The organism is Ureibacillus endophyticus (assembly GCF_024159215.1).
Lineage (GTDB): Bacteria > Bacillota > Bacilli > Bacillales_A > Planococcaceae > Ureibacillus > Ureibacillus endophyticus.
Genome location: NZ_JAMYWW010000002.1, coordinates 1 through 115,343 on the forward strand (window position 1 = coordinate 1; position 115,343 = coordinate 115,343).

Consider the following 115,343-nt stretch of genomic DNA (forward strand, 5'->3'; position numbering starts at 1 on the left):
GATTTCTTATATCACGCACTAGTGCAAGAAATGGAAGATCGTGAAGTGCGAGCAAAAGCGAATCGGATTCGATCCGCAAATTTCCCTGAAAAGAAACTATTAACTGAATTAGAGATTGAGAGATTACCGCAAAATGCGGCCTCTCGCCTCCCACATTTAAAGAAATTGGACTTTATTCAAGAAAAACAAAACGTCTTATTAATTGGCTCACCTGGAACAGGTAAAACCCATATAGCAATAGGTTTAGGAATTGAAGCTTGTTTGGCAGGATATAAAGTGTATTTTACAACGGTATCTTCTCTAGTAAACCAATTAAAAGAGAGCCGTTCTGAAAGAACTTTACGTTCATTTGAACTTAAGTTTGAAAAATATGATCTGGTGATCATTGATGAATTAGGTTATATCTCCTTTGATAAAGAAGGAGCCGAGTTATTATTTACGCATCTTTCCCTTCGGGCAGGACGAGCATCCACCATAGTTACGAGTAATTTATCATTTGATCGCTGGGAAGAAATATTCCATGATCCGGTTTTAACAGCAGCTTTAACTGACCGACTTACACATCGAGCTTACATGGTGGATATGGTAGGACCATCTTATCGAATATTAGATACAAAAGAATGGTTGGAAAATAGTCAGGTTTAAGTGGCTCAGTTTTTAATTAATAAATGGCTCAATTTTTACTTGCGAAATACATACATCCTGAACATCTTTAAAGTACTCATAAAAGGTACTTCGATTATATCCAGCGAGACTTGTAATGTCTTTTACCGTAACTTTTTGGACACCATTTTCTTTATATAAAGTCCAATAAGCCGAAGCTAGATTGCTTTTTGTAATTGATTTACTAGATATTTTCTTATTCATACGCTTGTTTCCTCTAAGCCCTTATCCATTTTGTATATGAATCTACTCATTTTCTTGTTTCAACATTCGAGAATACGTTGAATGGCGACAATCTCCCCATTAAATTTGTCCATAAAAAACCTTCATGAGTTTTTTACACCCAACCCAAGCATGAAAATAAGTACCTTCGGTTCATAATGGTAATGACACAAACAGATGTAAGACGTGGTCTTTTTTGGTGGCTTTGACCCTGTATAAAAAACTGTTTGAGTGGTTTTGTGTTCAACCCTTTGTTAGCTCCACTTGATAGTAGGATGACTACGTACAGAAAAATGCTTATCTTCAAATTCACTCACTGTTTGTGATCATTTTAATTTGGAGTGATTTAATGGAAGTATTTATTGAGAAGTGTGCAGGTTTAGATGTACATTCTGAAACGATTGTAGCTTGTGTTATTAAAGGAACTCGTGAGGACGAATTGTATACGGAGACTGAAACATTTCCAACACTCACAAAAGATTTGTTTCGATTATTAAAATGGTTAGAGACTCATGAGGTTACACACATTGCAATGGAAAGTACGGGCGTGTATTGGAAACCTGTTTTTAATATCTTAGAAGATTTCTTTGACATTACATTAGCGAATGCTCAACGAATTAAAAATGTACCTGGAAGAAAAACAGATGTTTCAGATGCAGAATGGATTGCGAAGTTGCTACGACATGGTTTAATTGAGAAAAGCTTTGTACCACCTGTAAACATTCGTGAACTTAGGGATTTAACAAGACTTCGTAAGAAGTGGATTGGTCATTTAACTTCCGAAAAAAATCGAATTCAAAAGGTATTAGAAAGTTCAAATGTAAAACTAAGTACTGTTATTTCTGATGTATTTGGCGTTTCGGGACGGAGACTATTGAATCGATTAATCGAACAAGGTTATGTTGATGAAGATGATGTAGAAAAAGACATTCATGGGAAGTTGGCTCCGAAAAAGCAAAGGATTACCGATTCATTATTTGGCACAATTAATGAGCATCAAATCTTTCTCATTCGTCAATCCTGGCAACACATTCAATATTTAGAAACCTTGATTTCAGAAATCGATGAACGTGTAGATCAATTACTACAAAATTATCAAGAAGAACTACAATTGTTAATCACAATACCGGGAATAAGTAAAGATACTGCCGCAGTAATTATTGCAGAAATCGGAGTAGACATGGGACAGTTCCCGACATCTCAACATCTTGCATCATGGGCAGGCGTTTCACCGGGTAATCACGAAAGTGCTGGTAAAAGAAAGAGTACACGTACTGTGAAAGGAAATCCTCATATTAAATCAGCTATGTGTGAAGCAGCGTGGGCTGTTTCAAGAAGTCGAAACCGATGGCTAGCAAACAAATATTGGTCACTCGCTGCACGAAGAGGAAAGAAAAAAGCACTCGTTGCGATCTCACATCGAATGCTTCGGGTTATATACTCCATGTTGTTAAACAAGGAGGCTTATAAAGAACCCCAAATAATATAGGTTAACCAAAACCAAAAAGTTTTATACAAAGTTACCCCACAACAGGTAGCTCTGCTTTCTTATTGGCTTTTTTCGGTCAATTTAAGAATAAACATATCTGATCAATAATATTCAAAGACCGAAGGGATTATTTATTTTCACAGAAAAATCCGTTGTAATTTCAGACAATCGTTTTCCTTCATTGTCAAATTGAAGACTCTCATGAGCTAATTTCAGTTTTTCTATATTTAACTTGAGGTTATCTAGTTTGCTTTCTAATATCCGTACAATTCGTGATTTATCAACATACTGTAAATAGAAAAAACCAAGGATATAATCTGTTAATGAGTTACCTTTTTCAAAAAGGGCATAAATCTTTTTGGGAAGTTTTTCTCGACCCTTTTCAGTAATCGCATACATTTGTTTATCTGGGCGTCTTTCTTCCTTTACCACTTCAACTGGCTCAATTAGCCCCTGTTTTATTAATGATTCAAAATGATAATACAATCTACTTTCTGAAAAATATCCTAATAAATCAAAAGAGCTTATCTGTGAAACCTCTTTTTTCAGTTTATATGGGTAATTATTTCCCTCGATCAACTTGCACAATATATAAATTTGGATCGACATAGACGCTCCCCCCAGACCAAACATGAACACAAAAATAAGATTTAGCAGAATAATGCACTGGTGTAAAATAAAAAGATATATCAAAAATACATCTTATCGCACAATATTGCAATACAAGAATAATAAAATCATACTCACTTCACCAATAAGTGCCCATAATTATTCATGCTTATCTAGATATTTATGTTAAAAAATTCGCAAATGATAATCATTCTCTAGTAAAATTGATTCATTTTAAATTATAATACTATATTATCATATCCCGTATTTACAGTGATATAAATTTAAAGTTTACTATAATTTTTATTATAAGATTCTCCGAAATTTTTATTTTCCTCATAAAATGCTTCAAGTCGTGAACCTCGCAATTTTGAATGGCATATTTTTAACGAATCCTATGTAATTTAAGTACTTCAATTTGTCCCACTTTTAATAAAGTACTAAAATTCGATGTATTTTGATAAAAAGTACTCAAATTTGAGTTCTATTTGGCATAACATATATCATGCATACCGTCAGAGTACAGCACGATACACTGTCCTACTATACTTTGTGCTGTATGTAACAGGGAATTCCATATTCCAATAAAAAAAGACCATCAAATAAGTTGATGATCTTTTCCACTTCATAATTATTCAAATACAGCGACTAAACGACCTTTTACTTCATGATTTTTAAGTTTTTCTAACCCGTTAGCGATTTCTTCAAATGGAATTGTGATAAGATTTGGACTCATTTTGCCAGTTGCGAAACATTCATATACGCCTTTTAAGTCTTCTACAGTACCACCATTACTTCCTAGAAGCTTAATTTCCTTAGTAATCATTAAATACGTATTGATATTCGACTCTAATTTACCCATACCCACAATGACAACTGTTCCTCGAGGTCTTACTGCTTCTAATGCATCTGATGTTGTTTGACCAAATCCAGCAAAGTCAACAATCACATCACATTCTGCTTCTTTCATATCTAGAATTGTTTCGTACACTTTTTTCGCGCCAAGTTCTTCCGCTAATTGACGAGCTTCTGGAGAAACATCTGTTGCATACACTTCGCACTCTTTAATTAACGCCATTTGTAATGCAAATTGACCAAGGCCACCTACGCCGATAATCCCTAATTTTGTACCTTCTTTGGCTTGTCCAATGCTGAAAAGGGCACGATACGATGTAATGCCTGCATCTGTAGAAGCTGCTCCTTCTACAAAAGATACACCTTCTGGAATGATGACACATTGATCTGCAGGAACACGTACTTTATCTGCATATCCGCCGTCATAGTTGTATCCAGCAGTTATTTTCGTTTCTCGATTCATTGGGTTAACTCCAACACGGTCCCCAACTTTGAAATCTTCAACGCCTTCACCCACTTCAATTACAACCCCAGCGAACTCATGCCCCATAATCACAGGACCATTTGGGAAAAGTGGCATCCAACCTGGATCTTGTAATGCAGCTACGTCTGAATGACATAAACCAGCTGCTTTCACATCTATTACAACATGACCAGGAATCGCTTTTGGATCTTCTTTTTCAATCAATTCTAGTGGTTTGTTTGTACCTGAAAATAGCCAACCTTTCATACCTATCGCCTCCAAAATGTATTCGTTTACATTATACCTTCGTAGAACTATTTCTTGGTTTAATTCACTAATATTTAACAATTAATTAGGGGATTTAAGACACAAAATCACCATGATATATCAGCTATATCATGGCTAGAAATCTTGATTTATCACTATTTAATAACTAAGAAACCTTCATCATCTGCAATGACTGGTACTTCAATGATGGATACATTTCGTACAGAAGCACGTTTTAAAGATTTCATGCATTTAATTAAAAAGTCTATTTTCAATTCTTCCCCTTGAAATTCCCCTTCTACACTACCATCTTCTAAATTTCTAACCCAACCAATTAACTTCAATCTCTCTGCAAGATGAAATACCTCTAAACGAAATCCTACATTCTGAACTCTGCCAGAAAAAGTGATTCTTTTCCTCGTAATAGGACTTTGTTCAAAATTAGGGATCTTAAATTGATTGGCATGCCAGAATATATAGCCATCTCTTAATTTCTTTAAAGAACGCATTCAAACCACTCCACTTCATGAAAGTAACATTTTCCCATATCCCTTTAAGGCTACTATATCTAATCCCTTATCACAAACTTCAATATAAAAAAGGGAAAGAGTAAAAATTCTACCCTTTCCCTCAACCATTATATTATTTGTTTTACTTCTTTAGTTTCTTTAACCTTACTTTGATTTTTAATATAGCCCGCAGCAAGAACAAGTCCTGTTACCACAATTAAAATAACATAAGATACAGTTCCATGTGGCATATGAATCAAATTATTTAAGCTATTGTCTTTTAAAATCATCTCAGTTGCAGTCCAAGCCAAAATTCCAGCACCTACATAAGCAATCCAAGCGTACTTCTCCATAACTTTTACAATAAATTTTGATCCAAAAATCATGATAGGAATACTAATAACAACACCAAGAGCGATCATTCCAATATGACCATGAGCAGCCCCTGCTACTGCTACTACATTGTCCAAACTCATTACAGCATCAGCAATAATAATTGTTTGAACAGCTTTAAATAGGTTATTGTGAGACTGGATATTTGCTTCTTCTTCACTTTCAACCAAAACTTTATACGCAATCCAAAGCAGAAGAGCTCCACCAAGTAAGTTGACAAATGGGATTTGCAGTAAATACACAATCACTGCTGCAAAGGCAATTCGTAAAATTACAGCTCCACCTGTACCCCATAAAATAGCTTTATTTTGCAATTCTTTTGGTAAATTTCTTGTTGCCATCGCAATTACAACAGCATTATCACCGGAAAGAATAATATCTATTAATATTATTTTAAGTAGGGCTATAAAAGCTCCCGATGAAACTAATGTTGGAAATAAATTATCCATCTTTGTTATTTCTCCTTTTATCAGTCAAATAGTTTCCTAAAAAACCATACAAGAAGTATATTACGAACTTTAATAATTAAACAATATCCATTTTAGTTAGGTAGAATTGTATTTTTACTATAAAATATCCAAATTTTATAATAAACATTCCATATCAATGAAATAAATAGATATTCCAATATAATTTCTTGAGGAATAATAATAGTTTTATAACGCAAATTAATTAATTTAAATTCCCTAGAATAGCTATTTTATAACCTTTTATCCAAATCATAATAGTTTATTTAAAGTGAATTTGTTATTTAAAAATAATAAATAACAAAGATGCCAATTTATAAGTATATACAATGATTAACTATATCCTGTCGTATATATTCCAAATTTTATAATTAAGAATAGTAATTTTTGCTCGTATAGGAAGAGAGATATTTATCAAGAACAAAAAAAGAGCCATCCAAAATGGACAGCCAAATAAACATATATTTAAGGGGATTACTAATATACTGTCCAATACTCGTAAACTTTATACATACTAAATAAAAAAATTTTAATAATTTTATAGAATCAAGCTAACTTTTTTAATCTTTCATCAATCCAAAAGAACTTACCTCAAGAATTATCTATGGTAAAATTTTGAAAGTAAGGGGGATGAAACGATGAAAGCTATTATTCAAAATGAATTTGGTAGTACAGATGTTTTACAATATACCGATATTGAAAAACCAACCATTACTAAAGAAAATGAAGTACTTATTAAAGTCGCTTATACAAGTGTCAATTACGCTGATATCAAGCAACGAAAAGGTAATAAATCAAAGGGTACTTTTCCAATGATTTTAGGATTAGATATTTCAGGCACGATCGAAAAAGTTGGAACAAATTCAACCTTTAAAATTGGCGATAGAGTTATAGCGTTTCCAAAAAATGGAACTTACGCAGAATATGTCATTGCAGATGAACAATTAGTTTTTAAAATTCCAGAGAACTTATCACTAAAAGTTGCTGCAACGATCCCAACTGTTTCAATTTTATCCTATATGCTTTTACATGAAATTGGTCAAATCAAACCATCAGATACTATTGTCATCCATAGTGCAGCTGGTGGAGTAAGATCCGCACTTGTCCAGCTAAGTAAATTAGCAGGCGTACAAAAAGTTATTGCGACTGTAGGGAATATTGATAAAGCAAATTATGTAAAACAATTAGGTGCAGATACAGTTTGCACTTACGATGATTTTACAGATGTTGTATTAGAAGAAACTAATCAACTAGGCGCAAATATAATCTTTGACTCAGTTGCTGGAAATGTCACTACAGATAGCCTAAAATGTTTAGCTGACTATGGAACACTCGTACAATTTGGAAATAGTGGTGGAACTGCAGGTATTATTAAAACAAGTGATGTTCATTCAAGTTGTAGAAATATTAAGGGATTTAGTTTAGGAACAACCCGAAAAAAACAACCATGGCGATTACATCCTGCAGCCAAACAAGTCATTGAGTTATTTGCTTCTAACAAATTGACTCTTCCCATTGCAAAAATTTTCCCTCTAAGTGAAACTGCACAAGCACATAAACTTATGGAAAGTCGAGATTACCAAGGGAAAATATTAATTAATGTTGGTGAAAACTATCATTGAAATTAAATAACGATACAACCAGGTAATGAAAGGAACATTGCCTGGTTTTTTTACACTCCTAACAATAACGAACCACATATGTCCCACATAAACAACTATCATCGTGTCTATTTAAACTAACTAACTTTGTATATAACCTCATAGAATCTAAAAACTTAAATGACATAACTCTACACAGATGATATAACGCCCATATCACCACTCCGTACATGCATTTTACCGCCTGGCAAGGGCCGAGATGTTCCCCAAGGGGGGCTGAGCTAAAGCCCTTCACGCCCTTATTCATAATAAAGTAATTAAATTAAAATCATTTTTTTTACCAAAAATACAAATAAACACACCATTACATTACAAATCAATGCAATAAACAACTAGATATCATTTTATAATTTATATATTTCTTTTAAAAGTACTGAGAATACCGATGATATATCTGCTATAGCACCCTAAACCATAGCAAGCTATACCTACTCAAACTCTATGTAACTAGAAATATGTTAGGCAGAGTGGAGTATTAAATTAACCAATACCCCTTTCAATAATTTCCTGGGTGGTTGGTGGGGGCTTGACGTCTAATTTATGTAAGTAATCAATGAGTAAATCATAGCCTGCAATCGGTTCTAATTCGTGGAACCATTCGTTTACAACTTCTTGTAAACCAATACGGTATAAACCTTTACTTTGAGCAAATTCTTTTGCCTTTCTTAGAATGTATTGGATGAATAGGCTAATAGTTGTCCAACCCGTTTTCGCATAGCGTCCTCTCCCTTTAGTTGTTTTTAAGAGTCTTGTAGATTTCTTTAAGACAACGTTTAGTGTGCTTTGTGGAATACCGATTGCTTCACAAAGCTCTTTTTGGGAACGCCAAAGAAACATTTCGGAATTTGATTTTTCAGCCGAAATGTATTGAATGATATCTTGCTCCCATTCTTCATAATGACTGCGAACGCGATCTTTGCGTTCCTTTTTGAATTTGTACCAAACCCCTTTATATCCTAAACGAACTGGTACAGATGACCCTCCAGCAACATATTGAGCTAATAATTCCTCTATGTATTGTTTGCTTGCGCCTTTATATTTTCCTGAGTAAGCAGAATCTAAAATCGTTTCAATCTCTATTAGTGAAAGAGGGTAGCATAAATTTGTATTGTATTCATCGATAAAGTTGAACGTACGCTCTTTCTCCCATCCTTCAGAAAAGCACACTAAAGCAAGGGTAAACATGGCGTTATTTCGCCCTAGTTGACCCTTTTCACCTTTAATATCTACTGCGTGAATAAGCTTTGTAAACCATTCAGAGTGTACAACAGAATCCTTTGTGAAGTTAGAAGGCACCACAAATAAAGGTCGCTCGATGTCGTCGTCTTGACGGCGGGACCATTCGATTAATTGTGCCATTGTATATGTTTGATCTAATTGATGCCAAACGATGTTGTCTTGTTTGGGAATACGGAAGAAACCAAAGTCATTGCAGAAAATATCCGCATCCACAGACTTTAAGCTACGTTTTAAGTTATCGGAAATGCGTTTTGCGACAGTTAAGCCACGGTAGTTTTGTTTATTGGAGATAAATAACGGCTCTGAAAGCACGAAATACACTTGATAGCCACGATCAGATTCTATGATTAATGTAGGCGTGCCGATGCTTTCATCCATGCATGCTAAAAGGATGTCTTGCACGCTGTGACGTTTTGTATCGATATCAACAACGAAAGTATTGATTTGAAGAAGATTCTTCTCTTCAAATCCACGAATTTTCGTGCGCTTTTCATCAGTATAACCGAACTCACGGTAAACGTTTGGCGTGAAGTGAGTAAGCCCTTCAGCGTCTTCTAGAAGCGTTTCTTTGGACGTAACGATATAGCCTTTTACACCGTTAGATGTAAAGTCTGCTTTGGAGCGCACAACAAAGATAGCCCCTTTTTTATGGCGCTTATCCACTTTAGCAGCCTTTACACGTGCTGGTAGAGAAGCTTTGGAGTGTTTTGGTTTATATGTAGTTAATCCTTCATGGAGGACAGCATTAAAAATATCTAGTAGTAGATTAGTAGACACAAAAATAGCCACTGATATCACCTCTAATAGTTTTTGGGTAAATGTCAGCAGCATGAAAAGAATTTTCAATAGATTTTATTGAAAATTTAAATGGAAATTGTTATAATCTAGTCATTCAGTATCATATATGATATATATAACCAATTGTGTTACCAGCACAACGGTTATAACAATATGCCACTGACATTCAGTTGAGTATTCAATTGATTGTTAGGCAAACGAGGTAAAGTCATTCCAGTCCGGCCAAAGACTATAAGGAATGGCTTTTTTCATTTGCCTGGAAATTTATTTAAAACTAATAAACCATAAAAATAAAAGCTTGTAAACTATGGGAAAAGCTAGATTTCCACTAGCTTTCTCGCGTAGGTGGAAATTTCTACTTTTGTGAGAAAGTTAGTGTTTCTCGCAAAAGTAGAAATTTGTGTATTTCCACTTTTGTGAGAAAGTTTTCTTTTTTTTATATTCAGGTCCTCTCGAAATACTATGCTACTCAAGACTTCTCCTAACTTCCTCACAAATTTCCACCTTTGAAAAGTAGAAATTTCTACTTTTGAAATTAAGTTAGTGTTTCTCACAAAAGTAGAAATTTGTGTATTTCCACTTTTGTGAGAAAGTTAGCGAAATATTACATTTTTGTTACAAATTTTGTTTTGTCCGAAAATTCTTATATTAGAACTAACTTATTTGCAAAAGTAGAAATTTGATAAGTAGATATTTGAAAGGTAGAATATTGTTTAGTATACTTTTATTAATAGAATCTGAGATTATAGATAGATAGGGGGCATTAAAATGGCAATAACAATTGTAGTAGGTAACTTTAAAGGTGGCGTAGGCAAAACAAAAGTCTCCGTGATGGCGTCTTGGGAACTTGCATTTGAACTTAATAAGAAAGTTCTTATAGTAGATATGGACCCACAAGGTAATGCTAGTACATTAATTGCTCGTTCGACAGGGGTAACTGAAATTAATACGAGTATCTTTGATGGTTTTAAAAATGGGTCGTTAAAAGAATGTATTGTGCCTGTAACCGAAAATTTACATATGATTCCTGCACAAGTGTCATTTAAAAATTTACCAAAGTTTTTATATTCTCATTTTACAGAAGAAATCGATCAAGTTACATATTTAAAAAAATTACTCGATCCAATTCGAGATGATTATGATTATATTTTCATTGATGTACCTCCTACAATTAGTGACTTTTCCGATAACGCTATGATGGCTGCTGATTACGTATTAATCATTTTACAAGCACAAGAATTATCGCTTGAGGGTGCTGAAACCTATGTAAAGTATCTTCAATTTATGGCAGACAATTATGATGCAGATATACAAGTTGTTGGTGTGCTACCAGTACTGCTTCGTCCAGGTGGTCGCGTTGATATGTCCACTATAGAACGTGCCAAAGAAATGTTTGGTGATGAAAACGTAATGGAAAATGTCGTGAAGCATTTAGAACGTTTGAAAGCATGGGACATTACAGGTATCACAGATATTGACCAACACGATAAGAAAGCACATAAAGTGTTTATGGATGTAGTAGATGAAATGCTTGAAAAGTTACAGCATTTCGAGGAGGCTGGTAAATATGAGTGGGTTGATTAAAAAGAAAAAACCTTTAATGCCACCCCCAGCCCCAGTAAAGAAAACACAACAAACAGATTTTAGTTATTCGGAACCAAAACAAACAACTCAAACTGATATTGCTAAAAATAACACAGCAAATATTGCAAAGCAGCCTATATCCAATGTTGAAGTACCAAAGACTGAGAAATCAACTAAATCTGTGACGAATATTGGCAAAAATAATAGTAACAAAAGTATTAAAGTGCCTACCGTAATACATACGCAAATTAATTTACTTGGTTCGTTCATAGATGAAACTAAAACATATGCGATTCTACAAAAGTTAATTGATAGCTATTTACAAAATGAGCTCACGGATCGTCAACGAAGACAATTTGAGTTTATGGTGGAATCGTTTATGAATGAAAATAAATAATTAAAAGAGATAGTCCTTGAGTGGCTATCTCTTTTAATTATTTATTAGGAGATTTAAATTCTTTGCACCAACTGAGTTCGATTTTGAACGTTGTATTTTTCATAGATGTTCTGTAGGTGCTTTTTTACGGTGTTTACCGAAATGTGCAAGGAGTTTGCGATTGCTTGGTTGGTCATGCCTTTTTTGACCAGTTCTACGACATCCATTTCACGATTTGATAATAAACACCCTTTATCTTTTGCTTGATGCAGGATAACCGATGCAATGACATCTGATAAGAGTTGAAGCTTATAGGAATCTTTTTGTGTAAATTTATATAAATCTTTCTTTTGCGCCATCCCAATGACGCCGACAATCTTTTCTTGATGGATTAGTGCTACAACCATTTCATCATGGTATCCATGTTCTTTTAAATACGAGTGAAATGGAAGTTTTTCCGTTTCCATTGGAGGAACTAGGTCATCTAGTCGAATAGCTTTTTTCTCACGAAATAGACGTACATTTTTAGAAGGATGTAATAAGTCATAATGGTGATATTTCGTTAGATATTCTGTTAATGCTTTATCACTCACCTTGTAATTAATAGGGTCTGTTAAGTTTCCATGATCATCTGCATACCAGAAAATCGTTTGATCGTATCCAAACATATCAGCTAGTTTTCGTTGGATGTGCAACCGTGTATCTTCTACTGGGTACGCAATTTGGGCTGAAAAGTGAATAATTTTCTCATATTCTTCAGGTTTCAAACCGTAACTATTCATAGATTTCCTCCTTATATCTACTTCACAGTTTAGTATACTTCAAAATTAAGAATTTTCTATAAAATCACCCAGGTAGGTAATAGGAAGATGCTGAAAAATATATTTTAATTAGATTAGTGGTAAACAAACAGCATTGATGGAGGGATTATATGAAGAAAACAGGTTTTATTTGTGATGAAAAGTATTTCTGGCACGATACGGGGAACGGTGCTTTATTCATGCCGCCTGGTGGTTACATTGAAACAGATGTACATTCAGAAAATCCTGCAACAAAACGACGCTTTAAAAATTTACTTGAAGTAAGTGGATTAATGGACCAATTAACTCAAATCAAACCACGAGCTGCGACAGTGGATGAGATAAAGTTCTATCATACTGAGAATTATATTAATAAGGTTAAAGAATTAAGTGATGCTGGATTTGGTGATGCAGGTGAATTAGCCCTTGTCGGTAAAGGATCCTACGAAATTGCCTTATTATCTGCAGGTGGCGCGATTACAGCCGTTGAAGCGGTCGTTAACGGTGACGTGGATAACGCGTATGCTTTAACACGTCCTCCTGGACATCATGCGGAAGCGGATTTAGGAATGGGCTTCTGTTTATTTAATAACGTTGCCATTGCTGCAAAATACGCACGTAATGTCCTTGGCCTAGAAAGAGTATTGATTCTTGATTGGGATGTTCATCATGGTAACGGAACAGAGTCTGCTTTCTACGAGGATCCAAATGTATTATTTATTTCTCTTCATCAAGAGCGTAATTTCCCACCTGGACGTGGAAATGTAGAGGATATCGGTAAAGGTGATGGTCTTGGCCGTACAGTGAATATCCCACTACCTGCTGGAACTGGAAATGCGGGCTACCTACACGCATTAGAAGAAATTGTTGGACCAATTGCTGATCAATTTAAACCAGAACTCATCCTCATCTCTGCAGGGCAAGATCCAGGGATGTTTGACCCACTTGCACGAATGATGGTAACGGCAGAAGGATTCCGTCAAATGACACGTTTTATGCTAGATTTAGCGGATAAACACTGTGGTGGTAAGCTTGTGGCTTGTCATGAAGGCGGTTATAGTGCTGCTTATGTACCATTCTGTTCTTTAGCAATCGTTGAAGAATTAAGTGGTATTCGTACAGATGTTGAAGATCCATTCGCAAAAGCATTAACGGAACTTCCAACCGATGAATTATTCGATATTCAAAAGGATTATGTTAATAAGGTAAAAGAAGTTCAATCTGCTTATTGGAATTTAGCGATTAAAGCTTAAAAGGTAAAAGACACTCCATTTTCGAATATGGAGTGTCTTATTTTATTCTATGAGTTGCTCGCTTTATTGTTCAGTCCTAGATTACTAGATGGAACCAACAGTGTGATACCCACAATGACAATGACTCCTGTAATTAAACCGAAAATGATTGGCAGTGTAGATGTAATTCCATAAATTACGAATGTCGAAAAGATCACGATGGAGCTAGCAATAATCGAATAGAAAGCGGCTTTTGTTGTGACACGCTTCCAGTACAGACCGATAATTAGAGGAACAAAAATTGCTCCTGATAAAATTGCATAGGCCATATCTAATGCAACTAGAATGTTTTGAATCCACATGGAGAACACAATTGCTAGTACGCCTAACCCAAGAATAACGAGTCGTGATGTTTTTATCACTTCTTTATCCGTCATATCCTTTTTCACGTATACCTTGATTAGGTCGTTTGTGATGAGGGTTGCAGAAGCGAAAATTGCACCTGATGCATTTGACATCAGTGCTGAACATACGCTAGCAAGTACTAAACCTAATAAACCTGGTGGCAGAATCTCTAATGCAAGACTCGTAAATGCCGTTTGAGAACTATCTAAGTTTGGAAGTAATACGAGTGCACACATTCCGACTAAACTTAGCGCTATAGCATAGAAAGCACTATAAACCCCTGCTGAGATGGCACTGCTTTTCGCAACCTTTGTGCTTTTAGCTGTAAATACCCGTTGCCAAATGTCTTGAGAAACCATTAAACCGAAGAAGTATAGTAAAAAGTATTGGAAGATGCGATCCCAACCTATATTTGTGACACTATGATGTGTTTCCGGAACACTTGTAAATAATGCGGCTAAACCACCAACGCTATCCACACTATACGGTAACATAATAAAGAATACACCGACTGTCATCACGACAAATTGAATAATATCCGTTAACGTAATACTCCACATACCACCTAAAATCGTATAGAAAAGAACAATACTTCCACCAATAATCATAGATGTAACCACTGGCCAACCGAGTAGCACGTGAATCACGTTCCCCATCCCAATTACTTGTGTTACGACAATCATCAGCGTATAAATCGCTGTCACAATCGCACTAATGAGCTGAGTTTCTTCTCCAAAACGTTTGCCAAGTAATTGACTGATGGTAAAGACCTCATAACCGCCAATTTTATTCACAACAAACAGACCTAGAGCCGCAATCCCTAGCCCCATCATTGATACAAACCAAAAACCAGAAATTCCGAAGTCGTAACCTAACGTTGTTGTACCCATCGTTGCAGCACCACCAATAATGACAGCTGCTAAACAGCCAACGTGTGTAAAATATCCTAACCGACTACCTGCAAGGACAAAATCTTTTTCAGATTTCGCCTTCTTAATTCCAATTATTCCGACAATAATTAAGACACCAAAGTATGCAAGAAGAACTACAGTATCTAAAGCTCCCATCTATTCACCCCCAGAATATTCTAATTCGTACTCGGTAATCGCTTCATCTAGTAAAGCTAACCCGAAATCTAGATGTTCTTTATCAACATTCAATGGAGGCATCATGCGAATTACTTCCCCTTTATTCCCACTTAGGTAGAAGATTACGCCCTTATCCAAACACTTCTCTAAAATTTTCATAAGCCCTTCACCATTTGGTTTTCTCGTTTCAGGATGAATGACTTCAATTCCTAACATCAAGCCAATTCCTCTTACGTTGCCGATAACAGGGTGTTTTTCCTTTAAATCTATTAATTTTTTTAATGCATAGTCACCTAATATTTTTGCGTTTTCGACTAAACCTTCTTCTCTTAGAACATCAAGGGTTGCACATGCGGCTGCACAAGCTACTGGATTTCCACCAAATGTTGTGCTGTGACTTCCAATTGTCCATTGCTCCATTAACGCACGTGATGCAACAGTTGCGCTCAGTGGTAAGCCACTCGCAATGCCTTTTGCAATCGCTATAATGTCAGGCGTCACACCGAATCGATTGGCCGCAAACCAATCTCCTGTTCGACCAAATCCCGTTTGAACCTCATCAAAAATTAATAGAATTCCATGTTGATTACAGATTTCTCGTATCTTTTGCAACCATGCTTTTGGTGGGATTACATAACCACCTTCTCCTAGCACAGGTTCTAGAATAACAGCTGCAACCTCATCTGGCGATACCTGGTGATTAAATAATCGTTCAAAATCCTCTTCCACATGTGCAGACCAGTACTCATCATGGCTAAAACCCTCTGGCGTTTCTGTTATCTGAGCATACGGTAATTGATACGTCATATTTGCACCTACTGGTAAGTTCTTTCTGTATTTGCTCTTTGATGTTGTAAGACTTAGTGCCCCCATTGTTCGCCCATGAAATCCTCCAAGGAAGGAAACTATATATGGTCGTTTCGTTACATGTCTAGCTAATTTCACAGCTCCTTCAATCGCTTCAGCACCGCTATTTCCAAAGAAAAAGCAATCTAATGGCTCTGGTAAAACAGCTTTCAACTTTTTCGCTAGTAAAGTTATAGATTCATAGTTAATGATGCCGATAGGACCGTGTACTAAATGGTCCACTTGGTCTTTTATCGCCTTTATTACTTTCGGATGTCTATGTCCCGTATTTTCAGTCGCAATGCCCGATGTAAAATCTAAATACTTTTTGCCATCCGCTCCGAAATAAAATAACCCCTCTGCTTTTACCACTGGCAGGTTAGGAAAATCCTTTGCCATGGTTGGCGCTAATAACCCCTCTTCTTGAATAGTTGCCCACTCAATCATTTAACTCATCCCCATTTCGCTTAAACATTGAGTGAATTTTCCTACAATTTAAAAAATTGGTCAAACATCAACTATAAGAAATTTTTATTGTTAAATAATGCTAAAAAAGAGGCATAATTTAGCTTTTTTTCAGTAATTTTTGTATAAAAATACGACATTTTCTACATTTTGTAGCTTTTTCGAATCATTAAACAGCGATTTTACGCATAAATATAACAATTTCATGTCAGGTTGATTCAGACACCAAAAAAATATTAGTATGTTCTCATATTGACTTGTGGGGGTATGGGACATGAATAAAGACATCATGAAAAAAGACATTTCAATTTTAGGAGTACCAATGGATTTAGGTCAATCAAGAAGAGGAGTAGATATGGGGCCGAGTGCTATTCGCTACGCTGGCGTTGTAGAACGTCTAGAACGTATCGGTCATTCTGTAACGGATCTTGGTGACATTACAATCGCACCTCCAGAAAAGGAAGTTTCAAAGAATCATAATCTGAAAAACTTAGAAGGGGTCGTACAAGCTAGCTTGGAATTATCTAAACAAGTAGATAGTATCATTAGCGAGAAACAATTCCCTTTAATTTTTGGAGGAGACCATAGTATTGCGATTGGAACATTAGCTGGAGTATCCAAACACTTTAACAATCTAGGTGTTATTTGGTACGATGCTCATGGTGATTTAAATACAGAGGAAACTTCTCCATCAGGGAATATTCATGGCATGCCACTAGCAGCTAGCTTAGGATATGGCCATCCTTCATTAACAAACATCGGCGAATATGCACCTAAAGTAAAACCTGAAAACATTGTCATTATCGGTGCTCGCGATCTTGATGAAGGCGAACAGAAGCTAATCAACGAACTAGGAATTAAAGTGTACACAATGCATGAAATTGATAAATTAGGCATGACGAAAGTGATGGAAGAAACCATTGAATATTTAAAAGGTACAGATGGTGTTCACTTATCACTGGATTTAGATGGACTTGATCCCCTTGAATGCCCTGGCGTAGGGACTCCTGTAATCGGTGGTATTAGTTACCGTGAAAGTCATCTTGCCATGGAGATGTTAGCTGACGCAGGAATCATTACATCTGCAGAGTTTGTAGAAGTAAACCCTATCCTGGATGAAAAGAATAAGACAGCGCAAGTTGCAGTCGCTCTTATGGGATCATTATTCGGAGAAAAGTTATTAGCAAACCCTCTAAAGCAGAAAAAAGAATATGCTCTATCGTAACGAAAGCCTTTAACCATCTCACACCAAGGTACAAATAGCAGTATCATGCGGATTGTTTTATAATAGAGGAAATTATTATCTATTATAAACTTCCCATATGTATGTCACGGGAGTAAAGTGAAACGGTGATTGGATGGAACTTAGAAACTTAAAGACTTTTCAAGTGGTTGCAGAAGAATTAAACATAACAAAAGCTGCAAAAAAGTTAGGCTATACACAACCTACTATTACTCTACAGCTACAAGCTTTAGAGAAAGAATTAAATCATCGGTTATTAACGAGAGTTGGTAAAACCACGCTTCTAACAGCAGCTGGGAAAAAACTTAAAAACCACGTTGACCGCTTGTTTATATTTATTGAAGAGATTGAAAAAGAGATGGAAGAATTGCGTGGACCATCTGGTATTCTGACCATTGCGGCATCGGAATACTACTGTTCACAGCACCTTCCAACCCTTATAAACACATATATGGAAATCTATCCAGATGTGAAAGTTAACCTCTTACCACTAAATAGCGCACATGCGATACAGAGTGTACGAAACGGTGTAGCGGATATCGCGATCATCGCAAATGCTTGTAATGATTACGATATGAACAATACCTTTTTAGAAGAGGAACAAGCACTACTCGTTGTTTCTTCAAAAATAAGTAAAGAAAAAAGCTTACAAAGTATTTTAGAAGAAAATACCTTTATCTCTTACGATCATCACTGCAGCTTCAGTCATATCGTAGAACAGTTTTTTAAAGAAGCGAACTTCCAACCAAAGTCTACAATCATGGTTGGAGGAAGTGATGAAAACATTAAGATGGCTGTATTAAACGGCATAGGCTATGCCATCTTAGGTCAAAATGCCGTGAAAAATGAATTAAAGAATGGCTCGATTACCATTCTTCAAGAAGTATCAGATTCAATTGTTACCTCGGCAATTAATTTAAAAGTTCGCTCAGAAGAACCAAACATCCAAACATTTAATGATTTTCTACAAAATGCTTGGCCAGTCAATGAAACATTGAACCTTAAAGAAAAATCGCACTTAGTACGTTAAGAGTGAAATGGATCTGCTCCCATTTCGCCCATAAAGGAGATGACCTGGATCGAGTTGTCTCCTTTTACTTTGAAGAATTCCAAAAACTATAACTTTCGTAAAATTTCGAAAAAGGTAGTATTGTACAAAAAGAAGATGTATCCTTACTACTACAACTGCTATACAAGGATTAATGTTCGACAATAACTGGACTCTAACTTCAAAGTAATAGCGTCTCCAGTAAAGTTTTCTAATATCTCCACAACTATTAGAAAGTATTCTTCCCCTTTACTTGGAGATCATCTAGTAGCGTTTATTAAAGGGCATAGAGTACCAAGTAGAACAAATCCATGTGTGCACTGAACCTATTAAAAAATGGTTAGGCATGAACAATTTCAAAAGGATCAATTACAGTGCGCCCCCGTGCTTTTTTGATCCTCCCCTTTTTTTAAAAATTCCCTCATCTATTTTGAGATGAGGGAATTTTTAAAAAGAACGAAGAGACTATTAACGGACGGTGATATATATGTTGAAGGAAAAAAATTGTGATGCTTCTCGTGTTTTTCGAGCAAGTCGCGTATTTCCCAATGATTTTAACAATCATAATACTCTTTTCGGTGGACGGTTATTAAGTGATATGGACCAAGTTGCCTCCATCTCTGCCGCTAAACATAGTCGATGCGAGTGTGTAACAGTCTCCACCGATGCCGTTGAATTTTTAAAACCGATTCACCCAACGGATTACGTTTGTTTCGAATCCTTTGTCATTTGGACTGGGAATAGCTCAATGGAAGTTTGTATTAAAGTCCATGCGGAAAATTTAAGAACTGGTGAAAAACGTCTTACGTCCATCGCCTTCTTTACGTTTGTTGCGTTGAATGAAAACGGTAAGCCGACGAAGGTACCGAAAATCATTCCAGAAACAAAAGAAGAACACTATTTATTTGAACGAGCACAACAACGAGCGGATTTGAGGACAGCGAAGAAAAGCCTTAATGCCGAAATGATTACTTATTTAAAAAAGGAAACAGAAACAGAACCGGAAGCAAATAGTTAGTAGCTTTCAGTAAAAAAGTACATTCAAAAATTTTACTTGTTTTTGAATGCACTTTTTATGTAACTATTTCTATGCATATAAACGCTTACTAGAGCTTAAAATATTTAATTCTTCTCGGTATTTTGCCACAGTACGTCTTGAAATTTGGATTCCTTCACTCACTAATTCGTTGGTAATTTGCTGATCAGAATAAGGCTTACTTTTATCCTCACTCGCCACCAGCTCTTGAATGCGCTTTTTAATATATTGAACTGAATCCATTTTTCCAGAAGTATTTGAAATCCCTCTTGTAAATAAGTTGCGGAAAGCAAAAATTCCATGCGGTGTTCGAATGTATTTATTACGAATTGCACGACTAATGGTCGATTCATGCACTTCTAATACTGATGCAACTTCTTTTAATGTGAGAGGCGCTAAAGCTGCTATCCCCGATTCGAAAAAGGCAGGTTGTAAGTTTAATAACACCCTCGACACACTATAAATCGTTTTATCACGTTGGTTAATTCCTTGCGTTAATAACATGTAATCTTTTAAACATTTTTTATAGTAATCTTGGTGTTCCATATTGTCTTTCAATAATGCAACATACTCTTCATTCATTTCAATTTTAGGGCGGTTCGGATTCAAAACGTCTATCACCCATTCACCCTGTACTTTTTTCACTTCCACATCCGCCACGATAAACTCATCTCGAATATCTGTACATTGCGACATCGGTGGTTTTAAATTTCGAATGTAGTCCACTGCCTCTTTCGCTTCTTTTGTAGAAACTTTATACGTTTTACTTAACGCTTTAATGGAATAGTTTGCCACCAATTCTAAATGATCTTGTACAAAAGCGGTTGCCAGCTCTGGCGCAAATGGATCATTGGCGATTTTGATTAATAAATATTCCGTAAAATCGCGAGCACCTACTCCAATTGGTTCAAAAGTTTGTAGAAGGTCTATCAAACTTTCAATATATGAAGCTTCCACGTTAAAACGGTTGATAACGCTTTCAAGATCAATCTTTAAAAAATAGTAATCATCTAGATGGTAGATTAAATATTTTAATATTTTCCGGTCTAATTCATTCAAATCTTGATGTAGCGGAATTTGCTCTAATAAAGCTTTTTCCACTGGTTCTTTATGCGTAATATTCGTCTGAAGAAACGAATACGTCTCGTTATTTAGCTTTTTCGTTGAGTCCGAAAATTGATATAACGAATAGTCCATCACATTTTTCATTGATTGGATATCATGATCAAGCACATTAATGAACGGATTTTCACTAGCTTTTTCATAAATATAGCTTTTTAATTCCTCTTCCGAAAACTGTAAAACCTCTAAGTGCTGAATAAGTTCTGTCGTCAGTGTTTGTGACAATTGCTGCGACATGATTAAATCAAAATTCATTGTATCCCCCCGTTTAAACAAAATTTCTCTCTCTTTTCCCCTGTTTTCATTATATTGCATTTGGCAATCAAAAAATGTAATAAATGGTCATTAATTTTGCGACCACTTGCCAACACTATTTTTACTTATTTTCGAATACTAGAATTACGGTATCGATAGCTTTCTCCAGTAAAGATGATTAAATGTGAATGATGGATTAAGCGATCGATTACCGCCTCTGTTAAAATTTGATTCCCAAATACATGATTCCATTGTCCAAATTGAAGGTTCGTCGTAATAATGACGCTACGCTTTTCATAACACATCGAAATCACTTGAAAGAGAAGCTCTGCCCCTTCTTTTCCTAACGGAATATAGCCTAGCTCATCAAGAATAAGGAGGTCTAATTTATCAATTTGGTTCATTAATTTATTCAGCTGCCCTTTTTGATTCGCATCAATCAGTTGATTAACGAGTCCTGCAATTGTGTAAAAGCGTACTTTATGACCAAACTTAGTAATGGCATTTAATGCAATGCAACGACTTAAGTAAGTTTTTCCAGTGCCTACACCACCGTAAAGAATAAGATTCTCCTTTTCAGAGATAAACTGTCCATCCCATAAATCCTCTTTCGATAATGTTTTGGCTAGTTGCACATGCTGCCAATTAAACGGCTCATGACCACTTTGAGGCAACTGCGCCTGCTTTAATAATAAATTCAGTTTTGTTGCTTCACGATGCTCAATTTCTCGTGTAAAGAGCTGCTCTAGAAACTGAATTTGATCAGCGGTTAATTCCGCAATATGTGAACGTAACTGACTTAATTTCAAACGTTTTGCACAATCCTCTAGTAGCTGCGTCATGATTTCTCCTCCATTTTAAAAAGATCATCATAGTGACTTGAACCTCTAGTCACTTCTGGCAGTTTAGGGATTTCCTCAGAGGTTTGAATGTCCTGATAGAGCTGCTGATTGAATTTTTGTGCATTAAAAGCCTGCCTAATTTGTTCAGCCGAAGGATGCCCATTACTAGATGCGGTCATCAACGCTTCGTTTAGTTGACCAAATGTAGCTACGGTCATTAATTCTGCTAAAAGTGATAGTGCTGCCTTTTGCTCATCTTCCGTAGAGGCTTTTAAATAGGCTTGCCATTCTGATGGTAAATGATCATATACACCCGAATATTTAATTGCTTTTGGCCGTTGTGCCAATAATTTTAAATAAGGTTGCCAAACCATAGATTTGGCCTGATTGCCATACAATCTCGGATGCTTTACAATGCATTCATAGTTTTCGTTTAAAATCCGAATTTCATCATACAGAACTTCTACGAACACTTTCTTTTGCGCAAAACGCGGTGAAGTAGAATAAAGTTTTGAATCGATGTGCACAAATCCAGATTTGTCTGCTTTCGCAGTCATGATACGAGCGCAATTAAACTCCTTTTCTGGTAAAACTAAATGTTTTGCGACGGACTCTAAATGAAGTTCAGACTGCTTTCGCTTCTTTTCATAGTGAATCCGTTCCCAGTCTTTCTCAGCCTTTTCCCATAATTGCTCATTCAATTCATTTAAATCTGTAAGCGATAGCGCAGGTAATAAATAGTTGTTTCGTGAATACTTCACCATGTTTTCAACGTGTCCTTTTTCATTTCCCTTGCCAGGATTACAGAATTCATATTCGAATCCATAATGTAAAACAAAACGTTCGAACATGTCCGTTAACTCACGCTCTCCCTTTGCGTGAATCTTTTTAACCGCAGGTGAAAGATTGTCAAAACGAATTGTTTTAGGTACGCTACCTAACCGTTTAAATATACGTTGCAGACCTTCTAATAGACATTCTGTATTTTCGGATGGAAATACCTGAAAGTAGAATGTATTTGAATAAGGAAAAGACATTACTAAAAATGGTAAATCTATTATTTCCCCTGCATATTTAAAAGGGGCTTTCCCAAAATCAACTTGTGCAGTACCTTTATGCGCCTCTAATGGAAGTACAGCACTTTCTGCTTCTTTCTTTAACTCTTCTTTTCGCGAGCTAACATAACGTCTTACAGTTCTTGCTGAACCTTTAAATCCATGTTCCTCAACTAACTGCGTATACATGCGTTTTGCAGTACGCTGGAACTTCTTTTTCATTTTTAAATCTTCTTCAAGCCAACTATTTAAGATCGGTTTTACGGCATCTAATACGGGCGATTTGCGTTTTTGCTTTAACTTTTGTGGAAACTCTTCTAAATCAGCGTACTTTTTAACTGTACGTTGATCATGATTTACGCTTTCTGCAACTTCCTTGTAGGAACGCCCTTTATGATTAACTTCATGTCTGATATAATTAATTTCTACCACTTGCAACATCTCCTATATTACCTCCTGTTAAACGTTGTTGGTCCAACGAGGAGTGTAACTTTATTGGATAATGTTGACAAGTGGTTTTTTCATGCATAAATTAATGTCCGAATGGTACATTTTTAGTTTGCCATAACCATTATATTCGTAAAAATAAATTTATTAAAGCTTTTTTATCAAAAAATTCAGACTTTGGCATACAACTTGCTTGATTAAAAATAAAAACAAGTGAGGGGACTTGTCTATGCCAAATACTGTAAGTCGTACATTATCAACTTTTGAAGGTTTTGTTGTAAGGGGGAATCAATTAGGTCGCACATCCTACAGCAAATTTAGATATTCAATCAGCATGTTTACCATCATTAAACGGTGAATAGAGAAAAGAAAAAAACCGTCTATACATAAAAAAGGGAGCGCCATGAATGACGCTCCAATCTATATTAGGGGGTATGCAAATTACGAAACTTTAGCGGGGTAACACCGGTATATTTTTTAAACACTTTGGTGAAGTATTCCTCGTTGTTGTAGCCTACTTCACGACTAACATCATTGATTCTAATTTTTGTATCCACAAGCAATTGCTTGGCTTTTTCGATTCGCAGTTCATTTAAATAGACGGTAAAGTTTTTTTGTAGTGCTTTTTTGATAATAATACTGAGGTTTGCACTACTTTTATTGAAAATAGAAGATAAAGAATTCAAGTCTAGTGCCGGATCTTTATAGTTCGTATCAATATATTGAATGACCTCTTTTGTAAACAAACTCTCAGAAGAAGAGTCTTTTGTTAGGTTTAAAATTAGTGGCTTTATATAATTAGCGATGATTGTGTCGATATCTTCATTGGTCAAATAATTTTGTGTAGTGAGATTCGCAATTTTTTTCAACAAATCGAAATTGCTCAAGTCTTTGAAATTACTCATATATTGAATAAGAAAAACAAGAATGATATCAGATTTTTGTTTGATCGTCGTCGCTTGTTCTAATTTCAAAAGTAAATCCTTCATTTCGTTCGGATTATTAAAGTTAATAAAGAAATCATTAAATTGATAATAAAGCTCTTTTTGTTTCATATGGATATCTTTTAATAATAGTAAATCCTTCACATATTTCGATAAATGCTCCATTTCCTCTTCATTAAAGGAAAAGCAGTATTTACACGTACATTTAACTTTGCTCATCGCATTGACGACGATAATTTCTTCATCAAATAAAGGGATAGTGTACGCAACACCGTTACTAGGAACCTTTGACCCGTCATAAAAGGTGCTGAGAGACACGTGAAAATAGTCATACTCCAACTTCTTTACCTGTTGTGCTACGTCCTCATTTAACGGATTGTTATTAATCATATTCATTAAAAAGCGTTTATTTTTCTCATATAAATTACTCTGTTTATCATCAATATACGATAAAACGAGTTTTTTTAATGAAACGTAATCTACGGGTTTTAATAGATAATCTTCTACACCTAAATGGATGGCCGAACGTAAATAATGATAGTCATTATAACCAGAAAGAAAGATTGCTTTAAAGTCGTATTGTTCCTGCAATGAACGGATAGTTTCAATACCATTAATACCAGGAAGGTTAATATCAGATATGATGATATCAGGCACCAACTCATTTGATGTACTCATTAATTCTTCTCCATTGGAAAAAGAAATAATATTCAATAATTCTTTGAAGTTCTTTTTAAAATAATATTCTAAACCATCCCGAATAAAAGTCTCGTCTTCTAGGATAAATAGATTCATCATACGTTTTCACCCCTTTATGTCTTGAAGTGTCGTTCAACTAAAGCGGCAATGATACGGTACTTACAAGGATTCCATTTTCTCGCAACTTCAAATAGACGCCATAATCGTCTCCATAATGCAGCTGAATTCGTTTGTTCACGTTATATAAACCGATGCCAGATCCGTCTTCTCTTCCATAATTAACGAAATGATTCACTTTATTTAAATCAATCTCCACATCAACGGACTGGTTCGTGTATATTTCAATGATTCGATAGGTATCTCGTGCATAAATATCAATATTGATTTCAAAATGTTCTCGGATTGATTGATGTTTGAAAATATTTTCAACAATGGGCTGCAATGTAAACTTCAGCATTTCTGACTCAAGCAAATTGTCATCCTGTATATGGACATGGTAATCAATACTCGAAAATCGAACTTTCATAATTTTGATGTATTCCGAAATAATATAAAGTTCTTTATTCACTGTAGTAATAGGGTTTCGGTCTTCCGTATTATAACGAAATAAGTTAGCTAACCCTCTACTTAAGTTTGATATAACTTCTATATCATTCATCATCGCAAGTTGGTTAATATTTTCAAGTGTGTTATATAAAAAATGTGGATTGATTTGATTTTGTAAATTTTCTAACTGGGATTTATAAAACGCTTGAGTTTGTTTATTTTCTCTTTCTATTAAATAATTAACTGTTTCATAGATTTCATTTTCAATTTTATACAGTTCGTCATAAAATTTTTTGTTTGACTGAATATAGGATTGTGGCAATGTGTTTTGACTTCGATAGTTTTTAATCATATCCGTTAAGGTATATAAGGTTGAACTGATTTTATTCGAATAAATATAGATGATAACTAAAAATAAAGCAATGGATAATGAGATAATCATCAGCATGTTTTGAGAGTTTCGTTTAATCTCATCAAAGGCGTTTTTTGTTGGTTCGATAATAATATAGTACTTTTTTGTATACTCATCGTAGGAATACATCAATATCCGCTTCACTTTCAGATACTCGATTTCATACGCCTTATATGGAGATTCCTCTAATGCACGAAAATACTTTGGTTTTGTGACAATATGATTGTTATTTGTAAATAACACATGTTGTTTACTTTCATCCAAAACAATGATGTCTGCATAACCATCTAAACTAGAAATTAACAACTCATGAAAGACCACTTTGTTTACATTTTCGTTTGATAAACTCGAGTAAAGGTAGTCGGTCTTCTTTAAAGTTTCTAACTTACTTTTAATGTAAGTTTTCTCTTGTTGGTTTTCAGTTTGAACAATATAACCGTACATTAAAATAATATACGGTATGATAAAAACGCAGGTGGTTAGGATGATATATTTATATTTAATAGGTAAATAATAAATAGTCCCACCACCTTGTATTCTTTTATTCCTCTTCTTCCCAAATTGATTGACCAGCTGCTACACCACCATCGATAACTAGTTCACTTCCTGTAATATAGGATGCTTTGTCGCTACTTAAGTAATAAACTAATTCTGCAATTTCTTCTGTATTCCCCAAGCGTTTTAACGGCACAAATTTTGCTTGATCAATCGGCTCTTTATTGGATACTTTGGCCGCATATTCAATCATTTGCGTGTGAATGTATCCTGGGTGGATGGAGTTTACTCGAACGTACGGTGCGTATTCCATCGCAGCGTTTTTTGTCAGTGTTCGTACTGCTCCTTTTGTCGCACCATAAATCCCTAACCCTTTTGCGCCAAATAAAGCCGCATTGGAAGAGGCATTAATAATAGAACCGCCTTGTTGTTGATAAAGAATTGGGGCAATGTATTTTAGACCGAAAAAGCATCCCTTCACATTAATATCAAACATTTGATTGTACTCGTCCTCGGTTGTACCTTCTAAACTATTCATAATAAAAATTCCAGCATTGTTAAATAACGCTTTAATAGAATAATTTTTCTCTATTATATAATTTTTTAAATTTTCCCACATTATTTCTTTAGTAACGTCTAATTCGAAGAAAATGACCTTTTTACCAAATTCTGTTTCCAATTGCCTACCTTGTTCCACATTTATATCACAACCGATAATCGTGTACCCTTCACTATGAAACTTTTTAACTGTAGCTTTACCAATTCCTGTCGCTGCACCCGTAATTACAACAACTTGTTCCATACATTCCCACCTCCATATGTTTTTTATTTTGCAATCCATCCACCATCAATTACGAGTTCACTACCGGTAACAAATTTCGCCTCATCACTTGCTAAATAAAGCACGCCATACGCGATATCTTCTGGCTTTCCTAATACCGGCAGTGGGGTAATTTCCTTCATCCACACCGATTTTTCTTCGTCTTCAAATAAGTCTCTTGTCATTTCCGTCTCGATCATACCTGGATGGACAGAGTTAACGCGAATACCGTACTCTGCTAAGTCAAGTGCAGAGGCTTTAGTTAAGCTGCGAATTGCACCTTTCGATGCATGGTATGAGGCATATCCTTTTTCCCCGATAATGCCATATACCGAAGAAATGTTCACAATACTACCGGATTTTTGCTGCATCATGATTTTCGAACATTTATGGACCCCTAGGAACGTTCCTGTTGAGTTAATATCCATAACGAAGTTCCAACCTTCTAATGTTTCATCTTGTACGGAAGCACGTGATGGCACCCCGGCATTGTTTACAAGAATGTCAATGCGACCGAATTGCTCGACCGTCTTGTTAATCACTGTATCCCAATCTGCTTCTTTAGAAATATTATGATGAAGAATTAGGACGTTTTCTTTATATCGGTTTTCTAATGCTTTTAAATTATCGAGGTTAATGTCGGTTGCAACTACCTTTGCTCCTTCATCTAAAAATAATTTGGCTTCTGCTAACCCTTGACCATTGCCTGCACCAGTAATAATGGCTACTTTGTCTTGTAATCTCATTAAGATTCCCCTTTATTTTGAAGATAATTTCTACCATAAAAGTCAATCATAACTGCAATGATGATGATGGACCCTTTGAAAATTTGTTGCCAGTAGCTACTAATAGAAAGACTATCTAATACGTTAGAAATCATGATTAAAATACTGCCACCAATAAACGTTCGCCAAATTGCACCTTGTCCACCTGATAACGATGTTCCACCAATTACGACCGCTGCAATGACATCAAGTGTAATCGAAGCACCAATATTGGCTTGTCCTTGTGCTAAACGAGAAGATAAAATAATGCCACTAATTGAAGCACATAAACCAGAAATCATGTACGTACTTAAAATTAATTTGTTCGTTTTCAATCCTGCAAGATGGCTAGCTTCTTTGTTTCCACCCACGGCATAAAGGGATTTCCCGTATAATGTGTAAGCTAACGCAATTCCTAATATTATGAATATTGCGAACATTATGATGACAGAGACCGGAATCGCGCCAATATAGTGAGAACCGAAAAACTTATAATCCGGGTTTTTCACGAAAAATGGTTGGGCATTGGAATACACTAACGCAAATCCGGTGAATACTGAACCAGTTCCTAATGTCGCAACAAACGGTGGAACCTTTAATGTTGTTACGAGTACCCCATTAATTAAACCGCAGATTAAACCGACACATAATCCAACTAATACAGCTACAAAAATGGAAGACGTATCTACTAAACTCGCTGCAACAACGGCTGTCGCGGCATAAATTCCACCCACCGACATGTCGAGTCCACCTGTAATCATGACATAGGTCATTCCCGCAGCCATAATCCCGATAATTGCAAGTTGGCTTAACATGTTGAAGATATTTGTTGGGTTTAAAAAGCCTGTGTATAAAAAGGACGATACGATGATTAGCGCAAGAAACGCGACCACTACCCCATATTTTAACGATAATGTTTTAAAATTGATTTGTTTTAGTGATACTTTAACGGAATCTGGTTGTAGTAACTTATTATCCATGTACTTCACTCCTTTCTAAGAATGCGGATTCGATGATTTTATTCACGGAAATATTATCTCCTTCTAACTCATTGACAATTTCGCCTTGGGATACAACAAGTACTCGGTTACTAACCGCGACCACTTCTTCTAATTCAGATGAAATGACAATAATACTCACACCCGTTAAGGCTAATTCCTTTAATTTTCTAAGCACTTCCAATTTGACACCTAAGTCAATACCTCGTGTCGGCTCATCCACAATTAAAATTTTCGGATTCACACTTGTCACTTTGGAGAGAAGTACTTTTTGTTGATTCCCACCAGACAGATTTTTCACTCGAGATTCAATCGGTCTTGTCAGTTTATAATCTTGCATATATTCTCTTGCTAACTGTTTCGACTTCTTTTTTGAGAAAAATGTGGCTTTTCCGGTTCTAGGTAGATCAATGATATTAACATTTTCATGCACTTCGAAATCTAAATGAAGTCCAATTTTCTTGCGATCTTCTGGCGCTAACACAATACCACGTTGAATGGCTTCTCTAGGTGATTTCGGTACATTGATCTCTTGGTTTTCAAGAGTCATTTTTCCTTGCACTTTCGAACCGAGTCCATATAATGTACTCGCAATGGCCGTTCTTCCTGATCCAACTAAACCACCCAGTCCTAAAATTTCACCTTTTCTAATGTTGAATGAAATGTTTTTTAGAAAGTCAAAACTACTTAAATTTTCAACAGAAAATAACACTTCATCAAACGGTTGTTGGTGCGGATATTCAGAATCAAGTAGCTTTTTAAAATCGCTATCGACTTCTTCTCCAAGCATACTGTGAACGATTTTTTCTTTCGTCCACCCGTTAATCGTCGTATGCTCGATAACATTTCCACTATTTAAAATGGTGAACGAATCACAAATTTGCATGATTTCATTGAGATGATGACTGACATAAATAATGGTAATACCACGTTCTTTTAACCCTAACAATGTTTCTAAAAGTGCATCTCGTTCAGACTGGGCTAAAGAAGACGTTGGTTCATCTAGAATTAAAATTTTCGAGTTTAAGTTTAAGCATCGCATAATTTCGAGTGTTTGTTGCTCGGCAATGGATAGGCTACTCGCTAATGTATTGGGTGAAATTTTCGTATTTAACATATCAGCGAGTTCCTTAAAACGTTGTACACGTTGCTTTTTATTGACAAAAACTTTCGAATCTTTTTTATAACCGAGAAATACATTATCTAACGCCGTCATTTCCGGTATTATTGTTAACTCTTGAAAGATGGTTGCTATTCCAATTTCCCTCGACTTATGAGGATCTCCATAATGGAGCTCCTCATTGTCGATGAATATTTGTCCTTCTGTTGGCGTAATTCTGCCCGATAGCATCCCGATGAGCGTTGATTTCCCAGAACCGTTTTGTCCAATAAATGCATGACAATCGCCTTGGGGAATAGAGATATTAATGTTTTGATTTGCGTAAAAATCTCCAAACTTCTTTGATAAGTTTTGAATGAGGATAAAGTTTGAATCTCTACTCATAAAATCCACCTCGCTCTTAGTATTCAGGCAATCCTTTTGCTTCAAAGTCGCCAATATTATCTTTGTTTACATAAGGTGTTCCTGGAAGAATTTCTTCTGTTGTTAAATCATAGAAAGTTGGTACGTCTTTGCCTTCAAAATGCAATTTGATTGCTTCCATTCCACGTTGAACTTCTTCTTTTGGTAACATGATTACCGTTTGCTCGATATCGCCATTTTGGATAGCATTAAAGGACCACTCATCTCCACCGAAATCATAAATTTTGATTTCACCTTTTTTACCAGCTGCATTTACCGCTTCAACTACACCATTTGTCATACCTGAGTAGTTCGAGAAAATCACTTTTAAATCTGGATTTGCTTGGATTGCATTTTGCGCCACTTGGAATGCTTGGTTGGCTGTGTAGTCGGTAGAGAACGGACCTACAATTTCCCACTTGTCATCCGGCGCAATGATTTTTTCCATCCCTTTAACGTTATTTAAGTATGGTGTACCTGTTGATGGACCACCAATTACCGCAATTTTTCCACCATCTGGGTTGTTTTCTACGATATTTTTATAAATGTCTTCATAAATATTAACCCCTTGTCCACCGACAAACGTTAATGTACCTTCTGCTGCTTCATCAATTGCACCACATAACTCAATATTAATGGCTGATACTGCAATGCCTTTTGGTAGTACTTCGCTTTGAACAATATCACATAGTTGATTACCATCTACAGCTTCAATTAAGAATGCATCGTATTTATCTTGTGCTACCGCATTTTGTACTTGGTTTAATTGTGTTAATGGATCAAAACCACCGTCGTATACATCTACCTTCCAGCCATAATCAGCCGCTACTTTTTCTACTTCTTGAATCCCTGTTTGTAAATAGTTGTTACTTGCACCTGCAGAGAAGTAGGCAACTGTGATATCACCTTTATCTCCACTTGCTGCTTCTTTACCATCACCCTCTGCTGGGGCAGATGTGTCGACTGTTTCACCCGTATTACTACAAGCAGCCAATACGAGAATGACCATTGTTAGTAAAAATAGAAAATATTTTCTCATTTCATCACCTCTTCATATTTTTGGAATAACTCTTTTCTTCTTAATCGGTCGTTATACGTCGTCGCAACACCGTTTGCACGTCGATCATAAAGTGTATCGATATTTAATGTTGTCAAAAGGACGTCTTCTGTATCTACTTTACTTTCGATGACAATCCCATTTGCTTCCCAAGGTGGCTCACATGGTGTAATTACAGAACATTTTCCAAATCCAGGTTCTACAGGTCCTTCGATATTTCCGATAATTGGAGAATGCACGACATACACTTGATTTTCAATTGCTCTTGATTCAGCACAATGACGCACTCGCCAGAAACCGTGCTCTGTGAATGTATAAGAAGGACAGAAAATAATTTCAGCACCTTTTCTACTATAAATCGTTGGAATCTCTGGAATTTCAATTTCGTAACACGTTGCTACCGCAATTTTCGCTGGTCCGATGTCAAATACATCTAACACGTCGCCTTCTTGTGCTTTCCATTCTGCTTCTGCAGGGAAAATGTGTGTTTTTCGATGTTTCACATAACTGCCTTTCCCATCAAAAATGTAGGCCGTGTTATAGTACGCTTCACCGTCTTTTTCCACTGTTGATCCTGCAATAATGGCTTGTTTTCTTTCTGTAGCGATGGAATTAAATAGTGTGATGTACTCTTCTAGATAGACGTGTAGCTTATCGTTATCAGCACTTGTAAAGTTTTCATACCCCTCAAAAGTCGTTAACAGACCAACTGTCATTAATTCTGGAAACAATACATAATCACAATCAGTTGGCACGTTTTCAAAGATTGCTAGAATTTGCTTTTCAAAATCACCGAAACTTTCATATTTCTTAAACTGAAATTGTACATTTGCAATTTTTACATCCATTGAGTTCACCTCCGATTTATTCTTCGTAATAAGATTTGCTGATATTTTCTAACGTTGTAAAATAAGCACCGTTTTCTTTCATATAAATAATTAGATTTTCAAGCATTTGAATGTTGTGTGCGCGTCCAATTGTTTGTGGATGCACTGTTAATGCGTAACAAGCACCCTCTAAATTGTTAACAGCATAATCAAAAATAGATTTCCAACGCTCATAAACTTCTGTGTTCGAGCGCATTCCTTCACCGCCACCAATAACATATTCTTGTGTAGGGAAGTCATCTAAGTACCAAGATACTGGAATTTCAATGACATCACTTGGATCTTTGAATGTATTCCCTTTATCAAAATCGACCACTACTTCACGTGGACGATATGGATGTAAATCATTCCCCATTAAACTACTATCATATTTAAAGTTGTATTTTTCCAATAGTTTTAACGTATTCGGACTATAATCCCAAGCCGGTGAACGATATCCAACTGGTGTTACCCCTACACGTTTTAATGCTTCTAATCCTTTTAATAAAATCGCTTCTTCTTCTTCAAAGGACATATCAGTTGGATTTTCATGGGCATAGCCATGATGACAAACTTCATGACCATCATCAATGATTCGTTTGACTACTTCTGTGTGTGTATCAACTGTGTGACCTGGGATACAGAATGTTGTTTGAATCTCATATTTTTTAAATAAATCTAATAGTCTTGGTACGCCTACTTCTGCTCCAAATTCACCTCTTGCTAAATATGCTGGTGAGATTTTATTGAATGTTCCATACCATACTGACGCTGCATCAAAATCAACCCCAATATTAACTGCTACTTTTTTTCCTTCTGGTAATTTCACTTTTCCACTTGTTTGCATGTGTGTGACCCCCTTGGCTTTTTCAAAAATATACAATATTCAGTCTTTTTTAAAAATTGAACATTTTTAAAAAAAAGATGTTTTTTAAAAGCAGATTTTTGCAATTCTACTACAAAACAATAGGAAAATTATAAAATGTTCTCAAGGAAAATTATTATTTCAATAAAATTAAAAGATCCTATAAATAGTTATTAATATGTTATTTATAGCCAATATTATATATTTTACTATAACTTATTCGTTGGCCTAATGATATCGTTTCTAGGTCTCTTTCTATGGAAATCTGAAAAATTTTAGTAATTCATTGCTTTTTAATTTTTTACGTATTAATTTAGTAGTTATCAGTTGATTGAAATTTCATAACTTACTGACATTCATATAAGGAACTGAGTATTCCTCTTTTCACACAATCATAAGATTAAGAGAAGAATGAATGACCGCAAGAAAAGAAGGTGATAAACATCGCGGAAGAAAAAAGAAGGTTCATACAAGAGTTTGTACCGGGGAAGCAAATAACACTTAGTCATGTCATTGCGAATCCAGACCGTGATTTACTAGAGAAACTCGGCATTCAAGAAGCCGGGGCATTAGGCATCATGACGTTAACACCTAGTGAAACTGTCATTATTGCCGGTGATTTAGCAACGAAATCAGCGAATGTTCGGATCGGGTTCTTAGATCGCTTTACAGGTAGCTTCGTCATTGTGGGGAGTGTGTCAGAAGTGGAAATGGCACTCATTGAAATTAATCGCTTTTTAGAAAAAAACTTAGGATACACCGGTTCAAAAATAACGAAATCCTAGAGGGACATGAATGAATAAATTAATGATTATCGGTGCAGTAGGCTCTGGAAAGTCCACATTAACAAAAGCGCTATTAAAGAAATCTCTCGATGCGGTGAAAACACAAGCACTCAGTTATGAGGATTGGATCATTGACACACCTGGTGAATATTTGGAAAATCCATTATTCTACAAAAATATTATCGCCACATCTTTTGAGGCAACACACATTGTTTATTTACAAGATGCGACGCGCACATTTTCAAATTTCCCACCCTTTTTCGCAACAGGAATTTCAAAATTACCGATTGGGGTCATTACTAAATGCGACGCTGATAAAGCAGATATAACACGTGCTACAACCATTTTAAAAGAAGCGATTGGACAGGCACCGATTGTTGTGACATCTGCTATCGAAAATATTGGAGTAGAGCATATTCGACGCCTAATACAATGCCAGACAATCAATGAAATGAAAGCCTATGTGGAACAAGCGAAGGATCCACATCTTTTCTTTTAAGGAGTGGTGAAAGATGGCTCAACAAACAAATACGATTTTAAGTGCGGGAATAGATATCGGTACCAGTACGACGAAAATTATCATCAGTCAACTCGTCCTGCAAAACACAGCGGGTAGAACCCATGTACCACGGGTAGAAATTATCGATAAAATCGTCCTTTATAAAAGTCCTATTTTTCGAACGCCTTTGCTTGATAACACCACCATTGATGCTAAACAAATCGAACAAATTATTTTTTCACAATATCAATTAGCAAACGTTCACCCAAGTGATATTCAAGCGGGCGCAATTTTGATTACTGGTGAAACTGCCACCAAACAAAATGCTAGCGAACTAATCCATTATTTATCCGATGCAGCTGGTGAGTTTTTAGTCGCAACAGCCGGTCCGGACTTAGAAAGCATATTAGCAGCAAAAGGCTCTGGAGCAGTAGCTTACTCGAAGAAAACTTCCAAAGTCATTGCGAATATTGATATCGGTGGTGGGACAACCAATATCGCAGTTTTAAAGCATGGGGAGGTTATTGGGACCGTTACCCTCCACCTTGGAGGACGGTTGATGGAGTATAAGCAGGGGCGCCTTATTTCCATTGCCCCCGCCATTCAACGCTTATTCATAAAACATGGTCGAACAATATCAGTCAATTCACCATATGATCGAGTCACTGAGCAATGGGTCATTGAAAATATGCTTCTAAGTTTAAATGCCGTGTTACGTGGCGAACAGGATGCAGACAAGATTCCACTTCTTCTCGGACATTTACCAAATTGGACCGAACCGATTGATTGCCTCATGTTTTCAGGTGGTGTCGCTCGCTTTTTATATCCAGAGTTAAAGACAGTAGAGGCATCCTATACATTTGATGATATGGGGGAAGAAATTGCACATAGCATATTGCAAAATCCAGCATTACAGGAATTTCAATGGTTAGAGCCACTTGAAACTGTCCGGGCGACCGTCACAGGCGCAGGTGCACAATCAACCGAAGTAAGTGGCTCTACCATCGAAGTAAGCGAAGATCTTTTACCATTAAAAAATATTCCCGTACACACTTGTGATTTTCAACAATCGCACGGGGATATCGCAGAGAAAATTCGATATGCCATTTCAACAGCCGAACAACTATACCAGATTGACTGCGAAGAAACTTATTTCGCACTCTATTTAAAAAACATTCCGTACCTACAGTTTCATGATATTGAGCAAATAGCCGAATGCGTCCTACAACATTGGTCTAGAAATAACACAATTATCGTGATTTTAGAATCCGATTACGCGAAAGCACTGGGCCAAACATTAAAACGCAAAACAAAGAAAAAAAACATCATTTGTATTGATCAAATTTATGTTAACACCAATGATTATATCGATATCGGGAAGCCTGTTTATTCAGGAGTCGTTCCCGTCGTTATCAAAACACTCGCATTTCATAAAGCATAAAGGTGGGATTCTATGAACCTTTCAACAAGTTTAGGTGGAATTGTGTATCGATTTCGCCATTTAAAAGAAGTATTCGCCAAGGCCAACGAGTTGAAATCCGGAGATGTCTTAGCCGGGTTAGCTGCCGAAACCGTGCAAGAGCGCATTGCGGCAAAAGTGGTCCTAAGTGAATTGCTATTAAAAGATATTCGAAATAACCCCCTTATTCCAATGGAGGAGGATGAAGTATCACGAATTATAGATGACGATCTTAATGAAGTGGTTTATAACGAAATTAAAAATTGGACTGTCGCTGAACTACGCGAATATATTTTACGCAGCGATGTCCAAAATGCAGAATTACGACGACTCAGTAAGGGATTAACTTCCGAAATGATTGCTGCTGTGGCAAAGATAATGTCCAATCTCGACTTAATCCATGCAGCAAATAAAATTGAAATTGTTACTACATGTAACATCACCATTGGACAAAAAGGAACCCTTTCCTCTCGTCTACAACCGAACCATCCTACTGATAATTTAGATGGGATTTTAGAGTCGTTAAAAGAAGGCCTCTCGTATGGTGTGGGCGATGCAGTTATTGGCATTAATCCGGTAGATGATTCAGTCGAAAGTGTAAAACGCATTTTAGAAGGAACTAAGGAATTTATGAATGAATGGAAGGTCCCAACACAAAATTGTGTGCTTGCCCATATTACAACGCAAATGAAAGCTATTCAAAAAGGGGCACCTGCCGATATGATTTTTCAAAGTATTGCTGGCACCGAAAAAGCCAATCGTTCCTTTGGGATTTCCGCTGAATTGATACGGGAAGCAGATGAATTAATGAAAAAACAGAGTACAAGTGCCGGTCCGAATATCTTTTATTTTGAAACCGGACAAGGCTCTGAACTGTCTGCAGATGCTCATTATGATATCGACCAAATGACATTAGAATCAAGGAATTACGGTTTTGCCCGTCATTTTAATCCTTTTATTGTCAATACCGTCGTTGGGTTCATCGGTCCTGAATATTTATATGACAGCAAACAAGTTATTCGAGCTGGTCTTGAAGATCATTTTATGGGAAAGCTTCACGGCATTCCAATGGGCGTGGATATCTGTTATACCAACCATATTAAAGCAGACCAAAATGATAACGAGAACTTGGGCGTACTCCTTGCGACAGCAGGAGTCAACTTTATCATCGCGGCTCCCTTGGGTGATGATGTAATGCTCAATTATCAATCGATGAGCTATCATGATATCGCCACATTACAAGAAACATTTAATCGAAAACCATCTCCCGCCTTTTACGATTGGCTTGTCCAAATGGGAATCTATGAAAATGGACGATTAAGTGCCCGAGCTGGGGATTTAACAATTTTTGAAAGGTAGGTGAAGGTGAAGATATGGACGCCAAAACAATTGAACAAATCACCAAAATGGTTATTGAAACACTAAGTGAACAAACGCAGCGAAACGAAAGACCGCTGATTTCAATACGGAATCCATCTGAACTATTACAGGAGACTAATCCCCTTCTAAAGAATGATGGCATTCCTATACAAGATATTACACCGAAGGAATTTTCCGAAGATTTCGACGAACGCTATGCTAACGCTCGAAGAAAGACGCCAGCACGAATTGGGATTGGTCGCTCAGGGCCAAGACCACTTACAAAATCGCTTTTAAAATTCCGTTTGGATCATGCAGCAGCTGTTGATTCTGTCTACGGAGAAGTGGACACAGCCTTACTCGAAAAATTAGGTTTTTTCACAATCCAAACGAAAGTAGAAAACGATAAAGAAACATATATTTTACGGCCGGACTTAGGTAGAAAATTAAATGAACATGCCAAAGAGGTATTGATTAATCGTTGCATAATGCAACCACAAGTACAAATCATTGCTTCTAACGGACTAAGTGCGAAAGCGATTAATGCCAATTTAGAAAATGTGTATCTTTCATTAGTACAAAGTTTAGAAAGTCTTCAATTAACAATTGGCACACCCTTTTATATCGAACAAGGGCGAGTCGGTTTGATGGACGATATCGGTGAATTATTAAAACCTACTGTTGTAATTTATTTAATTGGAGAACGACCAGGATTAGTTACAGCTGAGTCAATGAGTGCCTATATTTGTTACCAACCACGCCATGGAACGATTGAATCAGATCGAACCGTTGTATCGAACATACATCAAGGTGGAATCCCTCCTGTAGAAGCCGGTGCTTTTTTAGGGACCCTTATCGAAAAGATTTTGAAGTATGAAGCAAGCGGTATCAAATTAGTAGAAAAAGAAGGCTAGGAGGTGGACAGATGAACACACGTATATATGCGGAGATTTTAGCTATGAAAACCATTCCGAGAGTAAACGACCAACTCGCCCAAGCATTACAGTTAACTCCACAACACCAAAGTATCGGCATTGTCACCTTCACCATTGATGACGTCGGTTATACGGCTATTGATGAAGCAACAAAAAAGGCGGATGTCCAAGTAGTATACGCAAAAAGTTTTTATGCAGGGGCAGCTCATGCATCTGGTCCATTATCAGGTGAAATGATTGGTATCATAGCCGGCTCTTCCCCTGATGAAATAACGAGCGCATTTGAAGCCATCAAGCAGAAAGTGACCTATGACGCCTATTTCGAGGAAGTTGGGCATTTAGGTAACCATGCCATCTATGCCCATACAGTATCAAGTTGTGGTAGTTATTTAGCGAAAACAGCTAATGTTCCCGTTGGCAGTGCGTTAGCTTATTTAATTGCCCCACCACTAGAGGCTGTAGCTGGAATTGATGCTGCTTTAAAAGCGGCAGATGTAGAGTTAAAAGTATTTCACGGTCCTCCCTCTGAAACAAACTTTGGTGGAGGATTACTTAGTGGCTCACAATCTGCATGCGAAGCGGCGGCAGAAGCGTTCCGACAAACCATTGAGAAAATTGCAGTTCAGCCAATAGAATCGTGAGAAAGGATGGGTGAACAATGATTGAAATCTTAAAAACGACAACGAGTCATATGAGTCCACTTGAAGAGGTCGATTCAAAAGTTAGACTAGCCAATGAAGCACAAAATCGCTTTATGACCTTTGACCAGCAACAGGTTGACAAAATTGTTAAAGCTATAGCAGATATAGCGTACGAAAACGCCGAGTATTTAGCTAAATTAGCCGTTGAAGAAACTGGAATGGGCGTGGTCGCACATAAAAAGATGAAAAATGAAGTAGGCTCTCGAGGAGTATACGAAGATATTAAAGCATTAAAAACAGTCGGAATCATTAACGAAAACCGTCAGAAAAAGACCGTTGAATTCGCAACACCCTATGGAGTGGTTGCTGCAATTATTCCCACAACAAATCCAACAAGCACAGCCATTTTTAAAACATTAATTTCCTTAAAAACACGCAATGCCATTGTCGTAAGTCCCCACCCATATGCGGTGAACTGTACAAACGAAGCTTTACGTTTATGCGATGAAGCCGCAAGAAAAGCAGGCGCACCAGAAGGACTTATCCAATGTTTAACACAAAAATCAATGGAAGCGACAGAACGATTAATGAAACATCCTGGTACCCATGTTATTTTGGCAACGGGTGGTGGTGCATTAGTACGAGCTGCGTATAGTTCTGGTAAACCCGCATATGGTGTTGGTCCTGGAAATGTGCCCGCTTATATTGAAAAATCCGCTAAATTAGACCGGGCATTAAAGCATGTCATCGAAAGTAAAAGTTTTGATTACGGCACGATTTGTGCAACCGAACAAGCGTTAATTTTAGATGACGCTATCTATGAGAGAGCCATCGAAAAATTAAAAAAACTACACGTATATTTTTTAAATGATGCTGAAAAACAGGCCATGGAAAAAGTGATCTCACCTGAAGTTGGTAAAGTAAATCCCAAAATCGTCGGTAGGTCACCACAAACCATTGCGGCCCTTGCAAACATTAGCATCCCGAAAGAAACCAAGGTTATTGCGGGATTTGAATCACGTGTTGGGAAAGATGTACCTTTCTCACTCGAAAAACTATCACCTATTTTAGCGGTATATCGAGTAAAAGATCATATAGAAGCGAAAAGCCTATGTAGTAGTTTATTAGACTTAGGCGGACGAGGCCACACTTTGTCCATTCATACAGAAAACGAACAACTAGCAAGAGAATTTTCACTCACGTTACCAGTTTCACGAATTGTAGTCAATACCATGTCCACATTAGGCGCTGTTGGAGGGACAACGAATCTAAGACCGTCCTTTACATTAGGATGCGGCTCATTCGGTGGCAATATTACTTCCGATAATATTTCAGCCGAACATCTGATGTTAACAAAACGAATGTCTTATGGTGTAAAAGAAGTGGATATCCCCACTTCCCCAATCAATGACGCCGTAACATCTGTTGTGTCCCAAACATCTCATTTGTCTATCAATGAAGACGTCATCGCCAAAATTGTCGAAGAAGTATTGAAAAAAATTAACAACTAATCGAGGAGGAATTTTATATGAGTCAAGGTACAGCATTAGGAATGGTTGAAACAAAAGGGTTAGTAGGAGCGATTGAAGCAGCCGATGCCATGGTAAAAGCAGCAAATGTCAATTTAATTGGGAAAGTCCATGTAGGTGGCGGTATTGTAACTGTTCTTGTGCGAGGTGATGTTGGTGCAGTTAAAGCCGCTACAGACGCAGGTGCAGCAGCTGCCGAACGTGTAGGAGATTTATTATCTGTCCATGTTATCCCACGTCCTCATAATGAACTTGAATTCATTTTACCAAAGCTAGATCAATAGATTGGTAGGGATGAAGATGAACATAAAAACAGCTGTGCCCATCGGCATATCAGCTCGTCATGTCCATTTAAGTGATGCCCATATTACTCAATTATTTGGACCTAATGCATCACTTACGTTTGATTTTGATTTATCACAACCAGGTCAATTTGCGGCAAAAGAACGCCTTACCCTCCGAACGCCAAAAGCAGAGATTAAAGGCGTTCGGGTATTAGGTCCCGCAAGAAGTGCTTCACAAGTAGAGATTAGTAAAACCGAAAGTTTTGTATTAGGGTTACGCCCTCCTACAAGACTCTCTGGCGATTTGGAACGTAGTGAAAGTATTACATTGGTTGGCCCTTATGGTGAAGTAACACTAACCGAAGGCTGCATTATTGCCCAAGCACATATCCATATGACGCCAAAGGATGCTGCTGATTTCGGGGTGACAGACGGTGAATTCGTTGATGTCTTTGTCGACTCTGAACGTACCATCACTTTTCATCAGGTCGCCATTCGTGTATCACCGGACTTTCAACTCGAAATGCACATTGATACCGACGAAGGAAATGCGGCTTCCCTTACACAAGGTTCGGTAGGACTACTAATTAAAAAAGAAAGAGAGGAGGAAGGAGGATGGACGAACAACTTATCCAAACCATTGTTGAACAAGTCTTAACACAACTGAATCAAACTGCTACGGCAAATGAAACACTTGATCATAAAATTCCGATTGCTGTTTCTGCACGTCATGTTCATTTGAGTTTAGAGCACATTGATCAATTGTTTGGCAAAGGGTATACTTTGACACCAAAATCGGAGCTTTCCCAACCCGGTCAGTTTGCGGCAATCGAACAAGTAACAATCGTCGGACCAAAAGATGCAATATCCAATGTCCGTGTACTTGGTCCTGCACGTGATTTAACGCAAGTGGAAGTGAGCTTGACGGATGCTCGGAAATTAGGCATTTCTGCACCACTCCGCTTTTCAGGGGATATTCAAAACTCAGCACCTGTGACTATTGTCGGACCAAAAGGAAGCATTTACTTACATGAAGGATGTATTGTCGCCGCTTCCCATATTCATATGTCTCCAGACGATGCGCGTCGATTCAACGTAATAGATGGGCAATCCATCAATGTTCGTGCCCATTCAGCTCGACCTGTTATTTTTACAAATGTGAAAATACGAGTTTCTGAGCGCTATCGGTTAGAAATGCATATCGATACCGATGAAGGAAACGCTGCCTTTATCCAAGGAAGCACATATGGCGAAATTCTCTCAGAAGAAGAAACCAACCATCATATGCCAATGATCGAAAATGAAAGAAAACCTATAGAACAAAAGAAAACATTGACCGTGTATCAAAAGAAAGTTTTAACTGAACAAGCTGTACTGAAGTTAACCACTCCTGAACTACTCTTACCGAAAAAGACCATTGTGACAGCTCTTGCGGAAGATGCGGCAAGACGAAAAGGCATTACATTAGTACGACAATAAGAAGCGTAGGTGATAAGCCATGATGATTGCACGTGTTATCGGCAATGTTTGGGCCACAAGGAAAGAAGAAAATTTAAATGGATTGAAATTGCTCATTGTCCAACCCATCGATTCCAATAACCAACCGATTCGACATGAACTCGTTGTGGCTGATCGCATCGGGGCAGGCATTGATGATGAAGTATTGGTAACAAGTGGTGGTTCTGCCCGCTACATTTTTGACAGTACCCCCTTACCAATCGATGCGGTTGTCATTGGCATAATTGATTCAAAGGAAGTAAGAGGTGAATAAATATGACACAAGCTATGGGAATGATTGAAACAAAAGGATTAGTCGGATCCATTGAAGCCGCAGATGCAATGGTCAAAGCAGCAGGTGTATCCATTTTAAAACAAGAAATGATTGATGGTGGCATTGTGACAATCCTCATCACCGGGGATGTGGGAGCGGTTAATGCAGCGGTTGAAGCAGGAAAAGATGCCGCTAGTCGTGTAGGTGAATTACTAGCAGCTCATGTGATTCCACGTCCAGATCAAGAAGTAGCACGGATGTTTGAAGCGAAAAAGGAGCCAGTTACACCACGAACAAGGAAGAAAACATCGACGTCTTCTTCAACGGACGACGACACAAAGGAGTGAGATTAAATGAGCTTTCGACGCAATAAAATCGCCATTATTGGAGCAGGCCACACCGGAATGACCACGGCGCTCTACTTAGCTCAGAAAAAATTAGGAAACATTGTCGTTATAGATATTCCAAGTGCTGAAGGCCCTACTAAAGGAAAAGCACTTGATTTATTACAAAGCAACTCCATTGAAGGAGCAAATATACAAATAACTGGTACTTCCGATTATCGAGAGATGAACCAAGCAGATTTAGTCGTTATCACAGCTGGTTTACCACGAAAGCCTGGCATGAGCCGAGATGACCTTGTCACAATGAACGTTTCTATCATGAAAGACGTAGCACAACAGATTAAAACATACGCCCCAAACAGTATCGTCATTGTGCTCAGTAATCCAGTAGATGTCATGACCTATGTTTGTTTACAAGAAACAGGCTTTCCTAAACATCGCGTGATCGGACAATCCGGTATCCTCGATTCAGCACGATTTAATACCTTTGTAGCTGAAGAACTAGGCATTGCGATTGAGGATGTATCAAGTTTTGTATTAGGTGGACATGGCGACGAAATGGTCCCACTTGTTCGTTATTCCTATGTCGGCGGGATTCCCATTGAGAAAGTGATTCCCCCGTCACGACTCGAGGCCATTGTGGAACGAACAAGAAAAGGAGGAGGCGAAATCGTTAGCCTTCTTGGGACAGGAAGTGCGTATTATGCCCCTGCTGCTGCCCTTGCCAAAATGGCCGAAATCATTATCCTCGACCAAAAACGAATCGTCCCCAGCGTCGCCTATCTCGAAGGTGCTTATGGCTATAACGGCATCTGTCTGGGCGTCCCAACCGTTCTAGGAGGGCAAGGCATTGAAAACATTATCGAACTTGATCTGACACCGAATGAACAAGAAGCATTGCACTATTCCGCCAATGCGGTACGTACGTTAATCGAAAATTTACCATAAAACAAATTGCTCATCCCCATGAAAAACCCAAAAAAGCAGCTATTGTGAACTGCACCCCAATTGTTAGACACAATCTAACAATTGGAGGTGTAGTTTTTTTATGACTAAATTTACTAGTGATATCAAGTTAGCTATAGTTCAGGGGTTTAATCCACATATGATTTCACAAAAAGAATATGCGTCACAGGTGGGTGTTACAAGAGCACAATTTCAATTTTGGTTGAAGTTATATGAATTGCATGGTGAAGAAGCGTTTAAGAATTTCTATACAAATTATCCCGTACCATTTAAACTAGATGTACTTAATTACATGGTTCAATCTGGCGCATCACTAATGGATACAGCAGCTCTTTTTAAAATTCCTAGTTATACGATGGTGTATAATTGGCAAAGACAAATGGAGTACGGTGGCTTAGATGCCCTTGAGCCAAAATCAAAGGGGCGTCCATCCATGAAAAACAAACACCAGTAGAAGGTTCACCTGAAGCACTTCAAGCAGAAATCAATCGTCTACGTATGGAAAACGAGTATTTAAAAAAGTTGAACGCCTTAGTTCAAGCCAAGGAAAAATCACCAAAGAAGACAAAGTAAAGGTCATCTATGAATTAAGGCATAAATACTCGGTGAAGGCGCTTGTGGCATTCGCACAAATTCCACGTAGCACGTACTATGATTTAGTAAAGAAGATGAATCGAGCAGATCCCGATGCCGAGTTGAAAGCTGAAATTCAAGCAATCTATAACGAACACGAGGGCCGTTATGGGTATCGTCGTATTCGAGATGAGTTGGCGAATCGTAGTCAGAAAGTGAATCATAAAAAGGTTCAACGTATTATGAAAGAACTTGGTTTAAAATGCGTCGTGCGAATGAAAAAATATAAGTCTTATAAAGGGGCGGTTGGCAAAATCGCACCTAATAGTTTAGACCGCAATTTTACAGCAGAAGTACCGAACGAGAAGTGGGTAACGGATATTACGGAGTTTAAGTTGTTTGGCGAGAAGCTATATTTATCACCTGTTTTAGACTTGTTTAACGGAGAGATTATTACCTATACGATTGGCTCTAGACCAACGTATTCATTGGTTGCCGAAATGTTAGAAAAGGCTTTAGAAAGATTGCCAGCAGAACATCAGCTACTCATGCATTCGGATCAAGGCTGGCATTATCAAATGAAACAATATCGCCACACCCTAGAATCGAGAGGGATTGTGCAAAGTATGTCACGTAAAGGAAACTGTTATGACAACTCGGTGATGGAAAATTTCTTCGGAATCATGAAATCTGAATTTCTTTACTTAAAAGAATTTGAAAGTGTCGAGCAGTTTAAATTGGAACTTGAAAACTATATAACGTATTACAACACGAAACGTATTAAGGCAAAATTGAAAGGCATGAGTCCGATTCAATATCGAACTCATGCCCAAACCGCTGCCTAAATGAAATAACCGTGTCTAACTTTTAGGGGTCACTTCATTGACGCTGCTTTTCTTGTTATAACAGTTATAACACCAGACTTTACAAGTATCCCATAACTACCTGCTAAATCGATTCCTTTAAAAAGTTTTGCCATCCATATGCCATCCGACCTCGACTAATTCCCCAATTGAACTTGACTGTCAATGGAAATATCGCCCATCGCTTTGATTCTTCATTCTACGATAGCACTTCGACGAATTGAAACTCTTAGAAAATTACATCTGTTACTCCTCATCGCCAAAGAACTCCCGACGAAAGAAGCATAAAAAGACAATAATACAGAACAGGCGTATACGCTATACATGCTATGCAGCTATAACACTTCAATTTCGTTGATTTAGGAACATATTAGATTCAGATTTCACCCAACTATATAGTTATTATATAATTTTTATATAGTTATTATATGATTTTCACATCCCATATTTACTCACTATGTATTATAAAGGGCCGTTTTATGAGCTTTTTCATTAAGTCTAAAAAATTGATATAACGAATAGTCGATCACATTTTTAATGGATTGGATGTCATGATCAAGCACATTAATGTAACGGATTTTCATAAATATAGCTTTTTAATTCCTCTTCCGAAAACTGTAACTTCTAAGTGCTGAATAAGTTCTGTCGTCAGTGTTTGTGACAATTGCTGCGACATGGTTAAACCAAATTTATCGTATCCTCCTCGATTGAACAGAATCGCTCTCTTTTTCCCTTTTTTGTTATTCGATAAAATTATCAAACTTTTTTATCAAAAAATTCAGACTTTGGCATAAAACTTGCTTGATTAAAAATAAAAACAAGTGGGGGGACTTGTCTATGCCAAATACTGTAAGTCGTACATTATCAACTTTTGAAGGTTTTGTTGTAAGGGGGAATCAATTAGGTCGCACCATCGGATATCCTACAGCAAATTTAGATATTCAATCTGCGTGCTTTCCTTCATTAAACGGTGTGTATAGCGTATACGTTACCTACAATCAGCAGCATTACAAAGGGATTATGAATATTGGTTATAAACCAACCATCGAACAAGAAAAACCGAAAAAAACCTTTGAAGTCTTTATTTTTGATTTTAACGAAGACATTTATGGAGAAAAGTTGGGTGTTGAAATTATTAGTTTCATTCGAAACGAAAAGAAGTTTAAAAGCCTTGAAGAACTAAAAGCGCAGTTAAAAAAAGATTGCCAGATTGCGAAAAGTCATTTTGAAGAATCTAAAATTACCATCTCGAACTTTACAATGCACATACAACACAATGTGATTCACTTGCCAGACTTAGATTTTGCCCGTCATTGTGAAACGAGATATGGCATCAATCGAGGTGTTTACAACACGATTGACAAATGGTTTTCAGACAATGGTTCTACTGAAATCGTAGGAAGACGTAAACGTATCCTGTACTTCCTTCATTGGGTAACAGCTTACACTTCAAAGGAAAAATTAAAGTTCGGAAATAAAGGACTGTCCGAGCAATTGGAACGTTTTAGTACGGAATCAGTCTATTAATCAATCATTTGGCACGTGAATTGCTTTTCTAATTATATAGGGGTGATAGAGTTGGAATTTACAAATTTATTAATAGAAAAAAATGCTCATATTGCAAAAATTACGATTAACCGACCAGAAGTACGAAATGCGTTGGATGCAACGACTTATGGTGAAATCAGTCAAGCCATAGAGCTATTCGAACAAGATCCGACGATTTCGGTGGTCATTTTAACAGGGGCTGGAGATAAATCCTTTGCAGCTGGAGCAGATATTAAACAATTACAACAACGCACGCCCCTTGACGCTTTAGAACCAGGGCTTCAAGGGACATGCCGAAAAATAGAACAAAGTAGCAAAATCGTTATTGCGGCAGTGAATGGCTTCGCACTAGGTGGCGGTTGTGAGCTAGCGCTAGCTTGTGATATTCGCATTTCTTCTGACCGAGGGAAGTTTGGCTTACCAGAATTAAATTTAGCTATTATCCCAGGTGGCGGTGGTACGCAACGCCTATCACGCATTGTCGGAAAAGGAAAAGCATTAGAAATGATTTTAACGGGTGAAATCCTTGATGCCTATAAAGCTGAACAAATTGGCTTAGTGTCTAAAGTGGTTCCACACGACCAATTACATGAAGAAGTACAAGCGTATGTAGAAAAAATTGTCGCAAAAGGTCCACTTGCCGTTCGTCTAGCGAAAACCGTGGTTCATCAAGGGTATGACAGTGATTTAACTTCTGCACTTATGCTCGAAAAACTTGCACAGGCCGTGTTATTTGGCAGTGAAGATAAATATGAAGGCACAACAGCTTTCTTAGAGAAAAGACAGGCAACCTTTGCAGGAAAGTAACACATGAAACACTGTTTCAAAATAAAACACACTGAAACAATATTGAGATAAATTGGAGGATTTCGAATGAAAAAAATCGCAGTGATTGGTGCTGGGGTTATGGGGCGTGGAATTGCTTATACGGCAGCTTTACATAACTTTGACGTAATTTTACAAGACATTAATGAAAGCGCATTACAAAATGCACAGACTCAAATGCAAGCTGATTTAAACAAATCCATTCAAAAAGGCTTTGCGGAGGAAACAGACCGTGAACTATTAGAACGCATTTCCTATACAACAAGTTTAGAAGAAGCCGGTACAAATGCTGATTTAGTCATTGAAGCCGTACTAGAAGATATGGCATTAAAAATAGACGTGTTTAAGCGATTAGATGAAATTTGTCCATCCCATACGATTCTAGCGACGAATACATCGACAATGAGCCCAACGGAAATTGGCGCACAAACAAAACGTGCCCATCAAACCATTGCGATGCACTTCTTCAATCCTGTTCCTCGCATGAAGTTAGTTGAAATCGTTCGTGGATTAGATACATCAGATGAAACGTACGAATCAGTAAAACAAGCAGCGCTTCAAATGGGCAAAGAAGTAGTCGAAGTGAACGAATTCCCTGGGTTTGTGACAAGTCGAATGAACTGTTTAATTGGAAATGAAGCTATGAACATGTTAATGGAAGGCGTGGCATCAGCTGAAGACATTGATAAAGCGTTGAAATTAGGGTTAAATCACCCGATGGGTCCACTGGAATTAGCGGATTTAGTTGGTTTAGATTCCCGATTACGCAACATGCAATATTTATATGAAACACTTGGTGAAAAATATCGACCATGTCCATTACTGATTAAATATGTAAAAGCTGGACGTTTAGGCAGAAAATCTGGTCAAGGTTTTTATAACTACAACAAATAAGAGGTGAGCATATGCAACACGCAGTTATTATAGATTCCGTTCGTACGGCGATTGGAAAATTAGGTGGAAGTTTAAAAACAGTAGAGGCCGATTACCTTGGTGCTGCTACGATCACGGAAGTATTAAACCGTACTCAACTGGACCCTCAGTTGATTGACGAAGTCATTCTTGGTCAAGCAAAACAAAGTACTGATACGCCAAACGTAGCACGCCTTGCTTCTTTACGTGCACAGTTACCGATTGAAATCCCTTCTTACACAGTTCATCGTCAATGTGGATCAGGGTTACAAGCTATCAATAATGCGGCACAACAAATCCAAACGGGATTGTCAAATTTCATCGTGGCTGGTGGCGTTGAAAGCATGAGTACTGCTCCTTATTACATGCGTGGCGCACGCTATGGTTTAGGTGCAGGAAATGGCTTGTTATTAGATCCAAACACAGAAAGCCAACCAAGATCCCAACCAATTGAGCAATATGGCAGCTTTACAATGGGTGAAACCGCAGAGAATCTAGCGGAGAAATATAACATTTCTCGCGAAGAGCAAGATGAATTTGCATTACGTAGTCAGCAATTAGCTCATGAAGCGATTTCAAGTGGTCGTTTCTCTTCTGAGATTGTAGATATCGAAGTTAAAAGTCGAAAATCAAGTGTCATCTTTAATACAGACGAACATCCAAGACTTTCTTCATTAGAAGACTTAGCCAAATTAAAAGCTGTATTTAGAAAAGGTGGAACTGTTACTGCTGGTAACAGTAGTGGACGTAATGATGGCGCTTCTGCCCTATTAATCGCTTCGGAAGAAGCGGCTCTACAACACGGGTTAAAACCAAAAGCGCGCATTATCGCGCAAGCTGCTGCAGGGGTCTCACCTGAAATTATGGGCATTGGTCCTGTTCCAGCAACAGCGAAAGCGTTAAAAATCGCAGGCCTTTCGATTAAAGATATTGGCTTAATTGAGTTAAATGAAGCCTTTGCGGCTCAATCATTAGCGGTTATTCGTGAATGGGATATCCCACTCGAAAAAATCAATGTGAATGGTGGCGCGATCGCATTAGGTCATCCAATCGGGGCAACAGGAGCGATTTTAATGACGAAACTCCTTCACGAATTGGAACGACGTGGTGAAAAGTATGGCTTAGTTACATTATGTATTGCCGGTGGATTAGGTATTACAACAATCATAGAAAATTTACAAGTATAGGAGGATTTCCATGAATATCTTTGTGTTATTAAAAAGAACTTTTGATACAGAAGAAAAAATTGTCATTAAAAACGGAGCCATCCAAGATGATGCCGTTGAATATATTATCAATCCATATGATGAATATGCCATCGAAGAAGCGATCCTTCAAAGAGACCAACACGGTGGAAAGGTAACGGTTGTAACCCTTGGAGATGAAGAAACGAATAAACAACTTCGTACTGCATTAGCGATGGGTGCTGATGAGGCGGTATTAATCAATGACGAAGATTTAGATGAAGGCGATGCATGGACAACTGCCAACATCCTAGCAAGTTATTTAAAAGATAAAGAACCATCTCTTATTCTAGCTGGTAACATGGCGATTGATGGTGGCTCTGGTCAAGTGGGTCCATTATTAGCGGAATTACTTAACATAAGTGCGATCACATCGATTACAAACCTTAAAATCGATGGAACAAAAGCAAAGATTGAACGTGATGTAGAAGGCGATAAAGAAATCGTTGAAGTCGCTTTACCAGTACTTGTGACTTGTCAACAAGGGTTAAATGAACCTCGTTACCCATCTTTACCAGGTATTATGAAAGCGAAGAAAAAGCCGATTGAAGAGCTTGAATTAGATGATCTAGATATCGAGGTAGAAAGCCATGTTGAAACATTGGATGTCTTTTTACCTGAAGCAAAACCAGCAGGACGTATTTTAGCTGGTGAAATCCCACAACAAGTAGAAGAATTAGTAAATCTTTTACGCACAGAAGCAAAAGTATTATAGGGGGAATAACAGATATGAGCAAAATTATTGTAGTTGGTGAATTAAGAAATAACGTATTAAGAAATGTTTCCTTCGAAGCCATCACAGCGGCAAAACAATGGCAACCATCTAGTGAAGTTGTAGCGGTACTAATCAATGCAGATGAAGCTGCAGCAACGGACATGATTCAGTACGGAGCAGATCGTGCCATTCTATTACAAGGTCCTAACCAAGAACTAACGGCTGAAGTCGCAGCCAAAGTCATCTTAAATGTAATTCAAGCTGAACAACCAACAGGCATTATTCTAGGTCACACATCATTAGGAAAAGATGTGGCACCACGTTTAGCAGCTCGATTACAGGCTGGCTTAGTTTCTGATGTAGTGAAGATTGAAGGACAAGACGATGACGCAAAATTCATTCGTCCTATTTATTCAGGTAAAGCCTTTGAAAAAGCGATTTCAAAAACGGAAACAGTTCTTGTTACAGTACGTCCAAACAACTTCTCAGCACTTGAGAAAAACACATCGCGTTCAGGTGAAGTAGCAGTTGAAAACGTAGAGTTTACTGATGTTCGTGTTCAAATTCGGGAAATTTTACGAAAAGCTTCTACAGGCGTTGATTTATCAGAAGCAAATATCATCGTTTCTGGTGGACGTGGCGTAAAAGGTAAAGAAGGCTTTGAGTTATTACAAAAATTAGCGAATGCGGTTGGCGGTGCAGTTGGTGCATCTCGTGGCGCATGTGATGCTGGTTATTGTGACTACGCCCTACAAATCGGGCAAACAGGTAAAGTTGTAACACCTGATTTATATATCGCGTGTGGAATTTCTGGAGCAATTCAACACATTGCAGGGATGTCTAACTCAAAAGTGATCGTTGCCATCAACAAAGACCCAGAAGCCAATATCTTCTCTATTGCAGACTACGGCATTGTTGGCGATTTGTTTGAAGTAGTACCAATCTTAATTGAAGAATTCCAAAAAGTGAAAGTTTCTTAAGCTGCAACACCAGATGAATTTGATTTAAAGGAGGGCATTTATGTATATTGATGGACATTGGATTCAAACAAAGGAAGTCATAACTGTCGTGAATCCAGCAACTCAAGAGGTTGTAGAAAAAGTTAGTAAAGGGTCAAAAGAAGATGCTATCAAAGCGGTTGAATCTGCTAAAAAGGCATTTAAAACATGGTCGAAAACAATTGGTCTAGAACGGGCACAAATTTTAGAGAAAATCGCCCATCGATTACTGGAAGAAAAAGAACGCCTTGCCCACCTAATTACAGTAGAAATGGGTAAACCTTTCGTCAATGCCCAGTATGAAGTGGAAAGTTCTGCTTCGTATTTCAAATGGTTTGCGGAAGAAGCAAGACGAATTTATGGTGAACAAATTCCAAGTTCTCATTCACAAAAAAGATTATTATCTATTAAACAACCAGTTGGTGTAATCGCCGCAATTACACCTTGGAATTTCCCATTACAAATGTTAAGTCGTAAACTAGGTCCAGCATTGGCAGCTGGCTGTACGTGTTTAGTACGCCCATCGAACCAAGCTCCTTTAAGCGCCATCGAATTAATGAAAATTTTCGATGAATGTGGTTTACCAGCAGGCGTATGTAATTTAGTCATTGGCGCTGCAGATGAAATTACAAATGTTTGGTTAGAAAGTCCAGATGTTCGCAAAATCTCCTTTACCGGCTCTACAGAAGTGGGTATTGAATTATTGAAAAAATCTGCTGATACCGTGAAGAAAGTATCGATGGAATTAGGTGGTCACGCACCATTTATCGTCTTTGAAGATGCGGATATCGATTTAGCGGTAGAAGGTGCCATCACAACAAAATTTGCTTCATCTGGTCAACAATGCGTTTGTTCGAATCGCATTTATGTCCAAGAAGCGATTTATGATACGTTTGTTGAGAAATACGCTGAAAAAGTGAAACAATTACGATTCGGTAATGGCTTAGATCCAGCAAATCGTATTGGTCCACTGATTAATAAAAGTGCAGTAGCCAAGATGGAAGAGCAAGTAGAAGACGCATTACAAAAAGGCGCTTCCCTAATTTGTGGTGGAAAGCGCCCTGAAGATCCAGAGCTACAAAAAGGCTATTTCTTTGAACCAACTGTGTTATGCAATGTGAACGATTCGATGGTCATTACGCAAGAAGAAACATTCGGACCAATTGCACCGGTGTTGAAATTCAAGACTGAAGAAGAGGTCCTAGAACGTGCGAATAACACAATTTATGGACTTGCAGCGTATTTCTACACAAATGATTTATCTCGTTCTCATCGCGTGTTTGAAGCGTTAGAATACGGCATTATTGGAATCAATGATGCAGCCCCATTCACTGTTCAAGCTCCATTCGGTGGCTGGAAAGCAAGTGGATTAGGCAGCGAGGGTGGCCATGGCATCGATGAATACTTAGAAGTAAAATTAGGTTCCTTTGCCTTATCAATTTAATAGTTTCAAAGCATCTCCACTATCTAGCTTTGAAGTGGGGGTGCTTTTTTTCAGCCAAAAATCGTCTAATTGGAAGTCGCTTCATTAATCTTTCGCCACAGTGTACTGCGACTGATTCCTAAAATTTTAGCGGCCTGTTGCTTGTTTCCATTGGTCTTTTCCAATACTTCATAAATCTTAGATAGTTCGATATCTTTCATTGTTTGTTGGAAAGTTTCATTTACGGAATTCGCTTGGTTTAATAAGTAATGATTTTCTTGCAGAGATTCCTCTAAATAGCCGACAATCACTTCTTTTTCGATGTCCGAATCCCCACCAATATACGCAAATAATCGTTCCATCGTATTTTCAAATTCACGAACGTTTCCTTCCCATACGTGTTCTTTTAATAACGGCAACAAGGCATCCTCATATATTTCAATAACCGGATAAAGACTCGGATAATGATTGATTGTAAAATTCTTCACCAATAACCCAATATCATCTTTGCGCTGATTTAAAGTCGGTAAGAATAAATTTAAAATGGCAATTCGGTAATATAAATCACTTCTGAATTCTCCTGATTTCACTCCCTGCATTAAATTGACGTTTGTTGCAGAAATAACCCGCACATCAATCGGAATGGCGGAAGCACTCCCTACTCTTCGTACGTTTTTCTCTTGAAGTACCCGTAGAAGCTTAGCCTGCATACTTAAAGGCAATTCCCCAATTTCGTCTAAAAAAATCGTCCCATTATGAGCTACTTCAAATAGGCCTGGTTTACCACCTTTTAAAGCTCCTGTAAAAGCACCGTCACTATAACCAAAGAATTCACTTTCTAACAAGTTTTCTGGAATCGCTGCACAGTTTACGGCAACAAAGGGCTGGTTCGCGCGTTTACTTGCATTGTGAATACTTTGGGCAAATAACTCTTTCCCTGTACCCGATTCCCCTAGAATCAATACATTCCCATCTGACATCGCAAATTTTTGTGCTTTTAATTTTGCCTTCAGCACCGATTCACTTTGCCCAATAATGTCCTTAAACGTATATTTTGCTCGTTCATCTTTCTTATTTAATTTACGGCGGACTTTATTTTCCTTTTGTTGTAAGGTTTCTACATCCGAGAATAAAATGACATTCCCATCAAGCAAACTATTATTCACATAGACTAAATGCTTGTCCATAATTAATGTTTTATTTTTATACTTTAAAATCCCATCTGTTACTTCTTTCGGAGACAATATCTCATTTAAAAATTCACTTTTATTTAAAGCATCCGAGATAAACATCGATTCGTAGTTTTTCTCTTTATCTAATTCTAATATGTTAATCGCTGCTTGATTGATATTAATGATTCGGTTCATTCGATTCAAACTGATAATGCCCTCATGAAAGTTCTCCATCACGATGCTTTGTCGTTGATGATTGCTTCGTTCAAGTACTTTCGCTCTTAAAATATCAAATGCAATATCTACAGAAAGCTGAATTGTTTCTTTGTCGTACCATAATACGCTGTGCAACCCGTATTTTCTCGCTAAATTTACAATCAGCCCAGACCCAATAATAACGTTTTGCGTATCTTCACTTAACTTTTTCACGACTTCTTCCGCATGTTCGGCTGATTTATAAGCAAATTGTTTAATTTCAAGCCCTAATAAGCTTTTTAGTCCCTCATCTTTCAAATATGTATCTTCATTGATAAATTCTTTATAGTAATTGACAATAATAACTTTTTTCGAAAATTTAGCTGCTTCTGCTAATGCTTTAATGAAATCTTGTGTTTGCACTCTTAATGGGACGAGATGTCCTCGAACATTTAACGCTCTTAATCGTTCTGCTAATACCATCCCACAAATTAACACGTCATCATTATTTATATAATGTGGATGATTTAAAATGTGTTTCGAGTCAATTTCTTGAATTGTTAAATTTTGAACACTTTCTCTCCGTTTATGAATTTCATCTTTTATAAAGTCCATAAGCGGGTAAGATCCAGAAACTAGTAATTTTAACATAGACATCCCTTCTTTCTATCAAGAGTATTTTCTATTACTTTACCAATCTCAAATACCTTAAAACAACTCAAATATTTTAATAATTTATTTTTTTGCAAAAATAAAAATGAGAGGAGATTATTCTCTTCCTCTCTAGCACACTATACTGTTGCACCAAACCACCGTTTCACATTGTCGACCATCATCGTCTGAATTTGGTCTTCTGTTACGCCATTTTCCCGTAAAAGTGGTAACACCGTTTCAAATAAATACGTCATGGACCAATCTGGGTGGACGTCTTTCTTCTTATGATTTGGGCGATATATATCCGTTGTACAACAATAATCTTGAGATAAAAACATGCGTTTCTCATAACCCTTATTCAATAGTTGTACAACCGTTTCATTTCGTTTTTCCGTTGATAAGACTTTCGAAAGGCCGTATCGATCCATTCCTATAAATACGCCATAATCTAGGACTCTTTCAATATAGTCTACATTATCCGTATCACCGCAATGTCCGATTAACACCTTTGTAAGGTCGACCCCTTCTTCTTTAAAAATCTCAATTTGGCTTAACCCGGTTTCCGTTGCTGGGTGGGAGTGAGTCATTATTGGCACGCCCGTTTGTAGGTGCGCACGTGCCACTGCTCGCAACACTTTTTCCACATCCGGTGTTACCCCTTGTGCATCCGTTGCCGCTTTTAGAAAGCTTGCTTTTATGGATGTATTTTGGACGCCCACTTCGATATCGCGCACAAATTGTTCAGCTAAAAAGTCGATAGCATTCGCCACAAAACGGGACGGTAATACATTAAATGTATACACGCCCGTTGCTGCGATGATGTGTACACCCGTTTCTTTTGAAATGCGTTCCATCAATCGAACATCTCGGTCTAAGCCCATGACGGTCGGATCAAAAATCGTTTGGACCCCATGTTTTTTAGCCCCGAGCACTTGAATTTTCGCTAATTCAAAATCTTCTTCGTCATTATATAAATGAGGAAACTGTACGGCTACCGCTTCAGAACGTGTCCGCATATGCTCATGAATTAGCGTCGTTCCTAAACTATTAATATCTAAAACTTCTGTTACGGAATTAATTTTCAAACTTATCCCATCCTTAACCCTTTATTAAATCAGGTAAAAATATTGCAACATCTGGGAAGAAATACAATAAGGCAATGAGTGAAATGATCGGAATCGCAAAAATGACTGCTCCTTTAAAGATACTTCCTAAATCAAGCTCTTTCACAACTCCACGTAATACGAAACAGTTCATTCCAACTGGTGGAGAAATTAATGCTAATTCAACTAAAAGTACAATAATTACCCCGAACCAAATTAAGTTAAAGTCGTAAGCAATTAATGTTGGTAATAAAATCGGAATTGTTACTACAACCATAGCTAATGTATCCATAATAGCACCTAAAATTAAATACATAACAACCATTAGGAAGAAGAACACGCCAGGTGATAAATTTGCTTCTAATAAGAAATCAGCTAATATGTTTGGCACGCGTGTAATAGTTAAAACATAGTTTAATAAAAAGGCTCCCATTACAATCGCAAAGATAAAGCCTGTTGTTTTAATTGTACCAAATACCGCATCTCCAAATGATTTTACTGTTAACTTTCGGCGAATAAGTGCAATAATAAACGCTCCTAATGCACCGACACCAGCTGCTTCTGTTGCAGTGAAGAAACCTAAATAAATTCCACCCATTACAACTGCGAATAAAGAAAGAATCCAAATATTTACTTTAAGAGACGATAACTTCTCTTTCCAACTAACAGGGTCATCTAATTGATCCCCAACTAAATCTGGTTTAATTTTAATACAAACGTAAATTGTTAGGATAAAGAGTAAAGATAATAAAATACCTGGTACAATTCCAGCAATTAATAATTTTCCGATAGATTGTTCTGTAATCATCCCATAAATAATAAACATTGTACTCGGAGGAATTAAAATACCTAATGTACCCCCAGCTACAATGGAACCACCTGTTAACACTTTTGAATAATTTGATTTTAACATTTCCTTTGATGAAACTAATCCGATGGTACTCGTTGTCGCTAAACTAGAACCTGATGAGGAAGCGAATACGGCTGAAGCTGCAATCGTCGCAAATCCTAAACCACCACGAATACGCCCGAAAAATTTTCGGAATGTATCAAATAAATCATCTGTAAACCCTGCTGTAAATAGGAGTTGTCCCATTAATACAAACAGAGGTACTGTACTTAATGTATAGTTATAGCTTCGATCCCAAATAACACTTTCTATCGCTGTAAATAGTACTTTTTCGTTTTTCAAATAGAGGATGGCTATAAAAGCAGGTAATGCCATCGAAAGCACGATTGGTACACGTAAAAACATTAAAATAAACACAGCTAAAATAACTATAATACCAACTGTTTCTATGCTCATTTATTCATCCCCCTACTCTTCTTCCCAAGGTATATATTCTTTCATTCTTAGTAAAACAATAATCTTTTGAATGGCCATTAAAGCCCATGCAATAAAACCTACAATTAACATTGTTTTTAGTGGATAAAATTTGTACCCTAATAGGACAGAGCCATTGTGTGTGTCAAACTTTGTATAGAATGCGTAAGCAACGACAACACAAAAGATTACTGTTAAACAAAGTGAAAAAATATCAATAATTTTCTGAACTTTACCTGGAAAATTATCAACAATAATACCAACGGATACATGCGCATTTCGATATTCTGTATAAGCTAGCGATCCAGCGATTAACACTACCATCCCAAGTTGAACGATTTCAATATCTCCAATAATAGGGCGATGCATTGCACGTGCAACCGCAGCTACCCCTACAAAAACCATCATGAAAACGAGTGATATATACCCAAGATAAGCAACTAACTTGGAGAACCCTGCTGTGAATTTGTCAAATAGTGACATTTTTATCCCCCCTTATAAAAATGATGGCAAAAGTAAATGAAACCATACTTTTGCCATTTGAGAGTATTATTTAGGAACTTCTACACCTGCAGATTCAAGTAATTCCACATAATAATCCATCATTGCTTGACCTTCATAGCCTCGTTTATTTGCTTCCGCTACCCAATCTTCCATTTGCTTTTTAATTGGTGCTTTCCACTCAGCAAACTCAGCTTCTGTTGGTACATATACGCCACCGCCATTTGCACCTACATGTTCTTCATAAGTGCCAATGTTTTTAGTAGCTGTTGCAGTATACATATCTGTACATAATTGATTGAATTTAGGACCTAGGTCGTTAAGCATTAAATCTTGTAAATCTTGAGGAAGTGACTCAAGGGCATCTGTGTTAATGTAGAATGGCATATTACTTACTGCGATATCTACTTTTGTCATCCATTTTGTTACTTCATCAAATTTATAACCAATTGCTCCTACACCTGTGTAAACTGCAAAGTCCGTAATTCCACGTTCTAACGACTCATAAAGATCCGCGTTAGACATCGATACTGGTGTCGCATTTAATGTTTTAAGTAACTCAATACGACCTGCAACACTATCTGAAATCTTCTTATTTTTTAAATCGCTTACAGATTTAATTGGCTCTTGACCAAAAATTTGATAAGCATCTGTAGACGTTACCCCTAAGTAAGTTACATCTTCAGAAATCTGACCGTATTTTTCAATGAACGGTCCTAATACTTTCGGTACAATATCAGGTGATTGTAGTAAGAATGGAATATCCCCGATGGTCATTGGGAATGCGTCTGTATCGGAATGTAAACCTGGAATGATGAAACCAACTTCATATACACCAGCTTCGATATCCGCATAACCAGAGCTTAAAGACCCTAATGCCGCTCCAGAATAAACGTTAATTTTAATACGACCTTCTGATTTTTCTTCAACGTATTCTGCCCAAGGCTCTGCAACTTGTTTGATAAAGTCACTTGATGCAGACGCAGAAAAGTTTGCGTTTAATTCATAAGTTTCACCAGAATCTGACGAGTCACCACTTACTTCTTTCTCGCCACTATTCGCTTTATCGCCGCCGCAAGCAACCAGTACCAAAGTACATAATGAAACTAGTAAAAATAATAGATATTTTTGTTTTTTCATTTACTTATCCCCTTTGTGCAAAGTCTTTGGTCTAACTGATTATTGTTCTACTTTAGCTCCTTCGAAATAAGGAATTACTTTTTCAGCGAATAGATTCATAGATTTTAAAACATTCTTTTGAGGTTGTCCGCCGATATTCATCCACAAGATAATATTGTCTAAACCTGTTTCTTCTCTATAACGCTTAATATCTTCAATTACTTTTTCAGGAGAACCAACTAACGTATTCTCTGATTGTAAGAAGCGTTCATAATCCACGTTACGTTCACGATCAATTACACCGAATGTTGGACGGTTATCACGTTCATTCATATACCATTCAAGGCCTGCACGATATTCCTCTTGTGCTTGTTCAGTTGTTTCAGCCACATAACAGAACAATAACTTACCAGAACGAGCGATAGCGCTTTCAACATATTCCTCAGTTAAACCAGACGCTAAAGCAGCTTCACGGTAAATTTTAATTTTATGTTTTGTATCTTCATTGCTAATACCACCAAGCATGAAAGAGTGACCTTGTTTCGCAGCGTTAATCATCGATGCGTCATTTCCAGAAACCATTACAAAGATTGGTGGACCATCTTTTTGAATTGGACGTGGATATACTGGGATATTGTCGATATTGTAGAACTGCCCAGAATATGTAACACGCTCAGATTGTAATGCAGCTTTTAAAATGTCTAATGATTCTAGATAACGATCATGACGACTATCGAAATCAATATTGTAAGCATCGAACTCTAATTTGTCGTACCCTTTCCCTACCCCTAGGTAAAGACGACCATCACTAATGATATCTACTAAGTTCATTTCTTCTGCTACTTTTAATGGGTGGTGTAACGGTAAACGAGATACACCCGTTGCTAATTTAATATTTTTTGTAATTGCCGCTGCCGCTGCTAAATAAACACTTGTATTACTTACTACCCCATATGCACGTGCATTGTGTTCTGCGATCCAAACTGAATCATAACCTAATTCATCAGCTGTTTTAATTTGTTCTAAACCATCTTTTAATTCTTCAGCGTCCGTTTTATTAGGTGGTACTGAGTTTAAGAAAAATAAACCGAATGTCATGTCTTTGTTTTTTGTCATTTTAATCCAACTCCCCAATTTTTAATTTCGTGTTCAATTTAATGAGGCAGCACGCATTAACTTGAACTTGATTCTTAAAAAGCAATTAGCGTACCAACCGAGCAAAATATAGTGAAAATTTAAAAATTTTTCTTTAAAAAATATTAGAGTTGTAGATTTGAAGGGAATTGGCGAATCACATTTTTCTTTTTCGTTTTTTGCTTACGCTTTCATTTCACTATTTTGTTAGATTAATAGTGTGTTTTAAAATTGAAACACTCTATTCCTTTTCTGAAACATTTCAAAGGTGTATTTTCCAATAAATTACAAACAAATCCTTCTACTCATACGAACTTTTCTATTCCCTCCATATTGTTGAATAAACATATGTGTGCTACCATCCTTAACAAAGATATCTAGGGGGAGATGTCTTTCTGGGGAAAAAACGAGGGAGAGTGAAAGCAATGGGTAAATTAGATGGAAAAGTTGCAATTATAACAGGTGCTGCTCGTGGACAAGGGGCAGCTCATGCCAAAGCATTTATTGAAGAAGGAGCAAAAGTTGCAATTACTGATATTTTAGTAGAAGAAGGACAGCAACTCGCTGAAGAGCTTGGACCTAATGCTTCTTTCTATGAACATGATGTAAGAAACTTTGAGCAATGGGAGTCAATCGTTGCTGAAGTGGAAAACACATTCGGTCCTATCAATATATTAGTAAATAATGCTGGAATCGGTTATAAAAAATCCATTTTAGATATGACAGAAGAAGAGTACCGTAGAATCATTGATATTAATCAAGTAAGTATATTCTTAGGGATGAAAGCCGTATTGCCATCCATGCTTAAAATTAACAACGGTTCTATCGTTAACATTTCATCCATCGCAGGTTTATTAGGAAGTAAAGATGGATCCGTTGCTTATGACGCATCAAAATTTGCAGTACGTGGCATGACAAAATCGATTGCCCTTGAAATGGCTCATACCGGCATTCGAGTAAATTCCGTTCATCCAGGGATAATTTTTACACCTATGGTTATGAAAGATGATGAAAAGCCAATTGAGTCTATTGAAAAACTTTTACCATATGTTCCGATGAAACGTGGTGCTTCACCAGAAGAAGTAACGAAATTAGTATTGTTCCTGGCAAGTGATGATTCTAGTTACTCTACAGGATCTGAATTTGTAATTGATGGTGGTTTAACTGCGAATCGTTACGGATGATTATCCATTTCCTATAAAGTCGTTCACAACCCGTCCTTTTTGCGTTTGCAAAGTGGATGGGTTTTTAATGTTTCAAACTTGAAACACCATAAAACACTTTCTCCCTCCTGTGCAACATATCCCCTATTTATACCATTCAAAATTTGTAAAAGACCTTCCAACCCTTGATTCTTACCCCTTCAATCGGCTTTTCAAAAAAATATTAATCTATTTCTTTTACTTTTTTGTGAATTGGCACCGCAATTGCTTTATAAGCAGTGTACTGAATTATTTAGAAAAAGGGACTTACTGGTTCCATTTAAGAACGTGGAAGGGGGAATGGAAATGAGTAATTTACATGCACTATTTAATCCCGAAAGCGTAGCCATTATTGGTGCCTCACCTGATGCTAAAAAAATTGGTGGTCGCCCATTAAGTTATATGAAGCGCTATGGCTATAAGGGTGAAATTTATCCTGTAAATCCAAAATATGAGGAAATTGATGGGTTAACGTGTTATCCAGATATCCTCTCTATTAAACAATCAATTGATGTAGCCATTATTGCCGTACCAGGTAATGCTGTTATTGAACAATTAGAAAAATGTGCCACACAAGGCGTAAAATCGGTTGTCATTTTCAGTGCTGGTTTTGGAGAGATTGGCGGAGAAGGAAAAAAAGCACAAGATCGAATCTATCAAATTGCAAAAGAAAATAATATTCGTATTTTAGGACCAAACTGCTTAGGTCTTTTCAATGTAGAAAAAGGCTTTTACGGTACCTTCTCAACTATTATTGAAGAAGAACAACCACTACACAGTAATATTGGCTTTGTCAGTCAAAGTGGTGCTTTCGGTTCCCACGTCTTTACTTTAGCTCGCCAACAAAAAATTGGTTTTAGTTACTTTGTTGCAACTGGAAATGAAGCTGATATCGATGTGGCGGATTGTATTGAGTTTTTAGCTCACGATCCAGATACAAATGTAATCGCTTGCTATATTGAAGGCGTAAAGGATGGACAAAAATTACTCCGTGCATTTGAGTTAGCACGAAAAAATAATAAACCAATTGTCATGTTAAAAGTAGGTAAAACAGAAGTCGGCATGAAAGCTGCGATGTCACACACTGGCTCGATCGTTGGAGCAGATAAAGTGTTTGATACGATCTTCAACCAAAGCGGTGTATTCCGTGCTGAAACTATCGATGAGTTTTTAGATGTGATGTATGCGGCTTCACATCTTCCAAGAATTGAAGGAAATCGTGTAGCAGTATTCACTGTTTCAGGAGGGGTTGGGATTTTATTAGCTGACCAACTAGCTGAAAATGGATTCACGTTACCTGAAACACCATCCGATGTAAAAGATCGATTAAAACAAATATTACCTATCGCTGGCACACAAAATCCAATTGATACAACGGCACAAATTTCCTATATCCCAACACTGTTGGAAGACTTTATGGACGCTGTTTTTGCAAGTGGTCAATATGATGCTGGGGTTATCTTCTTAGGATTTGCAGGGTTAAAACATGATTCCATTCATGATCGAATCCAAACGTTAAAAATCATGAAAGAGCGTTACCCTCATATTGCGCAAGTGACGGTGACGATTAATAGTCCTGAATCAACACAAGCATTCCGAGATGCGGATGTATTTGTTTTACAAGATCCTACAAGAGCTGTAACCGCTTTAAAAGCTGTACGCTACTTTGCACAAGCAGAAAATAAACAAGAATCTCAAAAGTTAACGGAATTTTCAATAGATTTAAGCGGATTAGACCCGATTTTAACGGAGTATGGCAGTAAGCAACTGCTTCAACAATTTAAACTACCAGTAACCGAAGAATATTTAGCGAAAACCGAAGAAGAAGCGGTTCGCTATGCACAAACAATCGGCTATCCAGTTGTTTTAAAAGGGATGTCACCACAAATCCTACATAAAACAGACCGAGGACTTGTTTCTTTAAATATTCAATCAGATGAAGAGGTCAAAGCAACCTTTACTAAATTAAAAACCATTATTGACCAAACAGAAGACGCGACTTTCGAAGGAATATTAGTTCAAGAAATGGTTAAAGACGAGTTCGTTGAATTGTTTGTTGGCGCTAAAAAGGACCCGATTTTTGGGCAAATGGTTATTGTTGGTCTTGGCGGTATTTATATCGAAGTATTACAAGACATTTCAATGCGAAAAGCGCCTGTTTCACCAGCCGAAGCAAAAGAAATGCTTGGTGAATTAAAGGCAGGAAAAATTTTAACAGGCTATCGCGGCAAACCTGCAAGCGATATTGAAGAATTAAGCAACGTGATTGCTAGATTCAGTGAGTTCATTGCTAGTTTAGAAGATGAATTATTAGAAGCAGACTTAAACCCAATTATGGTCTTCAGTGAAGGCAAAGGGGTCAAAATTGCGGACGGTTTAATGTCCTTCCAAAAACAATCAGAAACAGTAACTAATTAATGTTCAATTTAAAGGAGACGATCAGTATGGATTTTACAATGCCAGAAGAAACACAAGAAATTATTAACGCCATAAAACAATTCATTGAAAAGGAAGTTATCCCTCTAGAAGAAGAGAACCGCACCCTACTCTATAATGAACGGAACTATTATTTAGAAGATGGTCGCCGTAGTCCAGAAGTAGAAAAATTACGTAAAATCGTTCGTATGAAATCAGCAGAAGCTGGCTTCTATACAATGTTTGGTGATGAAGAACTTGGTGGAAGTCAACTAGGACCAGTCACTTCATTATTAGTACATGAAGCAATTAATAAATTCTATCCAAATCGTAAATTAATTGATGCGGTAATTATCCCATCTCCATTTACGAACGGGTTAACACCAGTATTAAAAGGCTTACAACCTCGCTTAAAAGAAGAGTATTTACCTGGTATTGCCAGTGCCGAAAAAACACTTTGTTTCGGTTTAACTGAGCCAGATGCAGGTTCAGATGTATGGGGTATTAAAACAACGGCTGTTCGCGATGGCGACCATTGGGTGATCAACGGAACAAAACAATGGATTTCCAATGCGGCATATGCAGATTACTGTATGTTATTTGCGGTAACGAATCCAGAATTAGTGGCACAACGTAAAGGCGGAATTTCTTGCTTCTTCGTTGATACATCATGGGAAGGATTCTCTGTAGATTCAGTAATTCCTACAATGGGATCTCTTGGTGGTGATGCGGCAATTATTAGCATCGATAATTTACGCGTTCCTCATGAACATGTCATCGGTGAAGTAGATAACGGATTTACAAAAGCGATCCACGGTATTAATAATGGTCGCTTAGGTATGAGTGGTAAATGTATTGGTTCTGCTCAATGGGCACTGAAAAAAGCAGTAGAATACGCACAAATCCGTAAAACATTCGGTAAACCAATTGGCGAACATCAAATGGTTCAAAATATGTTAGCTGAAGCGGCAATGGATATTTATGCTGCACGAAACATGGCGTTACATTGTGCATGGAAAATTGAAAATTCAAAACGTACACCAGCAAAAGAAATCTCTATGGTTAAGGCTTACTGTACAGAGATGATGGGCCGCGTGTATGACAAAGCGATGCAAATCCATGGTGGTGTTGGTGTATCGAATGAATTGGAATTAGAAGAAGGCTATCGTTTAGCACGTGTATTACGAATTCCAGATGGTACATCTGAAATCCACCGTCGCACAGTAGCACGCAGCTTATTAAAAGGTGACTTGAATTTCAACTAATAAAAAACTTAAGTGAACGCCCTCTTCACGAGCTGGCGTTCACTGCTAGACACTAATAAAAGGAGCGTTTCATATGACAACTCAAAACGAAGCCGCTTTACAAAAAACTGTATTAATCGAACGTAAAGGAAAAATCGCTTATATCATTTTAAATCGTCCAGAAAAACTAAATGCCTTTAATGCAGATTTATTTGCAGATCTAGATCGAGCACTAGATGAATTAGAAAAGGACGATAGTGTAAGCGTACTAATTATTAAAGGTAATGGTCGTGCATTTAGCGTTGGTTACGATGTCGCAAAATATAAAACGCCAACAGTTATTCAAGATAAAGAAAATTTAGAAGGCTATACAAGACGTTGGATTCGCATTTGGGAATATCCAAAACCAATTATCGCTCAAGTTCATGGCTATGCATTAGCTGGTGGTACTCAACTTCTAGCAAGTTGTGACATTGTTATCACGGATGAAGATACACAATTCGGCTTCCCTTCCCTACCTTTAGGTGGTGGATTTGTAGGCTTGTACTGGCACTGGCATGTTGGGCCACAACGTACGAAAATGCTAGATTTAACTGCTGGAAGCCGCATCACTGGCCGAGAAGCTGAACAATACGGCATTGCGGCAAAATGTGTACCAGCTGGTGAACTTGAAGAAGCTACGTTAGAAGTTGCACGTGGAATTGCGAAAACGCCTTTAGATATCTTAAAACTTAAAAAACAAGCGCATAACCGCATTATGGAGCTACAAGGATTTAGAACTGGTGTTATGTATGGTCCTGAACAAGATGCGATTATCCATACGGCAGATGGCATTAAATTAGTTCACGAAAAAATTGCAGAACTTGGACTAAAAGGTGCTATTGAGTGGTTCCATAGTCAAGAAGTTTAAAATTTAGTGAAGCGAGAGGTGTCCAATGGGATTTTACGAAAAAGTCGCCATTATTACCGGTGGAGCGCGAGGAATTGGTGCCGAAACGGCAATTCAATTGGCAAAGGATGGCGCCAATATTGCCATTTTCGATATCCAGGATGAACTCTTTGAAGGCATCCTTTCGAAACTACGCAATTTAGGTGTCACTGCTCAGGCATGGAAAGTCGATATCACTCAGAAAGAAAACATACAACAAGCAGTACAAGAAGTCTATGACACATTTGGCAAGATTGATATTTTAATCAATTCAGCCGGCGTGTTGAAAGATAATCTACTACCTAATTTAGAAGAAGATGAGTGGGACTTTGTTCTTGATGTCAATTTAAAAGGTGCTTACTTAGTCACTCAAGCGGTCCATCCTTACATGGTCAAACAAGGATCTGGACGCATCATCTTTATCTCCTCTCAAGCAGCACTTGGAGCTAAAGGTCGAGTGAACTACTCAGCTGCTAAAGCCGGCATTCAAGGGATGACCCGTACTTTAGCCATTGAATTAGGTCCAAAGGGCATCACAGTAAATGCTGTAGCGCCTGGCTTTGTTGATACCGAAATGAGTTTAGTCTCTGCGGCATCTGCAAGTAAAAGAGGAATCTCAAACTTTGAAAAAGTGAAAGAACAGTTAGTCCAGTCAAATCCGATTAGACGAACAGGAACGCCTGAAGATATTGCCCATGCCATTCTATTTTTCGCTTCCGATAAGGCGGGATATATCAATGGTCAAGTGCTTTATGTGACAGGAGCTCCTTAAAAAGAGAGGTGTCTAGAAATGAAAATCGTTGGAATTAGTGGCACACTTGTTGGTTCCAAAACATCGCTAATTTTGAAAAAACAATTAGAAGAACTAAAAGAACAACGCCCTTCCTATGAAATAGAGTTCATTGATTTAAAAGACTATACACTCGACTTCTGTGATGGTCGCACAATTGACCAGTATAGTGACGATACGAAAAAAGTCATTCAACTATGTGAAGAGGCTGATGGATTCCTCATTGGTACATCGATTTTACATGGGTCAATGCCAGGGGTCTTAAAAAACCTTTTCGAACTTGTTCCGATTCAAGCATTTACGGGCAAAGTGGTTGCCTTTTCCGCTAGTAGTGGTAATCCATATCATTATCTAGCAATCGAAAATTACGTAAAGCCTGTTGCGAATTATTTAGGGATGTATGTTTTGCCAGCGTACTTTTATTCCATTCCGTCCGATTTCAATCCGCAAAATGAATTTGCAACTCCAGAAAAAGAACAGGAATTAAAAGATTTCGTGGCAAGCTACGACCAATTTTTAAGAACGTTAACACAAAAAAATGAGGTGAGAACATGACAGTTCAAAGTCAAGCGGTATCACAACAATTGTTCAAAGAAGTTATGGGAAGTTATCCATCAGGGGTAACGATTATTACAACAGTAGACCAAGATGGTAAGCCAGTTGGGTTAACAGCCAATTCATTTGTATCAGTTTCCATCGATCCATTATTAATTTTATGGTGTATCGATAAACGAGCAGGTAGTTGGTCTGCTTTTGATAATGCAGAGCAATTTGGGGTAAATATTTTAGCGGCTAACCAAGCTGAAGCATGTTGGACTTTTGCAAGTAAAACTGAGCCTGACCGATTTGGAAAGCATGCTTGGAAATTATCTAGCAACAATGTACCTGTTTTAGATGGTGTATTTGCTACATTCGAATGTAAAAAATCTCAAGTTATCGATGCAGGCGATCACTACATCTTAATTGGTGAAGTAATCCATATTGAAAAACAAGACGATGTTGAACCAATGTTGTATTTCAGAAGAAAAGTCGGTGAAGTTCCAGCCAGCTTTTTAGAATAACTGAGGTGAGCCTATGAACAAAACATTGTATCAAAATCCCGAGATTGAGAGATTGTTACAAGATGATCCAACGTTTTTGGACGTTTACAACAACTTTGTTCAACTCCCATGGAAAAAAGGTCATTTAGAACCGAAAGTAAAGGCTTTACTATCGATTGCGCTTAGTGCTTCCCCTACTCATTTAAATGAACAAGCGACAAAACAACACATCGAGCTTGCCCTACACCTTGGGGCCACGAAAGAAGAAATTGCAGAAGTGTTGAAGGTAGTTAGTATACTTGGGGTTCATACATGTGCGGTGGGGATTCCATTAATGATGGAGCATTTTAGAGAAGAGAATCTCCCTCCCTACACGCCACAACAAAAGGCCCGTAAACAAAAGTTTGTTGACACAATGGGCTACTGGAACGATTTTCGCGATGACATATTGCGATTGGATGAAGAATTTTTCGATGCCTACTACGAATTTTTAACTACACCGATTCGAAGAGGCATCTTAGAACCAAAAGTGATTGAATTTATCTATATTGCGATTGATGCTTCTACTACCCACCTATTTGAAAGTGGTATTAAAGTACATCTAATAAATGCAATCCAATACGGCGCGACACAAGGTGAAATATTCGAGGTACTTCAGTTAACTTCAGCACAAGGATTTGACTCCTTACAAATGGGGTTATCGATACTCGAAGAAACGATAAACGATAAGGAATGAGCCATATGATTACTTTAAACGAAGAAATAATAGATATGAAGAGTAGCGTAAGAGACTTTATTGATAATAAAGTGGATCTCTACGCTGATCAAATCGAACGTGAAGACCGTATTCCAGAAGAAATTTTTAAACTAAGTCAAGAGATGGGCTTATTTGGATTAAGTATTCCAGAAGAATACGGTGGCTTAGGTCTTAATATGGTAGGTAAATGCGGCATCTATGAAGAGTTAGGGCGTACGAGTAATGGGTATACAACACTTATCGGCGCACATACAGGAATTGGATCTGTCGGAATCGTTGAAATGGGTAATGAAAGCCAAAAACAAAAATACCTACCGAAAATGGCGACAGGCGAATATATTGGCGCATTTGCCTTAACAGAGCCTCAAGCTGGATCCAATGCGACAGCATTACAAACAACAGCTGTTCGTAAAGGTGATAAATTCATCATCAATGGATCAAAACATTACATCACAAATGGACCAGAAGCTTCTGTTTTCACAGTGATGGCTGTAACAGATAAAGCAAAAGGTGCAAAAGGAATCACTTCTTTTATCGTAGAAAAAGATTTTCCAGGGTTAGTAATTGGGAAACATGAAGAAAAAATGGGCCTACGTGGTTCACACTCTTCTGAAATCTTTTTCGAAGATTGCGAAGTACCAGTAGAAAATGTATTAGGTGAAGAAGGATTAGGCTATGTGAATGCATTAAAAATTTTAGCGAACGGCCGTGCAGGTCTTGCAGCTCGTAACTTAGGTTCTTGCCAAAAATTATTAGAAATGTCGATTCAATATGCAAGTGAACGCGTTCAGTTTGGTAAACCGATTTTAGAGCAACAAATCATCCAACACTATTTAGCTGAAATGGCACTAGATATTGAGTCTCTCCGTTCATTTACGTACCACGTAGCAAACTTAGTTGACTCAGGTAAGAAAGTGATTAAAGAAGCTGCCATGGTGAAATTATATGGTTCTGAAGTATATAATCGCGTGGCGGATAAAGCAGTGCAAATCCACGGAGGTATTGGCTATATTCGTGAGTACCCAATTGAACGCTATTACCGTGATGCACGTATTACAAAAATTTACGAGGGTACATCAGAGATACAAAAAAACATTATCGCCTCTCAGCTCATTCAAGAGTATGTTAAGTAATGATAATGTTGGAAATTAGTAGGAGGCGTTTCAAATGATGCCTTTAGAAGGATATCGTGTGATTGACATATCAAGAACCTTAGCAGGCCCCTATGCCACGATGATGTTGGCCGATATGGGGGCAGAAGTAATCAAAGTCGAAGAACCTATAGTAGGCGATGAATCTAGACGATTTACGCCACCTAGCTGGAATGGAGAAAGTTGTTACTACCTTTCAGCGAACCGAAACAAAAAGGGCATTACAGTAAATTTGAAAACACCAGAAGGCATTCAAATTGTCAAAGATCTGCTAAAAGATGCAGACGTGATCATTGAAAACTTTCGAACTGGTACTGTTGAAAAATTAGGCCTCGGCTATGACGTAGTAAAAGAAATTAACCCAAAAATCGTCTTTTGTTCCATCTCTGGATTTGGTCGAACAGGACCATATAAAGACAAAGCGGGCTATGACGTTTTATTACAAGGTTACGGTGGCTTAATGAGTATCACAGGTACAAAAGATACTCCTGTTAAAGCAGGCATGTCTATTGCCGATTTATCTGCAGGTATGTTTGCCGCTTTCTCCATTGTCAATGCCCTACTCGCGGCACAAAGAAATGGTGTTGGGCAATACCTAGATGTTAGTTTACTAGATTGCCAAGTTGCTTTATTAAATCATATGGCAACCGGCTACCTAGCGACAGGTAAATATCCAGAACGAATGGGTACAGCACATGGCACATTAGTTCCGTATCGAAGCTTTAAAGCAAAGGACCAAGATGTTGTGGTTGCTGTAGCCAATGATGGATTGTGGAAGAAGTTTTGTCAGGCCCTAGATTGGGTAGATTTATTGGAAGATGAACGTTTTAAACTCAATCATCAACGAGTTGCATTACGAGATGAACTCGAACCGATTATTGAAGAACGATTTAAACAATTAACAAGTGAGGACATTATTTCAAGGCTCGATTCTTACGGCGTTCCATGTGGTCCTATCCAAAATATTGCACAAGTAATGAACGATCCCCAAGTCATTGCTCGCAATATGATGGTAGACATCGAACACCCAAATATCCCTAACTTAAAAGTACCGGCGTTCCCAGTAAAATTTTCTAATACTCCCCCGACTATTAGAAATCATCCCCCATTACTTGGTGAACATACAGAAGAAATCTTGAAAAGCTTAGGGTATCAAGAAGAACAAATTGAAGAGCTGCGAAGCAAAACGATTATCTAAAGCCATATTCCCATAAAAAATACGATAAACAGATCAATACAAGTCCCCCACTTTTATTGATCGTACACCCCCCTATTTATATATACTTCCCTCATCTTCTTGATTGAGATGAGGGAATTTTTAAAATCAAAAGGTTAATAGAAAGTTATGCTAAACGGACGGTGATGTAAATGATGAAAGAAAAAAACTGTGATGCTTCTCGTGTATACCGAGCAAGTCGTGTATTTCCTAATGATTTTAACAATCATAATACTCTTTTTGGTGGACGGTTATTAAGTGATATGGACCAAGTTGCCTCCATCTCTGCCGCGAAACATAGTCGGTGCGAGTGTGTAACAGTTTCCACCGATGCCGTTGAATTTTTAAAACCAATCCACCCAACGGATTACGTTTGTTTTGAATCCTTTGTCATTTGGACTGGAAATAGCTCAATGGAAGTTTGTATTAAAGTCCATGCGGAAAATTTAAAAACTGGTGAAAAACGCCTTACGTCTATCGCTTTCTTTACGTTTGTTGCGTTGGATGAAAACGGTAAGCCAACGAAGGTGCCAAAAATCATTCCCGAAACACAAGAAGAGCTCTATCTATTTGAACGTGCACAACAACGAGCAGAATTAAGAACAGCTAAAAAGAATCTAAATAAAGAAATGATTTCTTATTTGAAAAAAGAAACTGAAACCGAACCAGAACCAATCAGTTTGTAAGTTGGGTAAATTATTACTATTCTTACAGTAACTATATAGGAAGCAATTAAGAATATAGTAAAATAATTTATAGATTATTAGTTATAGTTGTAGTAGAATAATACAAAACTCAGAAAATTATGAAGTATTCGAAGAAAATCTGATTGAGTGAATGAATATGCTCATCATCAGAGGTTATGGTCGCCAAGAGAAATACTATTCTAATATTCTGAAATCTATATTGGAGGGAAACAGGATGCTATCACTGCTAAATTTATTAGTCTTCCTAGCATTCGCAGGGTATGCAGTGTATATGTTTGCCCAAGTTCTATACACTCGTTATTTATTTGTGAAGCTTGGAAAAAAAGCGGAGTTTGAACCGAATTTGAAAGAACGATTAAATGCCGTTTTAACGATTGGCTTCGGTCAGAAAAAATTGTTTAAAGACAAAAAAAGCGGATTTATGCACTTAATCTTATTTTATACATTCTTTATTATTCAAGTCGGACTTATTGAACTTATCATTAAAGGATTTATTAAAGGCTATGAGTTTCCTTTTGGCGAAGCTCATAAATATTTCAGTCTACTTCAAGAAGTCGCAACATTCTTAATGTTGCTAGCTGTAGTCTATGGATTTTACCGCAGATACGGTGAAAAGTTAACACGATTACAATGGAAGCGTGATGGGAAAGCAGCTTTTGTGTATATCGCGCTAACAACTCTTACGGCTTCTATCCTACTAACACTCGCTTTTGAAGCAATTATGTTAGGACATGAACCAAATCTTGATTATGCACCTATCTCAGGTGCCATCGCATCCATGTTTTCAGGAATTGGCACAACGGCTGGAACAGTTCTGTTCTATGTATTCTGGTGGGTACATATGGTGACTGTCTTCTCGTTCATGGTATTTGTGCCACAATCAAAACAAGCACACGAATTATTCGCGCTGTTTAATATTTTCTTCAAAAAAGTTGGCCCTGTGGGCAGATTAAAAAAGATTGATTTTGAAGATGAAGAAGCAGAAGAATTTGGAGTTGGGAAAATTGAAGACTTTACTCAACAACAACTGATTGACCTATATGCTTGTGCTGAATGTGGTCGTTGTACAAATATGTGTCCTGCTTCAGGAACAGGTAAAACATTATCGCCGATGCAATTGATTGTGAAGATGCGCGACCATTTAACTGAAAAAGGAGCAGCGATGACTTCAAGAAATCCTTGGGTCCCAAAATCCATTTTCGCTCCTTCAACACCTGAAATCGCAATGGCCGGCGTAGCGGCTGGAGAAATTGCCGCAACAACGGAGTTCCCTAGTTTGATTGGCGACGTCATTACAGAAGAAGAAATTTGGGCATGTACGACTTGTCGTAACTGTGAAGACCAATGCCCTGTAGCGAATGAACACGTAGATAAAATCATTGATTTACGCCGTTACTTAACGATGACAGAAGGACGTATGAACCCAGATGCACAACGCGCGATGACAAACATTGAGCGTCAAGGCAATCCTTGGGGATTAAATCGTAAAGAAAAAGAAAAATGGCGTGAAGTGGATGAAACAATCCACATTCCAACAGTCAAAGAAGCTCAAAAATCAGGTGAAGGCTTCGAATACTTATTCTGGGTAGGTTCTATGGGATCATTCGATAATCGTTCCCAAAAAATTGCTCGTTCCTTTGCAAAATTAATGAACGAAGCAGGCGTGAAGTTTGCTATCTTAGGGAATAAAGAGAAAAACTCTGGTGACACACCACGCCGTTTAGGAAATGAGTTTTTATTCCAAGAGTTAGCAACTTCCAACATTGAAGAATTTGAAAAGTATGAAGTCACTAAAATCGTTACAATCGACCCACATGCTTATAACATTTTTAAAAATGAATACGCTGACTTCGGTTGGCAAGGTGAAGTACTACACCATACCGAATTATTGTATGACTTAGTGAAGCAAGGTCGCTTAACAATGAATCACCGTGTGGAAGAAACAATTGTCTTCCATGATTCTTGTTACTTAGGTCGATACAATGACGTATTTGATCCACCACGTGAAATCTTACGATCAATTCCAGGTGTTAACTTAGTAGAAATGGAACGTAATCGTGAAAACGCGATGTGTTGTGGTGCTGGTGGTGGTTTAATGTGGATGGAAGATCATGTTGGTACACGCATTAACGTGGCACGTACAGAACAAGCATTACAAACAAATGCATCGGTCATTTCATCTGGTTGCCCATTCTGCTTAACGATGCTTACAGATGGAACAAAAGCAAAAGAAGTAGAAGACACAGTAAGCACATACGACATCGCAGAGCTATTAGAACAAGCTGTATTTGGAAAACAAAACAATACAACTGCAACAAACAAAGAAGAACAAGAACCTGTACTTCAATAACCTTTACTTAAACATGAAAGACACTCCATTTTAGATGTATCTAATATGGAGTGTCTTCTTTTATACTTAAGTTTTTAAAATATTCTTCAGGTTGTAGATTCATCTACCTGTATACCGGTAATTTAACTTTTTGCCATTATAGGCATTGAGGAGTACACACGATATTAGCCAGTACATATATAAATTCCTTTGTAAATTCATATAGTATATTAAATATGGCTAGCAACTTACAGGATGAGGGTATTTTCGGTTTTAACCGTTTGAGTATATCCCCCTTTTCAATATTTTTGGTCATCCAGTTAACTGGATGGCTTTTTTTATTTTATATAAAATTTAAATCTTAGAGACATAGTAAAGATATTTAATGTAAGGGGGAAAGATTTGTTGAATTTGTGTTAGAGGAAATAAAGCAACTAGGTATTAAAACTATTGAAAGATTAAGAGAGCAACGATTATGGTTAGCTCTCATTTTTTGTTTCCTTAGTTAAAAATTTATAAGATAAGTTACCATAAAACACTGCATTTTCAAGGCTTAGTAGGCGTTATCACAATCTATCAGAGATCCAATTTCTATATTAATTCATTTGACTTATATAGTCACATGTGGTTGACATTCAAACCTTTTTCAGACTCCAAAATCTTATCAATAATTAATTTTATATATTACAAACATCCAATTCTCTAAATAAATAGTGAATATATTATTTCTGTATGAGAGGAGGTGGTAATAATGGCATCAATTAAAAAAAGAAATTTTAGCCCTCAGGCAGAAGCAGAAACAGAAATTCTAAACAGAGTTGCAAGCTCAAACGAAAGCGAAAGCGAAAATGAAACGGAGCTAAGAAATTACAATACTGCGAAAGTTAAAGATAGTGGGAATTCTAATGTGAGATTCCACTTCAATTTCAATGTAAATGTTAGCTCTGAATCTGAAACTGAAACTGATAATGCAGATGTAAATGCAGATGTAAATTCAACTGAAACTACAAATGCTAATGCAGCTTCATCTTCAAGTAATAATGCAAGTGCTAACTCAAGTGATACTACAAATGATAATGCAGTTTCAAGTCAAAATGCACTTCTAGTTGCAGGTGGAAATGCAGCTTCAGAAATGAATAATACGAGCGGTTCATAGTTAAAATTAAAACTAGTAGATTACAGTAATAATTGCAATCTACTAGTTTTTTAAAAAAGGAGGAACGAAATGAAAGAGCTATCCAATAAGGAATTAAATCATGAAGAAAATGATTTTTTGAGAGTAGAAGAAACTGCTATAAGTGAACACAGATCTGATGACAACCATGAAAAGAAAATTGAAAATGTGACGAATTCTCGCGTTTCTCATAGTGGTAATTCTAATGTGACTATTAACATTACTATTGATTTACTGCCGCTTGCTTTTGCTCAACTCTATTCTTTATATGCAACGAAACAAATCTCAAGTGATGAATTTGAGTTAGCACTTAGCAAATTAAAAGAGTTCCTTAAAGATACGTTGAATGACTAGAATTTTTACATAAAAATCTAGTTGCGTTCACAAAAGGTCAGCCCCCCTTTCCATTCTCAAAAAGGATTTCCTTGCTACTATCTAGAAATTATCAATTGTTATATTGGAATTTTACCTAGTACCGGTTCTATTCTATATATAACTTTTATATAACTCTTATATAGATTCTGTTTTAAATGCAAAAAAAATAACAGTGCGTCAGATATATTTGCACTGTTGATATATGGTTAATTGTTATTTTTCTGTCGCTGTTTGATTGATTTTTTGAAAGGTGTTCATGACCAAGTCTAATTGCTGACTGTATTTGATCGTTTCAGGATGCGTAAGACCTTTAGATAACCCAATATGTATCATGCGAGATTGCAATTTATAATATTGATCTTTAAAGTCTATATCTTCTACATCCGAAAAATATTCTACCTCCATGTCTTTCCTCCATCATTTAAAATAAAAACATAGACTATTATAGTATACAATTACAATTAATGGAATATTTTTTTAGTATAGTCTTTCCCTTGTTACTAGTGGGGGCTTCACATGAGAAATGTTTCTCTTTCCCACTTCTCTTTGAACGGAAATATCGTCATAACCTGGCATTACTTCAAATTCGATATTCCTACTAGCTCAATAAACTTCGATAGAAAGTAAAACTATTTTTTCTCTATAAAAGACGATTAGTCCTTAATAAAAGTACATTTCAATGAGTAATAAAAATAAAATATATCTTTTTTCAGAAAACTTAAAAATATTTTATAATCCTATCAGAGAGGAATTTCCATAAATTAAGAATTTGATAATTAATTCAAACATTCTATGATTCTTTATTTAGTTGGGAGTTTTACATGAAAAGTTGTTCCTTTTCCTAGTTCACTTTGAACACAAATATCGCCACCATGGTCATAGATCGTTGCATACACTTGGGTAAGGCCTAAACCTGTCCCTTTTTCTTTTGTCGAGAAAAATGGTGTCCCCAACATCCTCAGTTGCTCTTCTGCTACACCAATCCCCGTATCCGTTACTTTCACATGGATCCACCCGTTTTGATAGTAATGCTCAATGGTAATGGTCCCTTTTTCGGATATGGCCTCAATCGCATTTTTTATTAGATTAAAAAAGGCTTTTAATAACGAATTTCGTTTCCCCTCTATTTTTCTACCTGCATCCTTGATATGTAGCTCGAGTTTCACATAATCTTGCTTATCTTGAAATAATAAGACCGTTGATTCTATTTTCTTCGATACATCAATTTCTAATAAGGGCTCTTCAAGTAGATCGGGTTTGGATACAAACAATAAACTATGTAAAATACTTAAAGCTTTATCTAATTCCGAGTCCACGGTATTTAAGTATTCATGGGGGTGGTCTCGTTTTAATAATTGTAAAAAACCTTTGACCGTTGTCAGTGGATTTTTTACTTCATGAACAATACTCGCAGCCATTTGACCAAGAGAAGCTAGTCTTTCTTTTTCATGGAGAAGTCTCATTGCCAACTTACGATTCGAAATATCTTGAATCACCACTTGCGCGTAATACTCTTCACCCATTTTTAAAGGCGTTGTCTTTACTTCAACGTCAATGATCTCGCCATCTTTACGAATCATTTGCGCTTCGATATAATCGATGGCTTGTTGCTTGTGGAGTACATTGTTTAACCGTTCTTTACACACAACATGGATGTAAGTCGGAATAAAATTATATAAACTGTTATGTAAAATCTCTTCAAAGGAAGTTAGTTTTAATAGTTTCAAACTTGCTTTATTGCAATAATAAATTTTCCCTTCTTCGCCAAGAATGAAAATCGAATTTAATGAATTTTCAATCAACTGATGAAAGTCTATATGAAATGACTCGATTGTTTCTATCAAATAACCACCCCATTTCCTAGTAAATATATTTATATTATCAGTTTAGAAATATAAAACAAGTCTATTGACACCAATTACGATTAGTTGGATTAAATGCAGTAAATATTGTATAGTAGATAAGTACTTGTCACTTAAGAGCAAGAAAAGCCGAGGCGATTTGGTTCGCTTCGGCTTTTCCTATATAATTGTTATATAAAAGTTATATAAATATAGCATATATGAGAATGATAGGAGGAGGCACGATGATTACACCTCTTTCACAAAAGGAAAGAAATGAATTGTTATCCCATGTATCAGAAGAACAGAAAGAGTTTCTTCTGAATGGATTAAAACGGAGTCGACAAACGATTTTTGGCAATTTTATGTTGTCTGAGAAAGTCCATGCGATTAAAGCAGCTGATGAAATTGAGTTGCTTGAAGAAGAACAAGATGTGGTCGATTGGATGATTGTAGAGTTTGTAGATCACGGGTTAGGAAATCGTCTTGGCAAATGTGCATGTGGCCGTTCTTTACGCTTCGAATTTACAGTTCAACATACGAAAACGAAAAAGACCATTGTTTATGGGAAAGATCATTTAGCGGAATTTTTAAATTTAGATGTTCGCGATATTGATGGAGTCATTTACGAATTAAATTCCATCGACTTTGAACTAGATGAAATGTTAATGAAAATAAGAGATAAGGATTATGGTTATGAACTACTAGAGGGGCTATCCGAATACCCAAAAGATATTCAAAATCATGTCGATCATCACATTCCACTACTACAACGCCAAATAAAACGGCTGAAGAAACTCATTGAAGAGAAAAAGCTCGCAGAAGAATTAGAAGTATTTAAACTAGCCAATGCGAAAATCATGAAGCGACTTGAAAAAGAGAAGAAAGAACAACAATCTCGAGAGCAAGAAATCACAGAGAAGGTTCATGCTGGGCTTCCACCAAACGCTAGCTTAGGTGAGATTGCATATACCTTTGTGAAAAATGGTCTTTCTAGCGCAACGGAAATTAGCCATCATATTCGGAATCATTTTAGTGCAGAAAAACGAATGTCCATTAGCGTGATGGAAAGACCTTATATTTACATAGATGTTGTCACAGCCTTAATGGAATATGTAAAGCAGGACTATTTGATTTTTGATGAAGAGTCTTCTGGTATAGAAGATTGTGTCTTTTTCATCAATCCAGAAGCACAGCCGGAAAATACAACAGTCATTCAAGAGACGTTATTTTAGGGAAACCCCGTCTATTAGGGTTTCCTTTTTTTCTGTGTTTTACTTTAAAATAAAAAGAAGTGCATTCAACAGAGCTCATTCTGTTTCATGCACTTCTTTTATTCTAGTTATCTAGAAGCTTGTCCTATCTTCTAATTCCCCATTTCAACTATACAAATAGGTGATTTAGATATTAGAAACTAATACCTAATATGATGAAGACTAACCAAGCTAAACCAGGTCCAAGTAATGTTAAGCCAACTGTACCAAGAAGTAATTGACGGAACATTTTTGATTGCGAAATTCCTTGTGCGTTTGCAAGGAATAATGCACCCCCGCCTGACAATGGACTTAAGTCAACAATATTCGCTGACACAGCAATAGCTGAAACAACAGCTGTTGTTGAAAGTGTTGGATCTGTTAAAATTGGTGCTGCAAATTTCATAATGGCAGCTAAGAATCCTGTAGTTGAAGCAAATACGGAAACAAAACCACCTAAATAAGATGCACCAAGAGTAGCCATAACCGGATTAGCAAATTTAGAAATTTGATCGGATACAAAGCCAATCGTACCAATCGTATCAAGTACGCCTACAAATGAAACGATCCCTGCAACTAATAAAATAACTGTCCATGGTACTTTCGCTAAAATGGCATTTTGATTTTTTACATCCGCACAGCCTAAAAGTAAAGCAATTGTTAAAGCTGTGAAGCCCATATTTAACTCAAATCCAACTACTAGTACCACCATTAATAGAATACCAACAAGAGTCATGAACTGATAACGATTTAATTTCACCTTTGGCGGTTGTGCCACAATATAGTTAATATTTTGTTCCATCGATTCAATCGATGCTGCACTCTTCTGTTTAAATAACTTCAGACCACCTAATAAGATGAAAATCACTACTGATAAAATCAAAATGAAAATTGCAATATTCAAATATAGTTTAATTGGCGAGAATGGAATATTTTCAGATTGAATAACTCCATTTACAATCACTCCAAATAAACTAAGTGGCGAAAATCCACCAATAACTATACCTAAATGCATCATCATAGCCATTAGTAATGGAGAAATTTTCGAATCATATGCCATTTTAAGACCAATCGGCGCTACAATCGAACATACGGCTAAAGAGGCCACGCCCATTGACGTTAAAAGAGCACATAAGAATAAGATAAGCCAAGGTATTAGACCCACATTTCCCCTTACAAGACTTAGTCCCCAATTGGTAATAATATCAATTGTTCCATTTGTTTGAACTATCGCAAACAAATACGTAATCCCTACTAACAGTACAAATAAATCTGCCGGGAATTTAGCATAAATGTCTGCTAATTCTATTGAATTTGAAAACACTAAATAACCGTATGCAGCAATAAATCCTAATACACCTACGTTGATTGAAAAAACTGCACCAATAATAAAAATTAACAACAAGATAATTAGTGATATGATGTGTATCTCCATACCTGCAACCCCTTTCATTCCCAAATATGAGATGTTCCCCTTTGTTCTTTGGATTTTATAGTATGGATTAGTGCTTCGTAAACAAATTTCTAAATATTAAAACAACTTTTACATAATGGAATCGCTCTCAATTCCCTCTAAAATAGGCATTTGACTCTTTTTTAAAAACTTGAATTATTTCAAGTTTTAAACTTTCCTCTTTGTAAAGAGCCCATTGATTTCTTAAAAATGGTCTTCCATCAATGAAATGCATTGGTTCAATAAATAGAGGTAGTTTAGCCTCTTCCACTTCTTTTTTAATAATTGAATAAGGCAATGCACAATAACCTAATCCATGTAACATCATTTCTCTACACGTTTCTGGATTATCTACTTCTATGAAAATATTTTGTGGTACATTGAAACGCTCATACCACCATTTATGATCTTCTTCCGCTACTTGTGGGTCCATTTTTTGTGTGATTCGTTTATGACGATACAAATGTTCTAAATCTAGTGGCTCTCGTGACATTAAACAAATCTGGTCTTCTCGTTGTAATTCTTTCGGACCGTTCCAATAATAGTCTCCTCGAATAAAGGCAACATGGAATTTATCATTCAGCATATCGCTCCAAATTTTATGATTCGTACCCGATTCAATTTTAAAGCGGATATTTGGATATTTAGCTGTGAAAGACTTTAAAATGTTCGTTAAATCATAACGTACAATATTGGTGTTTGCTCCAAGTCGAATTTCCCCGTGTAACTCCTTTTTCGTTTCCGCTAACTTATCTAGGAAATTCAAATACTCATTATTCATCTTTGTTGCAAATTGATACGCAATTTCCCCTTCTGGTGTAAAATCGATCCCATTTTTTACTTTCGTAAATACTTTAATATTTAAATCCTTTTCAATTTGATTAATTCGATATGTTAGTGCAGGTTGAGACATATGTAATCGTCTTGAAGCACGAGTTAAGTTCTTTTCCTCATACACGGTTTGAATTAATACCCAATCTTGTTTGTTCATGAAACCTCTCCCCCATTGGATTATAAAAAAATTTTAAGTTTTCCGAAAAAAGATGAATTTTATTTTTATTATACAATGAAATATACTCTTTACTAACGATAAATCGTCAATTTACAAGAAAAAAATCGCACTTTCTATCAATCTAGGTTTATCGATTATAAAGAAATACAAGGGGGCTTATAGGGGTATGGCAATTAACACTGCTTTAGAATCAGCAGAAGAACTAGAAATGTTGAGGAAACTTGTAAGGGATTTCAGAAAGAAAGAACTTTTACCATTAGAAGAATTAATTATTCAACGTGAAGCAAACCGTGGGATGAGTGATGATCCGATTATTCCTCCTGATGTAAACGCTCACCTTTTAAAGAAAGCAAAAGAAGCTGGCTTATACGGCATTGATGTTCCAGAAGAATACGGTGGTTTAGGTTTAGGTTATACAGCAAAGATGGTTGTGTTAGAAGAACTGAGTCAATCCATCGTACCATTTATCTTACCTCCAGAAACACCAAACTTACACTTTTTAATTTCGTGCTGTAACGAAGAGCAACGTGAAAAATATTTACTTCCTTATGCACGTGGGGAAAAGAAATCAAATCTAGCATTAACTGAGCCAAACGCTGGTTCTGATGCAGGTGCCATTCAAATGCGTGCAGTCCGCAAAAATGGTAAATGGGTATTAAATGGTCAAAAAACATTTATTTCTGGTGCAGCTCACACAGACTTCTTAATTACACTTGCAGTAACAGACCCTGAAAAAGGCAGCAGAGGCGGAATTACTGCATTCTTAGTAGACCGTGATACTCCAGGCTTAGAAGTAACACGTGGTATCGCAACAATCGGTGAGTTCCACCCATACGAAGTTTACTATAACGATGTTGAATTAGATGATAGCCAAGTTCTAGGAGAAGTTGGAGCTGGATTTGAACCATTAAAAAATCGCTTAGGTGTTCGTCGTATCGAATTAGCGATGCGAAGTGTTGGGATGGCAACACGTGCACTAGAAATGATGATTGATTATTCAAAAATCCGCAAAACATTTGGTCAATACTTATCTGATCGCCAATCAATTCAATGGTGGATTGCAGATTCTTATACAAATATCCAAGCCAGTAAGTTAATGATTTATGATGCGGCTCAAAAATTAGATGCAGGAGTTAAAAATATCGCAAAAGAAACGTCAATGGTAAAAGTATTCGCAACCGAAATGGCAACAGACGTTGTCGATAAATCAATTCAAGCACACGGCGGAACGGGTGTAACGAAAGATTTACCATTAGAGTACATGTACCGTTTATTACGTATTTACCGTATTGTTGAAGGCCCATCAGAAATTCATCGTTGGACAATTGCACGTGACTTAATTAAATCGCGATAAACAAGGGGGATATGATAACCATGGAAACAAAGCAACAACGTATTTACGGTGAAGAGTGGATGGAACAAACAAGTGAAGGCGTATCTCTAATTGTTAGTGAATGCCAATCATGCGGAAGTAATTGGTTCCCTAAAAAAGAGATTTGCCCAGATTGCTTCAGCACTGATTACCGTACAAAACCTTTAGAAGGCGAAGGAGAAATTTATTCCTTCACAACGCTAACGGTAACAAGTAAAGAATTCCAAGCACCTTTAACAATTGCGTATATCGATTATCCAGGAAATGTACGCGTATGTGGCCAAATTGAAGGCGACAAAGTAGGCATTGGTGAAAAAGTAGAGATTGTTTTAGGTAAGATTGCGGAAGATAGAGACGGAACAGATGTCTACAGTTATAAATTCAAAGTGGTGGAATAGGAGGAGTTCATTGTGCGAAGTGTTTCAGTAGTTGGCGCTAATATGATTCGTTTTGGAAAAAATCCAAAAACGCTTGAGGAAATGGGTCAAGAAGTTGTAGTTGGCTTATTAAAAGATTTAAATGTGGACCGTGAAAAAATTGATGCGGTATTTGGAGCTAATGTATTTGGAGGTCACTTACCTACACAACGTGTATTAAAAGAAATTGGCATGACGGGAATTCCTGTTTTCAATGTTGAAAACGCTTGCGCAAGCGGTGCCACAGCTTATCATCAAGCATATCAAGCAATTGCTCATGGCATTTATGACGTAGCTCTTGTTATCGGGGTTGAAAAATTAACCGCTTTAGGTGGCGGTGCATTACCGATTCCTCCAAATGAAATCGAAGGAAACCACGGAATTGTAATGCCTGGTGTTTATGCAATGCGTGCTCAACGTTATTTACACGATTTTAACGCAACTTCAGAAGACTTAGCTTTAGTATCCGTTAAAAACCGAGCAAACGGTGCATTAAATCCTTACGCACAATTCCAAAAACCGGTGACAGTAGAAGAAGTAATGAGCTCTCGCCTAATTGCAGATCCATTCACATTATTACAATGTTCTGCAAATAACGGTGACGGTGCTGCAGCGGTATTAGTATGTGCGACAGATCGTGCGAAAGAATTTTCAGATGTATCCATTAAAACAGAAGCTTCAGTTATTACTTCCGGTTTATTTAAAGGCGGCTATCGCGATTTAACGTGGGCTGAAATCACATATCGCGCTGTAAATGAAGCGTATCAACAAGCAAACGTGAAACCAGAGCAAATCGATATGGTTGAGATGCACGATGCATTCACAATTGCGGAAGTTTTATATTACGAAGCGATGGGCTTCTGTGAACACGGAAAAGGCGTGGAGTTCTTAAGAGATGGTAAGAGCCAAATTGACGGTCAAGTAGCAGTAAACCCAAGTGGTGGTTTAATTTCTCGCGGACATCCATTAGGTGCAACAGGTGTAGCTCAAATTGCCGAAACATTCTGGCAACTGACAGGTCAAGCAGGTAAACGCCAAGTGAAAAACCCACAATACGCATTAACACATGTTACTGGCGGAGGAATTTCTGGTGTTGATAACGGTGCATGTGGCGTACACATCTTTTCAGCAGTCTAACATTTGAGGAGGATTCATGACATGACAGTAAAGGATCGAGTTGCAGTCATTACTGGCTCAGGCCAAGGTATTGGAGCTGGAATTGCAATAGAGTTAGCAAAACAAGGTGCAAAAGTTGTCATCAATGACGTAAACGAACAACGTATTGAAGAAACAGTTGCAAGTTTAAACGCGGAATTCGGAGAAGGAACAGCAATCGGCATTAAAGCGGATATTACAAAACCAGAAGAAGCAAAACACTTAATTGATAACACAGTAGAACAATTAGGTAAGATTGATATTTTAGTAAACAATGCAGGAATTGCGAAAGATAAAACAATTCGTAATTTAACAGAAGCAGATTGGGATAGCGTACTTGATGTGAACTTAAAAGGAACATTCTTAACATGTCAGGCAGCTTCATTCCACATGATTAAACAAAATTATGGTCGAATTATCAATATCTCTTCTCGTGCGTGGTTAGGCTTTAAAGGACAAGCAAACTATTCTGCTTCAAAAGGCGGTGTGGTGAGTTTATCTCGTACGTTAGCTTTGGAACTAGCAAAATATCAAATTACAGTAAACACAGTTTGCCCTGGAATTATTCGCACACCATTATTCGAACAAATTCCTGAAGAAGGTAAAGAAAACTTAATGAAATTACAACCAACAAAATCAGTGGGTGAACCAAAAGATATTGGCTATAGTGTAGCGTTTTTAGCTTCCGATAAATCAAGCTATGTAACAGGTCAAACATTATTTGTTTGCGGCGGTAAAAGTTTATTTTCTTCATTATCTGTATAGGAGGTATTCAGGTGGATATTCAAAATCAAGTAGTTGTCATTACAGGATCAGCTGGAGGTATTGGCTTTGGTACAGCAAAAGCCTTTGCCAAAGAAGGCGCAAAAATTGTTATCAATGACTTAGACCAAGAACGTGTAGATCAAGCAGTTGCCGAACTTAGAGAAAGTGGCACTGAAGCAATTGGTGTTGTTGCAAACATCACGAAGTTAGACGAAGTACGTAATCTATTCCAAACTGCAGTAGATACTTTTGGACGCGTAGATGTGTTAATCAATAACGCTGGTATCGAACGCGATAAAAGTATTAAAAACATGTCAGAACAAGATTGGGATCTTGTTATCGTTGTGAACTTAAAAGGAACATTTAACTGTTCAAAAATCGCCGCTGAATTTATGCGTGAACAACAATTCGGTCGCATTATTAACATCGCTTCTCGTGCATGGTTAGGTTGGTTTGCACAAGCAAACTATGCAGCTTCAAAGGGTGGCGTTGTCAGCTTAACTCGTTCATTAGCAATCGAGCTTGGTAAATACGGTATCACAGTAAACTGTATCGCACCTGGTTTAATTCGCACACCATTATTTGAACAGTTAAACGATGAAGTAAAAGAACGTTTAATCAAAGCACAACCATCTGGACAACTTGGTTCTGTGGAAGATATCGCAAATGTAGCACAATTCTTCGCAGCAAGAGAAGCGCATTATATTACTGGTCAAGTAATGTATGCATGCGGCGGTAAAAGTTTATTCGCAGCACCTTCAGTTTAAGAGATTATTATTTTAAGAGTGGAGGGTTAAAGAATGGAAAACGAATTTTATATACCTCTACTACAGATGAACTCACTTCAAGGTAAGGTACATCTATTCTCTAGTACTCGTAAAGAGATAGATTTTCAAAGAGATGATGAAGAGCGTGATTTACTTCACTCTTATAATATTCCAATACGCTTACTACAAAACAAGCATTTGAAGGAAAATCTTCAAAGCGTTGAGCTTCATTTAAAAGAAATGATTACATTACACCATTACTTATTTAACAAAAAACAACTAGTAAGAGATTTTATCACCTTTAATCCTGTAATGCGTGATATTAAAATTTGGGCTCAGCAAATGGCTATGGAACAACTTCCAATAGCTATTTGCGGGACACAAGGTGTAGGAAAAAGACACCTTTCTCAATGGATTCATCAACAAGATGTGGCAAGTGACGGGTATTTCTTACAAATCGATTGTAAAACAATGACCGAACAAGATATTCGAGATGTGTTACAAATCATTTCGACGTTGCCAGAAAATTTGTTATCACAACTATTACAAAATGGAACATTATATATTCACCATATAGATTGGCTTTCCTTTGATCTTCAGCAAGAACTATTAGAGTTATTTTTTGACCAGCTAAATATGCGTCATAAAATGCGTTTTATCATTTCATTGGAACATGATTTAAACGAAAGCTATAAAAATGGTTTTATTTGTTGCGGGCTATATAAACTCATCGATCAATATGTCGTTATTCCTCCCCTGGCAGAACGAAAACAAGAAATTAGTAGTTTTGTAAGTTTGTTTATCAAACAAGCGAGTCAACGAAAAATGTGTCAACGTATCAAAATTGAAAAAGAAGCGATTGACGTTCTAAGTAACTACGAATGGCCCGGTAATTTAATCGAACTACAACAATTTATCGAAAAACTGTTTCTAGCTGAACGAAGTATTGTGACGAAACACTATGTATTAGGTGCTTTACCCTCCTCTTACGTAGAAAAAGCTGAACAAAAATTAACATCCTTAGCAGATGCAGAAAAGGAAATTATTGAACGAACACTCCGTATATGTGGAAACACGTTAGAAGGGAAAAAACAAGCAGCGGATATTTTAAAAATTTCCTTATCGACATTGTATAACAAGATGAAAATCTATGATCTATAACATAAAGGAGGGAGCTAGTTGGAGTCGTTTGTATTTAGCGATGTGAAGATTTTAGATTTTACAACTGAAATGGGCGGGTATTCTACAAAGCTATTTGCGGATTTAGGGGCAGAAGTTGTTAAAGTAGAACCACCTCAAGGCGATTCAACTCGACAAAAGGGTCCATTTTATCAAAATATCAAAAGCAATGAAACGAGTTTGTATTACTTCTACTTAAATACAAATAAAAAATCCATCGCATTAGATATCGAAACGGAAGAAGGACAAGCACTCGTAAAAGAGTTAGTAAAAGACTACGACATTATTGTTGAAAATTTCGCACCTGGTTATCTAGCAAGTTTAGGGCTAGACTATGAAACGTTGAAAGCCATTAATCCAAAACTAATAATGACTGCGATTACACCGTTTGGTCAGACTGGTCCTTATAAAGATTATGTAGCCAATGATTTAGTTGGTGTTGCAATGGGTGGATTAATGTATTTAGGTGGTTACCCTGATACTTCCCCACTACGTCCATACGGAAATCAAGGTTATTTTGCAACATCATTATTTGCGGCAGTTGGCACGTTATTAGCTCTTATGTATCGCGATCAAAATGGCATTGGTCAATATATTGATGTATCCATGCAAGAAAGTGTTGCGATGGCATTGGAAAATGCAATTCAGTTTTATGACTTAGAAAACGTTGTTCGAGCACGAACTGGTGCAGAAGATCGTCAAGCTGGTTGGGGATTATACCCATGTGCAGATGGTTTGGTTTACATTATGACTGCTGGTTTATCAAATGCAGGTGGTTGGCAAAATCTTGTGAATTGGATGATTGAGTCAGGTGTTGAAGGTGCGGAATCATTAAACGATCCAAAATGGCAAGATCATGAATGGCGCGCAACAACAGAGGCACGCGAAATATTCATGAATCTATTCACAAAATTTGCTGCAGCCAGTACAAAACTTTACCTGTATGAAGAAGGTCAAAAAAGAAAAGTACCGATTTGTCCAGTAAACGAATTGCCAGACGTTTTAACAAACCCACAATTAATCGCAAGGGATTTCTTCAAACAATTAAAACACGAAGATATCGAAAAACCAGTAATTTATTCAGGTCCTCCATATTTATTCACGGAAATGGAATGGTCTTTACGCACTCCTGCTCCTAAATATGGCCAACATACAGAAGAAATTTTACCGCAGTATGCAGCTCATCTAAAGGAGGGAATCAAACAATGACTCGTCGTCCCTTAGAAGGAATTCGAATTGTAGACTTTACATGGGTTGGTGCGGGACCATATACGACAAAAATATTAGCCGATGCCGGAGCAGAAGTTATTAAAATCGAATCTGAAAAACGTCCTGATGTGTTACGCTTTATGCCACCTTTAAAAGACGGTATTAAAGGCATTAATCGTAGTGGTTACTTTGCTAATCGAAATACGAGTAAAAAAAGTTTCACACTTGATATGAAACAAGAAGAATCAAAGGAAATTATTAAGCAACTAGTCGCTAAAGCGGATGTTGTAACGAATAGCTTCACGGCTGGTACGCTTGAACGTTGGGGACTTGGATATGAAGTCTTAAAAGAAGTGAAACCAGATATTATTTTCATGAGTATGCCCATGCAAGGAACAACTGGCCCACATAAAGATTACTCAGGGTTCGGAGCGATGATGAATGCGCTAATTGGATTAAATCATCTGACAGGACTAGAAAATCGTGAGCCGATTGGAACAGGTACCAATTATCCTGACCACGTACCAAATCCAACACATGGTGCTTTTGCGATAATGTCTGCCATTCGCTACCGTAACAAAACAGGCAAAGGCCAATACTTAGAATTAGCCCAAACAGAGTCTGCCTTAAATGTATTGGCAGTAGCCGTTTTAGAAGCTGCAAATAACAATACCTCACCAATACGAAAAGGAAACTTTGTACCTGAGGCTATTCCAAATAACGCGTATCCATGTCAAGGTGAAGATCGCTGGTGTGTTATCTCCTGCGAAACAGAGGAACAATGGGAAGCATTAATCAATATCCCTCATTTACGTCCTATCTTTAAAATTCAGAATATTAAAAATAAGGAAGTTAGACTTAAAAATATTAAACAAATTGACGCCATTATTACCGAGTGGACAAAGCGGCATACGCCAGAAGAAATTTTCGAACAATTGCAAGCGTTAAAAATCCCAGCTGGTATTATACAAACAGCTAAAGATTTAGTGGAATATGACAAACAGTTAAAAGCTCGTAACCACTTAATTACATTGAATCATCCAGAAATGGGCGAAACCCTATACAATAACGCCCCATTTAAAATGTCTGAAACGCCTGTAGAACCAACAAAAGCTGCACCAATGATTGGAGCAGATACAGAGGACGTTCTTAAAGAAATTTTAGGCATGTCAGAAGAAGAAATCAAAAAACGAAAACACTTATTTATATAGGAAGGAAGTATATAATATGGCTTTAATTTATGAAAAACGAGGAAGAATCGCACTTATTCAATTAAACCGTCCAGAGGCAATGAACTCTATTGATCCAGAAACAGAAGTAGAATTACGTGAAGCTTGGACAGATTTTCAGAATGACCCAGACCTTTGGGTAGCGATTTTCACAGGTACTGGTGAAAAAGCATTCTGTACAGGTTCTGATTTAAAGAAAACAATGCCTCCAAAAGAAAGCTTTGCACAAATCACTTTAAATGGATTAGGAAAAAGAGACTTCGTACCTCCATTTAAACAATACAAACCAATTATTGCGGCTGTTAACGGTTATTGTTTAGGTGGCGGATTAGAAATGGCTTTAATGTGTGATTTCATTATTGGATCAGAGTCATCTTCTTATGGATTAACAGAAGTTAAGATTGGTAGTATGCCAGGTTTAGGTGGTACACAACGTATTGCACGCCGTATCCCTTATGGTGCAGCAATGAAAATGTTATTAACTGCTGAGCGCTTACCTGCAGAAGAAGCATATCGTCTAGGCTTAATCACAGAGGTAGTGCCAAATGAAGCATTACTAGATCGCGCATTCGAATTAGCAGAGAAAATTTGTGAAAATGCACCATTATCTGTTCGTGCTGTTAAAATGGCTGTAACAGAAGGTTTAGAAATGACATTAGAACAAGGTATGGCCCTAGAAAACTTAGCATGGGGTATGTTACGTGATACAAAAGACCGTATTGAAGGTCGTCAAGCGTTTGCAGAAAAACGTAAACCAGACTATAAAGGTGAATAAAACGAATCGGGGGCGATGACATCGGAATACATCAGTCCATTTTGGGAGCATATCTCCTTAAAAGTAACCTTATCAGCCGATGGTAAATCTGAAGTAACAATCCCTGTTCAAAAAGAAGTATTGAATTTTGGTGGAAATGTACAAGGTGGTGTCATTGCAACCTTAATCGATGTGGCAACTGGTTCAGCTGTCGCATCAATTCTTTCAGAAGGACAGAAAATCGTTACAACAGATTTAACGATCCACTACGTCCTCCCCGGTCAAGGTAAAATGTTAACTGGGAAAGGACATATCAAACATAAAGGGCGAACATTAGCAGTAGCAAATGGAGAAGTTTTTAATGACGCAGGTCAACTCATTGCACTAGGTTCTGCCTCATTTCGCATAATTGAATGATTGGAGTGAAGGATTTGCAGAATGTGGCACAAAAACAACTAACCACTTCCGTAGCACAATATATCGCAACAACACAATTTCAAGATATCCCGGCAGAAGCCATTCAAATTATTAAAAATGCATTTATTGATACAATCGGTGTTGCCTTTGCCGGCGTAAAAGAAGAAAGTGTTCAAATACTTTGGGATTTTCTTCAAGAAGAAGGCGGAAAGGAAAACGCAACAGTTTGGGGCAAATCTGGATTGAAATCCTCCGCAACTTTAACTGCTTTAGCGAATGGAACAATGGCCCATGCATTAGACTTTGATGACTTAAATGCAAAGTCAACTCATGCCCACCCAAGTGCTTCCCTAGTTCCTGCTATCTTAGCGGCTGGTGAAGAAGTCAATGCAAGTGGTAAAGAGTTAATCACTGCCTACTTCATCGGTCTAGAAGTGATGGGTTATATTGGACGTATTTTAACGTATAACCATTATCATATCGGTTGGCATGGCACTGCTACAAATGGTGTGTTAGGTTGTACCGCAGCAGTTGCTTCATTATATAAGTTGAACGTTGAACAAATCGAAAATGCATTAGGAATTGCCGTTTCCCATGTGAGTGGTACACGCCAAAACTTTGGTACGATGACAAAACCATTCCACGCAGGAAAAGCGGCGCATTCGGGTATTACAGCTGCAAAATTAGCGAAAAAAGGCTTTACTGCAGACCGTCATTCTCTAGAAGCTCCTCTTGGTTTGTTTAAACTTTATGTAAAAGATAGCGAGCCATATATAACAAAGGAAATTGGTGAACGGGTCGAACTTCTTGAAACAAAATTAACGTTGAAAAAGTATCCTTGCTGTTATGGCTCACACCGTGCAATCGATGGCACTACTCGCCTACTCGCGCATGGTATTGATGTAGAAAAAATTCGGAATATTACGGTAACAGGACCTGTAAATGCCTTTGCCCCACTGATTCATAAACGTCCAAAAACTGGATTGGAGGCAAAATTTAGTTTAGAATTCCCTATTTCTTTAATCTTACTAGATCAAAAACTTGATATTAGTAGCTTTGAAGATTCAACGGTTCTACGAGAAGATGTGCAACGTCTTATTCAAAAAATTGAGCGTCGTGAAGATCCAAGTATTTATGTTGAAACGAGCGCAATTGATGAAGGCTATATAGAAGTGGCGATTACATTAACAGATGGAAACATGATTAGTGAGCGTGTCACACATCCAAAGGGTTCCATTGAAAACCCACTTTCTACGGAAGAAGTAGTCGAGAAGTTTATCGCTTGTGTACAAACGGTCTTAACACAATCTGAAGCTGAACAATTTGCGGATGAACTACTTCGTTTAGAATCATTAGATAATCTCGATGGAATTCGATCATTCCTATAAATAAAGAGAAGGAGTTCAGAATATGAAAATAATTGTTTTATTAAAACGTACCTTTGATACGGAAGAAAAAATTACGTTATCAAACGGAATTATTCAAGATAGCAATGTAGAGTTTATTATTAACCCATATGATGAGTATGCCATTGAAGAAGCGATTCAACTGCGGGATGCACATGGTGGCGAAGTAACGGTTGTAACTGTGGGTGAAGAAGAAGCCGAAAAACAACTTCGTACAGCGTTAGCGATGGGTGCAGATGAAGCGGTTTTAATCAACGTTGAAGAGGATTTAGATGACATTGACCAATACGGTACAGCTACTATTCTAGCGAAATATTTAGAAGATAAAGAAGTCGATTTAATTTTAGCTGGAAATGTAACTGTTGATGGTGGTACAGGACAAATCGGACCACGAGTTGCCGATTTACTAGAATTAAACTGCATTACTACTGTTACGAAGGTAAGTATTGATGGTGAAAATGTTGAGGTTGTTCGTGATAGCGAAGGTGATCTTGAAACATTACAAACAAAATTGCCTCTTGTTTTAACAACGCAACAAGGATTAAATGAGCCTCGTTATCCTTCCTTGCCAGGGATTATGAAAGCGAAGAAAAAACCTTTAAAAGAAATTGAATTAGATGATTTAGATCTAGATGGAAGTTTAAGAAAAACAAATGTTAAAAACATTACTCTACCTCCGACTAAACAAGCAGGTCGTATATTTGAAGGTGAAATCAGTGAACAAGTAAAAGAACTTGTTCAAACATTAAGTACAAAAGTAAATATTCAACAATAATTATTAACGGAGGTACAAGATATGACTAAAAAAGTGCTTATTTTAGCGGAAGTACGCGAAAACAGTTTACGTAATGTCTCTTTTGAAGCCATTGCAGCTGCGAAAGAAATCGCTCAAGGTGGCGAAGTAGTTGCATTGCTGATTGGTTCTACTATCGAACATCTAGCACCAGAACTAGCATTTGCCGGTGCAGACCGTGTTGTGACAATCGAACATCCACATTTACAATCTTATACGTCAGACGGCTTTAGCCAAGCAGTACTAGCTGCATACGAACAAGAAAAGCCAGATGCATTAGTATTTGGTCATACTTCACAAGGAAAAGATTTATCACCAAAAATAGCTTCTCGCCTACAATCTGGCTTAATCTCAGATGTTGTAAGAATCGAAGTTGAAAATGGTACTACTCAATTTATTCGTCCTATTTATTCTGGTAAAGCCTTTGAAACAGTTGAAGTAGCAGAAGGTCTAACATTTGTTACTGTTCGTCCAAATAACATTGCGGCATTACCAAAGGATACAACAAAAGCGGTGAACGTTTCTTCATTAAAAGTTGATATCCAAAACCTACGTACAGTTGTGAAAGAAATTGTGCGTAAAACAACAAGTGGCGTAGATTTATCGGAAGCTAAAGTAATCGTATCTGGTGGTCGTGGTGTCAAATCTGCTGAAGGATTTGACGTGCTACAAAAACTAGCAGACGTTCTTGGCGGTGCAGTTGGTGCATCTCGCGGGGCATGTGATGCAGGCTATACTGACTATTCTCTACAAATCGGTCAAACAGGTAAAGTTGTAACACCAGATCTTTACATTGCATGTGGTATTTCGGGTGCGATTCAACACATTGCAGGTATGTCCAACGCGAAAATTATTGTTGCAATTAATAAAGACCCAGAAGCCAATATCTTCTCGATTGCAGATTATGGTATTGTCGGAGATTTATTTGAAGTCGTTCCTCTATTAACAGAAGAATTTAATAACCTACTGCTTTCTGTTTAAGTAAATTTTAATTCGATGACACTGGGGGGAAAACAGAATGTTATCACTGCTCAATCTATTACTCTTCCTAGTATTCGCAGGCTATGCAGTGTATATGTTTGCCCAAGTTCTATACACGCGTTATTTATTTGTGAAGCTTGGAAAAAAAGCGGAGTTTGAACCGAATTTGAAAGAACGATTAAATGCCGTTTTAACGATTGGCTTCGGTCAGCAGAAATTGTTTAAAGACAAAAAGAGTGGATTCATGCATTTAATCTTATTTTATACATTCTTTATTATTCAAGTCGGACTTATTGAACTTATCATTAAAGGATTTATTAAAGGCTATGAGTTTCCTTTTGGCGAAGCCCATAAATATTTCAGTCTACTTCAAGAAGTCGCAACATTCTTAATGTTGCTAGCTGTAGTCTATGGGTTTTACCGAAGATACGGTGAAAAGTTAACACGATTACAATGGAAGCGTGATGGGAAAGCTGCCTTTGTGTATATCGCGCTAACAACTCTTACGGCTTCTATCCTACTAACACTTGCTTTTGAAGCCATTATGTTAGGACATGAACCAAATCTTGCTTATGCACCTATCTCAGGTGCCATCGCATCCCTGTTTTCAGGAATTGGCACAACGGCTGGAACAGTTCTGTTCTATGTATTCTGGTGGGTACATATGGTGACTGTCTTCTCGTTCATGGTATTTGTGCCACAATCAAAACAAGCACACGAATTATTCGCGCTGTTTAATATTTTCTTCAAAAAAGTTGGCCCTGTGGGCAGATTAAAAAAGATTGATTTTGAAGATGAAGAAGCAGAAGAATTTGGAGTTGGGAAAATTGAAGACTTTACTCAACAACAACTGATTGACCTATATGCTTGTGCTGAATGTGGTCGTTGTACAAATATGTGTCCTGCTTCAGGAACAGGTAAAACATTATCGCCGATGCAATTGATTGTGAAGATGCGCGACCATTTAACTGAAAAAGGAGCAGCGATGACTTCAAGAAATCCTTGGGTCCCAAAATCCATTTTCACTCCTTCAACACCTGAAATCGCAATGGCCGGCGTAGCGGCTGGAGAAATCGCCGCAACAACGGAGTTCCCTAGTTTGATTGGCGACGTCATTACAGAAGAAGAAATTTGGGCATGTACGACTTGTCGTAACTGTGAAGACCAATGCCCTGTAGCGAATGAACACGTGGATAAAATCATTGATTTACGCCGTTACTTAACGATGACCGAAGGACGTATGAACCCAGATGCACAACGTGCGATGACAAACATTGAGCGTCAAGGCAATCCTTGGGGATTAAATCGTAAAGAAAAAGAAAAATGGCGTGAAGTGGATGAAACAATCCACATTCCAACAGTCAAAGAAGCTCAAAAATCAGGTGAAGGCTTCGAATACTTATTCTGGGTAGGTTCTATGGGATCATTCGATAATCGTTCCCAAAAAATTGCACGTTCCTTTGCAAAATTAATGAACGAAGCAGGCGTGAAGTTTGCTATCTTAGGGAATAAAGAGAAAAACTCTGGTGACACACCACGCCGTTTAGGAAATGAGTTTTTATTCCAAGAACTAGCTACTTCTAACATTGAAGAATTTGAAAAGTATGAAGTCACTAAAATCGTTACAATCGACCCACATGCTTATAACATTTTCAAAAATGAATACGCTGACTTCGGTTGGCAAGGTGAAGTACTACACCATACCGAATTATTGTATGACCTAGTGAAGCAAGGTCGCTTACAGATGAACCATCGAGTGGAAGAGACAATTGTCTTCCATGATTCTTGTTACTTAGGTCGATACAATGACGTATTTGATCCACCACGTGAAATCTTACGTTCAATTCCAGGTGTTAACTTAGTAGAAATGGAACGTAATCGTGAAAACGCGATGTGTTGTGGAGCTGGTGGTGGCTTAATGTGGATGGAAGATCATGTTGGTACACGTATTAACATAGCGCGTACAGAACAAGCATTACAAACAAATGCATCCGTCATTTCATCTGGTTGCCCATTCTGCTTAACAATGCTTACAGATGGAACAAAAGCAAAAGAAGTAGAAGACACGGTAAGCACATTTGACATTGCAGAAATTTTAGAACGTGCCGTATTTGGTACGTCTGTAGAAACAGTAGAAAGGAGTAGTCAAGATGGAGTACTCGTTTAAAATTCAGTTTGGCGACACAGACCCAGCCGGTATAGTCTACTACCCCAACTATTATCGCTGGATGGACAACGCAACCCATGAATTATTTAATACCATCAATTATCCTACTCGAAGTTTAAAAGAAAAAAACATTGTTACCCCTTTGCTTGAAGCGAATTGTGTGTTCAAATCCCCTGGCTATTATCATCACACAATTACGATTCAAACGGACGTAGAGTACGTGAAAAGTAAAGTATTTAAGCTACGTCATACATTTTATGACAATGATACCCTATTAGCGGAAGGTTATGAAGTTCGTGCATGGGTAAGTATTGAAAATGAGCAATTAAAAGCTACAACGATCCCTGATGATATAAGAACTGAGTTAGAAAAATTAATAAAAGTAAACGTGTAAATTTACTCTCCCCTTAAAAGTAAATTTGCGCTCCCCTAATATATTAAAAAACACCTTTTATCGTTTAAATACTCTAAAGGAGGATACTATGTTCAATACATGAGCATATATCCTCTTTTTCATTTTACCTACATAGAAGAGATATAGGAGAAACTCGTAACGATATAATACTTAAAAGATGTCAAAATAAAGGAGATTAGCATGAACAAATTTAGTTTATTGAACAGGTTTACGGTACAAGAAAGCGAAAAAGAAAACATGATTAATATTTTATTAGAAGCAGCACAATCAATAAAGAATCTAGATGAATGTGAAATCTATCTGGTGAATACTTCTGAAAATGAACCAAATACCGTTTATGATTTTGAAGTATGGACTAATGAAAGTGCTCATCAAGCATCTCTTAGTCTTGAGGTTACTCAAACATTAATAAGTCTTGCGAAACCCATCATTACTGGCATGGAAAGAATCAGTACCCTAACAACATTAGGTGGAAAAGGTATTTCATCTATTTAAGAAAAATTCATCTACTCTATTTTTCTCACTCTTGACGAATAGTGATCTTCGGCGTAAATTATATTTAACTGCATAAAAGTATTAGGTGCCCGATAAGGGAGAATAGGGAATAAAGTGTAAATCTTTAGCGGTCCCACCACTGTAAAAGTGAGTTTCATAGAAAAATGCCACTAGAAATATTCTGGGAAGGCTTTATGAAATGTTGAACTTGAGCCAGGAGACCTGCCTAACTACTTAGAATCATATAGACGATGGAAAAGTCTGTAGTTTATTTGTTATGGAATAAACTGCAGGCTTTTTTTATTTGACTATTTACAAAAAGGAGAATGAAACGATGGAATTATTACAACAAACATTACAACAAATTCAAGCGGTAGACCAAGACATGATGGTAAAAGCAAGAGAACGTGTGGATGCCCTTAGTAAACCACCACAAAGTCTAGGAAAATTAGAATCTCTTGCGGTTCAACTATCTGGCATTACGGGAGAGCTATTCCCTAACATTGATCAAAAGGCCATGATTGTAATGGCTGGCGATCATGGCGTTTATGAGGAAGGCGTTACAAATAATCCACAAAACGTAACGGTGTTTCAAACATTAAGTTTTCCTAAAGGCTTAACAGGTGTATGTGCCATCGCCAAAATTACGAACGCAAAAGTCGTAACGGTCGATGTTGGTGTGAAAGAAGATCTTCCAACTGATGCAGGTGTCTTGATTAAGAAAGTAAAATATGGTACAGACAATATGGCAAAAGGTCCTGCCATGACAAGAGAAGAAGCCATCCGTTCCATCGAAGTCGGTATCGAAGTTGCAACAGAACAAATTAAAAATGGCATTAACCTACTTGGTACTGGTGAGATGGGAATCGGCAACACAACACCAAGTGCAGCCATTTTATCCGTTATCCATAATTGCGATCCCCTTAAAGTAACAGGATTCGGTGCTGGTGTTGGTGCTGGTGGCATTGAGTACAAAGCAGAGGTAATTCGTAAAGCAATCGCGTTAAACAAACCAAACCCTCAGGACCCTATCGATATTTTAGCGAAAGTCGGTGGTTTAGAAATTGGGGGTATGGCTGGTGTGATTCTAGCAGCTGCCGCAAATCGTGTGCCAGTTGTAATCGATGGTTATATCTCGACAATCGCTGCGTTAATTGCCTACAAACTTGAACCAAACGTAAAGGAATACATCATCCCTTCTCATATGTCGGAAGAACCTGGTGCAAAAATTGCGGCTCAATTACTAGACATTGAACCAATGTTACAGATGAACATGCGTCTAGGCGAAGGTTCGGGTGCAGCTCTAGCCTTCCCTATTCTAGATGCGGCTTGCTCAATGATGAAAAACATGGCAACTCTTGAAGAATCGATGCTTCTTTTAAGTAAATAAATAAATGACCCCGTAAACGTTATTAATCTAACATTTACGGGGTCATTTTTAAAATTCCGTATCTAAATCTTCTCGTTTTAGCTTTTCACGAGCTGCTTGGGAGAAGAAGGATGCCTTTGAAATACCTGTTTTCTCGCAATATTCACTAATAGCTTGGAAGAGTGGTGTTGGTACAGAAATCGAAGTTACGGTTTTTCGCTTTTCTTCTTTGAAGCGATCTGTCACATTTCGGCGCTTCTTTTCAGATTTTTCTTCCGTAAATTCTGCTTGATCTAAAGCATCTAACGCATTTAAGTCAATTTTTTTACTCATTCTTTTACACCCCTACCTTATTTAAAACTGTATCAATTTCTGATGCGACTTGTTTGAAATCGCCCATGATTTTTTGCGCGTATTTATTTTCCTTATAATCCGATAACAATGTTTTTTCATTTTTCGAACTCGAAATCACATCTGAATAACGAACCGTCGATAAGAACTTTTCTTTTGGAATTCCTTCTCCTTCTAATTCCTCTAAGAAGCTTTGTAGTTGCTTTTTCAATTTGAAATTCGTTTGAGACACTTTGTTTGGCACAATGCCGTAATCCAGTTCTTGAAGATCCATAAATTCTTTAATAATTTCAACGCTTCGTTTTGTTCCTAAAACCGAATCGAGGTCCGTTTCTAGTGGAATTAAACAGTAGTTACTCGCCGCAATGGCATAAGACACTAAATCACTATTTTCAGATGGATGGGTATCGAAAATGATCACATCAAACATTTGCTTTAATGGAAGTACTTTTTCTTTGATGGCATGAAGTCTTTTCGCTGCAGTGAATTTCTTTTCCGCATAACGTTCAAAATCATCAATCGTTTCATTACTCGGGATAAAGTAAATACCTGACTGCTCAAATTGTTGAATGACTTCTGATGGTTTACAAGCGCCTGTTAACCAATCGTATGTCGTATATTCAAAGGAGTCACGATCTCGTAAAAACCCAGTGGAAACACTCCCATTTTGGCATAGGTCAATAACACACACACTTTTGCCCATTTCTTCAAAGGTAATGGCTAAAAATTTCGATACTGTCGACTTCCCAACGCCACCCTTTGTACTCATGACAGAAATAACATAGCTCATTCTCAATCCCCCTTAGGTGAATTCTCTCTATTTTATATAAATATTATATATTTATTATATAACTTTTATATTTTTTGGACAAGTTTGTTAGAGTTACCAATATAAAAAACCTTTCAATATAGGTTAAAAAATGAGATTAATAAAAGCCCCTTTCTATTCTAGAGAGGGGGCTTTCATTAATTACTTTAGAGAAAGGATTGTACGAGTATATTCAGTAAAATCAACTAAATGCTTTTCAATGATGGCTTGAAGAATATCAAGTTCAATTGATTGATAGTCGTGAACGGCAATATTACGAAAACCTACCATATTCATTAATGAAAAGGCTAATCTTGACTCAATTATATTTGCATCCAACAATAATTTAAAAGCATCCCGGCTTGTTTTTGGTAATCCTAGCTTCTTTTCACTCACAATATGCATAGCTAAATCAATACAAGCCTCACAAGCGCGTTGAATGTTTAAGATAATACTATCTTGTTTTGTAAAATCTTTTAAATTAGCTGCATTATTCTCATATACATCTTTAACACGTTTTATACACCGTTCTATTGTTGCAATTTTATTTAAAATAACATCATTGTTCACCATACACGGACCCCCTTTTCTCAATAGCTTCAAGAATTTCTATACGTTGTTCATTTAGCGTAGCATACATAGATAAAGTCTTCATTCGTTCTCGGTAGAATGTATTATCATCGGAACAGTATAGTAATTCTCCACTAGAAAAAATAAGAGCTGCGAACACGGTATCTACTTCTCGTAAATTTACAAGGTCAACATCCTTATTGATAATTGTTGCTAATTCCCCCGCTAGTAAAAAACGGTCATAATTTGATAATGGTGTCTCGGTATAAAAAGCAATATCTAAATCGCTTTCATCATTTGCTGTGTTTCGTGCGTACGATCCAAATAGAAGAATAAATTTCGGGTTCAAACGATCTATTAAACGCTTTTTCACTTTTTCTAATTGCTCGTTGGTAACCAATACCATCACCTCATTCAATGAGTTTCTTCCTATTATATAGTGTCTTTTTCCTCTGTTACACTGAAAGTCGACCAGCCTGCTGATTGTGTAGCTTCTTTAAACTTCTCTACTAATTCTTGACCACTAAACCCTTTTTCAACTAGGCTCTCTAATAATTGTTCCGCAAACCCCTCTGGAAGTTTATGAACGGGTTTGATTAGTATCCCCCCTTCGACCAATTCCACTGTTACTTCATCCTGCATTTGTAGTGCATCAAAATATTCTTTTGGAATCGTCATTTGACGTTGCTTCGATATTTTTACTTTTTTCTGTGTACTCATTTCTAAAAACCTCACTTATTTAACTTGTAGCCTAATTATAAATTAGTAATTTTAAAGAACAAAGTAATTTAATATCATTTACGTTAGATTTTTTCTCAAACATCATTTATTTATGTTGTGTAATTATTATAAATTAACAGTTTTAAATAACAAAAAAATTTAAACTTTAATATTATTTCTTTAAATAAATTGGTAATATTTAAATTTTTATTCAATCATTTTATACGTCTAAAAAGGAAGCTTTTTAGATAATGAATAACTGTTCATTATCTAATTATTTATAATTAATTAGGTATTATTGCTTATTATTTTATATCAAATAATTAATATAAAATTTAAAATTAACATTTACAATATATAATTAATCAAAAATAAATACTATGAAATAATTATTTTATTTAAATTTACTAATAATAAAAACTAAAATTATTATTTAAAATGCACAATAATAATTTATAATTAATGATATATTTAATTCCAATAAATAAAAAATAAGGAATGATAACTTATGAATAATGAAATGATTAAAAGTAAAATTATCAAAGTTTCAGCTCAGCGACATTTAGTCATTCCAAAAGAATTTTATGACATGCTAAATATCGGTGAGGAAGTAACGATTGAATTACATGAGGGGCATCTAGTAATTAAACCCGTTGTAAAAGTTGATGAAGCTTTTGCGGAGAACTTACTGGAGGAATTAGTTGCGGCTGGTCTAAGCGGCGAAGAACTACTAGCAAAATTTAAAGAAGTGAAGCAAATGGTGTTAAATGGTGAAAAGCCTTCTTTTTAACAATATATAATAGAAGAAACTCCAAACAATATCTTAGATACTTTCCTATTTAGACTTTTAAAATGTTAGAATGATAGAAACAATTTCCCCAGTTTTGCAAAACGTGAGGTGAGTTCAAAATGCAAAACGAACAAATTATTTCATTAACTAGTTTACGGACAGACCAAAAGTTAGAAGAAAGTATTCAAAGTTTATCTAATCAAAAACTGGACATGTACCGACCTGACTTTTCTCGATTCTTGCGATTTTGTCAGGTGGAAAATCGCAAACCTGATTATGATGCCCTAGAAAAATATTTGCATCATTCCATTGTGGATCAAAGAGTCAAACTTTCCACTTTTAATAGGAGATTCGCAGGGGTTCAATTTTACTTAATGCATGTGTTGAACTTAACGCAAACAGAAGAACAGAAAAAGCGGATTAAGTTGATTCGTCAACTGTATAATACGGAAGACTATATTCGATTAAAAGCTATGCGTGGCGTTCGGGCTGAACGGCAAGAAGAAGTACTTCAATTAATTAATCGATACGATACCAATAAAAAAGCAGATATCCGAAAACGTGCCATTTGTTTTGTAAATTTGATTACCGCTAACCGACCTTCTGAAATGGTGCGCTTAAAAGTATCCGACTTTGATTTAACACATCGAACCGTGTTAGTGACGTTGAAGAAACAAGGGGAAATGAAAGAAAAACGATTAACGTTAGAATGTGTAAAGGCCATTGAAAAATATCTCAACACGTTTAACCTTCAACCAACCGATTACTTCGTAGGTGGTGCTGATCGCTGGGGGAATTATCGAAACCGGATGATTACTGAACGTAGCTATAATCGACTCATCCATGAATGGCTTGGGTTTGCGCCATACACATTACGTAAGACTCAAATTACCCATATGCATCGAAAACATGCAGATTTACCAACCATCGCTAAACAATCGGGCCATAAATCATTACAAACCATCTCAGAACATTACTTAGAAGTCGATTATAGTGAAGTGGATGAGTTTTTATAGATAGTATATCCTTCAGTTTTTAAACTATAAGGAAGAGACAGCTAAAAAACGAATTAGCTGTCTCTTTTTTTGACTACTAATTTCCCCAAAACTTCCCTAGTTTAAATAATCAATTTTAAAGAAAAATATAAACAACTGATAAATACTATCAGTGACAAACTCACAAATCAAGGAGGCAATTCACATGGCAAGTAATCGAAATAACAGTAATAAGTTATTAGTACAAGGTGCTGAAAATGCATTAGATCAAATGAAGTATGAAATTGCATCTGAATTTGGAGTACATCTTGGTCCAGACGCTTCTTCTCGTGCTAACGGTTCAGTTGGTGGCGAAATTACAAAACGTCTTGTTCAAATGGCCGAAAGTCAATTACGAGGAAGTAACCCACAATAAAATAATATACGTGACAAATATAAAAAGCCGATGCAATTGCCTCGGCTTTTTATATGAAAACTCACCATGTTCTTATTGTGACCATATACGTTTGAATTATGATTATTCAGTAACTTAAAAGCATTTGGAGAAACCTCAGTAATTCACTTGAACTACTTTTTTCTATCTAACCTGACAGGCGACTTCAAATACTTTTAAATATAGGAGTTTTTTTAATATAGCGTTATGTAGACAGAAAGAGTCGATTTCACAAAGTATTCTTCTAATCACTTGCCTGTAATAACTCTTTATCTCTTCTTCCATGTAATAAATGATATATTGGAATACAAATAACAAACAGAATCGCACTACTAACATAAATTGTTCTGTATCCATAGGTTGAAACGAAGAAACCTAATATATAAGGACCTACGCCAAACCCGAAATTCATAAGGGTAAAAAATGTAGAGGTTGCTAATCCAAAATATTGTGGTTCCGTTACCTTTACTGCAATGGTTTGGGCAATGGAATTAAAATTACCGTGACCAAGTCCAATAAAACCTGCTGCTAATAACAACATCCATCCCGCAGTTGCTTGACTAAATAAAAGCATGCCAAGCGCTAAAACGATTAAACAGGGATAAACAATCATATTCCCCCCTTTTACATCGAAAAGTTTACCAGTTACTGGTCGTGATAACATAGCCACGATTGCATAAACCAGGTGGAAATAACTCGCTGCAGTGACTAAATTAATCTCCAATGCATAAAACGAGATAAATGACATAATTCCTGAGTAGCCAAAGCCTACTAGTAACGCAATAAATGCAATAGGTAAGCTTTTTCTCTCAATGAACTTCCAAATCCATGATTTTTGTTCCGGTTCATTCTCTTCTGAATCTTGCTTCGAAATAGGAAGATTCAATTTTACAAAGGCATAAATAATAATACACAAAACTGCAATAATGGTATTCAAGATGAAAATAATATCAAAACCGTTTTTTACATTCATCAGCATAATCCCAACAAACGGACCAATTGCCATCGCTAAGATAATGCTTAAACTAAAATACCCAATCCCTTCCCCTTTGCGACTTTTTGGTACCAAATGCGCAACAATTGTACCTGTACCCGTTGCAACAATACCAACCCCGAGTCCTTGAACAAAGCGATTGATAATTAATAGTTCTAGAGAAAAAGCAGCGATATATAGTGCAGTGGTAATGGCAAATATGATGAGTCCAATCCATAAAATCTTGTTTGCACCAACTATGCCGATTTGCCTTCCAGCTCCTAATCTTCCACACAATGATCCGAGAACGAAAATACCAGATGCCAATCCCGCTGTTGAAGCCGATGCATTAAACTCCGTTGTCGTATAAGGTGCCATACATACAATCGATAAGTAAAATATCAGCATAGATAGAAAGCTAATAAGTGAAATAATTAAAAATTCCTTGGTCCATAGTGATTCTTTCTCCATAAAAGCGCCCCCTACTTATCTCAACATCAAGACCGCACCAAAATATAGAATAATATGAATTTTCAAATTAATTACAGTATAAATATTAATAATACTAATGTAAATAACTGAAACTTATTATATTAATATAGTTAAATACATTTAGAAATACTTGAAATACATTAAGAGGTTATGTGAATATTGGTTGAATCATCCCTCCAGCTACATTGTGTTAAGATAAAGAAATTAATTACATAAGGGCAGGAGTAGGTGTAATGAAGATTAGTAAACAAAACGAAGAACATTATATATGGGGCAATAACTGTGATGGTTGGCATTTAGTTAAAAATAAAGAGTTAAGTGTAATCCACGAACGGATGCCTGCAAACACAACAGAAGTCATTCATTATCATCATGAAGCACGTCAGTTTTTCTTTATTTTATCAGGGATTGCCACAATGAAAATTCATGATCAAATGATTACCTTAAATCCTCAAGAAGGAATAGAAGTTCCTCCCCTAACAGAACATCAAATGCGCAATGATTCGGATCAAGATGTTGAATTCTTAGTCATATCCCAACCTAATAGTAGAGGCGATAGAATTAATTTATAAAAAATAAGAAAAGTATTTCCATAGGTTGAAAGGGATTTAGAATTAAAGTTTGTACGGATAGATGGACAATGTTTAACTCCATATTCCTCAAATATAAAAAAATAAAATTTTATTAAATATGTATAAAGATTCCGAGAGTTGGAGAATATATTAGTATTCCCCCTTAGTTATATATATTTTTTAGCTGTCCACTTTGGATGGCTCTTTTTTTATCTTTAGGAGCCTACCCTAATCACAAAAAGCGATATAATCAGCTATATAAAAAGGAGGCCGTTCTAATGAACATATTAATTTTAGGTGGAACTGGACGAGTTGGTAGTCAAATCGTAACCCTTGCCCTTCAAGACAAACACCATGTTACAATACTAGTTCGTACACCTGAAAAGATACAAAGAACCGATGACCATTTAACGATTATTCAAGGGAATGTTTTTAATAAAGAAGATATCGTACGTTCCATGCAGGAAATCGATGTTGTGATTAGTGCGCTCAGTACTGATGGAGGAACTACATTAACAGAAAGTATGCCTTACATTATCGAGGCAATGGAAAACGAAGGAATCAAACGAATTATTACGATTGGAACTGCAGGCATTCTCCAAAGCAGAACCTCTCCAGATTTATTGCGTTATCAATCCAGTGAATCAAAGCGTAAATTAACCCGTGCAGCAGAAGAACATCATAAAGTTTACGAACTACTAAAACAATCCTCGCTAGATTGGACGATTGTATGCCCTACCTATTTACCGGATGGGGAACCTTTAGGAGAATATCGTGTAGAACGTGACTTTTTGCCAGAGGATGGCGGGAAAATCCATGTACCTGATACTGCAGAATTTACATATAGGCAAATCAAAAGCAATGATTATATGAAATCTCGTGTCGGTATCGCTTATTAATTAAAAAAAATAGCAGCAACAGAGTTTATTTGTAATATCATTTACTTCTCTTATTTTTCAACTAGCCAAAAAAATGCAAAATTACTTTTGCATTTTTTTTGGTCTTTTTAAACAAACATAACCTTTCAAATACTGTTATGTAATATTGAATTGTAACATTTAATCGTAATACATTAACGTAATATTTTAGTACCTATAATTAATTATTGCTACGGGTACTTGACATACATGATAGTCTTAAATCAGCTTCCGAGTGTATACATTCCTAATTTTATTATCCCCCCTCTTATTTTCATGTTATTTCAATATGATTCTTTTATTTTATGTCCCTGACTATAAATCTTTCTGCGATAACTCCAACTTAATTATTTCTATAAAAAACTTAATATTTCTTAGTTGTGATGAAAAATAGCATCATATGATGTTATTTTTCACATTCTACATAAGAAATATTGGGGAATTACCGTCAAAAAAAGTTGGCACGTTTTTTGCTTGTATAAATGTGACTAACGAATCAGAAATATTGTTTAGTCAAAATTTTCTAGTTTAGTAGTTTTCCATACTTTAAATCTTCCGTTAACAAAAAGAAAGCACTTACACAAAATCTAAAAAAAGGAGAAAAAATGAATGAGCCAAGGAAAAGTTATTGGATTTATTCATAGTGGCATCACCGTAAAGAACTTAGAAATATCTTTAGACTTTTATGTAAACAAATTAGGGTTCGAATTACTATCAAAGCAAGTTTCTAATCAAGAGTATATTTCAAAGATTGTTAATTTCCCTGATTTAAAAGAAGTGAAAATCGCATTCCTACAAATACCCGGAGGAAGCCAAATTGAATTATTGGAGTATGTAGGTGTGGAAAGACTTGCAGGTAATGTAAGACCTTGTGATTATGGTTCTGGTCATATTTGTATACAGGTAGAAGGAATCGAAAATTTATATGATAGTTTGAAGGAACAAGGCGTTCAATTCCGTTCTTCGCAGATAGTCGATATTACATCAGGTGCTAATAAAGGTTCGAAAGCAATTTATATGTACGATCCAGATTATTACATTATTGAGCTCATGCAAAAATCAGCTCATTAATGTAAGCGAATTCAAGGAGGAATGTATGTGCAAAGTCTTCAAGGTAAGAAAGCAATTTTAACTGGTGGTGCACAAGGGTTAGGTTTAGCGTTAGTACATGGTTTATGTAAGAACGGTGTGGAAGTTTGCATCATCGATTATTCTGATCAAGTTCACACCACTGTAAAAGATTTGAAAAATATGGGATTTAAAGCATCTGCGGTACAAGCAGATTTATCACAGCTAGCAAATATCCCTGAAGTTTTTCATCTCGCTTTACAAAACTTAAATGGTGAGCTTGATATTCTTGTAAACAATGCAGGAATACATAAACCTATGCCTGCAACCGAGTTGCCGATTGCGGATTTTCAAAAAATCATTGATGTCAATGTCACAGCGATTTTTGAATTATGTCGACTATCCTATGCAGAAATGAAGAAAAAAGGTAAGGGGAAAATTGTGAATATCGCTTCCGTTCTTTCGATACAAGGTGGTTATAATGCATCTGCATATTCAGCAAGTAAAGGTGCAGTTGCTCAACTTACGAAGTCTTTATCAAATGAATGGTCTAAAGATGGAATTAATGTGAATGCAATCGCACCGGGATATTTCAAAACCCCTTTAAATCAATTTATCTTTAATGATCCAGAAAGAAGTCACTCAATACTAGATAGAATACCTACTGGACGATTTGGTGAACCAGAAGAATTAGCAGGTGCATTACTGTTTTTATCTTCTGACCAATCAAACTATGTAAATGGCATTTTACTACCAGTAGATGGTGGTTTCCTAGGAAGATAGATTAGGAGGTTAAACCCTATGCCCTACGTAAAAATTAAATTAGTTGAAGGCAGAACATTAGATAAAAAAAGAATGTTAGTTAAAGAAGTAACCACGGCAATAGAAAATGTATTAGGTGTTTCAAAAGATGACGTTCGCATTGAATTGATTGAATTGAATCGGGAGCTCTTTAGTATTGGAGGTGAATTGATTACTGATAAACACCAATATAAGGAGGAGAAATAAAAAATAATGAAATTAAATTTAGATAAAAAAAATGTTTTAATCACCGGTGGGTCAAAAGGAATTGGCTTAGAAATTGCTAAACGATTTGTTGAAGAAAATGCAAATGTATCGATCGTTGGACGAGATATAGAATACCTAAACAAAGCAAAAGAACTTTTAGGAAATATCACAATCTATCAATCAGATATTACCAACTCGTATGAACGCTCAGGCTTAATTGATAAGTATTTGCTAGATCATGGACATATCGACATCCTTGTTAATAATGCTGGAGGTAGTAATGGTAGCAACGCACTTGAGACCCCAATGGAAAAATTTTATGAAGCCTTTGAACTAAATTATTTTTCAGTTGTAGACCTTTCGAAACAAGTCATTAAAAGTATGAAGAAACAAAATTCTGGAAGCATCATTAACATTTCCTCCATTTATGGAAGAGAAAGTGGAGGGAAAGTTACGTATAACAACGCAAAGGCAGCAGTCATAAGTTTTACAAAAGCCTTATCATCAGAAGTAATTCAGTATGGAATACGTGTAAACAGTATTGCCCCTGGTAGCATAATTCATGAAAGTAGTGTTTGGCAAAAGTTAAGCCAAGAAAAACAAATGGAAATCGAAACCTTCTTAAATACTCAAATACCAGCGAAACGATTTGGCACACCTGAAGAAATTGCAAATGTAGCAGTATTTTTAGCATCAGAACAAGCTTCATGGATCGTAGGCGCTACCATTAACGTCGATGGTGGACAATCAAAAATGAATTTCTAAAAAATGGAGGAATCTTATATGAAAAAAAACCTAAAGAAAATTGTATTCTCATTAATGGCTTTATCTCTAATCTTCCTAGCTGCATGTTCATCTGACAGTTCAAGTGAAGCAGATGCAAATGGTGGATCAAGTTCAAGTGGCGACAAATTAACGATTAAAATGGCGAACCAAGTAGATGCCAACAACTTCCTAAACTTAGGCTATGAACACTTCAAGAAAACAATTGAAGAAAAAACAGATAATGTTGCAGTTGAAATCTTCAATGGTGGTACTTTAGCAACTTCAGATGAATCTGTAGTAGATTTATTGAAAAACGGAACACTTCAACTTTCTACATCATCTGCATACGGGATTGCGAATTCACTTGATATAAAAGCGTTTAATCTATTCGATGTACCATTCTTATTCGATAGCCGTGACCAATATTATGAATTCTTAAATGGCGAATATGGTGATTTACTGAAAAAAGAAGTAGCTGAAAAATCGAATCTTTATCTTTTAGGCTTTATTGATTTAGGATACTACAGCCTTTTAAACGGTAAAAAAGTAGTTGAACAACCAAGCGACTTATCAGGTTTAAAAATCCGTAGTTCTTCAGCAGACTTACATTTAAGTGCTTTAAAAGCAATGCAAGCTAACCCAACTCCAATGGCTTATAGTGAAGTATTTACAGGTTTACAACAAGGAACAATCGATGGCGTATCAACAACAACTCCTTTAATCTACGGAGACCGTTTCTACGAAGTAAATAAATATTTCACAGCAACAAACCACGTTTTATTATTACATGGAATTCTTGTAGACAAAAAGCTTTATGATGGATTAGACGAAGCAACAAAAACAGCTTTAGATGAGTCAATTACTTCTTACGTTGAAGAAGCGAAAAAATTAGTAACAGACGCAGAATCGAAAGCAATCCAAGGATTTAAAGATGCAGGTGTTGAGGTTGTAGAATTAACTGATGAGCAACGAGAAATTTTTAGAGAAGCGACAAGCAAAGTAGCGGAAGAAAATATGGATACAATCGGTCAAGAAAACTATGACCTTGCAATTAAACTATTAAGCGAAATGAAGTAGTAATAGATTTGAGCATAATGGGAAGCAGCAGGAGCGATTTTTTAAGATCGTTTTCTGTTGTTTTACCCTATCACGCCACATCCCCTAGGAGGTAATTTCTATGGCAAAAATCACAAAACGACCGATAGAAGCTTATGCCTGTTTTGCCATTCTCATAGTAATGACTGTAGTTATGTTTGCAGGGGTTATTTGGAGATATGTTTTTAATTCTTCATTGGTTTGGGCTGAAGAATTAGCAAGATATTTATTTGTTTGGTTTGTATTCCTTAGTGCAAGTTATGCAGTTATTTCTAAAGCACATATTCGAGTAGAAGCTTTAAATGGGCTAATCCCGTTAAAAATTCGACCATATATTAACTTAATTGGGAGTTTTGTATGGCTATTATTCAGTCTTTATATTGCTTATTTAGGTTTCCAATATTCATTTGATTTATGGAGTCAAAATACAAATTCAGCAGCTTTAAAATTACCGATGGGCCTTATCTATATGGGGATTCCAATTGGTTATCTATTAATGGCCATTCGCGTAGTTGTTGTTGAAATATTTCAAACACTTGCTAATAGAAAAGAAGGTGAGGCATAGTGGGCAGTACTTTATTAATTATCACTGTTGTATTTGTTCTGTGTTTACTTATCAACGTTCCGATTGCCATTTCTCTAGCAATTGCCGCTTTAACGGTGGTTTTAATTGAGGGAACCATACCGGTATCTTTTCTTATTCAAGCAACCTTTACGTCAAATGACTCTTTTGCCTTATTAGCCGTGCCATTCTTTATTCTAGCAGGCGAATTAATGAGTACTGGTGGAATCTCAAAAAGACTCATTGATTTCTTCAGATCTTTAGTTGGATCTTGGACAGGAAGTTTAGGCTTAATTACAATCCTGGCAAGTTTAATTTTCGCAGCCATCTCTGGCTCAGGTGCCGCAACGGTTGCAAGTATCGGTGGGATTATGATTCCTCACATGCTTAAAGGCGGATACAAAGCACCATACGCAGCTGCTTTAACAGCGAGTGCTGGAGCTTTAGGACCGATTATCCCACCTAGCCTTGTGTTCATCTTCTACGGAATTATGGCTGGTGTATCCATTAGTGATATGTTTATCGCAGGGATTGTTCCAGGATTATTAATTGCCATTACTTTAATTATTATTAACTACATTGTTTGTAAAAAAGAAGGTATTGTAGACGTTCAATCTTCAGAAGACAAAAAAAGTTTATGGAAAGCACTTAATGAAGCAAAGTTTGCTTTATTAACTCCCGTGATTATTTTAGGTGGAATTTATGGTGGGATTGTTACACCAACTGAAGCGGCAGTACTTGCCGTAGTATATAGCTTAATTGTAAGTTTATTTATCTATAAAGAATTAAAATTCAGTGATTTAATGGATGTATTTTTAAGAACAACAATTACATCTGGAACAGTTATGATTTTCGTAGGAACAGCTACGTTCTTTGGACGAGTGTTAACGCTTGAACAAATTCCACAATTTGTTGCGAATTCTATTTCTGAACTCACAACTAGTCCAATCATAGTTTTATTGTTAATTAACTTGTTCTTATTAGTAGTAGGGATGTTCATCGAAACAGTAGCCGCAATTTTAATTTTCATTCCTATCCTTTTACCAATTGTCATTCCATTAGGGATTGATCCATTACATTTCGGAATGGTTGTATGTTTCAACTTAACGATTGGATTATTAACTCCACCATTAGGATTAAATCTATTTATTGGTGCGAAAGTAGCCAATGTGAAATTTGAATCCACATTTAAATACTTAACACCGATGTTAATCGCATTATTAATCTTACTCGGCATTATCACATATGTACCAGAAATTACACTGTTCTTACCAGAATTATTAGCGAAATAATATGAGGAGATGAATCAGTTGATAATTGGACACTGGCATACTGCATTTACAGTAAGCGATATCGAAAAATCGGTTAAATTTTATACAGAGCTTTTAAACTTTGAGATAATTCATAGACAACGGCAATCTAATGAATATACACGTAAATTTGTTGGCTATGAAGATGCTGATTTAGAGGCAGTCATGTTAAAAATTAAGGGCGATTCCTTAGTTGGTGTTTCTGGCCATTTATTAGAACTTAACCAATATTATAGCCCGAAAAGCGAAAAACTTGATGTTCAAACCAAAAATATCGGTGCAGCTCACTTAGCACTTGTAACAGATGATATCCATACGACATATACATTTTTAAAAGAACATGGTGTTATTTTTAAATCGAGCCCCGTTTCGATTCAAGAAGGTCGAAATAAAGGCGGTTACACATGTTACTTTTTAGATCCCGACAATATTACATTAGAACTTTTCCAACCCCCTATTCATAAATAAAGGCAGAAGCATCCAGTCGCTTCTGCCTCTTTTTTATTTCGATTTTTCCGTACTCTCGATATTATACTTTTGCAATTTTCTTACTAACGTCGATTGATCAATTTTTAAAGCGATTGCAGCTTTACGAATACTTGGGTAATTTTTGATCACATTCCGTATTAGTTCTTCTTCAAAGAACTCAACTTGTTCTTTTAACGAACTTTGTACATTTGACACTGCCTTTGTATTACTCACCAATTGGATATTACTCATATTGAGCTCTTTATGTAAGTCTTCCATTGTAACAACCGAACCTCTGCTCATTAATACAACTCGTTCCACTATGTTTTGTAGTTCCCTTACATTTCCCGGCCAATTATAATTAACAAACTGATCTAATACCTCTTGAGAAAAGCTTTTATTTAAACCGTATTTGACATTTAAACCATGGATGAAGTGGTAAATTAAGGGGATAATATCATCTTTACGATTTTCCAAAGGCGGAATTTCAATGGGAACAATATTTAGGCGATAATATAAATCCTCTCTAAATGTACCGTTTTCAATCATTTCTAGTAAATTTTTATTCGTTGCAGCGACTACCCGAACATCTACTTGAATTGACTTTTTACCACCAATCCGCACAACTTCCCTTTCTTGTAAAATACGTAGTAATTTTACTTGTAATTGAAGAGGCATTTCCCCGATTTCATCTAAAAAAATTGTTCCTTTATCAGCTACTTCAAATAGACCAGCTTTTCCACTTTTATGAGCACCTGTAAAGGAGCCAGACTCATATCCAAATAATTCAGATTCTAATAAAGATTCTGGTATTGCACCACAATTAATTTTAATTAGTGGGCCATCTTTTCGAATGCTATAACGATGAATTAAATCTAATATCTTTTCCTTTCCTACCCCTGAAGGACCTTGGATAAGTACGCCCGAGTCGATTTGCGCAATTCTTAGTGCCCTATCCAACACCTCTTTCATTTGAGAAGAATGGGCAATGATAGAGTATTTAGGATCCTTATTTTGTTTTAACTGGTGTAACTCTTCACTAATTTTTTTATTTTCAACTTCTAATTCGTGAATTTCGGTCTCAAGCTTACTTAATTGCGTTAAATCACGAACATTATTAACGATTTTAATAATTTCCCCTTGTTTATTCGTGATCGGCACAGCAGTCACTAAAACATTCCTACCCGTTTCAATCTTCTGACTTATCGTAACAGAGCGCTTTTCTTCAATTGCTTTTAAAGAAGCTGAAATGTCGATTACACCGATATCCACTAACTCCTGTAGACTTTTGCCTATACAAAATTTCGTTGAAAGCCCTGTAATTCGTTCATACGCAGGATTTTGATACAAGATGATACCTTCCGCATCTGCAATTACGATTCCATCAAACGATGAATTAATTACATCTTCTAGTTCTTCTTTAAATTCTTCTTTCAAACTGTTATCAATCGGCAGAATAAAAATCGTATAATAGTTCGGACGTTCTTGTGAAAAAATTACATTTACCTCGATTGATGCATTTATGTAACAAAAATAATAATACCCCTGTGTTATGTGATTCTTTATTTCTTCAAGTAAGTCTTCATATTCTTCAGCAATATGATTACATCGTGTCAATTCCTTATCCTTGTCCCACTCTACAACTCCTAGTATCTTCACTTGGTTGACAAACATTGTATCCCCCCTTATCAAAATGATGTAATTAAACATCATTAATTAGAATAATACATCATTTTTTTAGCTAAAACGTGAAAATATTGCATTTTTTAATAAATAAAAGTTGGCATGCTTTTTGCTTTTTAATATACTGAATAGATTTTTAAGGAGGTATAGGGTATGTCAAATCAATTAAAAGGTGTATCAAACCAATTAATCAAAGAATTAAATTTAAATAAAAATGATCTTACAAAAATGTTGTATGATATGATTCTTATTCGAAAATTTGAAGAAAACTTAAAGCAATTATATCAACAAGGGAAAATTCACGGAACAATGCATCTTTGCATCGGTCAAGAAGCAACAGCAGTTGGTGCATGTTTCCCACTAACGAAAGAAGACAAAATTACAAGTACACATCGTGGCCACGGTCACAGTATTGCAAAAGGAACAGACGTTAATAAAATGGTCGCTGAACTTTTAGGAAAAGTGACAGGCTACTGTAAAGGAAAAGGCGGCTCCATGCATATTGCCGATATGGAAGTCGGAAACTTAGGCGCAAACGGGATTGTGGCAGCTGGTTTACCACTAGGCACAGGTGCAGCGTTAACATCCCAAATGAAAAAGTTGGGCTATGTGGTCCTTTGTTTCTTTGGAGATGGCGCTACAAATGAAGGCGCATTCCATGAATCTCTAAATCTAGCATCCGTTTGGAATTTACCAATTGTATTCTTCTGTGAAAACAATCTTTACGGTATGTCTGGATCAATTAAAGAAATGACCAATATTGAATCCATTGCTATTCGTGGAACTAGTTATGGCATTCCAAGTGAAACGATTGATGGGAACGATATTTTAGAAGTTATTAAAGCCACGACTGCAGCTGTAGAGCGTGCGCGAAGCAACAATGGTCCAACTCTAATTGAGGCAAACACATATCGTTGGGAAGGTCATTCTAGAAGTGATGCACGTAAATATCGTACTCGTGAAGAAGAAAAAGAATGGAAAAAATCAAACGATCCAATTGAACGATTTAAAACTGTTTTATTTGAAAATGGAATTATTACAGAAGATGAGTTTGTGGAGTTGAATGATAAAGCAATCAAACAAATTCAAGACGCTGTGGTATTTGCGGAAAACAGCGAAAGTCCAAGTTTAGATTCATTAATGACGGATATTTATGTCTAGAAAGGAAGAAAGCAAATGAGAGAAATCAGTTATTCAGAAGCAATCAGAGAATCTATGTCGCAAATGATGCGTGAAGATGAAGACATATACATTTTAGGAGAAGATATCGGCGTTTATGGCGGAGCATTTGGTGTTACGAGTGGGATGATCGATGAATTTGGCCCTGAACGCGTTCGTATTACCCCAATTTCAGAAGCAGCAATTAGTGGCTGTGCGGTAGGTTCTGCCATGACAGGAATGCGCCCAATTTTAGAAATCCAGTTTTCTGATTTCGTTGTTATCGCGATGGACAACATCGTCAATCAAGCGGCGAAAATGCGTTATATGTTTGGTGGGAAAGCAAAAGTACCAATGGTCGTTCGTTTACCGAGTGGATCGGGTGCTGGCTTTGCGGCGCAACATTCTCAAAGTTTAGAAGCCTGGATGACCCATATTCCTGGATTAAAAGTAGTTCAACCGTCAAACGCTTATGATGCAAAAGGTT

The 115,343-nt window shown here is 36.8% G+C and carries 115 protein-coding genes, 1 pseudogene and 1 riboswitch (1 of these 117 running past the window's edge); of the genes and pseudogenes, 78 read left to right on the forward strand and 38 right to left on the reverse strand.

Annotation, left to right across the window (positions count from 1 at the left end; genetic code table 11):
• Positions 1-645, forward strand: a 645-nt coding sequence (gene istB, locus NKR20_RS18335) for an IS21-like element helper ATPase IstB (RefSeq protein ID WP_253428236.1), incomplete at its 5' end; no start/stop codon positions are given.
• Positions 646-657: 12 nt separating this feature from the next.
• Here istB (NKR20_RS18335) and NKR20_RS18340 read toward each other — a convergent pair.
• On the reverse strand, positions 658-867 hold the full coding sequence (locus NKR20_RS18340; protein ID WP_253428238.1) for a TetR/AcrR family transcriptional regulator: 210 nt from the start codon (positions 865-867) through the stop codon (positions 658-660).
• Positions 868-1,234: 367 nt separating this feature from the next.
• Between NKR20_RS18340 and NKR20_RS18345 the strand changes: the two genes are divergently transcribed.
• The gene (locus tag NKR20_RS18345; RefSeq protein ID WP_253428089.1) at positions 1,235-2,374 is read left to right on the forward strand and encodes an IS110 family RNA-guided transposase; all 1,140 of its coding nucleotides are present in this window, start codon (positions 1,235-1,237) and stop codon (positions 2,372-2,374) included.
• A 111-nt stretch (positions 2,375-2,485) separates the two neighbouring features.
• On the opposite strand, the gene NKR20_RS18350 is transcribed toward NKR20_RS18345, so the two are convergent.
• The 4 genes from NKR20_RS18350 to NKR20_RS18365 all read right to left on the reverse strand — a co-directional run bounded on the left by NKR20_RS18350 (position 2,486) and on the right by NKR20_RS18365 (position 5,919).
• Positions 2,486-2,983: a PadR family transcriptional regulator gene (locus NKR20_RS18350; protein WP_253428240.1), complete on the reverse strand. Its 498-nt coding sequence runs from the start codon at positions 2,981-2,983 to the stop codon at positions 2,486-2,488.
• Positions 2,984-3,614: 631 nt separating this feature from the next.
• A complete protein-coding gene (locus tag NKR20_RS18355; protein ID WP_253428242.1) occupies positions 3,615-4,568 on the reverse strand; it encodes a zinc-binding dehydrogenase in 954 nt (317 codons plus the stop codon).
• A gap of 155 nt (positions 4,569-4,723) precedes the next feature.
• Positions 4,724-5,077, reverse strand: coding sequence for an acylphosphatase (locus tag NKR20_RS18360; protein WP_253428244.1), 354 nt, complete (start codon positions 5,075-5,077; stop codon positions 4,724-4,726).
• 128 nt (positions 5,078-5,205) lie between these two features.
• A complete protein-coding gene (locus NKR20_RS18365) occupies positions 5,206-5,919 on the reverse strand; it encodes a TerC family protein (protein ID WP_253428246.1) in 714 nt (237 codons plus the stop codon).
• Positions 5,920-6,575: 656 nt separating this feature from the next.
• Between NKR20_RS18365 and NKR20_RS18370 the strand changes: the two genes are divergently transcribed.
• Positions 6,576-7,559, forward strand: coding sequence for a quinone oxidoreductase family protein (locus NKR20_RS18370; protein WP_253428248.1), 984 nt, complete (start codon positions 6,576-6,578; stop codon positions 7,557-7,559).
• A 519-nt stretch (positions 7,560-8,078) separates the two neighbouring features.
• Here the strand turns inward: NKR20_RS18370 and NKR20_RS19565 are convergent.
• Complete coding sequence (locus tag NKR20_RS19565) at positions 8,079-9,626, reverse strand: primase C-terminal domain-containing protein (RefSeq protein ID WP_253428250.1); 1,548 nt, start codon at positions 9,624-9,626, stop codon at positions 8,079-8,081.
• A 777-nt stretch (positions 9,627-10,403) separates the two neighbouring features.
• Here NKR20_RS19565 and NKR20_RS18380 point away from each other — a divergent pair.
• Positions 10,404-11,219 (forward strand): AAA family ATPase, encoded by an 816-nt coding sequence (locus tag NKR20_RS18380; RefSeq protein ID WP_253428252.1) that lies wholly within the window; start codon positions 10,404-10,406, stop codon positions 11,217-11,219.
• Positions 11,203-11,616: a hypothetical protein gene (locus NKR20_RS18385; RefSeq protein ID WP_253428254.1), complete on the forward strand. Its 414-nt coding sequence runs from the start codon at positions 11,203-11,205 to the stop codon at positions 11,614-11,616. The genes NKR20_RS18380 and NKR20_RS18385 overlap by 17 nt, the downstream gene beginning before the upstream one ends.
• 53 nt (positions 11,617-11,669) lie before the next feature.
• Here the strand turns inward: NKR20_RS18385 and NKR20_RS18390 are convergent, their stop codons facing one another.
• Positions 11,670-12,377, reverse strand: a complete 708-nt coding sequence (locus NKR20_RS18390; RefSeq protein ID WP_253428256.1) for a LuxR C-terminal-related transcriptional regulator — start codon at positions 12,375-12,377, stop codon at positions 11,670-11,672.
• Positions 12,378-12,526: 149 nt separating this feature from the next.
• Here NKR20_RS18390 and NKR20_RS18395 point away from each other — a divergent pair, with 149 nt between their 5' ends.
• Positions 12,527-13,648, forward strand: coding sequence for a class II histone deacetylase (locus NKR20_RS18395; protein WP_253428258.1), 1,122 nt, complete (start codon positions 12,527-12,529; stop codon positions 13,646-13,648).
• A 47-nt stretch (positions 13,649-13,695) separates the two neighbouring features.
• Here the strand turns inward: NKR20_RS18395 and NKR20_RS18400 are convergent, their stop codons facing one another.
• Both NKR20_RS18400 and NKR20_RS18405 read right to left on the reverse strand, forming a co-directional pair.
• Positions 13,696-15,099: a sodium:solute symporter family protein gene (locus NKR20_RS18400; protein WP_253428260.1), complete on the reverse strand. Its 1,404-nt coding sequence runs from the start codon at positions 15,097-15,099 to the stop codon at positions 13,696-13,698.
• On the reverse strand, positions 15,100-16,413 hold the full coding sequence (locus NKR20_RS18405; RefSeq protein WP_253428262.1) for an aspartate aminotransferase family protein: 1,314 nt from the start codon (positions 16,411-16,413) through the stop codon (positions 15,100-15,102).
• A 307-nt stretch (positions 16,414-16,720) separates the two neighbouring features.
• Between NKR20_RS18405 and rocF the strand changes: the two genes are divergently transcribed.
• The 3 genes from rocF to NKR20_RS18420 all read left to right on the forward strand — a co-directional run bounded on the left by rocF (position 16,721) and on the right by NKR20_RS18420 (position 19,740).
• Positions 16,721-17,656, forward strand: a complete 936-nt coding sequence (rocF, locus tag NKR20_RS18410) for an arginase (RefSeq protein WP_253428570.1) — start codon at positions 16,721-16,723, stop codon at positions 17,654-17,656.
• Between the two features lie 133 nt (positions 17,657-17,789).
• Positions 17,790-18,704, forward strand: coding sequence for a LysR family transcriptional regulator (locus NKR20_RS18415; protein ID WP_253428264.1), 915 nt, complete (start codon positions 17,790-17,792; stop codon positions 18,702-18,704).
• A 505-nt stretch (positions 18,705-19,209) separates the two neighbouring features.
• Complete coding sequence (locus NKR20_RS18420; protein WP_253428266.1) at positions 19,210-19,740, forward strand: acyl-CoA thioesterase; 531 nt, start codon at positions 19,210-19,212, stop codon at positions 19,738-19,740.
• Positions 19,741-19,809: 69 nt separating this feature from the next.
• On the opposite strand, the gene rpoN is transcribed toward NKR20_RS18420, so the two are convergent.
• The 3 genes from rpoN to istA form a co-directional block, all read right to left on the reverse strand.
• Positions 19,810-21,135, reverse strand: coding sequence for an RNA polymerase factor sigma-54 (gene rpoN / locus NKR20_RS18425; RefSeq protein ID WP_253428268.1), 1,326 nt, complete (start codon positions 21,133-21,135; stop codon positions 19,810-19,812).
• A gap of 125 nt (positions 21,136-21,260) precedes the next feature.
• A complete protein-coding gene (gene istB, locus NKR20_RS18430) occupies positions 21,261-21,977 on the reverse strand; it encodes an IS21-like element helper ATPase IstB (RefSeq protein WP_121216053.1) in 717 nt (238 codons plus the stop codon).
• Positions 21,974-23,473, reverse strand: a complete 1,500-nt coding sequence (gene istA / locus NKR20_RS18435) for an IS21 family transposase (protein WP_097075058.1) — start codon at positions 23,471-23,473, stop codon at positions 21,974-21,976. The genes istB (NKR20_RS18430) and istA overlap by 4 nt, the downstream gene beginning before the upstream one ends.
• A gap of 235 nt (positions 23,474-23,708) precedes the next feature.
• Between istA and NKR20_RS19490 the strand changes: the two genes are divergently transcribed.
• Positions 23,709-23,837, forward strand: a complete 129-nt coding sequence (locus NKR20_RS19490) for a hypothetical protein (RefSeq protein ID WP_301286055.1) — start codon at positions 23,709-23,711, stop codon at positions 23,835-23,837.
• Positions 23,838-23,904: 67 nt separating this feature from the next.
• Here NKR20_RS19490 and NKR20_RS18440 read toward each other — a convergent pair whose 3' ends face one another.
• The 9 genes from NKR20_RS18440 to NKR20_RS18480 all read right to left on the reverse strand — a co-directional run bounded on the left by NKR20_RS18440 (position 23,905) and on the right by NKR20_RS18480 (position 33,449).
• On the reverse strand, positions 23,905-25,221 hold the full coding sequence (locus NKR20_RS18440; RefSeq protein ID WP_253428270.1) for a response regulator transcription factor: 1,317 nt from the start codon (positions 25,219-25,221) through the stop codon (positions 23,905-23,907).
• A 37-nt stretch (positions 25,222-25,258) separates the two neighbouring features.
• Positions 25,259-26,524, reverse strand: a complete 1,266-nt coding sequence (locus NKR20_RS18445; RefSeq protein ID WP_253428279.1) for a sensor histidine kinase — start codon at positions 26,522-26,524, stop codon at positions 25,259-25,261.
• Positions 26,525-26,621: 97 nt separating this feature from the next.
• The gene (locus NKR20_RS18450; protein ID WP_253428281.1) at positions 26,622-27,377 is read right to left on the reverse strand and encodes an SDR family NAD(P)-dependent oxidoreductase; all 756 of its coding nucleotides are present in this window, start codon (positions 27,375-27,377) and stop codon (positions 26,622-26,624) included.
• A 23-nt stretch (positions 27,378-27,400) separates the two neighbouring features.
• The gene (locus NKR20_RS18455; protein WP_253428283.1) at positions 27,401-28,141 is read right to left on the reverse strand and encodes an SDR family NAD(P)-dependent oxidoreductase; all 741 of its coding nucleotides are present in this window, start codon (positions 28,139-28,141) and stop codon (positions 27,401-27,403) included.
• Complete coding sequence (locus NKR20_RS18460) at positions 28,141-29,139, reverse strand: ABC transporter permease (protein WP_253428285.1); 999 nt, start codon at positions 29,137-29,139, stop codon at positions 28,141-28,143. The genes NKR20_RS18455 and NKR20_RS18460 overlap by 1 nt, the downstream gene beginning before the upstream one ends.
• Complete coding sequence (locus NKR20_RS18465) at positions 29,132-30,661, reverse strand: sugar ABC transporter ATP-binding protein (RefSeq protein ID WP_253428286.1); 1,530 nt, start codon at positions 30,659-30,661, stop codon at positions 29,132-29,134. Before NKR20_RS18465 ends, NKR20_RS18460 begins: the two co-directional genes overlap by 8 nt.
• A 16-nt stretch (positions 30,662-30,677) precedes the next feature.
• A complete protein-coding gene (locus tag NKR20_RS18470; RefSeq protein WP_253428287.1) occupies positions 30,678-31,718 on the reverse strand; it encodes a sugar ABC transporter substrate-binding protein in 1,041 nt (346 codons plus the stop codon).
• Positions 31,715-32,584: a nitrilase-related carbon-nitrogen hydrolase gene (locus NKR20_RS18475; RefSeq protein ID WP_253428288.1), complete on the reverse strand. Its 870-nt coding sequence runs from the start codon at positions 32,582-32,584 to the stop codon at positions 31,715-31,717. The genes NKR20_RS18470 and NKR20_RS18475 overlap by 4 nt, the downstream gene beginning before the upstream one ends.
• A 16-nt stretch (positions 32,585-32,600) precedes the next feature.
• Positions 32,601-33,449: a polysaccharide deacetylase family protein gene (locus tag NKR20_RS18480; protein ID WP_253428289.1), complete on the reverse strand. Its 849-nt coding sequence runs from the start codon at positions 33,447-33,449 to the stop codon at positions 32,601-32,603.
• A 461-nt stretch (positions 33,450-33,910) separates the two neighbouring features.
• Here NKR20_RS18480 and eutS point away from each other — a divergent pair, with 461 nt between their 5' ends.
• From eutS to NKR20_RS18585, 21 genes and pseudogenes are all read left to right on the forward strand, one after another.
• Positions 33,911-34,252, forward strand: coding sequence for an ethanolamine utilization microcompartment protein EutS (eutS, locus tag NKR20_RS18485; RefSeq protein ID WP_253428571.1), 342 nt, complete (start codon positions 33,911-33,913; stop codon positions 34,250-34,252).
• A 10-nt stretch (positions 34,253-34,262) separates the two neighbouring features.
• Positions 34,263-34,751, forward strand: coding sequence for a EutP/PduV family microcompartment system protein (locus NKR20_RS18490; RefSeq protein WP_253428290.1), 489 nt, complete (start codon positions 34,263-34,265; stop codon positions 34,749-34,751).
• A gap of 13 nt (positions 34,752-34,764) precedes the next feature.
• Positions 34,765-36,192: an ethanolamine ammonia-lyase reactivating factor EutA gene (locus NKR20_RS18495; protein ID WP_253428291.1), complete on the forward strand. Its 1,428-nt coding sequence runs from the start codon at positions 34,765-34,767 to the stop codon at positions 36,190-36,192.
• 12 nt (positions 36,193-36,204) lie between these two features.
• Positions 36,205-37,569: an ethanolamine ammonia-lyase subunit EutB gene (locus tag NKR20_RS18500; protein ID WP_253428292.1), complete on the forward strand. Its 1,365-nt coding sequence runs from the start codon at positions 36,205-36,207 to the stop codon at positions 37,567-37,569.
• A gap of 14 nt (positions 37,570-37,583) precedes the next feature.
• On the forward strand, positions 37,584-38,483 hold the full coding sequence (gene eutC / locus NKR20_RS18505; protein ID WP_253428294.1) for an ethanolamine ammonia-lyase subunit EutC: 900 nt from the start codon (positions 37,584-37,586) through the stop codon (positions 38,481-38,483).
• A gap of 11 nt (positions 38,484-38,494) precedes the next feature.
• Positions 38,495-39,145 (forward strand): ethanolamine utilization microcompartment protein EutL, encoded by a 651-nt coding sequence (eutL, locus tag NKR20_RS18510; protein WP_253428296.1) that lies wholly within the window; start codon positions 38,495-38,497, stop codon positions 39,143-39,145.
• 17 nt (positions 39,146-39,162) lie between these two features.
• Positions 39,163-40,656 carry an aldehyde dehydrogenase family protein gene (locus NKR20_RS18515; protein WP_253428298.1) on the forward strand — a complete coding sequence of 498 codons (1,494 nt, stop codon included), beginning with the start codon at positions 39,163-39,165 and terminating at the stop codon, positions 40,654-40,656.
• A 17-nt stretch (positions 40,657-40,673) separates the two neighbouring features.
• Complete coding sequence (locus tag NKR20_RS18520; protein ID WP_126660680.1) at positions 40,674-40,958, forward strand: BMC domain-containing protein; 285 nt, start codon at positions 40,674-40,676, stop codon at positions 40,956-40,958.
• Positions 40,959-40,974: 16 nt separating this feature from the next.
• Entirely contained in the window at positions 40,975-41,616 is a 642-nt protein-coding gene (locus NKR20_RS18525; RefSeq protein ID WP_253428300.1) for a phosphate propanoyltransferase, read from the forward strand.
• On the forward strand, positions 41,574-42,437 hold the full coding sequence (gene pduL / locus NKR20_RS18530; RefSeq protein ID WP_253428302.1) for a phosphate propanoyltransferase: 864 nt from the start codon (positions 41,574-41,576) through the stop codon (positions 42,435-42,437). Before NKR20_RS18525 ends, pduL begins: the two co-directional genes overlap by 43 nt.
• 19 nt (positions 42,438-42,456) lie before the next feature.
• Positions 42,457-42,729, forward strand: a complete 273-nt coding sequence (locus NKR20_RS18535; protein WP_253428304.1) for a EutN/CcmL family microcompartment protein — start codon at positions 42,457-42,459, stop codon at positions 42,727-42,729.
• A gap of 2 nt (positions 42,730-42,731) precedes the next feature.
• Positions 42,732-43,076, forward strand: a complete 345-nt coding sequence (locus NKR20_RS18540; protein ID WP_253428306.1) for a BMC domain-containing protein — start codon at positions 42,732-42,734, stop codon at positions 43,074-43,076.
• A 6-nt stretch (positions 43,077-43,082) separates the two neighbouring features.
• Positions 43,083-44,021, forward strand: a complete 939-nt coding sequence (gene mdh / locus NKR20_RS18545) for a malate dehydrogenase (RefSeq protein ID WP_253428308.1) — start codon at positions 43,083-43,085, stop codon at positions 44,019-44,021.
• A 100-nt stretch (positions 44,022-44,121) separates the two neighbouring features.
• Positions 44,122-45,457: pseudogene (locus NKR20_RS18550) on the forward strand (IS3 family transposase).
• Positions 45,458-46,312: 855 nt separating this feature from the next.
• Positions 46,313-47,002, forward strand: a complete 690-nt coding sequence (locus NKR20_RS18555) for a riboflavin kinase (protein ID WP_253428310.1) — start codon at positions 46,313-46,315, stop codon at positions 47,000-47,002.
• Positions 47,003-47,044: 42 nt separating this feature from the next.
• Positions 47,045-47,830 (forward strand): enoyl-CoA hydratase/isomerase family protein, encoded by a 786-nt coding sequence (locus NKR20_RS18560; RefSeq protein ID WP_366519786.1) that lies wholly within the window; start codon positions 47,045-47,047, stop codon positions 47,828-47,830.
• Positions 47,831-47,896: 66 nt separating this feature from the next.
• A complete protein-coding gene (locus NKR20_RS18565; protein ID WP_253428314.1) occupies positions 47,897-48,742 on the forward strand; it encodes a 3-hydroxyacyl-CoA dehydrogenase family protein in 846 nt (281 codons plus the stop codon).
• Between the two features lie 11 nt (positions 48,743-48,753).
• On the forward strand, positions 48,754-49,947 hold the full coding sequence (locus NKR20_RS18570) for a thiolase family protein (RefSeq protein WP_253428315.1): 1,194 nt from the start codon (positions 48,754-48,756) through the stop codon (positions 49,945-49,947).
• A 10-nt stretch (positions 49,948-49,957) separates the two neighbouring features.
• Positions 49,958-50,719 carry an electron transfer flavoprotein subunit beta/FixA family protein gene (locus tag NKR20_RS18575; RefSeq protein ID WP_253428317.1) on the forward strand — a complete coding sequence of 254 codons (762 nt, stop codon included), beginning with the start codon at positions 49,958-49,960 and terminating at the stop codon, positions 50,717-50,719.
• A 14-nt stretch (positions 50,720-50,733) separates the two neighbouring features.
• The gene (locus NKR20_RS18580; protein ID WP_253428319.1) at positions 50,734-51,699 is read left to right on the forward strand and encodes an electron transfer flavoprotein subunit alpha/FixB family protein; all 966 of its coding nucleotides are present in this window, start codon (positions 50,734-50,736) and stop codon (positions 51,697-51,699) included.
• A gap of 40 nt (positions 51,700-51,739) precedes the next feature.
• The gene (locus NKR20_RS18585; protein ID WP_253428321.1) at positions 51,740-53,161 is read left to right on the forward strand and encodes an NAD-dependent succinate-semialdehyde dehydrogenase; all 1,422 of its coding nucleotides are present in this window, start codon (positions 51,740-51,742) and stop codon (positions 53,159-53,161) included.
• 65 nt (positions 53,162-53,226) lie between these two features.
• Here the strand turns inward: NKR20_RS18585 and NKR20_RS18590 are convergent, their stop codons facing one another.
• The 6 genes from NKR20_RS18590 to NKR20_RS18615 all read right to left on the reverse strand — a co-directional run bounded on the left by NKR20_RS18590 (position 53,227) and on the right by NKR20_RS18615 (position 60,324).
• Positions 53,227-55,158, reverse strand: a complete 1,932-nt coding sequence (locus NKR20_RS18590) for a sigma 54-interacting transcriptional regulator (protein WP_253428323.1) — start codon at positions 55,156-55,158, stop codon at positions 53,227-53,229.
• Positions 55,159-55,298: 140 nt separating this feature from the next.
• Positions 55,299-56,246 carry a phosphotriesterase family protein gene (locus tag NKR20_RS18595; protein ID WP_253428325.1) on the reverse strand — a complete coding sequence of 316 codons (948 nt, stop codon included), beginning with the start codon at positions 56,244-56,246 and terminating at the stop codon, positions 55,299-55,301.
• A gap of 13 nt (positions 56,247-56,259) precedes the next feature.
• The gene (locus NKR20_RS18600) at positions 56,260-57,570 is read right to left on the reverse strand and encodes a TRAP transporter large permease (RefSeq protein WP_253428327.1); all 1,311 of its coding nucleotides are present in this window, start codon (positions 57,568-57,570) and stop codon (positions 56,260-56,262) included.
• A 12-nt stretch (positions 57,571-57,582) separates the two neighbouring features.
• Positions 57,583-58,071: a TRAP transporter small permease gene (locus tag NKR20_RS18605; RefSeq protein WP_253428329.1), complete on the reverse strand. Its 489-nt coding sequence runs from the start codon at positions 58,069-58,071 to the stop codon at positions 57,583-57,585.
• A gap of 66 nt (positions 58,072-58,137) precedes the next feature.
• Positions 58,138-59,229 (reverse strand): TRAP transporter substrate-binding protein DctP, encoded by a 1,092-nt coding sequence (gene dctP / locus NKR20_RS18610; RefSeq protein WP_253428331.1) that lies wholly within the window; start codon positions 59,227-59,229, stop codon positions 58,138-58,140.
• 39 nt (positions 59,230-59,268) lie between these two features.
• On the reverse strand, positions 59,269-60,324 hold the full coding sequence (locus NKR20_RS18615; protein ID WP_253428333.1) for an LLM class flavin-dependent oxidoreductase: 1,056 nt from the start codon (positions 60,322-60,324) through the stop codon (positions 59,269-59,271).
• A 443-nt stretch (positions 60,325-60,767) separates the two neighbouring features.
• On the opposite strand from NKR20_RS18615, the gene NKR20_RS18620 reads away from it, so the two are divergent.
• From NKR20_RS18620 to NKR20_RS18685, 14 genes are all read left to right on the forward strand, one after another.
• Positions 60,768-61,526, forward strand: a complete 759-nt coding sequence (locus NKR20_RS18620; RefSeq protein WP_253428336.1) for an SDR family NAD(P)-dependent oxidoreductase — start codon at positions 60,768-60,770, stop codon at positions 61,524-61,526.
• A 324-nt stretch (positions 61,527-61,850) separates the two neighbouring features.
• On the forward strand, positions 61,851-63,962 hold the full coding sequence (locus NKR20_RS18625; RefSeq protein ID WP_253428337.1) for an acetate--CoA ligase family protein: 2,112 nt from the start codon (positions 61,851-61,853) through the stop codon (positions 63,960-63,962).
• Between the two features lie 26 nt (positions 63,963-63,988).
• On the forward strand, positions 63,989-65,224 hold the full coding sequence (locus tag NKR20_RS18630) for an acyl-CoA dehydrogenase family protein (protein WP_253428339.1): 1,236 nt from the start codon (positions 63,989-63,991) through the stop codon (positions 65,222-65,224).
• 73 nt (positions 65,225-65,297) lie between these two features.
• A complete protein-coding gene (locus tag NKR20_RS18635; protein ID WP_253428341.1) occupies positions 65,298-66,113 on the forward strand; it encodes an enoyl-CoA hydratase-related protein in 816 nt (271 codons plus the stop codon).
• A gap of 25 nt (positions 66,114-66,138) precedes the next feature.
• Positions 66,139-66,903: an SDR family NAD(P)-dependent oxidoreductase gene (locus NKR20_RS18640; protein ID WP_253428344.1), complete on the forward strand. Its 765-nt coding sequence runs from the start codon at positions 66,139-66,141 to the stop codon at positions 66,901-66,903.
• An 18-nt stretch (positions 66,904-66,921) separates the two neighbouring features.
• On the forward strand, positions 66,922-67,476 hold the full coding sequence (locus tag NKR20_RS18645) for an NADPH-dependent FMN reductase (protein WP_253428346.1): 555 nt from the start codon (positions 66,922-66,924) through the stop codon (positions 67,474-67,476).
• A complete protein-coding gene (locus tag NKR20_RS18650; RefSeq protein ID WP_253428348.1) occupies positions 67,473-67,982 on the forward strand; it encodes a flavin reductase family protein in 510 nt (169 codons plus the stop codon). The genes NKR20_RS18645 and NKR20_RS18650 overlap by 4 nt, the downstream gene beginning before the upstream one ends.
• A gap of 13 nt (positions 67,983-67,995) precedes the next feature.
• A complete protein-coding gene (locus tag NKR20_RS18655) occupies positions 67,996-68,697 on the forward strand; it encodes a carboxymuconolactone decarboxylase family protein (RefSeq protein ID WP_253428350.1) in 702 nt (233 codons plus the stop codon).
• 5 nt (positions 68,698-68,702) lie between these two features.
• Positions 68,703-69,851: an acyl-CoA dehydrogenase family protein gene (locus NKR20_RS18660; protein ID WP_419095301.1), complete on the forward strand. Its 1,149-nt coding sequence runs from the start codon at positions 68,703-68,705 to the stop codon at positions 69,849-69,851.
• Positions 69,852-69,885: 34 nt separating this feature from the next.
• Positions 69,886-71,067 carry a CaiB/BaiF CoA transferase family protein gene (locus tag NKR20_RS18665; RefSeq protein ID WP_253428354.1) on the forward strand — a complete coding sequence of 394 codons (1,182 nt, stop codon included), beginning with the start codon at positions 69,886-69,888 and terminating at the stop codon, positions 71,065-71,067.
• A 173-nt stretch (positions 71,068-71,240) separates the two neighbouring features.
• On the forward strand, positions 71,241-71,771 hold the full coding sequence (locus NKR20_RS18670) for an acyl-CoA thioesterase (RefSeq protein ID WP_419095303.1): 531 nt from the start codon (positions 71,241-71,243) through the stop codon (positions 71,769-71,771).
• A gap of 235 nt (positions 71,772-72,006) precedes the next feature.
• Positions 72,007-74,142 carry a (Fe-S)-binding protein gene (locus NKR20_RS18675; RefSeq protein ID WP_253428357.1) on the forward strand — a complete coding sequence of 712 codons (2,136 nt, stop codon included), beginning with the start codon at positions 72,007-72,009 and terminating at the stop codon, positions 74,140-74,142.
• 730 nt (positions 74,143-74,872) lie between these two features.
• The gene (locus NKR20_RS18680) at positions 74,873-75,277 is read left to right on the forward strand and encodes a hypothetical protein (RefSeq protein ID WP_253428359.1); all 405 of its coding nucleotides are present in this window, start codon (positions 74,873-74,875) and stop codon (positions 75,275-75,277) included.
• 69 nt (positions 75,278-75,346) lie between these two features.
• On the forward strand, positions 75,347-75,649 hold the full coding sequence (locus NKR20_RS18685) for a hypothetical protein (protein WP_253428361.1): 303 nt from the start codon (positions 75,347-75,349) through the stop codon (positions 75,647-75,649).
• A 234-nt stretch (positions 75,650-75,883) separates the two neighbouring features.
• On the opposite strand, the gene NKR20_RS18690 is transcribed toward NKR20_RS18685, so the two are convergent.
• Both NKR20_RS18690 and NKR20_RS18695 read right to left on the reverse strand, forming a co-directional pair.
• A complete protein-coding gene (locus tag NKR20_RS18690) occupies positions 75,884-76,075 on the reverse strand; it encodes an aspartyl-phosphate phosphatase Spo0E family protein (RefSeq protein ID WP_253428363.1) in 192 nt (63 codons plus the stop codon).
• Positions 76,076-76,470: 395 nt separating this feature from the next.
• Positions 76,471-77,472 (reverse strand): two-component system sensor histidine kinase NtrB, encoded by a 1,002-nt coding sequence (locus NKR20_RS18695; protein WP_253428365.1) that lies wholly within the window; start codon positions 77,470-77,472, stop codon positions 76,471-76,473.
• A 284-nt stretch (positions 77,473-77,756) separates the two neighbouring features.
• On the opposite strand from NKR20_RS18695, the gene NKR20_RS18700 reads away from it, so the two are divergent.
• Positions 77,757-78,746 (forward strand): hypothetical protein, encoded by a 990-nt coding sequence (locus NKR20_RS18700; RefSeq protein WP_253428367.1) that lies wholly within the window; start codon positions 77,757-77,759, stop codon positions 78,744-78,746.
• A gap of 172 nt (positions 78,747-78,918) precedes the next feature.
• Here NKR20_RS18700 and NKR20_RS18705 read toward each other — a convergent pair whose 3' ends face one another.
• Entirely contained in the window at positions 78,919-80,199 is a 1,281-nt protein-coding gene (locus NKR20_RS18705; RefSeq protein ID WP_253428368.1) for an SLC13 family permease, read from the reverse strand.
• Between the two features lie 127 nt (positions 80,200-80,326).
• A complete protein-coding gene (locus NKR20_RS18710; RefSeq protein ID WP_253428370.1) occupies positions 80,327-81,208 on the reverse strand; it encodes a LysR family transcriptional regulator in 882 nt (293 codons plus the stop codon).
• A 187-nt stretch (positions 81,209-81,395) separates the two neighbouring features.
• Here NKR20_RS18710 and NKR20_RS18715 point away from each other — a divergent pair, with 187 nt between their 5' ends.
• The 17 genes from NKR20_RS18715 to cobT all read left to right on the forward strand — a co-directional run bounded on the left by NKR20_RS18715 (position 81,396) and on the right by cobT (position 98,139).
• Positions 81,396-82,583 (forward strand): acyl-CoA dehydrogenase family protein, encoded by a 1,188-nt coding sequence (locus NKR20_RS18715; protein WP_253428373.1) that lies wholly within the window; start codon positions 81,396-81,398, stop codon positions 82,581-82,583.
• Positions 82,584-82,603: 20 nt separating this feature from the next.
• Positions 82,604-82,999, forward strand: coding sequence for a Zn-ribbon domain-containing OB-fold protein (locus NKR20_RS18720; protein ID WP_253428375.1), 396 nt, complete (start codon positions 82,604-82,606; stop codon positions 82,997-82,999).
• A gap of 12 nt (positions 83,000-83,011) precedes the next feature.
• Complete coding sequence (locus NKR20_RS19570) at positions 83,012-84,154, forward strand: thiolase family protein (protein WP_253428377.1); 1,143 nt, start codon at positions 83,012-83,014, stop codon at positions 84,152-84,154.
• Positions 84,155-84,175: 21 nt separating this feature from the next.
• On the forward strand, positions 84,176-84,937 hold the full coding sequence (locus NKR20_RS18730; RefSeq protein WP_253428379.1) for an SDR family NAD(P)-dependent oxidoreductase: 762 nt from the start codon (positions 84,176-84,178) through the stop codon (positions 84,935-84,937).
• Positions 84,938-84,948: 11 nt separating this feature from the next.
• Positions 84,949-85,704, forward strand: a complete 756-nt coding sequence (locus tag NKR20_RS18735; RefSeq protein ID WP_253428381.1) for an SDR family NAD(P)-dependent oxidoreductase — start codon at positions 84,949-84,951, stop codon at positions 85,702-85,704.
• A 33-nt stretch (positions 85,705-85,737) separates the two neighbouring features.
• Entirely contained in the window at positions 85,738-86,865 is a 1,128-nt protein-coding gene (locus NKR20_RS18740; RefSeq protein ID WP_253428383.1) for an AAA-type ATPase lid domain-containing protein, read from the forward strand.
• Between the two features lie 18 nt (positions 86,866-86,883).
• Positions 86,884-88,092 carry a CaiB/BaiF CoA transferase family protein gene (locus NKR20_RS18745; RefSeq protein ID WP_253428385.1) on the forward strand — a complete coding sequence of 403 codons (1,209 nt, stop codon included), beginning with the start codon at positions 86,884-86,886 and terminating at the stop codon, positions 88,090-88,092.
• Complete coding sequence (locus NKR20_RS18750; protein ID WP_253428387.1) at positions 88,089-89,303, forward strand: CaiB/BaiF CoA transferase family protein; 1,215 nt, start codon at positions 88,089-88,091, stop codon at positions 89,301-89,303. The genes NKR20_RS18745 and NKR20_RS18750 overlap by 4 nt, the downstream gene beginning before the upstream one ends.
• Before the next feature lie 16 nt (positions 89,304-89,319).
• Positions 89,320-90,096, forward strand: coding sequence for an enoyl-CoA hydratase/isomerase family protein (locus NKR20_RS18755; RefSeq protein ID WP_253428389.1), 777 nt, complete (start codon positions 89,320-89,322; stop codon positions 90,094-90,096).
• A 15-nt stretch (positions 90,097-90,111) separates the two neighbouring features.
• Positions 90,112-90,492 (forward strand): PaaI family thioesterase, encoded by a 381-nt coding sequence (locus NKR20_RS18760; protein ID WP_253428391.1) that lies wholly within the window; start codon positions 90,112-90,114, stop codon positions 90,490-90,492.
• A 23-nt stretch (positions 90,493-90,515) separates the two neighbouring features.
• Positions 90,516-91,880, forward strand: coding sequence for an MmgE/PrpD family protein (locus NKR20_RS18765; protein ID WP_253428572.1), 1,365 nt, complete (start codon positions 90,516-90,518; stop codon positions 91,878-91,880).
• Positions 91,881-91,902: 22 nt separating this feature from the next.
• On the forward strand, positions 91,903-92,673 hold the full coding sequence (locus NKR20_RS18770) for an electron transfer flavoprotein subunit beta/FixA family protein (RefSeq protein WP_253428393.1): 771 nt from the start codon (positions 91,903-91,905) through the stop codon (positions 92,671-92,673).
• Between the two features lie 21 nt (positions 92,674-92,694).
• Positions 92,695-93,672 carry an electron transfer flavoprotein subunit alpha/FixB family protein gene (locus NKR20_RS18775; RefSeq protein ID WP_253428395.1) on the forward strand — a complete coding sequence of 326 codons (978 nt, stop codon included), beginning with the start codon at positions 92,695-92,697 and terminating at the stop codon, positions 93,670-93,672.
• 37 nt (positions 93,673-93,709) lie between these two features.
• Positions 93,710-95,839, forward strand: a complete 2,130-nt coding sequence (locus tag NKR20_RS18780) for a heterodisulfide reductase-related iron-sulfur binding cluster (protein ID WP_253428397.1) — start codon at positions 93,710-93,712, stop codon at positions 95,837-95,839.
• Positions 95,823-96,233, forward strand: a complete 411-nt coding sequence (locus tag NKR20_RS18785; RefSeq protein WP_253428398.1) for an acyl-CoA thioesterase — start codon at positions 95,823-95,825, stop codon at positions 96,231-96,233. The genes NKR20_RS18780 and NKR20_RS18785 overlap by 17 nt, the downstream gene beginning before the upstream one ends.
• A 219-nt stretch (positions 96,234-96,452) precedes the next feature.
• On the forward strand, positions 96,453-96,749 hold the full coding sequence (locus NKR20_RS18790; RefSeq protein ID WP_253428400.1) for a putative quinol monooxygenase: 297 nt from the start codon (positions 96,453-96,455) through the stop codon (positions 96,747-96,749).
• 66 nt (positions 96,750-96,815) lie between these two features.
• Positions 96,816-96,993: riboswitch (cobalamin riboswitch) on the forward strand.
• 90 nt (positions 96,994-97,083) lie between these two features.
• Positions 97,084-98,139, forward strand: coding sequence for a nicotinate-nucleotide--dimethylbenzimidazole phosphoribosyltransferase (gene cobT, locus NKR20_RS18795; protein ID WP_253428402.1), 1,056 nt, complete (start codon positions 97,084-97,086; stop codon positions 98,137-98,139).
• Positions 98,140-98,187: 48 nt separating this feature from the next.
• Here cobT and NKR20_RS18800 read toward each other — a convergent pair whose 3' ends face one another.
• From NKR20_RS18800 to NKR20_RS18820, 5 genes are all read right to left on the reverse strand, one after another.
• A complete protein-coding gene (locus tag NKR20_RS18800; RefSeq protein WP_253428404.1) occupies positions 98,188-98,451 on the reverse strand; it encodes a hypothetical protein in 264 nt (87 codons plus the stop codon).
• A 4-nt stretch (positions 98,452-98,455) separates the two neighbouring features.
• A complete protein-coding gene (locus NKR20_RS18805; protein ID WP_253428406.1) occupies positions 98,456-99,259 on the reverse strand; it encodes a ParA family protein in 804 nt (267 codons plus the stop codon).
• 180 nt (positions 99,260-99,439) lie between these two features.
• Positions 99,440-99,847 (reverse strand): type VII toxin-antitoxin system HepT family RNase toxin, encoded by a 408-nt coding sequence (hepT, locus tag NKR20_RS18810; RefSeq protein ID WP_253428574.1) that lies wholly within the window; start codon positions 99,845-99,847, stop codon positions 99,440-99,442.
• Positions 99,837-100,256: a type VII toxin-antitoxin system MntA family adenylyltransferase antitoxin gene (mntA, locus tag NKR20_RS18815; RefSeq protein ID WP_253428576.1), complete on the reverse strand. Its 420-nt coding sequence runs from the start codon at positions 100,254-100,256 to the stop codon at positions 99,837-99,839. The genes hepT and mntA overlap by 11 nt, the downstream gene beginning before the upstream one ends.
• Before the next feature lie 23 nt (positions 100,257-100,279).
• Positions 100,280-100,567 carry an AbrB/MazE/SpoVT family DNA-binding domain-containing protein gene (locus NKR20_RS18820; protein WP_253428408.1) on the reverse strand — a complete coding sequence of 96 codons (288 nt, stop codon included), beginning with the start codon at positions 100,565-100,567 and terminating at the stop codon, positions 100,280-100,282.
• A 508-nt stretch (positions 100,568-101,075) separates the two neighbouring features.
• Here NKR20_RS18820 and NKR20_RS18825 point away from each other — a divergent pair.
• The 3 genes from NKR20_RS18825 to NKR20_RS18835 all read left to right on the forward strand — a co-directional run bounded on the left by NKR20_RS18825 (position 101,076) and on the right by NKR20_RS18835 (position 102,767).
• Positions 101,076-101,357, forward strand: coding sequence for an AbrB/MazE/SpoVT family DNA-binding domain-containing protein (locus tag NKR20_RS18825; protein ID WP_253428410.1), 282 nt, complete (start codon positions 101,076-101,078; stop codon positions 101,355-101,357).
• A 119-nt stretch (positions 101,358-101,476) separates the two neighbouring features.
• Positions 101,477-102,373 (forward strand): tyrosine-type recombinase/integrase, encoded by an 897-nt coding sequence (locus tag NKR20_RS18830; protein WP_253428412.1) that lies wholly within the window; start codon positions 101,477-101,479, stop codon positions 102,371-102,373.
• Between the two features lie 184 nt (positions 102,374-102,557).
• Positions 102,558-102,767, forward strand: coding sequence for an alpha/beta-type small acid-soluble spore protein (locus tag NKR20_RS18835; protein ID WP_253428414.1), 210 nt, complete (start codon positions 102,558-102,560; stop codon positions 102,765-102,767).
• Positions 102,768-103,029: 262 nt separating this feature from the next.
• Here the strand turns inward: NKR20_RS18835 and NKR20_RS18840 are convergent, their stop codons facing one another.
• Complete coding sequence (locus NKR20_RS18840; protein ID WP_253428416.1) at positions 103,030-104,229, reverse strand: MFS transporter; 1,200 nt, start codon at positions 104,227-104,229, stop codon at positions 103,030-103,032.
• A gap of 254 nt (positions 104,230-104,483) precedes the next feature.
• Between NKR20_RS18840 and NKR20_RS18845 the strand changes: the two genes are divergently transcribed.
• The 10 genes from NKR20_RS18845 to NKR20_RS18890 all read left to right on the forward strand — a co-directional run bounded on the left by NKR20_RS18845 (position 104,484) and on the right by NKR20_RS18890 (position 112,015).
• Positions 104,484-104,822 (forward strand): cupin domain-containing protein, encoded by a 339-nt coding sequence (locus tag NKR20_RS18845; RefSeq protein WP_253428418.1) that lies wholly within the window; start codon positions 104,484-104,486, stop codon positions 104,820-104,822.
• A 278-nt stretch (positions 104,823-105,100) separates the two neighbouring features.
• Complete coding sequence (locus tag NKR20_RS18850; protein WP_253428420.1) at positions 105,101-105,721, forward strand: NAD(P)-dependent oxidoreductase; 621 nt, start codon at positions 105,101-105,103, stop codon at positions 105,719-105,721.
• A gap of 627 nt (positions 105,722-106,348) precedes the next feature.
• A complete protein-coding gene (locus NKR20_RS18855; RefSeq protein WP_253428421.1) occupies positions 106,349-106,810 on the forward strand; it encodes a VOC family protein in 462 nt (153 codons plus the stop codon).
• 21 nt (positions 106,811-106,831) lie between these two features.
• A complete protein-coding gene (locus NKR20_RS18860; RefSeq protein WP_253428423.1) occupies positions 106,832-107,590 on the forward strand; it encodes an SDR family NAD(P)-dependent oxidoreductase in 759 nt (252 codons plus the stop codon).
• On the forward strand, positions 107,591-107,815 hold the full coding sequence (locus tag NKR20_RS18865; RefSeq protein ID WP_419095304.1) for a 2-hydroxymuconate tautomerase: 225 nt from the start codon (positions 107,591-107,593) through the stop codon (positions 107,813-107,815). It abuts the gene before it with no gap.
• A gap of 6 nt (positions 107,816-107,821) precedes the next feature.
• Positions 107,822-108,580: an SDR family NAD(P)-dependent oxidoreductase gene (locus tag NKR20_RS18870; protein WP_253428428.1), complete on the forward strand. Its 759-nt coding sequence runs from the start codon at positions 107,822-107,824 to the stop codon at positions 108,578-108,580.
• A gap of 18 nt (positions 108,581-108,598) precedes the next feature.
• Positions 108,599-109,657, forward strand: coding sequence for a TRAP transporter substrate-binding protein (locus tag NKR20_RS18875; RefSeq protein ID WP_253428430.1), 1,059 nt, complete (start codon positions 108,599-108,601; stop codon positions 109,655-109,657).
• A 100-nt stretch (positions 109,658-109,757) separates the two neighbouring features.
• Entirely contained in the window at positions 109,758-110,240 is a 483-nt protein-coding gene (locus NKR20_RS18880; protein ID WP_253428432.1) for a TRAP transporter small permease, read from the forward strand.
• Positions 110,240-111,529, forward strand: a complete 1,290-nt coding sequence (locus NKR20_RS18885) for a TRAP transporter large permease (protein WP_253428434.1) — start codon at positions 110,240-110,242, stop codon at positions 111,527-111,529. Before NKR20_RS18880 ends, NKR20_RS18885 begins: the two co-directional genes overlap by 1 nt.
• A 9-nt stretch (positions 111,530-111,538) precedes the next feature.
• On the forward strand, positions 111,539-112,015 hold the full coding sequence (locus NKR20_RS18890) for a VOC family protein (protein ID WP_253428436.1): 477 nt from the start codon (positions 111,539-111,541) through the stop codon (positions 112,013-112,015).
• Positions 112,016-112,048: 33 nt separating this feature from the next.
• Here the strand turns inward: NKR20_RS18890 and NKR20_RS18895 are convergent, their stop codons facing one another.
• Entirely contained in the window at positions 112,049-113,689 is a 1,641-nt protein-coding gene (locus NKR20_RS18895; protein WP_253428438.1) for a sigma-54 interaction domain-containing protein, read from the reverse strand.
• Between the two features lie 162 nt (positions 113,690-113,851).
• Between NKR20_RS18895 and NKR20_RS18900 the strand changes: the two genes are divergently transcribed.
• Both NKR20_RS18900 and NKR20_RS18905 read left to right on the forward strand, forming a co-directional pair.
• Complete coding sequence (locus tag NKR20_RS18900) at positions 113,852-114,859, forward strand: thiamine pyrophosphate-dependent dehydrogenase E1 component subunit alpha (RefSeq protein WP_419095302.1); 1,008 nt, start codon at positions 113,852-113,854, stop codon at positions 114,857-114,859.
• 15 nt (positions 114,860-114,874) lie between these two features.
• Positions 114,875-115,343 carry the beginning of an alpha-ketoacid dehydrogenase subunit beta gene (locus NKR20_RS18905; protein ID WP_253428439.1) on the forward strand. The gene runs 512 nt beyond the window's last position, so the window shows 469 of its 981 coding nt (coding positions 1-469); the start codon lies at positions 114,875-114,877; its stop codon lies beyond the right edge, outside the window.

What these genes read in the sequence shown, in the direction of transcription:
- NKR20_RS18340 (WP_253428238.1), bottom strand. Translation starts at nt 867, where the DNA reads ATGAATAAGAAAATATCTAGTAAATCAATTACAAAAAGCAATCTAGCT.
- NKR20_RS18345 (WP_253428089.1), top strand. Translation starts at nt 1,235, where the DNA reads ATGGAAGTATTTATTGAGAAGTGTGCAGGTTTAGATGTACATTCTGAA.
- NKR20_RS18350 (WP_253428240.1), bottom strand. Translation starts at nt 2,983, where the DNA reads ATGTCGATCCAAATTTATATATTGTGCAAGTTGATCGAGGGAAATAAT.
- NKR20_RS18355 (WP_253428242.1), bottom strand. Translation starts at nt 4,568, where the DNA reads ATGAAAGGTTGGCTATTTTCAGGTACAAACAAACCACTAGAATTGATT.
- NKR20_RS18360 (WP_253428244.1), bottom strand. Translation starts at nt 5,077, where the DNA reads ATGCGTTCTTTAAAGAAATTAAGAGATGGCTATATATTCTGGCATGCC.
- NKR20_RS18365 (WP_253428246.1), bottom strand. Translation starts at nt 5,919, where the DNA reads ATGGATAATTTATTTCCAACATTAGTTTCATCGGGAGCTTTTATAGCC.
- NKR20_RS18370 (WP_253428248.1), top strand. Translation starts at nt 6,576, where the DNA reads ATGAAAGCTATTATTCAAAATGAATTTGGTAGTACAGATGTTTTACAA.
- NKR20_RS18380 (WP_253428252.1), top strand. Translation starts at nt 10,404, where the DNA reads ATGGCAATAACAATTGTAGTAGGTAACTTTAAAGGTGGCGTAGGCAAA.
- NKR20_RS18385 (WP_253428254.1), top strand. Translation starts at nt 11,203, where the DNA reads ATGAGTGGGTTGATTAAAAAGAAAAAACCTTTAATGCCACCCCCAGCC.
- NKR20_RS18390 (WP_253428256.1), bottom strand. Translation starts at nt 12,377, where the DNA reads ATGAATAGTTACGGTTTGAAACCTGAAGAATATGAGAAAATTATTCAC.
- NKR20_RS18395 (WP_253428258.1), top strand. Translation starts at nt 12,527, where the DNA reads ATGAAGAAAACAGGTTTTATTTGTGATGAAAAGTATTTCTGGCACGAT.
- NKR20_RS18400 (WP_253428260.1), bottom strand. Translation starts at nt 15,099, where the DNA reads ATGGGAGCTTTAGATACTGTAGTTCTTCTTGCATACTTTGGTGTCTTA.
- NKR20_RS18405 (WP_253428262.1), bottom strand. Translation starts at nt 16,413, where the DNA reads ATGATTGAGTGGGCAACTATTCAAGAAGAGGGGTTATTAGCGCCAACC.
- rocF (WP_253428570.1), top strand. Translation starts at nt 16,721, where the DNA reads ATGAAAAAAGACATTTCAATTTTAGGAGTACCAATGGATTTAGGTCAA.
- NKR20_RS18415 (WP_253428264.1), top strand. Translation starts at nt 17,790, where the DNA reads ATGGAACTTAGAAACTTAAAGACTTTTCAAGTGGTTGCAGAAGAATTA.
- NKR20_RS18420 (WP_253428266.1), top strand. Translation starts at nt 19,210, where the DNA reads ATGTTGAAGGAAAAAAATTGTGATGCTTCTCGTGTTTTTCGAGCAAGT.
- rpoN (WP_253428268.1), bottom strand. Translation starts at nt 21,135, where the DNA reads ATGAATTTTGATTTAATCATGTCGCAGCAATTGTCACAAACACTGACG.
- istB (WP_121216053.1), bottom strand. Translation starts at nt 21,977, where the DNA reads ATGACGCAGCTACTAGAGGATTGTGCAAAACGTTTGAAATTAAGTCAG.
- istA (WP_097075058.1), bottom strand. Translation starts at nt 23,473, where the DNA reads ATGTTGCAAGTGGTAGAAATTAATTATATCAGACATGAAGTTAATCAT.
- NKR20_RS19490 (WP_301286055.1), top strand. Translation starts at nt 23,709, where the DNA reads ATGCCAAATACTGTAAGTCGTACATTATCAACTTTTGAAGGTTTTGTT.
- NKR20_RS18440 (WP_253428270.1), bottom strand. Translation starts at nt 25,221, where the DNA reads ATGATGAATCTATTTATCCTAGAAGACGAGACTTTTATTCGGGATGGT.
- NKR20_RS18445 (WP_253428279.1), bottom strand. Translation starts at nt 26,524, where the DNA reads ATGTACGGTTATATTGTTCAAACTGAAAACCAACAAGAGAAAACTTAC.
- NKR20_RS18450 (WP_253428281.1), bottom strand. Translation starts at nt 27,377, where the DNA reads ATGGAACAAGTTGTTGTAATTACGGGTGCAGCGACAGGAATTGGTAAA.
- NKR20_RS18455 (WP_253428283.1), bottom strand. Translation starts at nt 28,141, where the DNA reads ATGAGATTACAAGACAAAGTAGCCATTATTACTGGTGCAGGCAATGGT.
- NKR20_RS18460 (WP_253428285.1), bottom strand. Translation starts at nt 29,139, where the DNA reads ATGGATAATAAGTTACTACAACCAGATTCCGTTAAAGTATCACTAAAA.
- NKR20_RS18465 (WP_253428286.1), bottom strand. Translation starts at nt 30,661, where the DNA reads ATGAGTAGAGATTCAAACTTTATCCTCATTCAAAACTTATCAAAGAAG.
- NKR20_RS18470 (WP_253428287.1), bottom strand. Translation starts at nt 31,718, where the DNA reads ATGAGAAAATATTTTCTATTTTTACTAACAATGGTCATTCTCGTATTG.
- NKR20_RS18475 (WP_253428288.1), bottom strand. Translation starts at nt 32,584, where the DNA reads ATGGATGTAAAAATTGCAAATGTACAATTTCAGTTTAAGAAATATGAA.
- NKR20_RS18480 (WP_253428289.1), bottom strand. Translation starts at nt 33,449, where the DNA reads ATGCAAACAAGTGGAAAAGTGAAATTACCAGAAGGAAAAAAAGTAGCA.
- NKR20_RS18490 (WP_253428290.1), top strand. Translation starts at nt 34,263, where the DNA reads ATGAATAAATTAATGATTATCGGTGCAGTAGGCTCTGGAAAGTCCACA.
- NKR20_RS18495 (WP_253428291.1), top strand. Translation starts at nt 34,765, where the DNA reads ATGGCTCAACAAACAAATACGATTTTAAGTGCGGGAATAGATATCGGT.
- NKR20_RS18500 (WP_253428292.1), top strand. Translation starts at nt 36,205, where the DNA reads ATGAACCTTTCAACAAGTTTAGGTGGAATTGTGTATCGATTTCGCCAT.
- eutC (WP_253428294.1), top strand. Translation starts at nt 37,584, where the DNA reads ATGGACGCCAAAACAATTGAACAAATCACCAAAATGGTTATTGAAACA.
- eutL (WP_253428296.1), top strand. Translation starts at nt 38,495, where the DNA reads ATGAACACACGTATATATGCGGAGATTTTAGCTATGAAAACCATTCCG.
- NKR20_RS18515 (WP_253428298.1), top strand. Translation starts at nt 39,163, where the DNA reads ATGATTGAAATCTTAAAAACGACAACGAGTCATATGAGTCCACTTGAA.
- NKR20_RS18520 (WP_126660680.1), top strand. Translation starts at nt 40,674, where the DNA reads ATGAGTCAAGGTACAGCATTAGGAATGGTTGAAACAAAAGGGTTAGTA.
- NKR20_RS18525 (WP_253428300.1), top strand. Translation starts at nt 40,975, where the DNA reads ATGAACATAAAAACAGCTGTGCCCATCGGCATATCAGCTCGTCATGTC.
- pduL (WP_253428302.1), top strand. Translation starts at nt 41,574, where the DNA reads ATGGACGAACAACTTATCCAAACCATTGTTGAACAAGTCTTAACACAA.
- NKR20_RS18535 (WP_253428304.1), top strand. Translation starts at nt 42,457, where the DNA reads ATGATGATTGCACGTGTTATCGGCAATGTTTGGGCCACAAGGAAAGAA.
- NKR20_RS18540 (WP_253428306.1), top strand. Translation starts at nt 42,732, where the DNA reads ATGACACAAGCTATGGGAATGATTGAAACAAAAGGATTAGTCGGATCC.
- mdh (WP_253428308.1), top strand. Translation starts at nt 43,083, where the DNA reads ATGAGCTTTCGACGCAATAAAATCGCCATTATTGGAGCAGGCCACACC.
- NKR20_RS18555 (WP_253428310.1), top strand. Translation starts at nt 46,313, where the DNA reads ATGCCAAATACTGTAAGTCGTACATTATCAACTTTTGAAGGTTTTGTT.
- NKR20_RS18565 (WP_253428314.1), top strand. Translation starts at nt 47,897, where the DNA reads ATGAAAAAAATCGCAGTGATTGGTGCTGGGGTTATGGGGCGTGGAATT.
- NKR20_RS18570 (WP_253428315.1), top strand. Translation starts at nt 48,754, where the DNA reads ATGCAACACGCAGTTATTATAGATTCCGTTCGTACGGCGATTGGAAAA.
- NKR20_RS18575 (WP_253428317.1), top strand. Translation starts at nt 49,958, where the DNA reads ATGAATATCTTTGTGTTATTAAAAAGAACTTTTGATACAGAAGAAAAA.
- NKR20_RS18580 (WP_253428319.1), top strand. Translation starts at nt 50,734, where the DNA reads ATGAGCAAAATTATTGTAGTTGGTGAATTAAGAAATAACGTATTAAGA.
- NKR20_RS18585 (WP_253428321.1), top strand. Translation starts at nt 51,740, where the DNA reads ATGTATATTGATGGACATTGGATTCAAACAAAGGAAGTCATAACTGTC.
- NKR20_RS18590 (WP_253428323.1), bottom strand. Translation starts at nt 55,158, where the DNA reads ATGTTAAAATTACTAGTTTCTGGATCTTACCCGCTTATGGACTTTATA.
- NKR20_RS18600 (WP_253428327.1), bottom strand. Translation starts at nt 57,570, where the DNA reads ATGAGCATAGAAACAGTTGGTATTATAGTTATTTTAGCTGTGTTTATT.
- NKR20_RS18605 (WP_253428329.1), bottom strand. Translation starts at nt 58,071, where the DNA reads ATGTCACTATTTGACAAATTCACAGCAGGGTTCTCCAAGTTAGTTGCT.
- dctP (WP_253428331.1), bottom strand. Translation starts at nt 59,229, where the DNA reads ATGAAAAAACAAAAATATCTATTATTTTTACTAGTTTCATTATGTACT.
- NKR20_RS18615 (WP_253428333.1), bottom strand. Translation starts at nt 60,324, where the DNA reads ATGACAAAAAACAAAGACATGACATTCGGTTTATTTTTCTTAAACTCA.
- NKR20_RS18620 (WP_253428336.1), top strand. Translation starts at nt 60,768, where the DNA reads ATGGGTAAATTAGATGGAAAAGTTGCAATTATAACAGGTGCTGCTCGT.
- NKR20_RS18625 (WP_253428337.1), top strand. Translation starts at nt 61,851, where the DNA reads ATGAGTAATTTACATGCACTATTTAATCCCGAAAGCGTAGCCATTATT.
- NKR20_RS18630 (WP_253428339.1), top strand. Translation starts at nt 63,989, where the DNA reads ATGGATTTTACAATGCCAGAAGAAACACAAGAAATTATTAACGCCATA.
- NKR20_RS18635 (WP_253428341.1), top strand. Translation starts at nt 65,298, where the DNA reads ATGACAACTCAAAACGAAGCCGCTTTACAAAAAACTGTATTAATCGAA.
- NKR20_RS18640 (WP_253428344.1), top strand. Translation starts at nt 66,139, where the DNA reads ATGGGATTTTACGAAAAAGTCGCCATTATTACCGGTGGAGCGCGAGGA.
- NKR20_RS18645 (WP_253428346.1), top strand. Translation starts at nt 66,922, where the DNA reads ATGAAAATCGTTGGAATTAGTGGCACACTTGTTGGTTCCAAAACATCG.
- NKR20_RS18650 (WP_253428348.1), top strand. Translation starts at nt 67,473, where the DNA reads ATGACAGTTCAAAGTCAAGCGGTATCACAACAATTGTTCAAAGAAGTT.
- NKR20_RS18655 (WP_253428350.1), top strand. Translation starts at nt 67,996, where the DNA reads ATGAACAAAACATTGTATCAAAATCCCGAGATTGAGAGATTGTTACAA.
- NKR20_RS18660 (WP_419095301.1), top strand. Translation starts at nt 68,703, where the DNA reads ATGATTACTTTAAACGAAGAAATAATAGATATGAAGAGTAGCGTAAGA.
- NKR20_RS18665 (WP_253428354.1), top strand. Translation starts at nt 69,886, where the DNA reads ATGATGCCTTTAGAAGGATATCGTGTGATTGACATATCAAGAACCTTA.
- NKR20_RS18670 (WP_419095303.1), top strand. Translation starts at nt 71,241, where the DNA reads ATGAAAGAAAAAAACTGTGATGCTTCTCGTGTATACCGAGCAAGTCGT.
- NKR20_RS18675 (WP_253428357.1), top strand. Translation starts at nt 72,007, where the DNA reads ATGCTATCACTGCTAAATTTATTAGTCTTCCTAGCATTCGCAGGGTAT.
- NKR20_RS18680 (WP_253428359.1), top strand. Translation starts at nt 74,873, where the DNA reads ATGGCATCAATTAAAAAAAGAAATTTTAGCCCTCAGGCAGAAGCAGAA.
- NKR20_RS18685 (WP_253428361.1), top strand. Translation starts at nt 75,347, where the DNA reads ATGAAAGAGCTATCCAATAAGGAATTAAATCATGAAGAAAATGATTTT.
- NKR20_RS18690 (WP_253428363.1), bottom strand. Translation starts at nt 76,075, where the DNA reads ATGGAGGTAGAATATTTTTCGGATGTAGAAGATATAGACTTTAAAGAT.
- NKR20_RS18700 (WP_253428367.1), top strand. Translation starts at nt 77,757, where the DNA reads ATGATTACACCTCTTTCACAAAAGGAAAGAAATGAATTGTTATCCCAT.
- NKR20_RS18705 (WP_253428368.1), bottom strand. Translation starts at nt 80,199, where the DNA reads ATGGAGATACACATCATATCACTAATTATCTTGTTGTTAATTTTTATT.
- NKR20_RS18710 (WP_253428370.1), bottom strand. Translation starts at nt 81,208, where the DNA reads ATGAACAAACAAGATTGGGTATTAATTCAAACCGTGTATGAGGAAAAG.
- NKR20_RS18715 (WP_253428373.1), top strand. Translation starts at nt 81,396, where the DNA reads ATGGCAATTAACACTGCTTTAGAATCAGCAGAAGAACTAGAAATGTTG.
- NKR20_RS18720 (WP_253428375.1), top strand. Translation starts at nt 82,604, where the DNA reads ATGGAAACAAAGCAACAACGTATTTACGGTGAAGAGTGGATGGAACAA.
- NKR20_RS18730 (WP_253428379.1), top strand. Translation starts at nt 84,176, where the DNA reads ATGACAGTAAAGGATCGAGTTGCAGTCATTACTGGCTCAGGCCAAGGT.
- NKR20_RS18740 (WP_253428383.1), top strand. Translation starts at nt 85,738, where the DNA reads ATGGAAAACGAATTTTATATACCTCTACTACAGATGAACTCACTTCAA.
- NKR20_RS18750 (WP_253428387.1), top strand. Translation starts at nt 88,089, where the DNA reads ATGACTCGTCGTCCCTTAGAAGGAATTCGAATTGTAGACTTTACATGG.
- NKR20_RS18755 (WP_253428389.1), top strand. Translation starts at nt 89,320, where the DNA reads ATGGCTTTAATTTATGAAAAACGAGGAAGAATCGCACTTATTCAATTA.
- NKR20_RS18760 (WP_253428391.1), top strand. Translation starts at nt 90,112, where the DNA reads ATGACATCGGAATACATCAGTCCATTTTGGGAGCATATCTCCTTAAAA.
- NKR20_RS18770 (WP_253428393.1), top strand. Translation starts at nt 91,903, where the DNA reads ATGAAAATAATTGTTTTATTAAAACGTACCTTTGATACGGAAGAAAAA.
- NKR20_RS18775 (WP_253428395.1), top strand. Translation starts at nt 92,695, where the DNA reads ATGACTAAAAAAGTGCTTATTTTAGCGGAAGTACGCGAAAACAGTTTA.
- NKR20_RS18780 (WP_253428397.1), top strand. Translation starts at nt 93,710, where the DNA reads ATGTTATCACTGCTCAATCTATTACTCTTCCTAGTATTCGCAGGCTAT.
- NKR20_RS18785 (WP_253428398.1), top strand. Translation starts at nt 95,823, where the DNA reads ATGGAGTACTCGTTTAAAATTCAGTTTGGCGACACAGACCCAGCCGGT.
- cobT (WP_253428402.1), top strand. Translation starts at nt 97,084, where the DNA reads ATGGAATTATTACAACAAACATTACAACAAATTCAAGCGGTAGACCAA.
- NKR20_RS18800 (WP_253428404.1), bottom strand. Translation starts at nt 98,451, where the DNA reads ATGAGTAAAAAAATTGACTTAAATGCGTTAGATGCTTTAGATCAAGCA.
- NKR20_RS18805 (WP_253428406.1), bottom strand. Translation starts at nt 99,259, where the DNA reads ATGAGCTATGTTATTTCTGTCATGAGTACAAAGGGTGGCGTTGGGAAG.
- NKR20_RS18820 (WP_253428408.1), bottom strand. Translation starts at nt 100,567, where the DNA reads ATGAGTACACAGAAAAAAGTAAAAATATCGAAGCAACGTCAAATGACG.
- NKR20_RS18825 (WP_253428410.1), top strand. Translation starts at nt 101,076, where the DNA reads ATGAATAATGAAATGATTAAAAGTAAAATTATCAAAGTTTCAGCTCAG.
- NKR20_RS18830 (WP_253428412.1), top strand. Translation starts at nt 101,477, where the DNA reads ATGCAAAACGAACAAATTATTTCATTAACTAGTTTACGGACAGACCAA.
- NKR20_RS18835 (WP_253428414.1), top strand. Translation starts at nt 102,558, where the DNA reads ATGGCAAGTAATCGAAATAACAGTAATAAGTTATTAGTACAAGGTGCT.
- NKR20_RS18840 (WP_253428416.1), bottom strand. Translation starts at nt 104,229, where the DNA reads ATGGAGAAAGAATCACTATGGACCAAGGAATTTTTAATTATTTCACTT.
- NKR20_RS18845 (WP_253428418.1), top strand. Translation starts at nt 104,484, where the DNA reads ATGAAGATTAGTAAACAAAACGAAGAACATTATATATGGGGCAATAAC.
- NKR20_RS18850 (WP_253428420.1), top strand. Translation starts at nt 105,101, where the DNA reads ATGAACATATTAATTTTAGGTGGAACTGGACGAGTTGGTAGTCAAATC.
- NKR20_RS18855 (WP_253428421.1), top strand. Translation starts at nt 106,349, where the DNA reads ATGAGCCAAGGAAAAGTTATTGGATTTATTCATAGTGGCATCACCGTA.
- NKR20_RS18860 (WP_253428423.1), top strand. Translation starts at nt 106,832, where the DNA reads ATGTATGTGCAAAGTCTTCAAGGTAAGAAAGCAATTTTAACTGGTGGT.
- NKR20_RS18870 (WP_253428428.1), top strand. Translation starts at nt 107,822, where the DNA reads ATGAAATTAAATTTAGATAAAAAAAATGTTTTAATCACCGGTGGGTCA.
- NKR20_RS18875 (WP_253428430.1), top strand. Translation starts at nt 108,599, where the DNA reads ATGAAAAAAAACCTAAAGAAAATTGTATTCTCATTAATGGCTTTATCT.
- NKR20_RS18880 (WP_253428432.1), top strand. Translation starts at nt 109,758, where the DNA reads ATGGCAAAAATCACAAAACGACCGATAGAAGCTTATGCCTGTTTTGCC.
- NKR20_RS18890 (WP_253428436.1), top strand. Translation starts at nt 111,539, where the DNA reads ATGAATCAGTTGATAATTGGACACTGGCATACTGCATTTACAGTAAGC.
- NKR20_RS18895 (WP_253428438.1), bottom strand. Translation starts at nt 113,689, where the DNA reads ATGTTTGTCAACCAAGTGAAGATACTAGGAGTTGTAGAGTGGGACAAG.
- NKR20_RS18900 (WP_419095302.1), top strand. Translation starts at nt 113,852, where the DNA reads ATGTCAAATCAATTAAAAGGTGTATCAAACCAATTAATCAAAGAATTA.